Source organism: Lederbergia lenta NBRC 16444 (assembly GCF_001591545.1).
GTDB lineage: Bacteria > Bacillota > Bacilli > Bacillales > Bacillaceae_C > Lederbergia > Lederbergia lenta.
The window spans coordinates 57,672-167,109 of the sequence record NZ_BCVC01000005.1 but is presented as its reverse complement, the minus strand read 5'-3'; the positions used below and the strand labels follow the sequence as shown (position 1 = coordinate 167,109).

General features: G+C 36.5%; 92 protein-coding genes, 3 pseudogenes and 1 riboswitch (1 of these 96 running past the window's edge). Of the genes and pseudogenes, 19 read left to right on the top strand and 76 right to left on the bottom strand.

The annotated features are described in order from the left end of the window. The 8 genes and pseudogenes from BLE01S_RS15850 to BLE01S_RS15815 all read right to left on the bottom strand — a co-directional run. Nucleotides 1-942, bottom strand: a pseudogene (locus BLE01S_RS15850) (adhesive domain-containing protein); the annotation flags it as partial. A gap of 44 nt (nucleotides 943-986) precedes the next feature. Next, entirely contained in the window at nucleotides 987-1,226 is a 240-nt protein-coding gene (locus BLE01S_RS15845) for a hypothetical protein (protein ID WP_066144525.1), read from the bottom strand. A gap of 681 nt (nucleotides 1,227-1,907) precedes the next feature. Then, nucleotides 1,908-2,297, bottom strand: a complete 390-nt coding sequence (locus tag BLE01S_RS15840) for a hypothetical protein (RefSeq protein WP_066144522.1) — start codon at nucleotides 2,295-2,297, stop codon at nucleotides 1,908-1,910. A gap of 109 nt (nucleotides 2,298-2,406) precedes the next feature. Beyond that, nucleotides 2,407-2,760: a hypothetical protein gene (locus BLE01S_RS15835; RefSeq protein WP_066144519.1), complete on the bottom strand. Its 354-nt coding sequence runs from the start codon at nucleotides 2,758-2,760 to the stop codon at nucleotides 2,407-2,409. Between the two features lie 238 nt (nucleotides 2,761-2,998). Continuing rightward, the gene (locus tag BLE01S_RS15830) at nucleotides 2,999-3,352 is read right to left on the bottom strand and encodes a hypothetical protein (protein ID WP_066144516.1); all 354 of its coding nucleotides are present in this window, start codon (nucleotides 3,350-3,352) and stop codon (nucleotides 2,999-3,001) included. A 319-nt stretch (nucleotides 3,353-3,671) separates the two neighbouring features. Beyond that, nucleotides 3,672-4,163, bottom strand: coding sequence for a VanZ family protein (locus BLE01S_RS15825; RefSeq protein ID WP_231955852.1), 492 nt, complete (start codon nucleotides 4,161-4,163; stop codon nucleotides 3,672-3,674). Between the two features lie 117 nt (nucleotides 4,164-4,280). After that, complete coding sequence (gene tagU / locus BLE01S_RS15820; protein ID WP_066144513.1) at nucleotides 4,281-5,210, bottom strand: polyisoprenyl-teichoic acid--peptidoglycan teichoic acid transferase TagU; 930 nt, start codon at nucleotides 5,208-5,210, stop codon at nucleotides 4,281-4,283. 37 nt (nucleotides 5,211-5,247) lie between these two features. Beyond that, complete coding sequence (locus BLE01S_RS15815) at nucleotides 5,248-5,457, bottom strand: hypothetical protein (protein ID WP_066144509.1); 210 nt, start codon at nucleotides 5,455-5,457, stop codon at nucleotides 5,248-5,250. A 346-nt stretch (nucleotides 5,458-5,803) separates the two neighbouring features. Here BLE01S_RS15815 and BLE01S_RS15810 point away from each other — a divergent pair, with 346 nt between their 5' ends. Beyond that, nucleotides 5,804-6,412, top strand: coding sequence for a transposase (locus tag BLE01S_RS15810; protein ID WP_066144506.1), 609 nt, complete (start codon nucleotides 5,804-5,806; stop codon nucleotides 6,410-6,412). Nucleotides 6,413-6,461: 49 nt separating this feature from the next. Here the strand turns inward: BLE01S_RS15810 and BLE01S_RS15805 are convergent, their stop codons facing one another. The 12 genes from BLE01S_RS15805 to BLE01S_RS21205 all read right to left on the bottom strand — a co-directional run bounded on the left by BLE01S_RS15805 (nucleotide 6,462) and on the right by BLE01S_RS21205 (nucleotide 22,562). Then, nucleotides 6,462-7,742: an acetylornithine deacetylase gene (locus tag BLE01S_RS15805; RefSeq protein ID WP_066144503.1), complete on the bottom strand. Its 1,281-nt coding sequence runs from the start codon at nucleotides 7,740-7,742 to the stop codon at nucleotides 6,462-6,464. A gap of 106 nt (nucleotides 7,743-7,848) precedes the next feature. Further along, nucleotides 7,849-7,949, bottom strand: a riboswitch (TPP riboswitch). An 84-nt stretch (nucleotides 7,950-8,033) separates the two neighbouring features. Further along, nucleotides 8,034-10,745: a glycosyl hydrolase 53 family protein gene (locus BLE01S_RS15800; RefSeq protein WP_082788772.1), complete on the bottom strand. Its 2,712-nt coding sequence runs from the start codon at nucleotides 10,743-10,745 to the stop codon at nucleotides 8,034-8,036. 229 nt (nucleotides 10,746-10,974) lie between these two features. Further along, nucleotides 10,975-13,038, bottom strand: a complete 2,064-nt coding sequence (gene ganA, locus BLE01S_RS15795; protein WP_111703546.1) for a beta-galactosidase GanA — start codon at nucleotides 13,036-13,038, stop codon at nucleotides 10,975-10,977. A gap of 96 nt (nucleotides 13,039-13,134) precedes the next feature. Further along, on the bottom strand, nucleotides 13,135-13,986 hold the full coding sequence (gene ganQ, locus BLE01S_RS15790; protein WP_111703548.1) for a galactooligosaccharide ABC transporter permease GanQ: 852 nt from the start codon (nucleotides 13,984-13,986) through the stop codon (nucleotides 13,135-13,137). Nucleotides 13,987-13,988: 2 nt separating this feature from the next. Continuing rightward, nucleotides 13,989-15,245 carry a galactooligosaccharide ABC transporter permease GanP gene (ganP, locus tag BLE01S_RS15785; protein ID WP_066144495.1) on the bottom strand — a complete coding sequence of 419 codons (1,257 nt, stop codon included), beginning with the start codon at nucleotides 15,243-15,245 and terminating at the stop codon, nucleotides 13,989-13,991. 84 nt (nucleotides 15,246-15,329) lie between these two features. Then, complete coding sequence (ganS, locus tag BLE01S_RS15780) at nucleotides 15,330-16,607, bottom strand: arabinogalactan oligomer ABC transporter substrate-binding protein GanS (protein ID WP_066144492.1); 1,278 nt, start codon at nucleotides 16,605-16,607, stop codon at nucleotides 15,330-15,332. 168 nt (nucleotides 16,608-16,775) lie between these two features. Further along, the gene (ganR, locus tag BLE01S_RS15775) at nucleotides 16,776-17,780 is read right to left on the bottom strand and encodes a galactan degradation operon transcriptional regulator GanR (RefSeq protein ID WP_066144489.1); all 1,005 of its coding nucleotides are present in this window, start codon (nucleotides 17,778-17,780) and stop codon (nucleotides 16,776-16,778) included. 1,090 nt (nucleotides 17,781-18,870) lie between these two features. Beyond that, nucleotides 18,871-19,407, bottom strand: a complete 537-nt coding sequence (locus BLE01S_RS15770; protein WP_066144486.1) for a hypothetical protein — start codon at nucleotides 19,405-19,407, stop codon at nucleotides 18,871-18,873. Nucleotides 19,408-19,760: 353 nt separating this feature from the next. Continuing rightward, the gene (gene ltrA / locus BLE01S_RS15765; protein WP_231955962.1) at nucleotides 19,761-20,795 is read right to left on the bottom strand and encodes a group II intron reverse transcriptase/maturase; all 1,035 of its coding nucleotides are present in this window, start codon (nucleotides 20,793-20,795) and stop codon (nucleotides 19,761-19,763) included. Nucleotides 20,796-20,832: 37 nt separating this feature from the next. Beyond that, nucleotides 20,833-21,147 (bottom strand): hypothetical protein, encoded by a 315-nt coding sequence (locus BLE01S_RS21210; RefSeq protein WP_238456042.1) that lies wholly within the window; start codon nucleotides 21,145-21,147, stop codon nucleotides 20,833-20,835. Nucleotides 21,148-21,303: 156 nt separating this feature from the next. Then, nucleotides 21,304-22,419, bottom strand: coding sequence for a group II intron reverse transcriptase/maturase (gene ltrA, locus BLE01S_RS15760; protein WP_238456041.1), 1,116 nt, complete (start codon nucleotides 22,417-22,419; stop codon nucleotides 21,304-21,306). Then, nucleotides 22,413-22,562: a hypothetical protein gene (locus BLE01S_RS21205; protein WP_231955855.1), complete on the bottom strand. Its 150-nt coding sequence runs from the start codon at nucleotides 22,560-22,562 to the stop codon at nucleotides 22,413-22,415. The genes ltrA (BLE01S_RS15760) and BLE01S_RS21205 overlap by 7 nt, the downstream gene beginning before the upstream one ends. Nucleotides 22,563-25,474: 2,912 nt before the next feature. Between BLE01S_RS21205 and BLE01S_RS15740 the strand changes: the two are divergent. After that, a pseudogene (locus BLE01S_RS15740) lies at nucleotides 25,475-26,035 on the top strand (group II intron maturase-specific domain-containing protein); the annotation flags it as partial. A gap of 73 nt (nucleotides 26,036-26,108) precedes the next feature. Here the strand turns inward: BLE01S_RS15740 and BLE01S_RS15735 are convergent. Beyond that, on the bottom strand, nucleotides 26,109-28,454 hold the full coding sequence (locus tag BLE01S_RS15735) for a glycoside hydrolase domain-containing protein (RefSeq protein ID WP_066144471.1): 2,346 nt from the start codon (nucleotides 28,452-28,454) through the stop codon (nucleotides 26,109-26,111). A gap of 211 nt (nucleotides 28,455-28,665) precedes the next feature. Between BLE01S_RS15735 and BLE01S_RS15730 the strand changes: the two genes are divergently transcribed. Further along, nucleotides 28,666-29,511, top strand: coding sequence for a hypothetical protein (locus BLE01S_RS15730; RefSeq protein WP_066144468.1), 846 nt, complete (start codon nucleotides 28,666-28,668; stop codon nucleotides 29,509-29,511). 58 nt (nucleotides 29,512-29,569) lie between these two features. On the opposite strand, the gene BLE01S_RS15725 is transcribed toward BLE01S_RS15730, so the two are convergent. The 6 genes from BLE01S_RS15725 to BLE01S_RS15700 all read right to left on the bottom strand — a co-directional run bounded on the left by BLE01S_RS15725 (nucleotide 29,570) and on the right by BLE01S_RS15700 (nucleotide 33,317). Beyond that, a complete protein-coding gene (locus BLE01S_RS15725) occupies nucleotides 29,570-29,824 on the bottom strand; it encodes a hypothetical protein (protein ID WP_066144465.1) in 255 nt (84 codons plus the stop codon). A 65-nt stretch (nucleotides 29,825-29,889) separates the two neighbouring features. After that, nucleotides 29,890-30,249, bottom strand: coding sequence for a hypothetical protein (locus tag BLE01S_RS15720; protein ID WP_066144463.1), 360 nt, complete (start codon nucleotides 30,247-30,249; stop codon nucleotides 29,890-29,892). A gap of 1,770 nt (nucleotides 30,250-32,019) precedes the next feature. Further along, complete coding sequence (locus BLE01S_RS15710) at nucleotides 32,020-32,223, bottom strand: hypothetical protein (protein ID WP_066144456.1); 204 nt, start codon at nucleotides 32,221-32,223, stop codon at nucleotides 32,020-32,022. 20 nt (nucleotides 32,224-32,243) lie between these two features. After that, nucleotides 32,244-32,372: a sigma-70 family RNA polymerase sigma factor gene (locus BLE01S_RS21440; protein ID WP_111703550.1), complete on the bottom strand. Its 129-nt coding sequence runs from the start codon at nucleotides 32,370-32,372 to the stop codon at nucleotides 32,244-32,246. Nucleotides 32,373-32,384: 12 nt separating this feature from the next. After that, complete coding sequence (locus BLE01S_RS15705) at nucleotides 32,385-32,825, bottom strand: hypothetical protein (RefSeq protein WP_066144453.1); 441 nt, start codon at nucleotides 32,823-32,825, stop codon at nucleotides 32,385-32,387. A 261-nt stretch (nucleotides 32,826-33,086) separates the two neighbouring features. Further along, nucleotides 33,087-33,317: a hypothetical protein gene (locus tag BLE01S_RS15700; protein WP_066144450.1), complete on the bottom strand. Its 231-nt coding sequence runs from the start codon at nucleotides 33,315-33,317 to the stop codon at nucleotides 33,087-33,089. 498 nt (nucleotides 33,318-33,815) lie between these two features. Here BLE01S_RS15700 and BLE01S_RS20510 point away from each other — a divergent pair, with 498 nt between their 5' ends. Next, complete coding sequence (locus tag BLE01S_RS20510) at nucleotides 33,816-33,983, top strand: YvrJ family protein (RefSeq protein WP_082788769.1); 168 nt, start codon at nucleotides 33,816-33,818, stop codon at nucleotides 33,981-33,983. Nucleotides 33,984-33,996: 13 nt separating this feature from the next. Next, the gene (locus BLE01S_RS15695; RefSeq protein ID WP_066144446.1) at nucleotides 33,997-34,191 is read left to right on the top strand and encodes a hypothetical protein; all 195 of its coding nucleotides are present in this window, start codon (nucleotides 33,997-33,999) and stop codon (nucleotides 34,189-34,191) included. Between the two features lie 972 nt (nucleotides 34,192-35,163). Here the strand turns inward: BLE01S_RS15695 and BLE01S_RS20855 are convergent. After that, complete coding sequence (locus tag BLE01S_RS20855) at nucleotides 35,164-35,304, bottom strand: hypothetical protein (RefSeq protein ID WP_157419502.1); 141 nt, start codon at nucleotides 35,302-35,304, stop codon at nucleotides 35,164-35,166. A gap of 207 nt (nucleotides 35,305-35,511) precedes the next feature. Here BLE01S_RS20855 and BLE01S_RS20850 point away from each other — a divergent pair, with 207 nt between their 5' ends. Beyond that, nucleotides 35,512-35,676, top strand: coding sequence for a hypothetical protein (locus BLE01S_RS20850; protein WP_157419501.1), 165 nt, complete (start codon nucleotides 35,512-35,514; stop codon nucleotides 35,674-35,676). Here BLE01S_RS20850 and BLE01S_RS15690 read toward each other — a convergent pair. The 10 genes from BLE01S_RS15690 to BLE01S_RS15645 all read right to left on the bottom strand — a co-directional run bounded on the left by BLE01S_RS15690 (nucleotide 35,660) and on the right by BLE01S_RS15645 (nucleotide 44,748). Further along, nucleotides 35,660-35,947 (bottom strand): hypothetical protein, encoded by a 288-nt coding sequence (locus tag BLE01S_RS15690; protein WP_145981937.1) that lies wholly within the window; start codon nucleotides 35,945-35,947, stop codon nucleotides 35,660-35,662. The two genes, BLE01S_RS20850 and BLE01S_RS15690, sit on opposite strands and share 17 nt — an antisense overlap. A 399-nt stretch (nucleotides 35,948-36,346) precedes the next feature. Beyond that, complete coding sequence (locus BLE01S_RS15685) at nucleotides 36,347-36,682, bottom strand: antibiotic biosynthesis monooxygenase (protein WP_231955856.1); 336 nt, start codon at nucleotides 36,680-36,682, stop codon at nucleotides 36,347-36,349. A gap of 2 nt (nucleotides 36,683-36,684) precedes the next feature. Further along, nucleotides 36,685-37,092 carry an ankyrin repeat domain-containing protein gene (locus BLE01S_RS15680; RefSeq protein WP_066144440.1) on the bottom strand — a complete coding sequence of 136 codons (408 nt, stop codon included), beginning with the start codon at nucleotides 37,090-37,092 and terminating at the stop codon, nucleotides 36,685-36,687. Continuing rightward, nucleotides 37,089-37,874, bottom strand: coding sequence for an ABC transporter ATP-binding protein (locus BLE01S_RS15675; protein WP_066144436.1), 786 nt, complete (start codon nucleotides 37,872-37,874; stop codon nucleotides 37,089-37,091). The genes BLE01S_RS15680 and BLE01S_RS15675 overlap by 4 nt, the downstream gene beginning before the upstream one ends. Then, nucleotides 37,861-38,895, bottom strand: a complete 1,035-nt coding sequence (locus tag BLE01S_RS15670; protein WP_066144432.1) for a FecCD family ABC transporter permease — start codon at nucleotides 38,893-38,895, stop codon at nucleotides 37,861-37,863. Before BLE01S_RS15670 ends, BLE01S_RS15675 begins: the two co-directional genes overlap by 14 nt. After that, nucleotides 38,896-39,864 carry an ABC transporter substrate-binding protein gene (locus BLE01S_RS15665; protein ID WP_066144429.1) on the bottom strand — a complete coding sequence of 323 codons (969 nt, stop codon included), beginning with the start codon at nucleotides 39,862-39,864 and terminating at the stop codon, nucleotides 38,896-38,898. Between the two features lie 165 nt (nucleotides 39,865-40,029). Further along, nucleotides 40,030-41,079 (bottom strand): ABC transporter permease, encoded by a 1,050-nt coding sequence (locus BLE01S_RS15660; protein ID WP_066144426.1) that lies wholly within the window; start codon nucleotides 41,077-41,079, stop codon nucleotides 40,030-40,032. Nucleotides 41,080-41,096: 17 nt separating this feature from the next. Then, nucleotides 41,097-42,584, bottom strand: a complete 1,488-nt coding sequence (locus BLE01S_RS15655) for a sugar ABC transporter ATP-binding protein (RefSeq protein WP_066144423.1) — start codon at nucleotides 42,582-42,584, stop codon at nucleotides 41,097-41,099. A gap of 83 nt (nucleotides 42,585-42,667) precedes the next feature. Then, nucleotides 42,668-43,645 (bottom strand): ABC transporter substrate-binding protein, encoded by a 978-nt coding sequence (locus tag BLE01S_RS15650; RefSeq protein WP_066144420.1) that lies wholly within the window; start codon nucleotides 43,643-43,645, stop codon nucleotides 42,668-42,670. Nucleotides 43,646-44,007: 362 nt separating this feature from the next. Then, entirely contained in the window at nucleotides 44,008-44,748 is a 741-nt protein-coding gene (locus BLE01S_RS15645) for a prolipoprotein diacylglyceryl transferase (RefSeq protein WP_066144417.1), read from the bottom strand. A 278-nt stretch (nucleotides 44,749-45,026) separates the two neighbouring features. On the opposite strand from BLE01S_RS15645, the gene BLE01S_RS15640 reads away from it, so the two are divergent. Beyond that, nucleotides 45,027-45,272, top strand: coding sequence for a hypothetical protein (locus BLE01S_RS15640; protein WP_066144415.1), 246 nt, complete (start codon nucleotides 45,027-45,029; stop codon nucleotides 45,270-45,272). Nucleotides 45,273-45,526: 254 nt separating this feature from the next. Then, the gene (mgrA, locus tag BLE01S_RS15635; RefSeq protein WP_066144412.1) at nucleotides 45,527-46,519 is read left to right on the top strand and encodes an L-glyceraldehyde 3-phosphate reductase; all 993 of its coding nucleotides are present in this window, start codon (nucleotides 45,527-45,529) and stop codon (nucleotides 46,517-46,519) included. A gap of 187 nt (nucleotides 46,520-46,706) precedes the next feature. Here the strand turns inward: mgrA and BLE01S_RS15630 are convergent, their stop codons facing one another. The 4 genes from BLE01S_RS15630 to BLE01S_RS21325 all read right to left on the bottom strand — a co-directional run bounded on the left by BLE01S_RS15630 (nucleotide 46,707) and on the right by BLE01S_RS21325 (nucleotide 53,281). Further along, nucleotides 46,707-47,294, bottom strand: a complete 588-nt coding sequence (locus tag BLE01S_RS15630) for a CalY family protein (RefSeq protein ID WP_066144406.1) — start codon at nucleotides 47,292-47,294, stop codon at nucleotides 46,707-46,709. Between the two features lie 20 nt (nucleotides 47,295-47,314). Next, complete coding sequence (sipW, locus tag BLE01S_RS15625; RefSeq protein WP_066144403.1) at nucleotides 47,315-47,869, bottom strand: signal peptidase I SipW; 555 nt, start codon at nucleotides 47,867-47,869, stop codon at nucleotides 47,315-47,317. Between the two features lie 7 nt (nucleotides 47,870-47,876). After that, nucleotides 47,877-48,368, bottom strand: a complete 492-nt coding sequence (locus BLE01S_RS15620) for a hypothetical protein (RefSeq protein WP_145981938.1) — start codon at nucleotides 48,366-48,368, stop codon at nucleotides 47,877-47,879. A gap of 92 nt (nucleotides 48,369-48,460) precedes the next feature. Next, nucleotides 48,461-53,281: a rhamnogalacturonan lyase family protein gene (locus BLE01S_RS21325; protein WP_082788767.1), complete on the bottom strand. Its 4,821-nt coding sequence runs from the start codon at nucleotides 53,279-53,281 to the stop codon at nucleotides 48,461-48,463. 473 nt (nucleotides 53,282-53,754) lie between these two features. Here BLE01S_RS21325 and yfmT point away from each other — a divergent pair, with 473 nt between their 5' ends. Together yfmT and BLE01S_RS15605 are read left to right on the top strand one after the other, a co-directional pair. Next, a complete protein-coding gene (yfmT, locus tag BLE01S_RS15610; protein ID WP_066144394.1) occupies nucleotides 53,755-55,212 on the top strand; it encodes a benzaldehyde dehydrogenase in 1,458 nt (485 codons plus the stop codon). A 23-nt stretch (nucleotides 55,213-55,235) separates the two neighbouring features. Continuing rightward, entirely contained in the window at nucleotides 55,236-56,096 is an 861-nt protein-coding gene (locus tag BLE01S_RS15605) for a methyl-accepting chemotaxis protein (RefSeq protein ID WP_066144391.1), read from the top strand. Between the two features lie 559 nt (nucleotides 56,097-56,655). Here the strand turns inward: BLE01S_RS15605 and BLE01S_RS21435 are convergent. The 10 genes and pseudogenes from BLE01S_RS21435 to BLE01S_RS15555 all read right to left on the bottom strand — a co-directional run. Continuing rightward, nucleotides 56,656-56,988: pseudogene (locus BLE01S_RS21435) on the bottom strand (bacterial transcriptional activator domain-containing protein); the annotation flags it as partial. A gap of 15 nt (nucleotides 56,989-57,003) precedes the next feature. Continuing rightward, entirely contained in the window at nucleotides 57,004-57,807 is an 804-nt protein-coding gene (locus BLE01S_RS15590) for a response regulator (RefSeq protein ID WP_066144383.1), read from the bottom strand. A gap of 199 nt (nucleotides 57,808-58,006) precedes the next feature. Further along, nucleotides 58,007-58,690 carry a class C sortase gene (locus BLE01S_RS15585; RefSeq protein WP_066144380.1) on the bottom strand — a complete coding sequence of 228 codons (684 nt, stop codon included), beginning with the start codon at nucleotides 58,688-58,690 and terminating at the stop codon, nucleotides 58,007-58,009. Continuing rightward, nucleotides 58,687-59,520: a class C sortase gene (locus tag BLE01S_RS15580; RefSeq protein WP_066144377.1), complete on the bottom strand. Its 834-nt coding sequence runs from the start codon at nucleotides 59,518-59,520 to the stop codon at nucleotides 58,687-58,689. The genes BLE01S_RS15585 and BLE01S_RS15580 overlap by 4 nt, the downstream gene beginning before the upstream one ends. Before the next feature lie 84 nt (nucleotides 59,521-59,604). After that, entirely contained in the window at nucleotides 59,605-61,209 is a 1,605-nt protein-coding gene (locus tag BLE01S_RS15575; RefSeq protein ID WP_066144373.1) for a SpaH/EbpB family LPXTG-anchored major pilin, read from the bottom strand. 19 nt (nucleotides 61,210-61,228) lie between these two features. Continuing rightward, nucleotides 61,229-65,419, bottom strand: a complete 4,191-nt coding sequence (locus BLE01S_RS15570; RefSeq protein ID WP_066144370.1) for an adhesive domain-containing protein — start codon at nucleotides 65,417-65,419, stop codon at nucleotides 61,229-61,231. A gap of 710 nt (nucleotides 65,420-66,129) precedes the next feature. After that, entirely contained in the window at nucleotides 66,130-69,243 is a 3,114-nt protein-coding gene (locus tag BLE01S_RS20505) for a hybrid sensor histidine kinase/response regulator (RefSeq protein WP_082788766.1), read from the bottom strand. A gap of 283 nt (nucleotides 69,244-69,526) precedes the next feature. Beyond that, nucleotides 69,527-69,673, bottom strand: coding sequence for a GH32 C-terminal domain-containing protein (locus BLE01S_RS21430; protein WP_369691410.1), 147 nt, complete (start codon nucleotides 69,671-69,673; stop codon nucleotides 69,527-69,529). Nucleotides 69,674-70,204: 531 nt separating this feature from the next. Continuing rightward, nucleotides 70,205-71,692 carry a Na+/H+ antiporter NhaC gene (gene nhaC, locus BLE01S_RS15560; RefSeq protein ID WP_082788765.1) on the bottom strand — a complete coding sequence of 496 codons (1,488 nt, stop codon included), beginning with the start codon at nucleotides 71,690-71,692 and terminating at the stop codon, nucleotides 70,205-70,207. 30 nt (nucleotides 71,693-71,722) lie between these two features. Beyond that, nucleotides 71,723-72,895, bottom strand: coding sequence for a MalY/PatB family protein (locus BLE01S_RS15555; protein WP_066144367.1), 1,173 nt, complete (start codon nucleotides 72,893-72,895; stop codon nucleotides 71,723-71,725). A 411-nt stretch (nucleotides 72,896-73,306) separates the two neighbouring features. On the opposite strand from BLE01S_RS15555, the gene BLE01S_RS15550 reads away from it, so the two are divergent. Together BLE01S_RS15550 and BLE01S_RS15545 are read left to right on the top strand one after the other, a co-directional pair. After that, nucleotides 73,307-73,549, top strand: a complete 243-nt coding sequence (locus tag BLE01S_RS15550; protein ID WP_066144364.1) for a hypothetical protein — start codon at nucleotides 73,307-73,309, stop codon at nucleotides 73,547-73,549. A gap of 11 nt (nucleotides 73,550-73,560) precedes the next feature. After that, on the top strand, nucleotides 73,561-73,890 hold the full coding sequence (locus BLE01S_RS15545) for a hypothetical protein (RefSeq protein WP_066144361.1): 330 nt from the start codon (nucleotides 73,561-73,563) through the stop codon (nucleotides 73,888-73,890). Nucleotides 73,891-74,602: 712 nt separating this feature from the next. Here BLE01S_RS15545 and BLE01S_RS15540 read toward each other — a convergent pair. The 12 genes from BLE01S_RS15540 to BLE01S_RS15485 all read right to left on the bottom strand — a co-directional run bounded on the left by BLE01S_RS15540 (nucleotide 74,603) and on the right by BLE01S_RS15485 (nucleotide 88,646). Then, the gene (locus BLE01S_RS15540) at nucleotides 74,603-75,550 is read right to left on the bottom strand and encodes a glycoside hydrolase family 43 protein (RefSeq protein WP_066144358.1); all 948 of its coding nucleotides are present in this window, start codon (nucleotides 75,548-75,550) and stop codon (nucleotides 74,603-74,605) included. 3 nt (nucleotides 75,551-75,553) lie between these two features. Beyond that, the gene (locus BLE01S_RS15535; RefSeq protein WP_066144354.1) at nucleotides 75,554-77,356 is read right to left on the bottom strand and encodes a glycoside hydrolase family 2 protein; all 1,803 of its coding nucleotides are present in this window, start codon (nucleotides 77,354-77,356) and stop codon (nucleotides 75,554-75,556) included. A 14-nt stretch (nucleotides 77,357-77,370) separates the two neighbouring features. After that, the gene (locus BLE01S_RS15530) at nucleotides 77,371-78,204 is read right to left on the bottom strand and encodes a carbohydrate ABC transporter permease (protein WP_066144351.1); all 834 of its coding nucleotides are present in this window, start codon (nucleotides 78,202-78,204) and stop codon (nucleotides 77,371-77,373) included. Continuing rightward, the gene (locus BLE01S_RS15525; RefSeq protein WP_066144348.1) at nucleotides 78,204-79,109 is read right to left on the bottom strand and encodes a carbohydrate ABC transporter permease; all 906 of its coding nucleotides are present in this window, start codon (nucleotides 79,107-79,109) and stop codon (nucleotides 78,204-78,206) included. Before BLE01S_RS15525 ends, BLE01S_RS15530 begins: the two co-directional genes overlap by 1 nt. A 93-nt stretch (nucleotides 79,110-79,202) precedes the next feature. Beyond that, entirely contained in the window at nucleotides 79,203-80,462 is a 1,260-nt protein-coding gene (locus BLE01S_RS15520; RefSeq protein WP_066144345.1) for an extracellular solute-binding protein, read from the bottom strand. Between the two features lie 172 nt (nucleotides 80,463-80,634). Continuing rightward, a complete protein-coding gene (locus BLE01S_RS15515) occupies nucleotides 80,635-81,549 on the bottom strand; it encodes an ArsR/SmtB family transcription factor (protein WP_066144342.1) in 915 nt (304 codons plus the stop codon). A 1,146-nt stretch (nucleotides 81,550-82,695) separates the two neighbouring features. Then, nucleotides 82,696-83,421 carry a ThuA domain-containing protein gene (locus BLE01S_RS15510; RefSeq protein ID WP_066144339.1) on the bottom strand — a complete coding sequence of 242 codons (726 nt, stop codon included), beginning with the start codon at nucleotides 83,419-83,421 and terminating at the stop codon, nucleotides 82,696-82,698. Beyond that, the gene (locus BLE01S_RS15505) at nucleotides 83,421-84,497 is read right to left on the bottom strand and encodes a Gfo/Idh/MocA family protein (protein ID WP_066144549.1); all 1,077 of its coding nucleotides are present in this window, start codon (nucleotides 84,495-84,497) and stop codon (nucleotides 83,421-83,423) included. The genes BLE01S_RS15510 and BLE01S_RS15505 overlap by 1 nt, the downstream gene beginning before the upstream one ends. 16 nt (nucleotides 84,498-84,513) lie before the next feature. Continuing rightward, nucleotides 84,514-85,146 carry a YesL family protein gene (locus tag BLE01S_RS15500; RefSeq protein ID WP_066144336.1) on the bottom strand — a complete coding sequence of 211 codons (633 nt, stop codon included), beginning with the start codon at nucleotides 85,144-85,146 and terminating at the stop codon, nucleotides 84,514-84,516. A 66-nt stretch (nucleotides 85,147-85,212) separates the two neighbouring features. Next, complete coding sequence (locus tag BLE01S_RS15495; protein ID WP_066144333.1) at nucleotides 85,213-86,754, bottom strand: type 2 periplasmic-binding domain-containing protein; 1,542 nt, start codon at nucleotides 86,752-86,754, stop codon at nucleotides 85,213-85,215. An 11-nt stretch (nucleotides 86,755-86,765) separates the two neighbouring features. Then, nucleotides 86,766-87,686: a carbohydrate ABC transporter permease gene (locus tag BLE01S_RS15490; RefSeq protein WP_326255439.1), complete on the bottom strand. Its 921-nt coding sequence runs from the start codon at nucleotides 87,684-87,686 to the stop codon at nucleotides 86,766-86,768. Between the two features lie 15 nt (nucleotides 87,687-87,701). Beyond that, entirely contained in the window at nucleotides 87,702-88,646 is a 945-nt protein-coding gene (locus tag BLE01S_RS15485; protein ID WP_066144543.1) for an ABC transporter permease, read from the bottom strand. Between the two features lie 370 nt (nucleotides 88,647-89,016). Here BLE01S_RS15485 and BLE01S_RS15480 point away from each other — a divergent pair, with 370 nt between their 5' ends. Together BLE01S_RS15480 and BLE01S_RS15475 are read left to right on the top strand one after the other, a co-directional pair. Next, nucleotides 89,017-90,726, top strand: coding sequence for a sensor histidine kinase (locus BLE01S_RS15480; protein WP_066144330.1), 1,710 nt, complete (start codon nucleotides 89,017-89,019; stop codon nucleotides 90,724-90,726). Continuing rightward, nucleotides 90,723-92,360, top strand: a complete 1,638-nt coding sequence (locus BLE01S_RS15475; RefSeq protein WP_066144327.1) for a response regulator transcription factor — start codon at nucleotides 90,723-90,725, stop codon at nucleotides 92,358-92,360. The genes BLE01S_RS15480 and BLE01S_RS15475 overlap by 4 nt, the downstream gene beginning before the upstream one ends. A 138-nt stretch (nucleotides 92,361-92,498) precedes the next feature. Here the strand turns inward: BLE01S_RS15475 and BLE01S_RS15470 are convergent, their stop codons facing one another. The 6 genes from BLE01S_RS15470 to BLE01S_RS15445 all read right to left on the bottom strand — a co-directional run bounded on the left by BLE01S_RS15470 (nucleotide 92,499) and on the right by BLE01S_RS15445 (nucleotide 99,047). After that, a complete protein-coding gene (locus BLE01S_RS15470) occupies nucleotides 92,499-93,470 on the bottom strand; it encodes a Gfo/Idh/MocA family protein (protein ID WP_066144324.1) in 972 nt (323 codons plus the stop codon). 13 nt (nucleotides 93,471-93,483) lie between these two features. Beyond that, on the bottom strand, nucleotides 93,484-94,524 hold the full coding sequence (locus BLE01S_RS15465) for a Gfo/Idh/MocA family protein (RefSeq protein ID WP_326255440.1): 1,041 nt from the start codon (nucleotides 94,522-94,524) through the stop codon (nucleotides 93,484-93,486). Next, nucleotides 94,521-95,348, bottom strand: coding sequence for a carbohydrate ABC transporter permease (locus BLE01S_RS15460; protein WP_066144321.1), 828 nt, complete (start codon nucleotides 95,346-95,348; stop codon nucleotides 94,521-94,523). Before BLE01S_RS15460 ends, BLE01S_RS15465 begins: the two co-directional genes overlap by 4 nt. Before the next feature lie 14 nt (nucleotides 95,349-95,362). Beyond that, on the bottom strand, nucleotides 95,363-96,292 hold the full coding sequence (locus BLE01S_RS15455) for a carbohydrate ABC transporter permease (protein ID WP_066144318.1): 930 nt from the start codon (nucleotides 96,290-96,292) through the stop codon (nucleotides 95,363-95,365). A 168-nt stretch (nucleotides 96,293-96,460) separates the two neighbouring features. Beyond that, nucleotides 96,461-97,711 carry an ABC transporter substrate-binding protein gene (locus tag BLE01S_RS15450; protein ID WP_066144537.1) on the bottom strand — a complete coding sequence of 417 codons (1,251 nt, stop codon included), beginning with the start codon at nucleotides 97,709-97,711 and terminating at the stop codon, nucleotides 96,461-96,463. A gap of 127 nt (nucleotides 97,712-97,838) precedes the next feature. Further along, nucleotides 97,839-99,047: an ROK family transcriptional regulator gene (locus BLE01S_RS15445; RefSeq protein ID WP_066144313.1), complete on the bottom strand. Its 1,209-nt coding sequence runs from the start codon at nucleotides 99,045-99,047 to the stop codon at nucleotides 97,839-97,841. Between the two features lie 354 nt (nucleotides 99,048-99,401). Between BLE01S_RS15445 and BLE01S_RS15440 the strand changes: the two genes are divergently transcribed. Continuing rightward, entirely contained in the window at nucleotides 99,402-99,974 is a 573-nt protein-coding gene (locus BLE01S_RS15440; protein ID WP_066144310.1) for a competence protein ComK, read from the top strand. 62 nt (nucleotides 99,975-100,036) lie between these two features. Here BLE01S_RS15440 and BLE01S_RS15435 read toward each other — a convergent pair whose 3' ends face one another. After that, on the bottom strand, nucleotides 100,037-100,528 hold the full coding sequence (locus BLE01S_RS15435) for a sigma-70 family RNA polymerase sigma factor (protein WP_066144307.1): 492 nt from the start codon (nucleotides 100,526-100,528) through the stop codon (nucleotides 100,037-100,039). A gap of 422 nt (nucleotides 100,529-100,950) precedes the next feature. Between BLE01S_RS15435 and BLE01S_RS15430 the strand changes: the two genes are divergently transcribed. The 4 genes from BLE01S_RS15430 to BLE01S_RS15415 all read left to right on the top strand — a co-directional run bounded on the left by BLE01S_RS15430 (nucleotide 100,951) and on the right by BLE01S_RS15415 (nucleotide 103,937). Further along, entirely contained in the window at nucleotides 100,951-101,700 is a 750-nt protein-coding gene (locus tag BLE01S_RS15430; RefSeq protein WP_066144304.1) for a conserved phage C-terminal domain-containing protein, read from the top strand. Continuing rightward, nucleotides 101,687-102,031, top strand: a complete 345-nt coding sequence (locus BLE01S_RS15425) for a replicative helicase loader/inhibitor (RefSeq protein ID WP_066144302.1) — start codon at nucleotides 101,687-101,689, stop codon at nucleotides 102,029-102,031. The genes BLE01S_RS15430 and BLE01S_RS15425 overlap by 14 nt, the downstream gene beginning before the upstream one ends. Next, nucleotides 102,031-103,332 (top strand): replicative DNA helicase, encoded by a 1,302-nt coding sequence (gene dnaB, locus BLE01S_RS15420; RefSeq protein WP_066144299.1) that lies wholly within the window; start codon nucleotides 102,031-102,033, stop codon nucleotides 103,330-103,332. Before BLE01S_RS15425 ends, dnaB begins: the two co-directional genes overlap by 1 nt. A 263-nt stretch (nucleotides 103,333-103,595) precedes the next feature. Then, complete coding sequence (locus tag BLE01S_RS15415; RefSeq protein ID WP_066144296.1) at nucleotides 103,596-103,937, top strand: hypothetical protein; 342 nt, start codon at nucleotides 103,596-103,598, stop codon at nucleotides 103,935-103,937. Nucleotides 103,938-104,249: 312 nt separating this feature from the next. Here BLE01S_RS15415 and wecB read toward each other — a convergent pair whose 3' ends face one another. The 5 genes from wecB to BLE01S_RS15390 all read right to left on the bottom strand — a co-directional run. Next, on the bottom strand, nucleotides 104,250-105,341 hold the full coding sequence (gene wecB, locus BLE01S_RS15410; RefSeq protein WP_066144293.1) for a non-hydrolyzing UDP-N-acetylglucosamine 2-epimerase: 1,092 nt from the start codon (nucleotides 105,339-105,341) through the stop codon (nucleotides 104,250-104,252). A 231-nt stretch (nucleotides 105,342-105,572) separates the two neighbouring features. After that, nucleotides 105,573-106,850, bottom strand: a complete 1,278-nt coding sequence (locus BLE01S_RS15405; RefSeq protein WP_066144290.1) for a nucleotide sugar dehydrogenase — start codon at nucleotides 106,848-106,850, stop codon at nucleotides 105,573-105,575. 124 nt (nucleotides 106,851-106,974) lie between these two features. Continuing rightward, a complete protein-coding gene (locus tag BLE01S_RS15400) occupies nucleotides 106,975-107,556 on the bottom strand; it encodes an acyltransferase (RefSeq protein WP_066144287.1) in 582 nt (193 codons plus the stop codon). A 151-nt stretch (nucleotides 107,557-107,707) separates the two neighbouring features. Next, the gene (locus tag BLE01S_RS15395) at nucleotides 107,708-108,967 is read right to left on the bottom strand and encodes a lipopolysaccharide biosynthesis protein (protein WP_066144285.1); all 1,260 of its coding nucleotides are present in this window, start codon (nucleotides 108,965-108,967) and stop codon (nucleotides 107,708-107,710) included. 141 nt (nucleotides 108,968-109,108) lie between these two features. Then, nucleotides 109,109-109,438 carry the final stretch of an O-antigen polymerase gene (locus tag BLE01S_RS15390; RefSeq protein ID WP_066144282.1) on the bottom strand. 1,059 nt of this gene lie beyond the right edge of the window, so the window shows 330 of its 1,389 coding nt (coding positions 1,060-1,389); its start codon lies off the right edge, out of view — the gene reads right to left on this strand; it ends in the stop codon at nucleotides 109,109-109,111.

Here is a 109,438-nt window from a genome sequence, read left to right as displayed (position 1 = left end):
TTCATTACCTGCTCCATCTTCGACTTGAACAGTCGATCCTGATTCGCCAGTTCCTGTAATTTCCGTGTCCCCATTATATACATCATTAACAGATGGAATATCTAGAATCAGATCATCGGCGTCTGCGTCGCCGTCTCCTTCATCTGGATCGTTAAAAGTTACTGTTGTTGAATCTGTTAAACTACCTAACAACTCAAGATCTATTACACCTGTGTTTACAGCAGCACCTGTGACTTCGACGTCACCAATGATTCCAATTGGTTTATCAACATTTACATTTAGGTTAACAGAAGTTTGACCTATAACTTGAAGCCCAACTAAATCATTAGTTAAATCGATAGTTCCGTCTGTAATATCATCAATCAGTCCTACTACTTCGTCAACTGTCCCAGTAACGGTTCCTAATACACCATTAACCAAATCATTAAGGCCACCAATAATCAGACCAACACCAGGTATCTCTTCAGCACCAGGCAAAATAGCAAGTTCTACTCCATTTAATGCCGTTACAACATCTTCAAGCAGAGTAACAACAACTTCATTAATAGCTGTCTCTAGATGATTTCCAAGGCCATCGGAAAAATCTACAGTTATTGAACCGTCTTCTGCAATCGTGGTCTCAATTGTATCCTCATAGGCAAGCAAATCTGTCAGTGCATCATCAATATTATTCAATGCATCGACCGCCGACTCTAGCTCGGAGATACCATTTATTGTTAGTAATTCGTTTGGTATTAGACTGCTTTGCAGTTGGTCAACTACACTTAAAACTTCGGTAACAGTACCTGTTAATACAGTGGTTACTCCATTTAAAGTTTCATTTAGAGTACCAAGGTCATCCATCGTAATCGGCAATATTTCCACACGAACATCTGCCGGTCCCGCCGCAGTCATTTTACCAGCTAACTCTGGCGCATAGAAAACGGCTACTTTTTCAGGTGCAAGTACCCCTGCATCCGCAACTCCTTGTCCAGTTAATCCTAAGCTTAAGCTGTAAGGGTCGGTTCCCCCCCTAGCGTTGCAGACACTGTTGTATTAGTCAAAAGATTTACATCTGCAAGTGTCGCAGCCTGAACTGAATTGATTGAAAGACCAGGTAAACTCCCTGACATAGCGATTGGCCCAGCTACCAATACGAACGATGTGGCGAGTGCAATCGTTCTTTTTTTATATAATTTGCTTTTTGCATTTAATCTTTTTTTATAATCAAAGTTTCGTTTACTCAAGTAAATTCCCCCTCAAATAATAACTTTTTACATTCATAGATTGTCTCTTTAATTTATCGATATTATTTATCTCCTCACTTCCCTTTAACTATACTTTTATAAAGATTTCGACAATTTTAATATACAGCCGATTCTAGCTACCGCGTCACAAATTGTCAATAAAATCCACATTATCGGCCAAAAATTGGTTCCTTTGTATGTTATGTTGCTAAATTAATAGTAATTTTGTTGAAAATTCGGATGACGTTAGACCGCAGGTACACAACTAGACATACAAACCTATTTTCCTAAAGTTTCTGACTACTGTATATAAATTTGGATTAAATAAAAAAAGACCTTATAATAGCCAACTTTCATACAAAAAGTCGGCTATTATAAGGCCTAATATCTTTGGTATTATCTACTATTATATATTTGTTAGCGTCCATTCTATATTTTCGTCTAGTTTAGGAGCACGGTATTGTAAATATTGACAATAACTAGATAAATAATGCTCTACATCGTTTATTCTTACTCGAAAAGAATGATGGCGTATAAAGAACCCATTCAAAATTAACGAAGGATCTTTTTGATACATGGCCAGTTCTAGATAGAAAAATCCGACTCTTTGATATTCCGCTCGTCTATCTACCGTCTTTTCAAGGTATTGCTTGTCAATATGATCAAGTAAATAACTTTTATCTATACGTTTAATCGATCAATCATTTTATAGGCCGCCATCGTTAACTCTAAGAAAGTAGGATACGTTGTCACACAATGATAAATAAAGTCAAGTCTGCCTTGACAGTTCTTTAGTCCGAAAATAAAATATCGATCTTCCGGAGCGTAAATCGTCAATTCATTCGCCGAGTAGCTGAGCCTATGATCATGATGCCTCCAGTAATCATTCGTAATGAAATAATCGAAAGAGCTTTTTACTTCATTCAGCCAAGTTTCATCCCTGTCAATTGCATACAACCGTAATAACGAAAAGATGGCTTCTCCTTCATAATAAATAATGCGGTAGATATCCTTTATTGCAAAAGATGGATAACTTAAAACATGGATGAATCCTCCACTAATTGTTTTCATTTTAATAATTCCTTTAGCTAGTGCTTGCGCAATAGAAAGATACTTATCTGTTTTTTCATTTCCATATATTTAGTAATGGCTAAAATGGCAGTAGCATTGGATCCTATTTTTATTTCATTGTTATTTGCATCATCCACAACATATGCAATTTTTGATTTCCCTCATTCTTATAAACAATGGCTTCACCAATTAAATATTCAATACCTCTTTCAATGGCATCAAGTATCTTCTCATCCTTCACTAATTCATACCCCTCAGCCATGGAATATAATGAACTAGCATGACGCACAATATTATAGGTCACTATTCTTTTTGCAAAAGCAGAAAAATAACCATATTCAAATTGTCCGCTTGGTTTTAGCTGATTGACTAAATAGTAAGTTGATTTTTCTATGAGTGATGCTATTTCATTTTTAATATTAGTTGTTTTTCTAATTCTATTAGTTAATTCCCCGTTGTACAATTCCAAACGCACTTAACGTTAGAAATATATATACCTGCTTATTTTCATACATCTTTTTAAGAAATGGAAAGCGATTAGTAGAATTATATTTTAAATAATGATTGATGTATTTTTCATCTAAGCGCAATGGCCCTTTATTGACACTTCTAATCATCGCATTTCCACATTCTACTTGAACTCACTTTTATTGTCTAATTTAGTAGAGAATTTTCAGATTAAATAAATGGTAGATTAAAGTTTACTTCCATACTCTGTAAGTAACGATAGAATGAATAGTATGCCTGCTAACCCTGTATTCCTCTGCTAGTTGTCGAATCGAAACTGCTTCTTCATTGCTATAACGGTCCCGAATTTGTTTCACATCTATTGCCGTTAAATGTGATCGACTTTTGCTAGATTTAGGTATCAATGGATGATTGACTTTTAATTTAACTCTGTCTCCTAATGCTGTTGATTTAATTTTAGCCCTTGTCGTATCTGTTCGCTTTTTACCTAATTTCGCTTTAGATAATTTAAGTTTATGTTCCTTGGAAAGAGTCCTTCCTTTCATTGAAAGACTAATTTTCTCATTTTTACTAAGCTTTTTCTTCACAGTAATCTATCTCCCTTTTTCTAGGAAAACGGACAAGATAACCTTAATTATATTTAAAATCGGTCCTTAAGTTTGTCTGCCATACAAAGTATAGTGAGTTTTCCCCTCAATTAACTTTAATCCGATCAGTGAATATAAAGACCTAGTTCTTTGGTCTTGTATTATATCGGTATATATTTTGATTTTTAAAGTTAAAAGCTAAGAAGATTAGAGATGCTTTACAAATTTTTTTATTCAATAGTAAGGGGCGAAAAAAAGAATACAAAAATAGTTAATAAATCAGATGACACGATTCATCTGGATTTATTAACTATTTTTCCTAATTATTGATTCTTTTCCTTATCATATAAATGGGGACATAGATTACGAGTGCAATTACAGCGCCAGTCATATCTAATAATACATCTGCAACCAAGGGCGTCCTCCCACCCGTTATTAACTGATGGTATTCATCTACAGCAGCATATATCCCGGTTCCTATTAGGGCAATAAACACTGCTTGCGGCACTTTCATCCTCTTTATAAACATTAGTAAACTAAACATTGTCAAAGCAAACATTCCAAATAAAAATAAATGGGCAAACTTGCGTATTAAAAATTCCAGAAAATAATAATAACCTTTCGTTTCTACCGATATAATCGATCCCCAATAGGGAATTTCTATATGAGATAGGAGGCCTATCAACGGTTCCCCTGGCAGTATTTTATATAGCATTGGTACGAGGGATTGTTGCTCATATGTTTGTGATGAAAAGATAAATATCGAGATTGCAACGACCGGTAACAAAAATACTTTAATAATTGTTTTCAAATTGAACTCCTTTATCTTTATGTTTCTATTATACAGATTATATTTTTAGCAAATGACTTTTATTATTTTTTTGATAAAAAAATAGCCCGTTGCCAAATCGGCCCCGGGCATATTAATTTATTGTAACTTCAAATGTTCTTTCAATCGAGTTTGAATTTTATCACGTTCATCTTGTGAAACAATATAATACCAAACCCCACCAATCGTCGAGCCACTACCTTCGATTTGCATTTGCTCAATATTATGTCGGGCTGAGCTATAATTTTTTTGGATGTCTTTCATTTCGTCGAAGGAAATATTCGTTTCAACATTATTGCTCAAAGCCTTAAGCACATCGTCATATTTCCAAAGGGCTGAGACATTAGCACCCTTATTCATTACACCTTGAATAACTTGACGTTGACGCATTTGTCGTCCAAAATCACCACGTGAATCACTCTTACGCATACGAGCATAGCTTAACGCCTCTTTACCATTCAAATTCAACTGACCTTTTGCAAAATGATGGCCACCTTGTGAAAAATCGAGGTCATTATTCACTGTGATACCACCTACTGCATCGACAATTTCCTTAAATCCATCCATGTTCATCTTCACATAATAATCTATTGGAATATCAAGGAATTTCTCAACTGTATTCATCGACATTTCTACGCCACCAAATGCGTAGGAGTGGTTAATTTTATCTTCTGTTCCTCTTCCAACAATTTCCACACGTGTATCACGAGGAATACTTAGCATTTCCATTGATTGCTTCTCCGGATTCACTGTCATTACGATCATTGTATCAGAACGTCCTTTATCCCCTGGTCGCTCATCCACACCTAGCATTAATACCGAAAACGGATCTTGTTTATTTAGAGCTAGTTCTGTTGGCCTTTTTACCTCCGGTGTCCGGTTAATCGGACTATGAACCGTATTTGCAGCTTTATTTAAGTTATGATATATAGAATAGCCATAAGCAACCACTCCAACTACAAGTAGAAGCAATACTATTAAAAATATCTTTAACCCTTTTCTTTTCTTTTTCGTTTTATGTCGCGCCATCTTATAATTCTCCTTTTCTAAAAAACTTGCATTCTAATTAACGGGCTTGGACATTCACAAAAGACTCCAGTAACTCCGTCATTTCATATAACAATTCATTTAATGAAGTATCCTCATCATAACCTTTATCATAAGCAACATGTAAAACCTGTTTTAATTGTTCTTGGTTTAAGTTTAAATCCTTAATTGGTTCCATCTCCTTTATAAAGGTGACACTGTCTAAAGTCCCACGCTCGAGAAAACTCATAATTCCTATTATAACCTATATTCTAGAAAAATCGATACATTTTTACAAGAGTTGTCATAAAATGTGTGAGCGCCTGATATTGCGTGGTGCCTGGGAGTTGTGTGGGTGCCTGGCACTCACACACTTGAATTGTGCAGGTGCCTGGCACTTAAACACTTTACTTTCTTCTTTCTACATGTGGAATTTCCAATTCCGCTATGTAATATGGTGACGTTTTGCTTTTTTACCGATTTGTCTAAGGAGATTGGATTGATTATGATAAGGAAAAGTGTTTGAGTGCCTAATTGTCTGAGTGCCTGGCACCCAAACAACAACAAAACAAAGAGGGAGTTGAAGACTAAGTATAATGGCTAGACCTATACGCACGTGGCATTCTGCTGGTTATTACCATATTACTATTCGTGGAAATAACCGTCAGAACATCTTCCACGGAGCATCTGATGTTAATGAATATTATCGTATTCTTACGTATGTTTATGGGAAATATCAGTTTGAGATTTATGCATTTTGCATCATGAACAATCATAACCATCTTCTGCTTCGCTCTTATGAAGCCCCACTAGGAAAGCTCATGGCGATTGTTAACAAGAGATACAGTGATTATTTTCGGAAAAAGTATAACTACACTGGCCAAATTTATGAAAGCAGATACTTTTCTAAAGAAATTGGTCCACCTACTGGACTATTAAATGTGAGTGCCTATATTCACCAAAATCCACTTGAAACAAAAATTCCAATTGTGCAGGCGATGGAACAATACCTTTATAGTTCCTATCAATACTATTACCACGATATCCCCTCACCCTTTCCATTTCTCAACCTTCATCTACTCCCTCGCCTAATGCCTGTTGAAAAACAGAAACTAAAAGCCTACACACAATATTGCATTCAATATAAACCAGTGGAAAATCCAGCTTCGGAATTGCTTGAGTGCCAGGCACCGAAACAAATGTGAATAGACCGAATCGTTTGGGTGCCTGGCACCCAAACAAAACAATTTCTTACTATTGACTATTTTTCGAATGACACCATTTATAGATGAATGTTAGTATCACCTTTGTGTACTTTATTAATTGTTCAATCGAAACTTGTTCGTTTACTGCATGTGCTTGGTGAAGCTTACCTGGACCATATATAGCAGCTGGAATTCCTGTTTCTCCAAACCAACCTCCATCTGTTACGCTAGGGGAAACACCGACGACTGCGTTATCCTTCAGTATACTTTCATGCGCAAGCATTAAAGTATGTACAGCTGGGTGCTCAGCATCTACTTCCAAAGATGGAAATATCTCGCCTCGATCTTCAATCATCGATGAGCCTCCCCATTCAAATATAGGTGGATTTTCCCTTAACCAAGGATCTGCTTGAGCAATGGACAGAATATGTTCCTCGATTTCTTTTGACACTTGCTCATATGTTTCATCGGGGTAAAAATGAACAGTGATCCATAATCGACATTCATCAGCGATAAATGCAGCATGCCTGCCCCCTTCAATAACAGCTGGGTTAATCGTATTTGTACCTGGTTGATACCCCCGATAACTTTTCATTACTGCCCAATACCTCTCAAGCTCTTGCAATCCTTGCATGATCTTCATCATTTTTTCAATGGCGCTTGCTCCAAACAGCTTCCCACCTGCATGAATCATCTCCCTACGTGTCGCATCATGAAAAGTCTTTTTACTTTTTATTGTGATCCAACCTGTTATCACTCCTCCTTGCCCTCGTATTTCTAAATCACTCGTATCAACAACAACCGCAAAATCAGCTGTATACCCGCGCTTGCAGCATTCCAATGTACCTGCTTCGCCAACTTCTTCACCAATCACTGACTGAAATATTAAATCACCTGGTAATTGGATCCCTGCCTCATGCAATAACTGGGTGGCAAATAAAGCACCAGCAAGACCACCTTTCATATCAGCCGCACCTCTACCAATCACTGAACCCTCTTGAACGATTGGCGTAAATGGATCCGCTATCCACTCTTCTTCCTCACTCACCTCAGCTACATCTATATGACCATTGATAATCAAGCTTTTATAATCATTAGAATGAATACCTTTAAGCACCCCAACAACATTTGGATCACCCGGGTAAATATCCCATTTATCGATAGCAAATCCTTTTTCCTCTAAAAATGAAGCGATAAATTGTTGTGCTTCCTCCGTGTTCCTCGCAGGTGGTGCCGGCGTTTTAAATCGAATCAAATGTTTGAGCAATTGAATGAGCTCATCCTGTCGGCCTTCCACTTGATTAATCAAATACTGTAATTTATTTTCCATCTTCCAACCTCCCATAAAAATAAAAATACCACTTCCGAATTTGGAAGTGGTTCCGCTGTTTACAAAATGTTTTATGGGCATACCTAATAATAGATATAACCATAACAAATCTCATATACCACTTTCCTTCGCTAGTATTACCTAGTGCAGGTTCAAGGGTTAAGACAGACGTCTTTCTCAGCTTTTATAGCACCCCTAGTAGTTTCCCTATATTAAATTGTCCCCATTTAATATTTGCATAATTCCGAATACAAATCAATCATAGAATAGTTTGAGTGCCTGGCACCCAAACTATTTCTCACTTCTACGATTGTATTTCTTTTTCCATAATATCGTTAGTCCGCCTGTAGCTATTAAAAATAGTCCTATTAATAGCATGTTATATGTGTTGGTTGCGGTGTTCGGTAAAGACTTGCCTTTTTTAGTTTCGATTACAGGGCTTTTACTCGTATTTTTTAAATCTGATGGGGCTGGTTTATTGTCCTTTTCGACATTATTAGATGCTTGATTCTTCTCATTTCCCTTTCCATCCCCTGTCTGGTTTCCATCACTTTCACTTTCTTTTGGCGCTTCCTCTTCCTTGATTTCTTCCTCTTTTATCTCTTCCTCGTAATCTCCTACACGGTATAAATAAAAGTCATCTAGACTTCCCCATGCGCCACCAGCAGCTTTGATACTTGCACCAATGGTAACCATTCCATCCACAACTAGAATATTATCAATCTCCGGATTACTCCAATTAACCCAACCATTTACAGAAGTTTTCGTTCTATATTCCACATTATTCGCAATCGCGTAGATGGCCATATCCGAATCTTCCGCATCGCCACCTTGCAAAAACATCGAAAGATTGTAATAGCCTGGTTTTAATCCATTGATTGTCTGCTCTATTGTAAAATCAATCGCATCTGCTGAATGAAAATGCAATGAATATTCCCCTGACTTGGCATCTGAAGCCTTCTGTTGATAGTCAGTATGGGGTGCATCATCATTTCCATACTCAATTTTCCACATGCTTCTATCCAGCTCTTCAAAGCTTGGGTTGAGCACATAATTTTCTGGTTTTATTTGTAGGTTTGCTTTTATCTTTGCTCCCCCGTCAACAATCCCTTCTATTAAATATGTTCCTACACCATCCTTGATCGCTTGTTCAAGCGCAGCGGTATCCCATGTTACTGAAGCGAATCCGCTGCTCCCATCATTATAAGTGACGGTTACGGTCTCAGGTAATTCAACTTTTTCCCCTAAAACAACACTTAGTGATATGTCTTTTATTTCATTAATCTCTAATCGCGCCACAGCTCCTGTATGGACATAGTTAAATACATTTAAAGAAGGTAATGGATGTCCATTAAAATCGAACAATGCTTGATTGTCTACTGCACTTCCACCATACCATGCTCCTGCGTCTTCAGAATCATATTCAGCAGCAAAACTGGTCGCCCAACCTGAACCAAACTTTTCCCACATGCCTTTATTTCCCTCTAATTGATTAGCCGGTCCAACTGGAATCCATGCAGGCTCCCAATAAAACACACCAATGCCTGCATCCCCTACATTCACAACCGCTTCCATCACATCTCTTACAGCATTTGCTTGTCCTTGTACAGTAATCGGATAATTCAAGGTTTGCCCAGTCTCTTTAGGTGCCGTATTGCCATGTCCATCGCCATCTTCGTATGTATACGTATAAGATGTTTCAGCGACCATTACTTTTTTTCCATAAGTATCTGCTATATTTTTAAGAACGGATGTTAAATTGTCTAAAGTACCGTGCCAAAAAGGATAATAGGAACTAGCAAACACATCATAATCAACCTTATTTTTATTTAACGTTTCCGCAATTGTTTCATACCTCCCACCTGTTTCGGGATTAGTAAAATGTAATGCGACAGCAATATTTGCGTCTACTTCTCTAATCGCTTTACTTCCCGCGTTAAATAGCTCACTCATCTTCGTCCAATCACTTTCTCCAACAAACTTGCCATTTGTTTCATTTCCAACTTGCACCATCCCAATATCAACACCTGCATCCAAAAGGGTTTGCAAACTTTCTTTCGTATATTGATAGACTGCCGTTTTCTTATCCTCAAAACTTAAATGCTCCCACGCCTTTGGTGCAGCCTGCTTAGCTGGGTCAGCCCAAAAATCAGAATAATGATAGTCAACTAACAATTTCATCCCATTTGCAGTGGCTCTTTTTCCAATTTTAATTGCCTTCTCCAAATCATTATTACCACCGCCATACCCATTTCCTTTTGAATCATATGGATCATCCCAAACACGTACACGTATATAATTGACCCCAGATTCACTTAAAGTTGTAAAAATGTCCTGTTCTATTCCACTCGTATTATAAAATTTCACCCCACTATCTTCTAAGGAGATAATACTCGATACATCTACACCTTTAATAAAATCCTCACTCAAACCCGATACTTTTTTTACAAAAATTTCAGCTTCTACCGGTTCTGAAATATCAGTATTTTTAGCCGTTAAATTAAAGCTATCTAGATAACCCCATGCATTTGCCGCTCCTGTAACAGTTGCCCCGACTTGCAAATTTGTTGTCTCTTCCTCTAATGTAAAACTCAAATTAATTGTATCCCACGCATTATAACCTGACGTGGCAACTGCATCGATTGTCTTTTCACCTGCAAATAGTTTCACATGACCAGTCTCATTACCTTCTCCGCCCATCGTTTTGATTGATAATTCATAGGATCCTGCAGGAAGTGCTGCAATTGTCTGACTGATAGTAAATGATTTGCTTTCACTTCCCTCCTCTTTCATCCAATAATTGATAGCATGTTCACCCTCATCAACGTCTATCCACGTATCTGCAGAATAGGCAAAATATTGCACATCTGCATTTAAGTTATCCACTTGCCATGTACCATCATCCCAAAAATTCGACTCAAAACCTCCATTTATAATGTAATTTTCCTGGACTGCCGCCATCCCAACACTTTTATGTACACTAAACGGACTTATTATGATCATCAATGCTATTAATACCGATAAAACCAGTTTAAAAATTTTCACCTTTTCCACATCCTTATCCACAGTAATCGCTTTCAATGAGGGTTATGTAAAACAGAAAAAGTGTTTGAGTGCCAGGCACTCAAACAACTCCAAAACATTTCTGAATTGTGTCGGTGCCTGGCACTGACTCAACTTTTAATTGTTTGGGTGCCAGGCACCCAAACAATTACATCTTCCAAGCACTGGTTTATTTTGCTTTCTTCACTACTCTTACTTCGTATTTTTCTAGTGTAAGGTCGCCTGTTAGCTCTTCTCCGGTGATCATGTCTATAACTGGTGAGAGGAATGTAATAGGTTGGCTTTCTTCCATAAAGTTCATCGCAAAGATATAATCATTGTTTTCGTCTTGTCTAGCTTGTACGGAGACGCCTTCCCCGTGTTTTATAGGAAGCACAGGCTCTAACGATAACTCTTCAATCAAATCTTGATAGAAATCACGATGAAATGCTTCATCTAAACGTGCCCCAATATAATAGGCTTTCCCTTTTTTATACGCATGGCTCGTAACCGCAGGTGTGTTGGCATAAAAGTCTTCCTGATAAACTCCTTCTGCCGTTGCCGTATTCGTCTCTATGACTGTGGCATAATCATGCAGTGGGTAGGTTTCATTTTGATAAGTTACATAATTAATATCTTTTGGATATAATGTATCTGTTTCAATTGGTTTCATCCCAAACACCTCCTGCAAATCTTGATGCCATCCGCTTAAATACGTTAAATCCTGTTCGTTCACGATTCCACTTATATATGTCATTACTAATCTTCCACCATTAGCAACAAACGTCTTTAAGCGCGAGATCGTATCCTCACTCATTAAATAAAGCATAGGCACAATCAATAATTTATAGTTAGAAAAGTCATGTTCTTTTGTGATAACGTCTACTGGTATATCATTCTTCCAAAAAGTCCGATAATGTTGCTGCAAAGTTTGTGGATACTGCTTCGTTTTCATCCCAAAGCCTTGGGCATCATTTAAAGCCCAATTATTCTCCCAATCATAGAGTATACCAACATCAGCTGGACGATTGGTTCCCACTACATCGGATAATTTCTCTAATGTTCTACCAACCTCAGCTACATCTTGAAACACGCGATTATTTGAACTATTATCATGATCGACAACGGCACCATGGAATTTTTCCGACGAGCCTCGTGATTTTCGCCATTGGAAATACATGATACTATCAGATCCATGGGCAACCATTTGCATGGCGGAAAGTAAATGCATACCTGGGCGTTTCGCTTTATTAATATCATGCCAGTTTACACCACTTGGAGTGGACTCCAATAATAAGAATGGTTGTTGTTTTAAACTACGATATAAATCATCAATAAAGGCAACTTTGATAGCCAAATCCTCTGTCGTTTCCCAATCATTATGCCACGCAGGATATGCATCCCAACTAATTACATCTACATGTTTAGCGAATTTACTATAATCTAGTGACTGAAATGGGATTAAATCAGGTGTGTCCGCCATGAAGTTTGTTGTGATCGGAATATTAGGCGTTAATTCCCTTAAAGGTACAATTTCATCTTTATAAAAAGAAATCGTTTGATCCGTAACAAAACGGCGCCAGTCTAAGTTTAATCCATGAACTGCATTTTCACCGATTGGTGATGGAGACTCGATTTGTGACCAATCACTATACGTGTGACTCCAAAAGGCTGTCCACCAAGAATCATTTAATTGCTTAAGATCGTTGTTATATCTATCTTTCAACCACTCTCTAAATGCCTGTTGACAGCTATCACAATGACATTCTCCACTATATTCATTCGAAACATGCCACATAATTAATGCAGGGTGGTTCCCATATCTTTCAGCCAATAAGCGATTAATACGTTGTGTTTTTTCACGATAAACCCCTGAACTAAAACAATGATTATGTCTTCCACCATGCAATTCTTTCATTCTGCTCCCATTTACACGGAGAACTTCAGGATATTTCTCGGATAACCATGCAGGACGCGCCCCACTCGGAGTAGCTAATACAACACGGCCACCATTTTTATAAATATTTTCGATAATGTCATCAAGCCACTCAATGGTAAAAACTCCTTCTTCTGGTTCAAGCGCACTCCAAGCAAAAATTCCTACCGAAAAAGCATTTGTATGTGAAAGTTTCATCAATTTAATATCATCCGCTAAAATATCAGGGCGATCTAACCATTGATCTGGATTATAATCTCCTCCATGAAGCATAAAATTAGCTGATGTGACACTTTTTTTCTGATATTTCGACATAATACTCTCCTCCTACTATTGTTGTTGTTTGGGTGCCAGGCACTCAAACAACTCTAAAACAATTCTGAATTGTGTGGGTGCCAGGCACCGACAATACTGCTAGCCTTTCGTTCCGCCAGATGTTAATCCGGATACAAAGTTCTTTTGCAGCATAATAAAGATAATGGCAATTGGGATACTTATTAAAATTGCGCCAGCTGCAAATGTTGTATAGCTAGCTCCCATTGCTTGATTCACTAAGTTATATAATCCAATTGGCAGTGTATAAGATTCAGGTGATCTTAGAATAGTAGATGCCAGGATGAAATCTCCTAGTGGCCCTGTAAATCCATTCATCGCTACTACGGCGATCATTGGTCTCGATAAAGGCATAATGATTTGCCAAAATATTCTCGTGTTACTTGCTCCATCTATTTTCGCACTTTCATCCAAATCCATCGGAATGGAATCCATATATCCTTTCATTAAGTACGTATTCATGGGAATTTGTCCGCCGATGTATAGCACAATAAGTAGCCAATGGCTATTCATCAAGCCAAGGATTTGAGCTAGTACAAATAATGCGATCAAGGCGGAAAACTGTGGAATCATTTGTAGCAGCAAGAAAATCGTTAGAGCATTCTTTCTTCCTTTAAAACGAAAGCGTGAAAAAGCATAAGCCGTAAAAGAAACACTTAATATCGTTCCAATCATCGTAAACACACTAATCTTAAGTGAGTTCATATACCATTTGCCGTATTGCAGACTTTCCTTTCCTGCAAATAACTCTTTATAATGCTCAAACGTTGGATTTTTCGGGATAATCGATGTACTTACTAGACTATTTCCTGGGTTAAAGCTTGCTCCAACTGTCCACAACAAGGGATAAATAATGATGACCATCATAAACAGCAAAACCGCATAAGAGCCAAGGAGTCGAATGAATTTTTTTCCCTTCATATCTGTCAGCATCCTTAAGCCCCCTCTTTAAATGAGTTTGTTCGTCTGAATTGCCATAGCGCAATAGCGATAACAAAGACAGATAACAAAATAGTTAATGCTGCTGCTAGAGAATATTGACTTGATTGCATTGTCAATTTATAAATCCAAGATACTAATATATCTGTACCTCCAGCTGTTGATCCAGGCATTGCAGGACCACCGCCGTTGAAAAGATAAATAATATTAAAATTATTAAAGTTAAAGGTAAACTGAGTAATAATAATTGGGGCCATTGCGATCAAGATCATCGGCATCGTTATATGCTTGAACTTAGCAAAAATAGAGGCGCCATCAATGGTTGCCGCTTCATACAAATCATCAGGAATAGATTGCAAAACACCCGTCGTAACGATGAATATGTATGGAAATCCTAGCCATCCTTGCATAAGAATCAATGCCAATCTTGACCAATTAGCATTTGTCAGCCAAGGGATCGCGTCAATTCCAAACGCTGCTAAAATATCATTATTAATTGCACCAAAACTATCATTGAATAGACCAGCAAAAATCAAGATTGTAACAAACCCCGGCACAGCCCATGGTAAAACAAGAACCGTACGGATTAGTTTTTTACATTTGATGTCTTTTTGGTTTACAACCGTAGCTAAGAAAATTCCTAGAGAAACTTGAAGTGTAGTAGCCACAAGCGTCCATATCACGGTCCATCCTAAAACATCAAAAAAGGTAGAACGCCAAATATCAACTGTAAAAATTTCTTTAAATGTCTTTAATCCAACCCAATCTGCCAAATTAGCAGGTGGAGAATGATATAAATCATAATTGGTAAAAGCTAACGCAAAACTAAATAAAATGGGGAAAATCACCGCGAAAATCAAGATAAATAACGAAGGTCCACTAACAACATATGGATAACCTTGTGATATCAAGTTTTGATATTGATCCTTCAAAGAGCTTAGTTCTCTATTTTCATCTCGTAATTGGCCAGTCTTATAAGCATCACGTAAATTAAAATAATATATACCTAAGCCAAAACAAAGCACAATCACAGCTATAATCCCTTCTGCTAGAAGGAAAACAGAATTATCCCTTGGTACTTCCGTTCCTAGTGTGAAAAGTCCCCAAAAACCCATATTAAATAGATCCCCAAACACAACAAAAAACGATCCACCCATAAGAAGAAATACAAGTCCTTTTACCCACTGTTTATTATATAACTGGCCGAGACCAGGAATGATCGATAATAATAAGGCTAACTTTCGATGTTGCATCTTTTTCACCTCTTTTGATAACGTCTTTCACCAGATAATAAATGGAGTCAAACACATCACGCGTTTGACACCATTTACAACTACTTATTTCTCGCCATGTTTTGCTGCAATTTGTCCCTTAATCGTTTCAGCAGCCTGGTCTAATGCTTCTTCAGGTTTTGCTTTTCCTGTTGCGATTGTTTGTAACGCCGCATCTACAGGTGTCCACACTTCATTCATTTCAGGAATATTCGGTGTTAATTCAGAAAAAATAGATTGCTCTGCAACCGCTTGAGCAGCTGGGCTTTCTGTAACAACAGGATCATCTGCCAAAGCTTGTACAGCAGGAACTTCTTGTGTAATTTCATATCTTGTTCTAGAATTCTCTTCATTTGAGAGGAAAGTGACTAATTCTTGCGCTAACTCCGCATTTTTAGAATAAGAGCTGACGTTGTAACTTTTCACTCCAACAAATGCACTCATGTTTTCCCCGTTAGCCAATGCCGGTAGCTTCGTTACTCCATAATCAATACCTGCTTTTGTAAATGGCTCTAAGTTCCACGGACCAGAGATGATCGCCGCAGCTTTACCTTCTGTAAATAACGATTCTAAAACATTAATGCCTTGTTCCCCGACTATCCCAGCTGGGAATAGCTTGTCTTGATAAAACTTCTCAATCAATTTCGCGCCTTCTTTAGCGCCATCACTATTTATACCGATATCAGTAGGATCATAATTCCCACTTTCATCTGTTCCAAAAATATATCCATCATAACCGCCCATCACACTTTGCGCATAATAAATTTGATCAAATAATGCTAGAAAACCAAACTTTTTCCCATCTGTTACTTCCTTAGAGTATTCATACCAATCTTCCAAAGTTTCTGGTAATTCTTCCTCTGAAATGAGATCTTTATTGTAATAAAGTATCGTAGTTTCTACAGCTTTTGGTAAACCATAAATTTTCCCATCAATCGTTTGTGATTGCATTGCTGCATCTGTATAAATAGATGTAACATCATCCGCTATATTTAAATCTTTAATTAAGCCTTCCGTTACCGCTGTACCAATTTGATCCCCCGCCATTGTTAGCACATCAGGTCCAGTTCCAGCAGGTCCATCAAGACGTAAATCTTCAATTTGCTTCGCGTAAGGCTTTTCAACAATCTTGACCGTTACATCATGCTCTTCTTCAAACTTAGCAATGGCATCTTTGATACCAGGCGATTTCTCAATATCTTCCCAAACAACTAATTCTTTCGATTTAGGTGCATCCTTCGCTCCTTTATCATCTCCACTACTTTCCTTTGGACCACATGCAACTAGGGCTAAAGTTAGAGCAACACCAGTAAAAATACCTAAATATCTTTTATAACTTTTCATTGATAACTTCCTTTCACTTATATTTCTAATGATTCTACCTATCAATAAAGCGCTTTATAAAAGTAATATATCACTACAAGGAAAATAAGTAAACAACTATTTTACTAGTTTAGGTAAAATAGTTTACGAAAAAGACAAGAAATGATTATTTCTTGTCTTCGTTTTGTTCTAATATGCTATTTCATTTGTACTCTTTCTAACAATAAGTTCTGAACCAAGATACAATGTTTTAACATACTTGCGTTTTTCTTGGATTCTCTCAAGCAATAGAATAAGTGCATTTTTGCATATTTCCCTTGTATCTATATGAAAAGTCGTGAGAGGTGGCGATACGTATTTAGCCACACTAATATTATTAATACTAATTACACTTACTCTATTTGGAATCGCAATCCCTTTTTCATTCAATGCTTGTAGGCAACCGACGGCTATCGGATCAGCTGCAATAAAGAAGGCAGTAGGCAGCTGATCTCCTAGCTTTTCAATAGCATTTGTCATAATATGATACCCATTATCTACCGAAAAACCTCTGCGAGAAAAAACATATTCATCATGCAGTAAACCCTTCTCTTGCATGTAACTCCGAAAAGTCTCTTCGCGCAAATCCATATCTTCCTCATCTGTGTTGGGATTATGATATGTCCCACCAATAAAACCAATGCTCTTATGCCCTCTTTCCATATGATAATCAATCGCCTTTTTTGTAATTTGCACTAAGTCAGGTCTAACTGAGTCAAAATGGTAAGGATCAGGTGTCGTATCCAGAAAAACACCGTTAGAAGTAATACTTCTCAAGTGGGCCAATTCTTTATCTGAAAATGTACCTACTGCTAGGAACCCCTCAATATTTTCAGGTATTGCCTCAATTCCATTAGAGATTTTATATGTGGTTAATTCAACATTAGCCGCTTCCGCAAGCTTTTCTATTTCTAATCTCATTGACTTAAAATACACATCTTCTAGTTCCTCTTTATCTGTTAACCAGTATAAGAAAGCAATGTTTTTAACCATTTGCTTCACTGTCTTCTTCCGATAATTCAACCTTTCGGCAACCATGTAAATCTTTTCCCGCGTTTCCTGCGGAACAGTAAGGTTTGGATCATTATTTAAAACTCGGGAAACAGTAGAAATTGAGAACCCCGCCGCTTCTGCCACATCTTTTATTTTCGCCATTCCGATTACCTCCATCAACAATCGCCACTTATAAGTAAAATATTTTACCTTTATTTTACCACTATTTTTACTAAAGTCAATCCTACCTTCCTACCGACTGATGGAAAAGAGATCAACAATCAATCCGCCAAAGTCTATAAAGGAATACCTATAGCTAAATATATAAAAGAGCACCAACCAAAACAAGCCCCAAATCCACAATGGACTCGAGGGCTTATTACCTGGGTTACTCTGTTTCCGAAAATTGCTTCGGAATTGCTCCGGTGCCAGGAATTGCTCCGGTGCCAGGCACTCACTCAACTCAAGAACAATTCAGAATTGTTTGGGTGCCAGGCACCCAGACAAACCAGGGCACCGAAACAAATCAATTTCAAGCATTTTTATTTACTTTCAGCCCAACGGTTGTAGGCGTTTTGGTTTATTTCGATGTACCAATGGAACTTTGAATGTAAAACCTACTACTAAATTGCTCGATGCAGGATTTGGAATTGATTATCATCAATATCTTGAATCTTTGACTTTAGAAAACAGTTTGGTTTACGCTACTGGTGCAGATGAATAATGTATGAATACTTAGATAACACAAGTAATGTGAATTAGATTATTTTTGATTAATATAGTGAAAGTCTAGATGGAGTCAACTTAGAAGGAATTAGCAAATTTGATGCTAAGGAATATTGGCATGAACCATTAGATGAGATGGAAAAAAGCCATCTCATATTTACAGCAATTATTAAATGACCTTAATGTCGAACTTAATCATAAAAGGGTAAACTAAACGATACTCGCACAAGCCGAATGGGGAAAACATAAAATAATTAGATAATTTTTCAGGGAGATAGGTCTGATTTGTTTAAACTTGATTATAAATTTTACTATAACCTGATAATCGAAAAGATCTTAAACAAACTTTTAAATTAGAAGAGGCTGGGACAAACCTAAAATACCCCTACACAAAGCCGAATGATGTTTTAGTAAGCAAGTACAAAAATACAAAGAAAACCGAACTATTACGAAAATCTAACCGTCATTTCGTAAATTAGTTCGGTTTTTTGATTTGTTAAAGTTCTTTTGTCCTAGCCTCTATTTTTTAAACCCAATTCCCATCAATTGTTACAGTATTGTACATACTATGTCCTAAGTCTATATCTGTATCACACCAGCCATTAACAACTGGGACAACTGAGCTTGATCCGCTGTGTTGGTATGCTTTAATAGATAATCTCTCAGGAAAGTCGCTTCCAGCTGTTGATTTGCCATCAGTATAGACAAATCCACCAGCCTGAACAGCGGTCTGTTTTGTTTTCCCTGTAAAAATACGTGACTGTCTATGAAGAACTTTAAATCTTATGCCGAACCCCGTTAATTGTCCGTATGATTGTCGATAAGCAAGTAAATTTGCATTAGTTGCCGATAAATCACTACCTTTAGCCCATCCTTCTTTCCATCCACTAGGAGTGTAAAGTTTGACCAAACAGTATCCTTGTGCATTAGGATTACACTCAATCCAAGTATATAATTCGCGATTTGTGATAGTTCCGATTTGTGCGCCCACATTGGGAGGTATTGATCTACCATCATACACCTTAATTCCTTTTCCACTAAGATTGATTCGAATTGTTGCCATAATTATTCCTCCATTCAAATTTATTAATTTTTGTTTCTATATTATAAAGAGATTTATCTTTATTTTTTTAAACCTATTACTTTATGAAATTAAACTATTTGAATTTAAGAGGAATACTTAAGGAGCATATTATGGAATGAAGAACAAATCATTAGAGTGAAATTTTGGAAGAAATATTAAAAAACTATGAAGAAGATATTGTAGCTTTGTAATAAAGTTTGATAAAAATGATGCTAATAACTCGCTTAATGCAAAGCTAGGGATAATAAAACAATCGAGTAGAGTGAACGAATCGTGATTCGATTCGTTCGACCCTCTCACACCACCGTACAAACGGATCCGTATACGGCGGTTCAATAATTTGAGTGTACGAACTGGTACTTCTTGGATATGTCTATATAGCCAAGTCGTGCCAGTTCTTTGTCTGTTAATGGCCTATGAAGGATATAGCTAGCGGATATTCTCCAGTAACCCTTTCGGGTATTTGACCATTCATAGGCTTTTTGTTTGTCGATACCGAGTTGGACAAGGTTTCTATATCTGGTCTTAGGTTTCTTCCATTGTTTCCATATATATTGCCTTAACCTGTGCTTCAACCAACCATTTAACTCGTTTATAAATCTTTTCATTACACTAATGCCGTAGTAGTTTAACCATCCGGTCATTAGTTGCTTAATTTGTTTGAGTATTACTTCGGTGCTTTTCCCTCTATTTCGTTTCGTAAGTTTCCTTAACTTCTGTTTAACAGAGAGTTTCGCTTGTTGATGTGGTCGAATTTTGACACCGTTTCGCATCGGCATTATACAGAAGCCTAGAAATTTTCGTTTCATTGGGCTTCCTACTGCACTCTTCTCACGGTTTACAGTTAACTTTAGCTCCTCTTCGAGGAATTTAATAGATTTCTCCATTACGCGATAACCCGCACGCATACTTTTAACGTAAATATTACAGTCATCGGCATATCGGACAAATTTATAGCCACGTTTTGGGAGGAGTTTATCAAATTCATTTAAATAAATGTTACTGAGTAATGGTGATAAATTCCCTCCCTGTCGTGTCCCTTCTTCCGAGGGTTCGAATAACCCATTAACCATGATGCCACTTTTAAGGTATAAGCGAGTAAGGCATAGTACCCTTTTATCCTGCACCTTTTGTTCGATATAGTACATGAGTTTATCGTGGTTCACTGTATCAAAATAAGCTTTCATATCGATATCTACGACATATTTATATCCTTGTTCATAGTAAGTTTTCGCTCGTGTAATCGCTTGATGCGCACTACGTTTTGGGCGAAAGCCGAAACTATTATTAGAGAATGTCGCGTCAAATATTGGTTGTAAGACTTGATTGACTGCTTGTTGAATCATTCGGTCGACAACCGTAGGGATTCCTAATTTTCTTACGCCCCCATTTGGCTTTGGGATTTCAACTCCGTAGTACAGGTTGCGGACGGAATGTTCCGTTGCGTAAGCTCTTTAATAGTTCCTCCTTGTACTCTCTCAAGTATGGAAGCAGTTGGTCGTATGTCATACCATCGACGCCTGCTGTTCCTCCATTTCTGACCACTTGAAGATAAGCTTGGTTGAGATTATTCCTAAAAATAATCTTCTCAAACAGATGTACACCATTTTGATTATCCATTTCGCCATGGAAACCACTATGCGCTCCGTCATACCCTTCATGTTCCACATTATCTCTTTGGCGGTAGCCAAGTTCCCTTGTTTTCTGCAGTTTTCGCAATTTCCACACTTCCATGTGTCCTCAGAATTATTATTGTTCGGTCCTTCACGCTCTGTCAGTGAACGCTGTAGATTCGAAGGAGGTCGGCAAAAGCCTTCCTCCTTCCGCTCAATCAAACGGATCGTACGGTTTTCCCGTAATCCGCTTTCCTTTATGTCATCCTTTGGATGCAACTTTAGATTCTATATCTGGAATTAATGAGATAAGGTTCACAAGTTGGTACTCCGAATAAAGTTTGGATTCGTGAAATTTCTTCCAACCCATGTTTCGCCATCTTTTGAATCTATGGCTCCATATTCGTCTTACAATCCAATGTTGAAGTTTATTAAAGAGTTTCCTAACATGGGCTTTGCGATAGTAATTACCCCATCCTCTGATGACAGGATTAATACTCTCTATTAGCTTAAATAAATTCAAAGGAATTCTTCGTTTTGTGCGGTTACGTATAGTTCCTATGAATCGCTTCACAGATTTTTCCGTTGGAATTGCATAGATGTTCATGATATTAGGTTGCTTTTTAATTTTATGGCGAGGAAGTTTGAGTCCTTTTCCCTGTTTAACCTTATATCCTAAAAATTCAAATCCCCATTTAATATGAGTAATTCTGGTTTTCACAGGGTGGATTATTAAGCCAATTTTAGATAGTATTCGCTTCGCATCATTTAATGCTTTTACAGCTTCATTTCTTGTTTTACAAAGTACTACCCAATCATCGGCGAACCTTGTAAGTCGATACCCTTTATTAACCATTTCATGGTCGAATGAATCCAGATATATGTTACTGAATAGCGGGCTGATTACCCCACCTTGCGGTGTACCTTGTGTGGTCTCATGTTTCTTTCCTTTTTCCATATATCCTGCTTTAAGCATTTGCCTAATGAGTCGTAAGACTCGTCCATCACTTACTCTTTCTGCAATTTTGTTTATTAACAATTCATGTTGGACATTCCCAAAGAAATCCCTCAAATCTGCATCTAGAACCCATTCGTAACCATTAATAATCTCACGATATATCTTCCTCATCGCTTGATGGGTTGACTTTCCAGGTCTATAACCAAAACTGCAGTCACTAAAAGTTGGTTCAAATATTGGTTCCAGCCGATTCTTCAAATCCTGTTGACAAACTCTATCCCGAATAGCCGGGATTCCAAGAGGTCTCTTTTCATTGGGGTTGTTTCTTTTAGGAATATTAACTCTACTTACCGGTAGTGGTTTATATGAATCATTTTTCAGATTCTGGTGTAGTGTGTCTAATTCTTTATACATCACCATTTCAAAATCATTAATACTAATATTGTCGATTCCCCACTGCCTTTGTTTTCCTTAACTTTTTCCCAAGCCGTCAATAGATTTGTTGGGTGATAAATCTTATCTATTAAAGAATGAATCTTTCTTGTTGTACCATTATCCGTCATTGGTTTCGTATCCTCCACTTACAAGTTTAGGGTCTTTCACAAAGGGAACTTTCCGTTCTTGTTCGTTTTACTCACAAAACTAATTCCGAATTTTGGCTCCATAAAGCAAGCTGCCTTCCCCATTTACTTATCTTTTGAATAAATAAATGACATCTCTAAAGATGCTCCAGACGTTTTTGTTGTTCGTCTGTTTAAGTACTATTCAGCTCTCCGACTTTTCGCAGCGCATCTGTGTCCATTTCGGGGTTTCCTTATAGTCCACATTACTGGAATTCTGTGTATTTCTTTAGAGGATGACTGACACAGAAGCAATCATCCCGGCTTTATTTTAACCACTCACCCTTTATAAGTGCATATGTTCCAGACACTACGAGATCTCCATGGGTCGCTACGCTCATCTTCCATACCATGCCGCCCGCACACACCTTGGTGCGATGGGTGGACTAGTGGCGCCTTCGCCTCCATAGTGCAGGCTCGACCTTGCTCCATCTTTGGCCGACCGGTTCGCATTTCGGGTAGCCCCGTTTTACTACGGCCTGGTATTTCTCCTCAAGCCCTTCAGACTCCACCTCACGGTGGACGCCCTGCCCTCTGATGATATATCATCAGCCCTTGAGACATTACTCCCAAGTTTGGATATAAATCTCCTAGTCCGAGATTCAGTGGGACTTTAACCCACCCGATGAACGTGCTGCCACGCACGCACTATGACGTCTGCTGACTTCTTGCGATTCATCTTTATGTCACCATAAAGATTGCCTAGGTTCGTTATTCCAACTCCCACAAAGCCCTCACAAAACCTCCCCTGGTAAGGGTAAATACTTTCCTCCCATGTAACTGCTAAATTTACTGTATAGGTTTCGGGCAGTATTGGACTTTGATTTGTAAATCTCGCAAACGTAAACTCTAAAATTTGTATATTATAACCTCCTATTATTGTAGTTACAATGGTCATAACTAAGTCTCCTTAAAATTCCTATGTTTCAATATGACTTTATAAAAAATCTTGAGTTAAGAGGTTTTAAGTGAGATGTACAATGTTCTTGTGGTTTATAAGAGTTCAAGTTACTAACGGTTCAAATGTAATATCTAATGTATTCAATAGATTTTTTCCTTTGATACATTTTTAATATTTAAGTAATTATATTAATTAGCTCCAACATATTAAATGTGAGGTAGTTACCATCAGATATACAAAAGAAAAGTTAATTAGAATAGCAATAGCAAAAAGAAACTATTTTACTTCAGCTGCTACATGGAATTGTATGGTCATTAATTTTGACTTTCCATAAGTAAGATCTTACTTTCATTATTTTGGTAGTTGGAATAAGGCGAAAGAAGTTATATTCGGGGATGAGCCATTTACTGCTACTTATTCAGATGATCAATTAATAGATATAGGAGAAAAGCATGCATTATATTTTACTACCATCTCATCATGGAATAAATACGCCAAAGAATTTAAGCTACCACTGGCAGGTGTATATATACATTTTTATAACAGCTGGGAGAATGCAAAGTTTAAGATTTTTGGTCTAGACAGAGCAAAGAAAATTTCAATTATTAAAGAAAACTTATATCATATTGCAAAAGAAAATAAGAAACATTTTACAACAAATACTGAATGGAATAGTCTTGCAAGAGAACATAACTATCCTTCAGTAAAAATGTTTTATACGTATTTTGGAACTTGGAATCAGGCTAAGATCACAATTTTTGGTTCTGAATCTCCATCCTTAGTTAGGGAAACAAATAAAAATCATAAAAATCGATCTCACTTTACCAAATATGATTTAATGACTATCGCAAAGGAAAATATAGAATTTTTTACTACGATTAAAGTTTGGAACGATTTTGCAATGAAAAACGGTTTACCTTGGGCTGGAACCTTTGCAAATTATTTTGGTACATGGAATAAAGTGAAGATAGTATTAGTAAAAACATAATCTATTCTAAGTAAAAGTTTATTGAAATCGCGATCGTACATAAGGATTACTTTACAACCGTCAAAAATTGAGATCGCCATGCAAGCGATCATCATCTTCCACACTCAAATACATACTCTATATATTTTGGCAGTTGAAGAAAAGCTAAAGTTGAAATTAATTTATATATAACGAAGTGATTGCAAATTATAAAGTTATATAATTTCTGATGCATAACTCTGCATTATTACACTATTAATTTGTACCCTTATAAAAATAAATTAGCTTAAAAATATCGAATGTTTGAATCATAAAATAGTAATATGTACAGGACGAATTAATAATTCATAGGTTCCTCAATATCTAGTTGAACGACAATCACTTTTCCTCTATGAAGTCATCTTGACATTTCTGGTTTTTAAATGTAACGTGTTTTACCAAGTATGTACAGTTAGAATTAAAGTGAGGTGTTTCACAATTGATGCTGCTTTCACATTAATTTTGTTTATTCTTCTACCAATTTGCGTTTTAATACTTCTTTCGGGTTTCGTTATTTTTACGTATAAAAAACTATTTAAAAATAAACATTATCTTTTATCATTTTTAATGTTTTTATATCCACTCTTATTGGGTATTATTGGCAGGTTACTTTTAGTTCATGGAAAAAAAGTAAACCTAGAGGAATTCGAGTATCGACTGGCAACCGGGGGGAATACTCAAATGCTTTCTATAAACGTGGGAGATAATTTTATTTTTTCGGGTTATTTATCTTTGATAGCAATAATACCGATTTTTATACTTGTACTAATTTTAGTGCTGTTAAGATTAATTGATGCTTATAAAAAAGAAACGCCTTATTGAAGGTGTTTCTTTTATTATGTGTGCCCGATATGGGTGTAATCTATAAGGTGGGAGTCCCGCGAACTGTGTTACCTTAACGCAAGGGTGTCTGTGACAACGCAGAATCTGTATGTGATGAGCCGTTGAGCAGATGAACGCACAATGAAAGGTATCCAAGATTTCATTGAACACAAACCTCGTTTGAAAGTGAATGAAGAAAATTCAGCTGTTGACCGACCTGGGAAAAGGAAAATTCTAGGCTTTAGCTTTACATTCCACAAAGAACCGAAGGTTCGAATTGCGAAGGAAAGTATTAGACGTCTACACAAGAAAATACGTGCCTCAAGAAAGATGTCATACACCATGGACTATCGAATAGAGAAACTGAACCAATATCTAATGGGGTGGTGTAGCTATTTTGCCTTGGCAGATACTATATCTACCTTCAAACAACTAGATAGTTGGATTAGAAGACAATTGCGTATGTGTCTATGGAAGAATTGGAAGAAACCTAAAACGAAATATACAAACCTTATTAAACTTGGAACCCCGCCAAGCAAAGCTTGGGAGTGGGCAAATAGTCATAAAGGTTACTGGCGTATTTCTAATAGTCCCATATTACACAGAAACCTCGGTAACTCCTATTGGAGCCACCGAGGTCTTAAAAGTCTGCAAAATCGTTATGAAACTTTGCGTCAAATATCTTAATTGAACCGCCGTATACCGAACGGTACGTACGGTGGTGTGAGAGGACGGGAGTTAATCATCCCCTCCTACTCGATTATTTACCCTGGTCAACATAATATAGGATTTTATTATACCAAGCGATTGCGATTGCCTCTAATTCCCCGACACTAAGGTTTAAATGTCCAATAAGTTCTTCTCTTACAATTGAATATTCTATGCCGCCTTTCATGACTTCAAGGGAATCAACTAATAATTTTGCCCTATCACCATTAAAACGATGATTGAAGAACCTAGTAAAACGAGTATTCACCTGCCCTAATGTGTAGTAACTTGGGAAAATTTCCGCAATACTCACATTTAATCTTCTGGCTTCATGAGCCATATTATAGGCATCAATATCGCCTAATAAGTCATCCAAATCAAATAGCAAATCGGGAAAAGGTTTATTTTCGACCATACCGATTAAATCATATGCTGCTGCATATGTTCGATCGTTTAAGTCCCCTTCATAATGATCTCTATACATAACTACATTTTTTGCCACTGTAATTAAATCCCCGGCCCATCCCAATATATCAGTAATTTCAACAGAATCTTTAAAGCGACCGTATAAACCATTCATAACAGCAAACATATGCTGAACGCCAATGACATGATTTTCAACTGGATCAATTATGTCCACGAATTCACCTATCGGTTGCGTTACATTGGTCTCCAAATATACTTCGAAGTATTTTGGGTAAAAACCTGCCAAAGCGGCCCATCTAGTACCAATATATACGCCCTTCCTATAATAACCACTTAAATTATAATTTAGGTCAGTAACATCAGTGTTACCTTCAATGTTAGCCAGACTAGAAGCACCAAGTGCAATAATTGTAAACTGGCCAAAAGATAATTTATTGGGGTCATCTGGTAATTCTCCTGGTACTTCAACACTATCGTCAATAAAAGAAGCACCTGAATCCCTGCCGGAGTTTATATTATTATCGATATTTATCATACCTGAGCCTGAACCAATCGTAATGGTTGAAATTTGATCAAAAGACCAATTGTTTGGTAAAGGATAGCCTAAGTTTCCACTAAATCCTGTAGAAAGGCCACTAACAAAACTATAATCAGCTAAGCCTCTATTATATACTTGGATGCACGCATTACGGGGTCCGTATATGCCAATATTGTATTGGTTCCCCATATCATTTTTAGCTTCATTTAATCCAATAAAGTGAGGGATTAAGGCATTAGAAATTTCGTGACCTAGTACATCAAAGTCAACTGCAAAATAGATTGTCGTTCCTTTCGGTAAACCATAAGATGCGGCTGCCCTAAAAGCTTTCTCATAGTCAACATATCCTTGGTTACGAGAAAAGTTATTTGCATTTGCATGACTTTCTTGAAAAATCGGGTACACAGACAGCCCGGCATTAAAAATAGTCTGAAGTTCACCCGGTTGTATACGTTTATTTAAGCCACCAGGAACGTTTGTTAAATATCGTCCAATAATTACATATCCTTCATTAACTAGTGTTTGCGCCCTTGCAGGTGTAACTTCTGTTATCCCATCACTAGCTGTACCTCGTCGGTTAGGATCACCTGTGCTAACTAATAAGGACATCCAAGTTTGATAATCGGCATTACCATTTTGGCTCAAAAGAGTAAATAATTGAAATTCACGTAAAACATTACTCAACTCATTATCAAAAGTTCCATTAATGTTGTTCAATGTATACCCGTTAAAAACAATCGCATACTTTAACAACCTCACAAAGTTACTTTGACTTGAACCCACACTCAAATTAGGTAAACCAGCTCTCGTCGCAGGTCCCACTGTACCTGTCTGTTGGTTTGCAGGGATGTCAATTTCGGTTTGTATAGCATAAATCAAAGCTTTATTTGTTTGTCTTTGATAATGCCCATCACATGGCTGAACCCCTGAATTTTTATAATAATTGTTATTTAATGTTCGCTGAATTTCCCTAATTTGGGGATCCCCGCCTAGAGTTAATACATAAGCATCCATAGTTAAGAAGGCTTTAAAGACATGTACATATACGACTCCATCTTGTTGTGGTAGCCCCGCATCAAGTTGTAGTTTTATAACTGCTCGTTCAGTGGCTGGACCAAAAATGCCATTAAATGCTCCTGGATTATAACCTTTACACCAACATGCTCCTTGAAGAATTTTAACGATATTTCTTCCTTGCTCTGTACCTGGTATGTTGTCGAAGGACATTTCGCCAAATGCTCTATATGCAGCTTCAGTAGAAGGACCAAAACTATTTGCAGTATTTATTATTCCTAATTCAATTTGTAATGCCCGTGTTAAAGCGTATACTGTAGACCAACCAGTTTTTCCATTCTCAGGAATTCTACCTGATCCGGGATGATCGCCATACTTTTCATTAACCCATTCCTGTACCGCTAATACCATTTCATCCATCTGTCTTCCCCCTTACCTTTATTTGGTTGTTGCGAATAAAGTATTACGCAACTATCTATAAAGAGGAAGTAATCGATGAAAAAACAACGATATTGAGAAAAAATTTGGAGGGGGAGTGTCCAAATAATAAGTATGTTCTCCTCTGCTAAAGAAAAATTTTTTTCTAATATGTTATAATTTACATATATTTATAATCGGGAGTGGATAATTTATGAAAGGCATTTATATATTGGGGATTAGTTCTATCCTGCTTCTTACTGCTTGTAGTGACAAAGCAAATGAACAACCCATTGGAAAAGAAATTGAAGACAATCAAAATATTAATATGGAAGGTATCACAATTGGGTATGAATATAAGTGGGATAATATTGAACGAGACTTATTTAGTTTAGATTCTCAACTTAACGAAGAAGATTATAGTAATATAAAAACATTTTTTAATACATTTACATTACCAGAAGAAGGTCGTTTAACACCTGAAGACGCTAAAGAATATTTCCCTCAAGATGTTGAAAGTAATTCTTCTTATAACTTTTCAGATGACGAAGTATATTACAAAAACTATCTTGTATTTGATACCAATACAAATATGGCTTTAAGCACAAACATTTGGGGGTATGATTCTAATACCTTTGATCCTATTAAGCCTTTTGAAACACAGGCTGTCGGTTTATTTATGAGTATAATTGAAGAGATTAACGATAGAGGTTACTTGTCTCCAACAGGTGAAATTGTCAGTGAGTATACTACACTGTCTACGGAGGAAAAAAAATATTTGGACGATGAATTGTTTCATGCCACCCAGCAAGAAGGTAATAAATTACCTAAAGGTTGGGGCGCGCTTCAAGGTGTTATTGATAGTATTCAGTTGAAACTAGAGTACATTGAACCTTACTTAAAAGAGTATCAAGAGTTACACACTTGGTCAGCTGAAACACGTCAATATTTACAAGTTGCAAATTCAATTGGTTATCAAGATTACGAAAGGGCTTACCAGTACATTGTAGCAGCAACCATTAACATTGATCGAATGAGCCAAGTATTGCCAGGAGATTAAACTAAAATATAAAAAGATGGTCAGTGAATAATAACGACCATCTTTTTATATTATATTCTTATTTTTTAGCAAATAGACCTTCTGTTAGTTTATGCTTTTGAAAATTCTCTAGTTTAAGAGATTCCAGAAAAGCATCTACTTCTTTCTCTTCAGGATGATAAAATAACTCTGCTTCCAGGAACTTACCATCTTCATCTACATAATTAATAATCGCTAAGAAATGACCTTCTTCTATCCTTTGCGGATCAACCACAACCTCATTGTTTTCAATTGAAATAATATGTTTATTATTTTCCTTTTTGAAAGTAACCATTACTTTCCCCTCCTGATAAATATTTTTAGTAACCTTAATATACCAAGTGTTTAAACTTACTATAATTAGTCATGGTAAAATGGTGAGGATGGATCAGTTGAACCATCTAATTGCCATAAAACACGCATAGCTGCACCAGACTTACGAACATTAGTAAAAGTATGGTCTACACGCCCTGGTCCTACTCTAGAATCACATAAATCTCTGTTTAAATAAGTACCAATCGTTTCATAAACAGCTGATGTTACCACACGTTGTAATCGAATGCTTACTTTCATACAAGTCGCGATACAAGGCATACAGCTATAAACAGATACAGGGATGTTATTGTGCGAAGCCACCCCATAAGTAATAGCAGTACTGACAGGTTTCATAGCACCTCCACCATGTTGTCGCCTCTGAAATGTTTGGTAAAGTGTTGGCATAAAATTTCTCTCCCTTTTATTAAATTAGATACGAAACGCATCTATTTAATAAAGAGGAAGTAAGTAATAAAAAATCAACTTTTATTAAACATTTTTTCAACTTCCTTAATTCGCTCAAGTAACTACTGCTTTTAAGAATCCTGCTTACTTCCTCTTTGTGTACGTTTTTTCGATTGAGGAGTAGTTTCTGCCTCTAAATATTTCCGTATAGTTTTTCTAATAGATTGGAAATAAAAACTGGGGGATTTTAAATCGTTATTATCGAGGATTTTAACACCGCCATTCACACCATATACTAATCAATATTTTCTTCTCTTAATTATCCATCTAAGAAAACTGAACATAATTGCTATAATTAATAGGATAAAAAGCCAAGTTATTTGAGTGAAGGGATCTACTTCCTTCACTGTATTAATATAATAATAGGCAAATATTAAGAAAAGGATGCTATATGCACCAATTAAATTCTTCTTTATCATACCACTACTCCTTAAATTTCTTTCATATTTACTATTAGATCACACCAAATTCAATTCTTTATTTATTTCGTCTACAACTTGACGTACTCTTTGATTAAAAGTCGCTTCTCCTTGTGTCGTTCGCTGTTAAAGTTGCTTGATTAAGGTAATTTGCTACACCTGCTTTTTGTTTTACAGCTATCCGACGTTTATACGTTTTATTAGCCAATATCAATACCCTTCCCAAAGTTTTTACTTCTCTACTTTTACGGAGAACGCAAAAAATCCTTTAGGCAGATTGATAGCATAGTAGCCAAAAATAATAAAATGCTACTCCATCTCAATTGCCCAAAGGCTGATATCTAATAGTCACCACAGACACAAAAAAATGTGTCGCAAATAAAAAGAAAGAAGTAAAGTATGTATAATTATAACGGTTAATACAGCAAAATACCACTACGCCTCAATAGTTTTTAGAATTATTTCCAGTTCATATCCAGGCACTGCATTAAAATACATACCTTTTACATTAAAGCCATACTGAATACATGTTTCGAGCATATTCTCAGCAACGACTGTATAACTAGAAACCCTAGAGTACATACTTGAGATGTTTCATAATTAATAGCCACAATCTCAATGTTTTCCTCAGTATATAGAAATCCGAAATTAAATTGTAACAATTCCTCCACCTTTAAATAATAGTCAGTTGATTTTGTATACTTTTTACTACTCCATTCTTTCTAAAAATATTAAAAGCCCTTTGAATCCGCACGAATGAGATGTGTGGCTCCAAAGAATTTTATAATCTTAAGGCCGCAGACTAATATAATGTCGCAAATATAAATATATTATATCGGTTGCAGTTTATTACTTCAACTCCAACAAAACTAAAATCTATTTATAATTACTATATTCATTTTAAATATAGTAATTATAGCGTTAAGGGAATCAAAGGAATCGGGCAAAGAAAATGATGTAGTTTTATAAAAAGGTTTGATCAAAAAGGCTTAAGAATTTGATATTTTTATAGGGGAAAATATTTCTCCCCTATAAACCAACTGATCCAATACCCCATAAAAGGAATAGTAAATTTCTATTATATCTCAATTATTTCATCATAATTATCATTAAGCAGAACGCCAGAGACTTGTACTTATATGCTGTTTATTATGATAATTCATCATTCTTTTTACAAATCCATCCGCATAACCATTAAGTCCTCCACGTAAATTTATAGACTAGGAGTTGCAGAAACCACTGTTTTCGTTAATCTACCTTCTACATAGAATAGAATTTGTCTATTTTCCCCTTATAAGTTAGTTAATTTCCAAAAACTGGGTGGATCATTGAATTCAACTGTGTATAATTTTTCAATTATCTTCAATTTTATTTCCTGTTCTAAATCATCTCTATCTTGGTAGGTAGTATTGCTTAGACTTTTCTTAATCTTTGAATTAAAATCATCAATAATTTCTATGATTTCTTTTGTACTTTCGTCTTTTTTGTGAAACATGTGATCACCTCCTGGAATTTTCACCCCATCTCTTTAAGTAACGTTTTTAATGCTTTCCTATGGAGATTTGAAACATTTTGGGGAGTAGATTTTAATATGTGAGCTATTTCTATTAATTTTAGTTCTTTTAAGTAGATCAACTCTAAAATTTGAAGTTGTTTTTAAGATAGATTGATCAAGCCTGAATAGAGTTTTTCATTTTCAATATGATCTATTAATCTCGTACTAAAAACACCACTAATAACCGCACTTTCATCCTGAATAAGTTCTTTAGGTGTAGTAGTATTGTTATCATTTGATATGCTTTTATCTAGTATTAATTGTTGCTGCTTGTTTAGTTTACGATTTTTCTTATCAAAATCTATGCTAAAGAAATAGATAAGACTACTGACGTATTTTGTCTTCTTAATTTTTGTGTAATGTTTTTTAAATGCATTATCAACACGCTCTTTATTACTATTAGTCGGCATAAGAACAGCCTCTTTAACTAATTCAAAATGCCGTTTATCTGACATAAAGCTTTTAATTATTGGATTTTCTAAATTTTCGCTATTTTTGTCGAAAAATTCCGCTACTTTACAATCGTTTTTATCAATTATCACCGACATCCACCTCTTTATGTAAAATTTCCTCCTTTTGCCTTATAATTTAAAGTGAATTAGGTATCTTAATAATAAACCAAGGAACCTATGTTCGCAAAAAAAAAAAAAAAACTACAATAAAAAAATATTACCAAATTGGTAATCATTTATATATTTGATACTTATTTAAAACTAAAAATTTTTGTTAAATTGTCAGAAAATAAAATACTTTTAATTATATACTCTGTAGATTCGATCATGATGTAAGGTGAAATTTTTCATTTAACTTTTGAATAATAAATTCTCGATTTTATCAATTTGAATTCCAACGATCTCTTCTTTATTTCCACTTTTCTTATCAATGGATAAGGTGAAAGGAATTCCTTCTACGTTATAATTTTTTATTTTTTTCAAAACAGCTACATTGGCAACCTTCTTTTTAACTATCCATTCTATTATTTTTATGCAGAAATTACAACTACCATTTGAATACACGATTAATTCTTTCTCCACTTTTAAATCCCCCCTTTTATGTACTCTATATCAAAGTGAAATTGTCGATAAAATCTAAACTAGTAATAAAAAATTTTAACTTCAATTTAATAACTAATAAACTTAAATAATTAATTGTTTATTATTGATATTACTCACTTTATATATATATCCCTTGTGATATAGCCAAGAGGTAAGGCAAAGGTCTGCAAAATCTTTATCCTAGATTCGAATCTGAGTATCATCTCTTATGCAGAAAGGGGAGTTGGTGAAATATGGTGTTTAACTCTCAATCAAATAACTTGAAATATTAGAGAGTTTCTACAAAAAACAACCAAATATTCAGAGTTAGTATTTACCTGAAACAATCAAATTAAAAAATACTCTAAGAAATAACTAGAACTTTATTAGAATAAAGTAAATAGCCATACTCTTTTTAAGCTAATTTGAAAATATTAATTACAGCTCATAGTTTTATATAATTTATTTCTGTTCATTTAGGGAAGGAAGTAGGTAACCATGTTAACAGATGATCCTACATTATGGATATCTATAATAGGTAACTTTGGATTTCCAATTGCTATTACTATATATTTATTTGTCCGCTTTGAAAGGAAACTGGAAAAGCTTGAAACGGTAATATTGCACTTATCCGAGGTAATAAAAAACATTTCTAATGTTAAGTGAAGGAGTGTTTCTCTTGAGAATTGAAAATATTATGGCTTGTTTTTGTAAAAATAGAGAAGTACAAGCAACCTACGAAAAAATACTAAATAAAGAAGAATTAACTTCTAATGATCGAGATTTCTTAATTGAACTTATTCAATATACTTCTATATCTGCAAACAAAATTAAGGAATATTGTAGTGATATTTATAAAGAAGAGCTTAAATGAACGGAGAATCATCATAATATACAACTAAATTTTCCCTCAAACAAAAAAACGATCACTCCACAAATAAGGATTGATCGTTTTTAGTTTTCATATTTATTATCAGTTATTTTATTTGATAGATTAATAGTTTATGCAATTTTCCCTCAAACTAATTTATCTTATTTCAGCACTTGTACTCAGAGATACTCTCACATTCAGCCTGAATTCTCTTCTTAAAAGGATGAAAACTTCCATCTCTTTTTAGTATAACAGCTGGGCACTACTTACTAGACCAATTCTGATATGGTACCACTCTAATAGGAGTGATGCCATACTCCCTTCATACTGATGATTATTGAACAGATATTGTTTTTGTTTGATTCCTCTCATATTGACAGATAAATAATTGTTTTACCGAATTAGCATGATTAACATCCTTTCCCAAGCTTTTTAACATATATTTTTCTTTAGTCAATGAAAAAAGCCCTTTGGCAAGTTTGAAAAGAATAGCAAAATGCTAATCTACAAACATGCCCAAAAGACTTTAAGTATTCGTTACAACGCTGGTACGCAATGCGACCGCTAAAAAACAAAGATAAATAACTATATATTTCATACAAAAAGTAACCACCTATTTAAGAGGCGGAGTTGTATATTCCGTAAACATATAGAACTATTACATCAATTTTAGTCTCTTCTAATAGCTTAGACTTAGATAAGGTACTTTGTAAAATTTTTAGTTGTATGAGTGCTGGAGGAATAGTTTCTACATAAGACGGTATCCCTTCCAATTTATGTAGAATCACACCCTATATTATTTTACTTTTTATAGCAATGTCATACAGATGAGTGTTTTGTCAATGTATTTGTAATATTTATAGCTTATGTATGTAATTAGCGGTTTCTATTACCTATAGTCAATTGCTGTTTTAGATCTCCTCTTTAGCTTAATTAAAAAACAACCCTGCAATAATATGCAAGATTGCTTCTAAGTTAATTGGAACGGTAAAAATCGAATGCTTGGAAGACATCATTAACGATATTTACTCTAATGATCTCTTGTTTAGTTACACCATTCTTCCATTTAGCTGTAAATAGAAAATGGACTAAAGCATCTGATAATACTGTTTCCAAAACTCCCATTGCTTCATCAATACACATCAGTTTCATATTTAGGATGTGGTGTTACATTCATGGTACGGGTTAATTGCATATCGTTCCCGTTCACTTGTCTACCATTAAAAGTAACATCCACTGTATCAATAGGATGATCTGTTTAGTTTTAAAAATTCCACCCGCAAAGAACTGATTGTCGCCATGACCAGCAGTGTCGTGAATAGCTTGCCAATCAAGTGTGTGTTTAAAACCCCGGAAATTACTAATGGTGTTGAATTAAACTCAACGGTTGCCATTCCAGAGCCGTTATCGGGATCGATTGCCTTTGCACGTATTGTATACTTTCATGGCTCTACCTATTTAGATGTAAAGTTCATTCCGCTAAATTAACCGAATGTAAATAGTAGTCAAGTTTTAACTCAATGATAGAGCTATTCGCTTTATACTTCTTTAATTCATCTATTGCCTCTCCACTGTAATAATCATGACTGATCATATAAGGTGTTAATCGAGGATCATATGATATTCTAGCTGCTAGCGTTTCTAATTCCTTCATACGTTCAGCGGTTATCTTTTCCACTTGCTCTAGTTTATTTAGATTAGATTGTTCAATCTCCTGACGCAAACTGGAGACAGAATTATAATAGATAATAGCACTCATGATCATAAATGGAACAAGAAAAACGAGTAGATAGGAGACGATGTATTTATATAAAAGTCGGGATTTAATTCTATTAATTACAGACGAATTTCCATTCCCCTTATCCTATTTTAATTTATAGCCATTTCAAATCAGGCACGTTAGCCCTCGCAATGTAAAACACCAAAAATAGGCAAAAAAAGAAGCTTGATAAGAATAGATTTCGTCCTCCGGTCAAGCAAATACAAGGAACCACATTTACAAGAATACGCTTTCTTTCGACTAGCAATATTATATCATAAAAATGAGTCTATATTTCCTGAAACCAACTCCCCATTATGAAAAGGCCACCCTGATATAATCAGAGTGGCCTTTTCATAATGGGAAATTGTTTGGGTGCCAGGCACCCAAACAATTCGCTCATACTTCTTGCGCAGCTGGTTTATGCTGGATGGCTACTTCAAATGTGGTTAGTTGTGAGCCGATGATTGGATTTTCTTCTGATTTTTGTTCTTCTTTCTTTCCATGGGCTTTTTGAGAAGCTCTGCTTTCTAACCAATGATCAAAATATTTTCTATCTTCCCATGTCGTACAAATTTTCAACTCATCGTATTCTGGACTGTTTTCTTTTTTCAATACTTCCATTAAAATAAAGCCTTCAAATGTATGAACAGATTTCGGTGTTTTGAAGCGAGCTAGGATCTCATCTACTCTTCCTTTTTTTATACGAATGGTGTTTACGGCTTTCATCATCATTATCATACTTCCTCCTTCATTGTTAAAGACTCTAAATATTCGTATACTGGCACTGCAGGTTCTCCACCCATTTGTGCATGACGAATTAATGGAATGCCATGTGGTCCCGTTGCATGTATTACATCTGGTTGACTATCAATCATTGCTTGAACAATTTTCAGTTCTCCAAGCATCGCTGCTGCAAATATATCCATTCGCGCTCCATGCTCAAGTAACCATTTGGCAATGTCACGACTCCCTGTATGTGCCGCCGCTCCAATACCACTCTCCCAATCATTTGCTCCCCAATTCATAACGGAGTGAATGAGTGCAGGCTCTTTCGTTATTAGCTTTTTTACCATTTCAAAATCTCCATGTGCAGCAATAATAAACTCTCTTACCAACTCAATATCTAACGGCGAATTTTTCATACGTATTCTTCCTTTCGTAACCTGATTGGAGTGAAAAATGTTTTTCCGTTTTCCATATATATATCTGCATCTATCTCAAAAATAGATTGAAACATTTCCCTACATAACACGCATTGTGGTATGCCGTCATACTGGATCTTCCCGCGTTTTAAAACGATGAGCCGATCACTATAACGTGCTGCTTGATTAATGTCATGCAGCACCATTACGACCGTCATACCAAATTGTGCATTTAACTCCTTAACAAGTTCCATCACTTCCAATTGATGTGATATATCAAGAAAAGTTGTCGGTTCGTCTAATAATAAAATCTTTGGTCGCTGTGCAATCGCCATCGCAATCCACGCTCGCTGTCTTTCCCCACCAGAAAGTGATTGTAACACCCTATTTTCATAACCGTTTAATCTTGTAACATCTATGGCCCATTGAATGATGTCCTCATCTTCTTTCGTTAACTTACTATAGGCTCCTCGATGAGGATATCTCCCGAATTCAATCAATTCTTGCACAGTTAAATCGAGTTGATGATCTTGCATTTGGGGCAACATCGCAAGTTTCTTCGCAACATCTAGGCTTTTCATCGTTCCAATCATTCTTCCATCGAGGATGACTTCCCCACTTTTCGGAGTAATGAGACGAGAGACGAGCCGGAGCAAGGTCGATTTTCCAGATCCATTTGGACCTATTAAACTAACAATCTCTCCTTCATTTATGTGTAAATCAATTCCTTCTAATTGAAAGGAAGAGGAGTGTTCAAACGACATATTTTTAGTGAGAAGCAAACGAATCCCTCCTTCTCTGAATCATATACAAGAAAAACGGTCCTCCTAAAAACGATAACAAAATTCCAACTGGCAACTCGATTGGATCAAACGCACTTCGGGCAACTGTGTCAGCTAATATAACGAGCAGACCGCCTCCAAGTGCTGATGCAGGTAATAAATATCGATAATCTCCGCCGATCATAATTCTTAATATATGTGGCACCACAAGACCAACAAAACCGATCAATCCAGACACACTTACTGCAATCCCAGCGAGAAGTGTACTAAGAACGATGAGGAAAAATCTACTCTTCTCCACGTTGTGGCCAAGTAGCTTTGCCACTTCATCCCCAAGCCTTAAAATACGAATATGCCTGATAGCGAACAGTGCTAATACGAGCGCTGCGAGCGCATAGTAGATGATCATTTTAAATTGAACCCAACCAACACCGGCAATACCACCCGCCAGCCATGGCAAAACGGACTGCACACGATCACTATATAAAAGCATGAGTGCGCTCATAAATGCGCCAATGACAGCATTAATCGCTACCCCTACTAAGATAATGCGAACAGGGGAAGTACCACCTTTCCAAGATAATGCATAGATAATGAGCGCAGTAACGAGGGCACCGATAAAAGCTGCTAACGGTAAAAACATAATATACGCCGGGAAAATAATCATAATAGTGGTTGCTGCAAGTCCTGCACCCGATGAAACACCGATGATTCCTGGGTCGGCTAGTGGGTTTTTCATCACTCCTTGCAAAATAGCACCAGAAGAAGCAAGACACATCCCGACAATCATGCCAATTAAGACCCTAGGGAATCTTAACTCCCAGACAATTCGTCTCGCCAACGACTCATCAGGGTTAAAAAGACCACTCCAAATTTCACTTAATGAAAAAGAAACAGGACCAATCATTAAACTTGCTGTAATCGCAAGCATTAACATGATACTAAAAGCAGTGACTATAATTGTTCGCTTCTTAGCGAGAGGATGAGCATGTTTAGATACTGGAGCTTCTACTGCTTCCATTTATTTAATCTCTGCCAGACTTTCTTTCATCACTTCAAGTGCTTCTACCACTTTTGTTCCAGGATTTGACCCAAATAAATGGGAAGGTAACACCATAACATTACCATTTTTTACAGCATCAAGATTTTTCCAAGCTGCATTCTTTTCCATTTCTTTTGCAAATGCTTCTTTTACCGCTTCAGGATCGCCATGAGTGATAAGCATTACGACTTCTGGGTTTCTTTCAATAATCTTTTCCACACTTAAACTCGCATATTGCGGATAATTTTCTTCTTGTGGGAAATCTGAAGCGATATTTTCTCCACCTGCTTTTTCTAGTAAGTCTCCCGTAAGTGAGTTTGGAAGAGCTGCTAAATATGTACCTGGTGCACCATAAACTAATAATGTTTTCACTGGTTCTGATTTATCTTTTTCGATGCTTTCTACTTTTTCCGTAATTGTTTTATTCATATCTTCCGCTTCTGCTTCTTTTTCGAACAATTGCCCAAACATAAGAATCGTTTCTTGAATATCAGCGACTGAATTTGCTTTTGTATAAATAACTTTCGTTCCTTGTCGCTCTATATTTTCAGCATGCTGCTTAAAGCTCGTTGCGGCGGCTAAAACATCTGGATGAACTTCTGCTATTTTTTCAAAGTTTGGCTGATGTGGATTACCAATTTCCGTAATGTCTTCTAACTCTTTGGCAACAGGGCCACTCGCTGTTGGACGACCTGTCACATTGACACCTAATGCTAGTAATATATCTGTATCTCCTGAGTTTAGAGCCGCAACAGATTCTGGGATATTTTCAAACGTAATACTTTCGCCTGATGCATCAGTCACGTCGATAGATGATGTTTTATCCTCACTTATTTCGCCATCTTTTGCTGACGCTTCTTTCCCTGCTGTTTGATCGCTCTTTGCACCGCATGCTGCTAAAACAAACAACAGCAGTACAGACATAAATAACAATGACACCTTTTTCATTTTCCACTCTCCTACATAATAATGATAATCATTCTCAATATCACTCATTCTACTGATAACGATTATCATTGTCAACGACTTATTTGAAAATAAAAAAAGTTGGGTGCCAAAGAGAATTGTTTGGGTGCCAGGGAATTGTTTGGGTGCCAGGCACCCAAACAATTCTCAAATCACTCTCTCCTTTTTTTGCAGTAGTACTGCGCCGATGACGATTAATCCTTTAAAGGCTTCTCTTAGGAATGGTGGGACACCAAATAGATTTAATAGATTGTTCATGACGGCGATGATTAACATGCCATACACAGTTCCTAGAATGAATCCTCTTCCGCCCATCATACTCGTTCCGCCTACTACGGCCGCGGCGATGGCATCCATTTCCATCCCTCTTCCTGCGTTGGAAAAGTCCATCGAACCAATACGAGATACTTGAATAATAGCGGCGATCGAAACGAGGAAGCCCATCAAAGCATATACACGGATTTTAATTTTATCCACGTTCACACCGGAAAATTTTGCGGCTCTTTCATTTGATCCAACGGCAATAATCTGTCTGCCAAAAGTGGTTCTCTTAGACACATAGTAAAGTATAAAAGCAATGATGGCCCAATAAATAATCGGCATCATCATATAGTTGCCAATTTTAAAACTAGCAATCTGTAAAAATTCCCCCGGCACCTTCGTGTTATAGCCTTGCATGAAATGCTGTGTAACACTTCTAAAGATCATCATCGCACCCAGCGTAGCAATGAATGGAGGCACTTTCCCCCTTGTGACTGTTGCTCCTATTAGCAATCCAAGTAAATATCCAAATAGCAGCACCAAAGCGACTGTAATAATAAATGCCGGGATCCCTGCTATTCCCAATATACCCAAAATCCCTTTGCTTCCTGTATCAAGAAGAACCATCGCAAAAGCACCTGTGACAACTAATGTAGAACCTACCGCTAAATCAATCCCACCCGTCATAATGACAAAGGTCATCCCTAAGGCAATGATTCCTATACTCGCATTATTCCTTAAAATATTAATCCAATTATTGGTCCAGGATTGAAACCAACTGCCGAATGAATCATATTCAAATCCTAAAACCAATGTTTGTAATATAATCATGATTACGAGTGCAATACCTATGCTAAACAATGGTTCGCTCGTCCATTTATATTTGAACCATCTAAAAAAGTTTTGACTACTTTTTACACTGGCATTATTCATCATTGGCTTCCTCCCCTTGCCTACGTCAGTTGCCCACCCGTAGCAAGATTCATGATATGATGCTCATTCATTGCCTCTCCAGAAACTTCTCCTTGAATAACGCCGTGATACATAACCAATGCCCGATCACAAATGCGTATGATTTCATGCGCCTCACTGGAAAGCACAACTATCGCAATGTTTTCATCGGCAAGTTGCAAAATAATATCATAAATATCTTCTTTCGCTCCGACATCAACACCTTGTGTAGGGTTATCCAAAATAAGTAATTTAGGATCAGCCGCTAACCATTTCGCCAAGATTACCTTTTGTTGGTTTCCACCGGAAAGACTATTAATGCTATCCGTTAGTTTCCCCATCTTTAATCTTAATTCTTTGCGTTGTGCTGCAAATGTTTTCTGATGTTTTTGTACGTTAATAATGCCCCGCTTTGAAAATTGAGGCCAAGTAACAATGGATGCGTTCTCAATGATATCCATATCTTTAATGATTGCATTTTCCTTCCTATTTCTTGGAAGATAGGCCATTCCTTTTTTTATCGCCTCAGTCGTACTATTTATTCTCACTTCTTTTCCATTCAAAAATATTTTTCCAGACGATATCTTGTCTGTTCCAAAAATAGATTGAAAGAGTTCACTGCGACCATCACCAAGAAGCCCAGTAACTCCAACGATTTCACCCGCCTTTATAGAAAAATGAATATCTTTGAAAACATGATTACGTCCTAGTCCCTCCACGCGTAAAATCTCTTTGCCCAGATTTTTTTCCCTTATTAACGGCTCCGTTCGAACGTCATGACCAACCATAAAATGCGCAAGATCGTTCGTAGTCACCTCTTTGACATTTCCTTCTGCCACCAAGTTTCCATCTCGAAGCACGACGTATCTACTGCAAATTTGCGTAACCTCATTCAATTTATGGGAGATAAAAATAATTCCTACATGGTGTTCTTTTAATGATTGCATCATATGAAATACACGTTTGATTTCCTGATCTGTTAATGAAGTGGTAGGCTCATCCATGATGATAATTGATGCATCCGTCATCATTGCTCTGCATATTTCTACGATCTGTTTATAAGAAGCATCTAGATCACCAACCATCATTTTAGGATCTAGGTCCACATTCATTTTCCTAAATATCTCTTCTGTTTCTTGACACATTCTTTCTAGATCAAGGCTGCCACTTTTGGTTTTAACCTCTCTCCCTAGAAACATATTTTCATAAATCGGCAAATCATTGATTAAATTCAGTTCCTGATGGATGAATGCGATTCCCGCTTCTTGAGATTGTGCTGGGGTACTGAATTCCACTTGCTTTCCATCTACGCTTATCAAGCCTGCATCCATTTGATGAACTCCACCAAGTATATTCATCAGCGTTGACTTACCTGCTCCATTTTCGCCAAGTAATGCGCAAATTTCACCGCCTCTTAATGTAAAGGAAACGTCTTTAAGTACATCGTTGCTGCCAAAGGATTTTTGGATGTTTTTCATTTCAATTATCATGCAATCATCTCCACACTTTTGAAAAGAGAGACAATAGCCTAGCCATCATCTCTCTTTTATCTTTTCTATAGTAAAAGTTAGAACTAATACGGAGATTTATCGTCTAGGAACTCCTCATGATTGTCTCTATCTACAACGGTTGTCGGAATAACCGTCACCTCTTCCGCTTCTTCATCATTTAAAAGCTTAAATGCTACGTCTACAGCATCTTTGACCATAGCTGGGCTGTAGAGGGCTGACTGTATCCATATATCCTCATTTTCTGGCATCATTTGAAAATATTCCTGCATACCGCCACCACCAGTTACTACCTGGATATCCGTCCTACCAGCTTCACTAATTGCTTGTAGTACGCCGATAGAAGTCTCATCATCCATCGAGAAAACTGCGTCAATCTTATCGTTGCTCGTTAAAATATCTGCAAAATCCTTCAAACCATCCTCGCGCGTAAACTTCGTAGCATAGGTAAGAAGATTCATATCAGGTGCGATCTTTTCCATCGTCTCAACAAAACCTTTCTTCCTTAACTCAGAAACGGAACCAGATGAAGGAACTTCGAGCACAACCACATTTCCTTCCTTACCAATCTTATCTACGATATAATTGGCTCCCTGAATTCCCATATCTTCGTTGTCCCCAGAAACACGATAAACACCTTCCGCATCAATCTCAATATCAAAGTTTACAACCTCAATCCCAGCATCAAGCGCTGTCTGTATAGGAACTTCCATACCTTCCCACTGCGGAAATGCAACAATCGATTCCGCTCCCCACGTCATCAAATCATCTAATTGTGAAGTCATTTCTTCCGCATTCGTACTTGTTTGAACCTGGTAATCAATCTCATCAGCCAATTCCTTCGCACGAGCTTCCGCATGATAAGCAACCGCAGCAACCCAACCATGTGTCACAGCCGGAGCAAGAATCCCAATCTTATGCTTTTTCGCAACTGAATCCTTTTCTGCCTCATCCACCTTTTCCTTTGGTTCCGTCGCCCCACCACACGCACCTAAAACCATAAACAATGCAAACAAAACCAACAAACTCAAAACCTTCCTCATTGACTGACCTCCCCCTAAATGTATCGATGACTAAAATTGTTTGAGTGCCTGGCACTCACACTCTTTCAACCTGGGAATTGTTTGGGTGCCTGGCACTCACAAACTTTTTATCTATTACAAGTTAGAAATGAAACCTTCACCACTGAACTCCTTTAAAGCAAAATACAAGCCTTATCATAATTTATGTGGGTCTATACACACATATTCTAATAAAGAGTAATATTTTCATTGGAATTGTGTGGGTGCCAGGCACCCACACAATTCCTGAGAGAAAAAGAATGAACTAGCTCATGTTTTCATTAATCAAACGTTTGATTAATAGATATTATCCTCATTTAAAATAAAAGTGCTATTGCCAGGTTTTACTTTGGCAATAGCACTTTTGATTGTTCCCCTAGATCTTCAGGCACTTCCGGGTCCGTCGTACCTCCTACATCCTCTTCGTACTCTGGTACTTCAGGTTCCTTTGGTGTTTCCTGATCAGGTTTAGGTTCTACGGGGGTTACCGGAATATTTGGGGTTTCCTTTGGCTCTTCTGAATCAGTTTCAGGTTTTTTATCATTGTTAGGTTTCTCTGGCTCACTTGGCTTCTTTGGAGGAGCGGCCGGTTTGGTAGTATTACTAGAATTTTTAGATTGACTATTTTTTTCTGGCGTTTTATTTGTATTTTTATTGGTTGATGCTTGTCCATTGGAATTGTTTGACCACGTAGTAGTGGATTGGTCATTATTTCGATATATCGGATTTCGATTGTACACTTCATTAGTACCTGATTGCTCCGAATAGTGATCAACTACAGATTCTTCCATGCTTTCGTTGATTTCATCGAGGTCCTCTTCTACATTTTCCTCAATCTCTTCCTCTTCGTCCTCATCATCTTCATTTAGCTCAGGAACTTGTTTATTAAATAATAATGCCGCAGACAAGTTCTTTCCCTTATGGTTTTCAACGTTTCTATCACTCACTGATCCAGAATGACTTGCTTTACCAAGCAGATGCTTTTCCCAATAAATATAGCCACCCACGATAAATGTGATGACTAATACACTTGTGAGTAGCATAGCTATAGTCCCTTTTTTCTCACGCAATAATATCACCTCCATCTTTTCAACTTCCTGTAATATCAAACTACTGCTATTTATGTGCCGTCGACAGCGAATAAATAAAACTGCACCGACCAAAAAATTATTACTTTAATTTTTTCTTTTATTTCAATCCATACCCATCATTCATTACTATGTTACCATTTTTTACACATATTGTAGTGTTTTTTCTGGAAAAAGACCTAGTAGATTTTTCTCATTCATGAGTATCATTAGATATATTTAAAGTTTTCGATAATATGATTATGATACATAAAATAGGTAAGGAGTGTATGAATTTGGAGAGGAAAAAGAATGTGATTCCTTTTAATCCTGAGCGGAGAAGAAGCACTTCCATACATAAAAGAAAGCATACTACCAAGAAAAAGAATCAGTCTGCTGAAAAAATGACCTTTTGGGATAGGGTTGGCATATTTATTACAGAAATCATAGAAACAATTATAATACCATTTGCTTTACTTGTAGTATTCTTATCCTGGATAGCTTCATTAGTTAAAAAACTAGTACATTGGATTTCTAAGTGAATTGTTTGGGTGCCTGGCACCCAAACAATTTCGTACTTGTATTAAATGACGTAAAAACTTATACTTCAATATAAGAAAGCGCTTTACATAAGCGGCCGCATGTATATAGAAAGCGGACAGTTGATAGGGCATGGTTTTTCCGAAAGTCAAAGAGTTTAAGAAAGAAATTAGCTGTTTTGAATTACTATTAAACAATGAATTGATGTAGAAATCGCCTAACCTTAACACCAACATACATTAAAGGAGATTAAACGATGGCTTATTTAGCGAGTGACAAACGATACGATACAATGAAATACAATCGAACTGGTGATTCTGGGCTGTTATTACCAGCTATTTCACTAGGATTATGGCATAATTTTGGCGGTGTGGACACATACGAAAATGGCCGCGCAATGCTCAGAAGAGCCTTTGATTTAGGAATCACACACTTTGACCTTGCAAACAATTATGGACCACCACCAGGATCTGCCGAAACAATGTTTGGTCAAATGCTCGCCACCGACTTTAAACCGTATCGCGATGAAATGGTTATCTCTTCAAAGGCCGGTTATCATATGTGGAATGGACCTTATGGTGAATGGGGATCAAAAAAGTACTTGATTGCTAGTCTTGACCAGAGCTTAAAACGAATGGGATTAGATTATGTGGATATTTTCTACTCCCATCGTCCAGATCCAAACACACCATTGGAAGAAACAATGGGTGCACTGGATCAAATCGTTCGTCAAGGTAAAGCCTTATATGTTGGGATTTCAAGCTACTCTGCAGAGCAAACAGCAGAAGCAACTAGAATTTTAAATGATTTAGGAACGCCGATGCTCATCCACCAACCAAGCTACTCCATGTTAAACCGTTGGATCGAAGATGGGTTACAAGATGTTCTTGAAAAAAATGGCATAGGATCAATTGCATTCTGCCCTTTACAACAAGGCTTATTAACGAATAAATACTTAGGTGGAGTACCTGAGGATTCGCGAGCCGCCAAATCAACCGGTGCCCTTGATACAAATCAAGTAACAGAAGAAGTCATTCAAAAAGTGAAACAATTAAATGACATGGCGGCAGAAAGAGAACAAACACTTGCCCAAATGTCTTTAGCATGGGTTCTCCGTGAGGGACGAGTTACTTCAGCACTAATTGGGGCGAGCCGCGTCAGTCAAATCGAAGATAATGTAGCAGCATTAAATAACTTAGCATTTAGTTCAGAAGAGTTAACAAAGATTGATGGCATTTTAAAAGGTTAATAAAAAAATTCTTCGAGTATTTATCTCTCGAAGAATTTTTTATTATATGAACGCCACTTGGATTTTTCCAAGGGCGTTCACTGTTTGTGTTCGAAAGTTGTTTCAGTGCCAGGCACCGACACAACTTCCCTCTTGTTAAGGACGAACAGGGAATTGTGTGGGTGCCTGGCACCCAAACAATTTAGGTTTATCTTTGTTTTCCATCTGTTTGATGGGCGTTGAATGTCCAGGTGAGGTCTAATGAATCTCCTTGGAATTGGTTTTGGTCTTTGCCGTTATCGATAAAGTTAAATTTTACGACGAGATCATTCACTTTGCCTGTTGGCAGGCCTTTTTCGTTGAATATCGGTTCGAAAACCCTTTCATTTAGAACCTCTGGATTCATGTTTTTTAGTTGCGCTAAAGTTGTTTTGTAAATGACTTCGTCAAGCTTGTCCATATTATAAAGAAACTCCACTTCAATATGCTCACCAAAGTCTTCTGTGTTGTCCCCCTTTGCATCTGTCACTGTATAAGCAGTCGTTAGTAATACTTTTCCAATATCCAATGAACCACTATTTTGAAGTTCAAAATCACGTATAAAAGTGTCACCTGGTTTCATATCGTTCACATCAATAATCTGTGTAGGGTTCACGGCGAGATCCAATGTTCCTGCCGCAAATGTATTAGTCGTTTCCGCACTATTACTAAAATAAGCGTAAGTTCCGCCTCCAATTAATGAAATCCCAAGGAATGCTGACAGTAATCCTGTACTTAATTGCTTTTTGATATTCATTTGTTTTTCCCCCATTTTTTCTATTCTTCTTTTAGATTAGGTACTTCAATAAAACGTAACGCACGCCAAATAGTAATGATGGCATGCCCAAGAAACAGCAAGCCAGGTATGAACATAAACAGGATAGCTCCTTGCTTCGTATGGACATAATGGAAGGCATATCCTACGTACGGGAGTGTCCACCCCGAATATTTCCCGACGATATTGTGTGCTAAGACCGGCTCTACATCAGGTCCATTATTATTATCGCCTTTGGTAATAAAGCGCTGACCATCATTTTCAACCCCGATAATTCGGTGGGTAACAAGAATTGCATCCTTTGTCATAAATGTTATGACATCACCGCTTTCAAACGTATCGTCTCCTTCTGTTTGCTTGACCAAAATAACCGAACCAACTTGCATTTCCGGCTCCATGGAACCAGATATAACTGTTTTTAATTGATAACCAAAAAGGCTCGTCTCTCCTCCTGCTGCTCGAGACGCAATAACGATAAATACCGCACAGACTAACAAAATAATGAACATCGTTGAGATACAATTGCCCAGCCATTTTAGGATGACTTTCCCTTTCATATTCGCCTCACTCCGCTAGATCTAATATTTGTACATCTGACTCTCCTAACTCCTCATCGGAATCTAGCCCATCTTCATTTTCCACCACTTCTTCGGCTTCGATGTCCATATCCTTCTCTTCCTGAATTCCTGTGACATCAGTAGATTTATTAGTTGTCTCCTTTGGACTAACTTGTTCTTTCTCTACTTGAATCTCCTCTTTTTCTACTAAAATTTCCTCTTGATTAGGCTCCTGTTCCTCTTTTAAGGGGACCTTCTCAAGATTCTCCTCCTTTTGTTCCTCTTTTTTATCTTCTACAACCTGATTTTCGCTTTGATACTCAAAATCTTGATTCGCAGATAGTGTCCCTTTCAACGCCGTAACATCTTGAAAAGAAGCACTTGTTGGCGACGTTAACACCGAGCCGATTAAAAATAACCAGTATAATAGAATAAGCAGCTGCAAAGGTTTCATTGTCCCACCTTTACGGGTCTGTTTAACTCCGCGGTAATGCCTCATTTCCATCTCCCGTTTCGCAATAATGCTCATGTAGTGATTTCATTTGGAAATCCCCCACGCCCGAGATCATGGGGAATTCCCTTTAGAAACTCCTACTTACCGTCCCATTTTTGGATAAGTGAATTGGTATCTGCTTTGAGCATTTCGTATAGCTCTTGAGGTATCAACTTATTTTCCAACTGATGGTCAAGTAATTTCTTGAGACTTTCCATATGTTTGATTATCTTCTCAGCCGCTTCTTTTTTCTCAAATTGGCCCACTGCTGTCAAATGAGTATTTAGAGTACGATAATCTTTTTCAGCTAAATCTCCTTGATACGTTTCAAGGGTGGAAAGCATATAAGATGTATTGAATGCTTCTAGCGTTAACAGCCCATCCATTGCTGATTGAAGAGCTGCAACTGCGGCTTTCAATTCATCCTCCGTTTCTACCTCTCCAAGAGCCTTTTCTGCTATTAAAATTGCATGTTGTAAGGCCGTAAACGTGAATTCTGTATACTTCCCTTCATTCTTGATTGATTTTGCTTCCTTCAACAAGGATTCTAATTCGGAAACATCTAGTTCCGGATCTGGATCCTCTTTATCTACTTTTACAACCTCAATATTTGGCATTGGCGGTTCTTCCATACCTGCTCCGATAAAGAAGCTAGGATGCGGCGGCTGGTTATAGGCGACATTCTGCCAAGCAATCGCCACACGATATTGTGGATCATGCATTAAGGTAAAAATTTTATGGTCTGTTACATCCGTTGTTGTAAACACACGAAGTGCACTACTATCCTCTGTTCTCCAGATCACCTCTTCACGCCAGTCACCAAATAAATCGGCTTGTAACGCTGGCGTTCCCTTCGTATGATTGTTCGATAAAGTTCCTTCAGCCGTTAATAAATTAACAAGCTTTTTATTTTCATAATCCCATTTATCAATTTTACCGACTCCTGCGCCAAGTTCCTCATCGAAATCATGATCAAGCAGTTCACGCAGCAAGTCACCATCCCACCATATAGCAAAGTTGGAAGAAGGGATATTATCTGCTATCTTTTTTCCATCTGCAGCATGCAATCCACCAGCCTGACTGTTCCATGCTCCATTAATAGCCCAAGCTTCCGCACCATCATGAGTAGGATCAATATCAGCAACTAATCCACGCCCTGTGTCTTGTCCTGTGTGTTCCCCCCATAATATCTCGCCAGTTTCTGCATCTCGCATCACGTATCCATATTCCGCACTTTTATTTTCTTGCACAGAGAAAACTTCCAATCCTTCCCGATCTGGGATGAAGTCACCCACATGTAGGGCATCCCCGTGTCCTAATCCTGTACTGTATAATCCTGATCCATCATCATCAATCACCGCTTGCCCGAAAATAATTTCATCCTTTTGATCCCCATCCACATCAGCGACACTCAATGAATGGTAGCCTTGTCCAGCATAAGCGCCATTGCCTTTATCATTGGAATCAAACTTCCATCGTTTTTTTAATTTCCCTTCAGTAAAGTCATATGCCACTAATACGGAACGAGTATAATAGCCCCTCGTCATCACAATACTTGGTGTTTCCCCATCTAAATAGGCAACGCCGGCTAAGAAACGGTCTACGCGATTTCCGTACCCATCTCCCCAGTCATCCACCTTTCCTCGTGGCGGATCATAGTCAACCGTATCGATTGCGGCTCCCGTTTTCCCATCAAAAATCGTTAAATATTCATCTCCTTGGAGAATATAGCCACCGCTATTACGATGATCGGCGTCCGCCCGTCCAATCACTTTTCCTTGTCCATCCTTCGTACCATCCGCTGTTTTCATGACAATTTCCGCATGTCCATCACCATCAAAATCATATGTCAAAAATTGAGTGTAATGCGCACCGGCACGAATATTCACACCGAGATCAATTCTCCAAAGGAGCGTTCCATCCATTTTGTACCCATCTACATAGACATTGCCCGTATAACCAGACTGCGAATTGTCTTTTGCATTAGATGGATCCCACTTGACGACTAAATCATAATTTCCATCCCCATCTAAATCACCAACACTCACATCGTTCGCCCGATATGTGTACGGATCACCAAGTGGTGTCACACCATCCGCTGGTTTTTGCAATGGAATATCGAAAAAGTTATTTTCCAATATCGTTATTTTTTCCTTTTGTTTTTGCTCTTTTCCATCTATGATCGTACTAATCTCATAAACTGAATCTACTTTTCCACCTTTGTCCAAATAATTTGTGCTTGTTGTTATTTCCTTTTCAGAAATCTTTTTACCATCACGATAGACGTGGAATGCTATATTCTTTGGATCAGTTCCAAGCATTCTCCAACTTACATACACGCCATCATCTGTTTTTACCGCTACTGGGCCGCGATCAAGATCTTCCATTTGTTTCTTTAAAATAGTTGGTACTGATGTCTTTAGTGCTTTAGACTGTTTGGATACTCCTCCTGCATTAACTGCTGCGACTTTATAATAATAAGGCGTCGTTGTTAAAACAGATGTATCTGTGTATTTTTCCTTATCTGTCTGACCAATTAAATGGAATTCCCCATCTGCTTTTGTTGCTCGGTATACATTATAGGAAAGGGCACCTTCTACAGCATCCCAAGTAATCGTTACATCATTTTTATGAACGGACAGCTCTTTAAGATTTTCCGGCGCATCAAGAACTGTTTGCTCTGAATCCACCATTTCTACCACCAATGGTAAAGAATGTACCGTTTCCTTTCCATTTTGGTTTACCATCGTAACAGTGTATTCATACACAACCCCAACTCCAACCTTTGTATCTGTAAATGTCGGGTCACTCGTTTCAGCTATTTGCTCCGCTTCATTTGATCCAACTACTTTGCGGTACACTCGATAATGCTTCGCATCATCTGCAGCATCCCACGATATTTTTACAGAAGGGGAGGTTGGATCAACATTTTTCTCGTCCAATTTTAATCCACCTGGCGCCTGAAAAATAGGTGTAATTTCAAGACCATTGGCGATTCCCGTGGACCCTCCAAAATGGATATTCATTTGCCCATCCGTAATCGAGATGTCTGAAATCACCCGTTCGATCGAACCGTTTTTCGGGGCGTTCACTGCTCCATAATCTTGGCCTTCAATCGCTACATTCGTACGTGCACTACCAAGGAAATCTGCCACATGAACTTTTGCCGCATATAGACCATTCGGCAAATCGACTTGAAAATCCCAACCAACATCAAAATACCCAAGCCAATCACGAAGTAAATCTCCACCATCGCCTCGATCACGTGCGATCATTCCCTTATTATCGACAATGCCGTATCCTAATTCCTCCGTATAAAGGGTCGATAAATTTACTTCCGTATACCCCTTGGCAACAGGAGACTTCCCGCCATTTTGCTCTTGCCCGAAATCAAATTTCCAAACAGCCGTTTTTGTAAAAATTTGCACGGCTTCTGATCGTTCGGACTCCCCTTTTCCATTCAGTGCAGTGATCACGATATCGTATGTCTTTCCTTCCTCCATCCCACTCAAGTTTAACTGTGGAACAGTTGAAGTATTGACCAACTGATATTCTTTTTCTTCCGCAAGCTTACGATAAATACGGTAAATATCTGCACCTTCTGAAGGCTCCCATGATAAGGATGCGCCCGCATTACCTATATTCGATACAACGATATTTTTCGGAATAGCTGGAACTTCACCCGCTTGTCCACCATCCACCACGTAATTCGCCAATGGCGTATTAAGCTCTGCAATGGCTGAGGCGAGAATGCCAGCGACTTGAATTGCTCCATATTCTTGGAAATGAGTATCATCAGCTATACCATTTGGATAAGCCTCATAAATGCCTGGATCAGCATGTAAAAAAACAGAACGTGTTCCCTCAGGTCCAATTTGATCAAAATACTCACGACTTAATGAGTTGAAATCAACTAATAACACATCCAAATCTTTCGCAACCTCTTCTGCTGCTTGCTTATATTCTGGAAAACTTACATTGAATTTACCTGTATCTTTATTAAAATCTCTTCTATTTACAGGTGTAATTAAAATTGGGATCGCGCCGCGTTGACGTGTTCCATTTACATATGTTTTTAAATATTCTTTGTAATCCTCAACTGGGGTATAACGATCCGGCACACTGACGGTTGCATCGTTATGACCAAATTGAATAAGTAAATAATCATTTGGTTTTATTTCTCGTAATACCGTATCTAAACGTCCTTCATTATAGAAGGTTTTCGTGCTTCTACCACCAATAGCATGATTGTTTATCTTGACCTTTTCATCGAAAAACTTCGGCAGCATCTGCCCCCACCCTGCTTCTGGCTTCCAATATGGATCAAATGTTTGAGCAGTTGAATCACTGACGATGTAAACCGCAGGATCATCTGTGGCAGAACGTTCAGGCAACGCTTTAATTTCCATTGCATTTATTTTCGAATGATCGCCAGTCAATTGTATTGCTAATTGATCATTAATCACCGCAATATCAAATTCGCGTTCCACAAATTCTCCCCTTGAAACAGACGTATTTTGGACCTTTTGGATGGAATTCCCCTTCACACCAAACTCGGTTGCTTCAGCAGAATCCCCGGCGATGACCTTAACCGCATAATCACCATTCGGGAGATCTACTTGAAAAGTAGTTTCTGTAAAAACGGCAAAATCCTCTTTTAATTCATCTTCTCCCTCACGTGCCACTGCTGTCACCTTCGAAGGATCCGCAAATCCATATCCTTGTTCTTCTGTATATCCAGTACCAGGATGTACTTGTGTATAATCCTTCTTAACCGGGCTATCCTCTGTCCCAAAATCAAATCTCCATATTTCAGAAGCGGTCTCCGCTTTTCCCATAAAAGGAAAACTTGAAATCATCAACATGCAAACAAGAAAAGAAGAAAAATATCTTTTCCCCCATACTACTCTTTTCGACATCCGATACACCTGACCTTTCTATTTTTTTCAGTGAAAATGTAAGAAGATTCATGGTGTTTGTTTATCTTCCGGACCAAAATGAAAAAATCTCCCCCCTATTAATCTTTATACAGAAAACGCTTACATCTACATTCTATACAAATATTCACAATTATTAGAATTAAAATAACAGTTATAAACGTTTAAAAAACAGTTTTTAACATTTTAGTATATTATAGGTATTAAGTCATTGCGCGGGTGCCAGGCACCCACACAATTTACCGGATAGGTAATTACTATCAGTATAGGCAGTACAGCTAGAATGGCGATGTAATAATAATGATAAAAACATAAGAAATAGGAGTATATAAGTCTCTCTTATAATCCCAGAATTGTTTGGGTGCCAGGCACCCAAACAATTCTGGTCCTAAAGAAACAGGTAATATAGCCGATATAAAAGGTTATAGAGAAAATAGTTTAGGGAGGAAATATGAATGTTACAATTAAAGTCTTTAGGTAATCAGTATATTGACGGTGAGTGGAGAGAAGGACAAAGTGAGAATATTTTACATAATGTAAACCCTTATAATAAGGAAGTACTTTTGTCGTATAAGATGGCGACTGAGGCAGATGTGGATGCTGCTTATAAAGCTTCTTTAAGGGCGCAAGACGAATGGGCGAAAGTGAACCCATATAAAAAGCGCGATATTTTGGAAAAAGCTGTTCATTATATAGATGAACACGAAGAAGAAATTACGAATATTATCATGGATGAACTTGGTGGAACGCGGTTGAAAGCTGCTTTTGAAATTGGACTTGTAAAAAATATGATTAAAGAAGCGGCCACTTTTCCATTAAGAATGGAAGGCAAAATTCTTCCTTCCATTGAAGACGGGAAGGAAAACAGACTATACCGTTTGCCAATTGGTGTGGTTGGCGTCATTAGTCCATTTAATTTCCCGTTCTTCTTATCGATGAAATCTGTTGCACCAGCACTTGGCGCCGGCAATGGTGTAGTGCTTAAACCTCATGAGGAAACACCAGTTACAGGCGGTACGCTTATTGCTAAAATTTTTGAAGAAGCTGGAATTCCTAAAGGTTTATTAAACGTGATTGTGACGGACATTAAGGAAATTGGCGATTCATTCGTTGAACATCCAATTCCGAGAGTGATTTCTTTCACGGGCTCGACAAAAGTGGGCAGCTATATTGGACAACTTGCAATGAAGCATTTTAAAAAGCCAATTCTTGAATTAGGTGGGAACAGTGCGTTTATCGTGATGGATGATGCCGATCTTGATTATGCTGTCAATGCTGCTACATTCAGCCGCTTTACACACCAAGGGCAAATTTGTATGTCTGCCAACCGCATTCTTGTGCAAAAGCCAGTTTACGAAGAATTTATTGCAAAATATAAGGAAAAAGCAGCTTCATTGAAAGTGGGAGACCCTCGCGATCCGGAAACAATCATTGGCCCTGTAGTTAACGAACGTCAAGCGGAAAACTTACAAGCAATGATTGATAAAGGTATTGAACAAGGCGCTAAGGCAGTGCTGCTGGGGAATATCGAAGGGAATATGGTTGCTCCAACAATATTAACAGATGTTACGCCTGACATGGATGTTGCACAAGAAGAACTATTTGGCCCAGTCATTTGTATCATTCCTTTTGAAACGGAGGAAGAAGCAATTGCCATTGCAAACGACACGAAATTTGGTTTAAGTGGTGCGCTTCATACAAAAAATCTAGAGCGTGGTGTCGAGATGGCAAAACAGATTCACACGGGCATGATACACGTCAATGATATTACGATCAATGATGAGCCTATCGTTGCATTTGGAGGCGAAAAACATTCAGGAATCGGTCGTTTAAATGGCGAATGGAGTTTGGAAGAATTCACTACGTTGAAATGGATTTCTGTAAACTATGGCCAACGCGTATTCCCATACTAAAAAGAAATGAGAGATTGTAAAATATGATAAATGCTGAAAATAAAGTAGATCAGGAGAACGAACTGATTAATGCTTTCATAAAAGTAGCCCCGTACTTAAATGAGCTTGTACAAGATGATATAACAATAGGCATTTATGATACAGAAAAATTAATCATGAATGTTCCTGGCAAGACGTTTTCTTTAAATGTAAATGCTGGTGATCCTTTAGCAGAAGGCGATATTATTACGAATGCGATAAGAGAAAATCGGGGCAAATCCATGATTGTTCCAAAGGAGTTATTTGGATTTCCACTCAATGCTAGGGCAATTCCATTACATGATTCAAACGGAAAGGTTATCGGCGGAGTGGGCCTTGGAACAAGCTTAGAAAAAGCGAACGCACTCTATATGGCTGCTGAAAATTTATCAGCCATCACGGAACAAACAGCGGCAGCAATTGAAGAAATTACTTCCTCCGTGACCGAGTTAGCCGATCGTGTTGGCGCCATTTCCACTCGTGTACAAGAAGTAAGTGTAGGTGCAAATGAAATTGGGGAAATCTCTACAGTTGTAAAAGCCGTGTCTGATCAAAGTAATTTACTAGGATTGAATGCGGCCATTGAGGCAGCAAGAGCAGGAGATGCTGGAAGAGGTTTTTCTGTTGTGGCAGAGGAAATTAGAAAGCTTGCGACTAATTCTAAAGATAATGTGACACAGATTGATGAGATTACTAAAGGTATTCAAAATGCAATTCAAGATTTGAACGTAGCGTTTACCGGAGTAAATCAATTCTCAGTAAACCAAGCCGCCACCGTTCAAGAAATTTCCTCCACCATACAGGAAATCAGTAAAACTGCCCAGCATCTATCAAAAATGGCAGAAGATATGCTAGAAGCAGATTGACATGTGTGCGGTGCCCTTGGCACCGCATATTTTATATTGGAGGTAATTGTTGGTTTGTTGATTAGAGAATGGCGATATGATACTGGATCTGTATACCATTCCTATCGTCGGACAAAATATAAATAGAGATGAATGCCCAAGCTAACTTGTATATTGCTAATACTGTTACCAACATACTCTAAATAAAAGCTTTCTTATTAACCTACTAATAGTTAGTTCACCATCCCTCTTTACTTATTCGTCCAAGTTATTACATAGGAAAACACAACTTTAAATACGGTAAGTAGAAGCGAGAATATAGCGCTCTGAACATCCTCATATGCTTAAAAATGGGATCTCCTGCTACATCATTTGGAAAAGCCTCATAAATTATTAAGTCAGGAAGATTGTCCTGTGAACGTAATCCCAATTCGATGAACGTTTTGAAAATAATGAGAGCTAATTCACGCTCTAAGCTTTTCATGTGAGCCCTTCCTATAAACATTCATAAAATCAACACAAATCACAAGGATTAATTTAAATTAATATTCTAGTAAGGTAAAATTGCTTAAAACATGTTTTAGTCGAATGAACTGAGCGTTAATAATTTTTCTGATCCTATTTTATTTTTCCAGCATTCATACCAGATTTGCACATCCTGGTTAGGTTTAGCACAAAATTGGTTTAATAACATCTTTGTCAACTTCTCATACTGCTGTTCAACTTGAAAACGGTTTGAAGTTTCACCATATAACTGCATTAACCTAAAATAACTATCTTCTGCATAAGGGTATATTTCCTGAACCCTGCTATATAAGATAATAGCTTCATTATATTGTCCATTTATTATGAAATAGTCTGCCAGTTTCTTCACATGATTGAACCAAAGATTTCTGAGTTTCTCTCTTTCACCCTCAGCCCAAGTATATTAGGATTCAGCTAAATAGTCGCCTTGATACAAGGCCATGATATTTTGGTGATAGGTTAAAGTTTTGCTGTTAACGAAAGGATATTGATTGATTCCTTTTTCTAACTCGTCAACATCTAACTTCACTCCATTCAAATCAAGAATATAACTTTCTCCAAGGCTTTTTATCTTAATATGGAGGTTAGCAGATTTAAGGGCCTTGCGAATTTGATAAATCGTAGTATACATATGGGTGTACGCTCTATCCCATTCGGTTTCAGGCCAAAATAAATCAAGTATCATTTCTTTGCGAATGGGCTTCTGACGATTGTGGAGCAGAAAAAGAAACAGCTCCTCAGCCTTGTTTGTTCTCCAACGAACTTGAAGCTTTTGAGACTGAGCATCTATAAATTGAAAAGATTGAAAGCAGCAGACCATCGGTGTTTGAACAGGCAACTCCTTGCTATTATTGTTCACCTGAAAGCGCTGTACAGTTTTGAGTAACCGGTTACGATTCAATGGTTTCAATAAATAATCAACGGCATTGATTTCAAATGCCTTTACAGCATATTCGCTGTAAGCTGTAACAAATACAATGTTAATTAATGGCAAGTTATTTTGAATTTTCTCTGCTACTTCGATTCCGTTTATTTCTGGCATTTCAATATCAAGGAAAACAACGTCAGGTTTATCCCTCAGAACAGCTTCTATCGCCTGATAAGGATTGCTGTACATTCCGATCAACTGTATCCCATCGATATCCTTAAATAATTTTTCTAAATGAGTTAGCAAAATCGGTTCATCGTCAACTAAAATGACCTTCATGGTGAATTTCCCCTTTGGTAAATGTTTATCATTTATTAATTATAATGCTTTTGTAGTCAAATAGACCATCCTCTAAATAAACTTTGAGGATAGCCTTCCTGCCATTAGGGATAGTTGGTGTATATTTTACCTATGGATTTTCTTAAATCTACCTGGACTTAAGACAATGAGTTCTAATGGATTAAGCTTCATATATATATTACTTATCTCGTTCACCTTGAATTAACAATCTTTGATAATCGTGCCTATAAGGATGACATGTTAATAAAGTAGCCAAATCTTTGCCTTCCTCAATTTCCAAAGACTCCGTTTCATGAGGGTATATGATTTGCTGATTTTTAACCCTATAAGTCAAAGTTTCGCTCATTGTATGTACATAAAAAACATCACCGTTATGCAATTCATCTATATTACGAAACATTTCCTTCGTTCCCATTCCTCGATGTCCTGCCAAAACAGTATGGCTGCTCTTTCCACCTATTGGAATCGAGGAACCTTCCACCTGACCAATTCCGTTATTTAAAATTTCATCAGTCGCACCTAAGTAGATAGGAATTAAAAGCTTTAATTTGGGGATTTCAATCGCTCCAAATATTGCTTCATCATGGATTCCCAAACATTTTTTAAAACTTTGAAATTTTTCTTCACGGTCACTAAAAGGATCCTGAAAACCCGCACTATTGTAATAGATCTCTTCATTGCACGCTTTTGCCTCAGCCATCATTTCATCAATATCTTCATTGCTCTTTTCCGAGGCGTTTTGCATAAATTCATGCACCTGCTGTTTTTGAAAATAATCATTGAGCCACTGTGCGGCATAGGGATAGACCAAAACAGATAGACCAACGATGAATAAAAGTATGATCCAACCATTCTTTCTCATCGATTTTCCCCCTTATCTTTTTTATGCCGCCTTCTAAACCAGATACCAAAAGCAATAGTAGCTAAAATGGCTGCTCCTATCCAATATACATCATTGTCGCTATGATTTATTACATTCGCTTGTTGTTCTTTCGCTTGGTCATGAGGAATTAAATGACCGGTAACAAGTAGTCTATGAGTATTAAACATATAGGGGTCACATGTTAATAGAGTAACAATATTTTTATCTTCATCCATTTGAAGCCAATCGGTTTCATGAGGTAATACAACATTTATATCGTGAATCTCATAAAGTAAAGTTTCATTTAAAACTTGTACATAAAATTGATCACCAATAGTTAATTCATCCAAGTTCCGAAACATTTTTGCACTTGATAAACCTCTGTGGGCTGTTAATACAGTGTGAGTTCCAAGCTTTGCAGAAGGCAAGGATGAGTTTTCTAAATGCCCCACCCCTCTTGATAACACTTTTTCATCTGTTCCATGATAAATGGGCAACTCCACATCAATTTTAGGAATCATCACACTTCCTATTGCAGGACCTATATTCAAAGCATCATAATAACTGTGTTGTCCGGATTCAATTTCATCAAGGTTATTGTTAGAAAATGGATCTACGAAATCCACTTCTGATTGCGCTAAACTTTCATTATGTTTCTCAACCTTCTCTTTTTCCTTTTCTAACTGTTCATCTTCCATTTTCTTTATCGTTTGATTGTATTCACTTACAATTGTGTGATGCTCCTTAGAGGAAAAAAAGTTACTAATAATCGGATAGGAGAATATGCCTAGACCGATGATAAATACAGTTAAAATAATTATTTTCTTCATCTTTCGTCACTTCCTAATTGTAAAAAAAGATAAATGGAAGAATTATTGCTTCCATTTATCTTCATTGTAAACATTATACGTTAATTACACTATTGCTTTTTTTCGTCGAATATACAAAAAGACTGCCAGTCCCATGAATAATAATCCGATGATTGTAAATAACGTTGTTCCTATACCACCAGTAACCGGCAATTCCCAGCCGTTTTGGTAGTTATCCACTGTTAAGGTAATTTCACTATTTTCTTTATTAATCTTAATATCAATTGGATTCTTTAAGATTCGATAGCCTTCTGGGGCTTTGGTCTCCACCAGTTGATAGTTTCCGTAATCAAGCCCTGCCCAAGCTAGTTCACCATTACTGTCAGTAGTGCCCGATTCAATTACATTCCCATCCTTATCACGAAGTTCAAATTCAGCACCAGCTAATTTGGTAGACGTTTTTCCGTCTTGTTTAATAATTTTCATTGATCCTTCTGTTGGAATGACGATCGCTGGTTCTGGGGTCTTTTTCCCGTTTGTTCCTGAATCATTTGTAAAATCAATATTTGCATCGTTTGGAATCTCTGCTACTTCTACACCAGCCTTTATTTCAGCCGTGAAATTAATCGTTACAGATTTAATCCCATCTAATGCTGCAAAGTTATTTACAGTCCATGTTAATAATTGCTCGTTTTGATTAAAAGTAAAGACAGAATCATCAACACCATCAACAGACCATTGTCCAGTGTAATTAAGTCTATCATCCAAATTATCCGTTACGATAAATTCCTTGTAATCCTTAATATCTTCTGGCAAGGAAATTTTCAAGTTATACGTGAACTCTGTTTCACGATTCGTTTCATATTTTTCAGTTGAACCGTTTATAGTCTTTTCGATATTAGGTGCTTTATAGTTTTCAATTGTGATCGTTTCTACAGTTCCTGTCTTTGTCCCATCAGTTGCCACTGTTCCACTTTTAGTAATCGAAAAAGGAATTTTATCCCCTTTAAGCACATAATCCCCAGGTGCTGATACTTCTATAAAATAATAATTTCCATAGGCTAATCCATTTACACGGATGAATCCGTTACTATCAGTGGTTAGTCCTTCTTGTAATTTTTCATCGTTTGAATTGTATAAGTCAAATGTGACACCTGGCAATGCTAAACCTGTATCCCCATCAAGCTTCTCGAGTTCGACGGCACCGCGTATGGTTTCGTTCTTTGGATAAATAACCACTTCATAATTAAGCGTGTTCCCATCTTTGCTTGTCATCGGAATATCTACATAAAACGTGTCCGGATTTAGGTTGACATGAGCTGGACCAGCAGTTTCTTTTACCGCATAACGTCCCATTTCCAAGCCATTTGCACTGTTAAAAACGATCTTTCCTGTTTCATCCGTTGTTGCTGTAAGTGGGGTTGCATCGACTACTTCTGTCCACTTATCCGTATCAGGATCATAGGCATCTGTTTTCGTTATAGAAAACTCAACACCTTGCAAAGGTTCCCCAACAGGACTTTGACCAGACTGGCCTGTCCCTTCACTTTGGGAATCGCCCGATTCCTGCTCATATTTATAAATTGTTAAACTTGGATTTGCTGCGTCTCCTGTTATAACATAAGCACTTGCGAAATTCGGTAAAAAGAATGACAGAAATAACGTTGCGATTAGGACTAGATTGATAGATCTTTTTTTCAATAGTTTCATTGTTTTCCCCCAAAAGTTTTTAGTTGTTTACTTTTTTTCTCTTTAATAAATAGAGTAATGAACCAGCCATGAGCAATCCTCCTACTAGATAGAAGATAAATGCTCCGATTCCACCAGTATTCGGGAGTTCCCACCCTGACTTTTTGTTTTCAATTTTTAATTCTATAACTCTATTTGAATCTGTTATTTCTATATCCTTTGGGTTCGTTAATAAGCGATATCCGTCAGGCGCCTTTGTTTCAATGAGTTTATAATGTCCTTTTTCAAGTTCGTTAAACGCCAACTCACCGGTTGCACCAGTAATTCCACTTTTAACCACTTGGCATTCTTCAGCGACACTATCTGCTGCCGAACATTTTCTTAGCTCAAATTCTGCCCCTTGAAGTACTTCTCCTGTGTCTTCATCTACTTTGATAATTTTGACATCTCCAAGCACAGGTGGTTTTACTTTCACTTCATTAGACTCTGTCGGCTTGTCGTCAATAGATAACAATCCTTTATTAGGAATACCATCTGATTGGATAAAAGGCTCCAACTCTTCATCAGTCGCAGTACTCTTTATCTTGGAATCAATGACAAGTGTATAAGTCTGATCCTTTAAATAAGCAAAGCTACCATTCTTCTGATTTAATGTGAACTTCACTAGGTTATCAGTTTGATCAAGTTCACCATTTGCCGTGACATCTTGTCCATCTTGGTCAATCACTTGCACGGATTCAATGTCTAGCAGTTCATGAATTTGGTCGCTTAATACAACGGATTGCCAATTAGTTGTATAGTTCCCAAAGTCATACGCTACTTTCCAAGTAAAGTGTTCGTTGCGATTGGCAAGCTCCACCGTTTCTTTCTGATCGTTAATTGTTTTGTCCACTGTCGGGTCTTCGATCTCATAATCCATATAAACGCCTACACGCAGTGGTTCTACAGGTTGTCCATGATCTGTGGCAACTGCAAAGGAGTTCCATGCTGCTCTTTCTGTCTTTTCAATCGCGGCATCTAGCACTTCTCTGTCCACCTCAAATTCAGACGGAGCTTGCATCCTAAATTGAATCTGCATATCGTGGCCTTTAACCCATTCAATACCCTCTTTTAATTCAATTTTAAAAGAGTGGATGGCTGACCAATCGATGACTTCATCTTCTGTCATCCAATTAGGGTTTTCGGCACCCGCTGGATTGATCAACTTAGTTGTCGAATCAGGATAGGAAGTGTTCTTCGTCAAATCATCCCGTTTTGGATTTTTTGCTGTACTGTATAATACATTTACTTTATTTTTCCATTCCTCAGGCAACACAATCGAATTCGTCATTTTCGGTGTAAATTTACTTCCGCGATCAACATTATCTGTAATCCCTAAATCACCCACTGAAGGTAATACATCAATTAGGACCATTTTTGTAATATCTACACCGGTCGTATTTGTTAATTTCATTAGATATTCGATCGAACCGCCTGGTGTCGTATGACCGAAATGCGTAAAATCATCATCCAATTCGCCTTTTACTAACTTTTCTGTCTGAATATCATATTGTCCACGAATCATATAGATGTTACCAGACTTTAACCGGGGTTGTTCCGTGTTCCCATTTCTATTTAGATCTTCACTGTCTTGTTGAAGGATTGTGTCCGTTACAGTTCCACCAGATGTTGTGGGTGCACCGAGCACTTCATCACCTGAAAAACCGTATACATCAAACTGCAGAGTATTTGGAGCTCCTTTAGAAACTGTAATATCTAGTTCCGCAGTGAGATCTTTGCCTATTCGTATTCGATCATCATCCCAATTAATTTTAACTAGTTGACGACCGCTGCCATTGTAATCCATATCCAAGATCTCATATTGGCCATTTGATGGGGCTCCGTCCGTATTTGTATATTCTGCATTGGGATTTTGATTCAGCGTAACTCCACTAGGCATTAAAATAACTGCTTCTAAAGGTCCACTCATCGTAAGAACGGAACTACCCATATTCGAAAGAGTCACTTTCACTCTATTTTCACCATGTGTGATCTCCCCACCATCATGAGCTAAAAGTTCAACACCTACTTTTCCAATTGGCGGTTGATCAACAGGCCTTGGCACAATCGTTGCATGACGTGGACTTGCTACCCTAGCATGATCATCTGAATTTTCATAACTAAAGGCTTTTCCTTCATAATCTTTTCCGAAAATATTAAATGTATTTTCCACTTGACCAATCGTACCTGGTTTCACATTAAAAAAGTATTGTGCCCAACTGCCGGCACTCAACCCTGCTGGTGCATACGTAAAGTCAAATTTAATTTCCGATACTTGATCCGAAGGTGAAAGACCTAAGTTTTCCCTTGTATAAGTAGCAGCGGATTTAGCATTTTCTACCAATGTTCTTTCTGCACCATTCACTTTTGCAACGATTTTAAATTCAGGTTCTCGCTCTAACGGAATGGGCGGAGTCACATTAAATGCCGTTGTCGGCATGTATCTCCAATCGCCTGGCGTCCTCAGTACTTGAAAGATTAAATTTTGATCAATTCTTATTATTGTTGCATATGCCGTAAAATCATGTACTTTTCCAGCTTGCAAACTATTAATTCCATGCCTAAAGCCAAGATAAGCATCATCATAGACAGCTGGATTGGGATCTTTTATATCGTTATCGCCAAATTCACCATTATTATTTGAAGGCCCGATAAACGAAGGAATATATACATTCCCTTTAACCTCACCTGTGTCCTCTGGTTTGCTGCTAATGTATATACTATCTTTGGCATCCGCTGTTATCGTTTTATTGTCTATAAATGTCCCACTTACATTTACACTATTTTCTTGAGTAGTTCCTACAAGAGTGTTATTGTTCGTTACTTGTAAGCGCACTCGTAAATCTACAATAAAGAATTCTCCATCAGCTTGCATTTGTTCTGCAAGTGTCGGAGCGTCAAACTCCCATGTTAATGTGCGCCCTGAAAGCGTGGGTGTAGGTGTATCGTCCATGACATCATAAAACGTCAATCCGTTACTAAACGTATCTTTAATGACAATCTTGGAACCTTCTTTGAGATACATTTGGCCGATATCCTTTTTCGGGATGCTTACCTTTATATCCCAAATGGTATAGCTTCCTGGGAAAGGAGCCTTCTGTACCTTGCCACTTAGACGAGTTTCTTTAAATTTTTTTGATACGCTAATCGAACTTGATGCGTCTATTTTCACTACAGCATCCTCAGTTATTTTCGGCTGGTTATTCGCTTCAAAAGATGCTTGCGCAGTCAATTCAGCTCCTTGCGGTGAAATACCATTTTCTGTATTGACTTTAATGAGTGTTTCATATGATCTTCCCGACCTTATAGAATCAAATTCATAGATTAGTTGTTTTGTCGATTCATTATAGATCGGTGTAACCCCATCAATTATCAGTTCGCTTACATCTTGTGTAAAACTTGTAAAATCCGTAATCGGTAAATCTACGACAACCCTTGCGTTTGTATATTCAGTGCGTGATCCTGTCACTTTTAATACAAGATTATATCCAGCAGCATTGCCTGACAGAACAATATTATTTTGTGGAGTAATATCAATATCAACATTGAGATTTCCAGAATAAGGTGTTATTAATTGAGCAGTATGTATGGATGTCTTTACTTCTTTGTTCGCCTTTGTTTCTTCTTCCTCTATATCTTCTATTAATGTTTCTTCACTTTCGGATTTTGATAAACTATCACTTCTAGATTCAGAACTGTTCTCTTCATTGCCTAGTTCTTCATCTCTTGCCTGTTTTTCTTCTGCTTGTTGATCGGTTTCTTTAGTGGCTGTAACCTGCGGAATATTAAATTGAAATTCTTCGCGACTGGTCTCCTCACCCTTTACGATACCTTGAACCTGCAGAATATTTGTCTCAGTCAAATTTGTTAAAACTATTTTCGCAGTTAAGTTTGTTTGATCATCCAACCGCTTAATAGTAACTTTATGACTGTTTCCATCATATTTCAGCTCGATTGTTTCAGACACAAGTATCTCTTTACTGAAATTACTTTCCTTTGGCAGCGCCACTTCCATGCTTTCTATAGAATCATTCATTGCCGAAATGTTAATAATCGCCTGCTCACTTGAAGCGTTTGGTTCAACGTCGATATGAAATAAATCCTTATCTGTATTAATTGTTGCACCAACTGCAGGCAGGATACCTTGAAAAGTTAAAAGAAAGACTAAGATTACTAGAAAAGTTTTTTTCAAAAATATGCCTCCTTTACAAATTATCCTGTTTGCAATAAGTATTTGTTTAACCGCCCCCTTTCCATTTAATATTTTAATGACTCTGTAAATTTTGTAACAAAAATGAAATGTAGGTAATTAAAGTATAACAAGCCCGATTCAATATTCAATATATTGTAGAAAAATGGGAGAAAAGGACGATTTCTAGTTTAAATCTAATTAATAAGCAATATTCAAATAATAACAGGATACTTTTTGACATTTTATTAAGCATTAACTCTCTATTTCTTCATACATCTCATCAGTGATAAATATTTGTTAATTAACAAATGTGCCACCTTTCATTAGGTCTAAGTACATTTGAACATCAAGACTATAATAGAATAGCTGAGTGATAAATCTATCTATCTCTCATTTTTAATATATTTTAAGGAAAATTATTAACTATTCGACATTATACTCTATGAATCTGAACACTTTTTGAACATTTTTACTTCTTTTGCATCTAAATTATAATAATCAATATATTTTATTAGATAAAGATGACTAGATAAAACTAGCTAGTGGAATGATACGGATAAATGAAGACCGAATGATAAAAAATTAGTATCTCCTTTCGATAGGCATCATAAAAAGCCGTAGATTCTGATTTAGAATATACGGCTACTTTCATTTTTTTGATTTTCACTTAGGTACTTCTGACTAGTTCATATGATACTTAAGCCTACCAACTAGTTAGGAACGGTAAAGGTGATTGTAGTTCCAACACTAGGTGTACTTATAACTTGAAGGCCTTTACCGTATAATCTTTTCAAACGTTGTTCCGTATTGACCAGTCCAATGCCCCTTTTTTGATCGGGTAAGGCAGTAAGAACTTTTTTCGCTCTTTCTTCATCCATACCGATCCCATTATCGCTAACAGAAATCTCAGCATAGCCGCCTTCCTTGCGTATACGTATTGTAATTAAGCCTCCAGCGATTCGCTTCAATACTCCGTGATTAACCGCATTTTCCGCTAACGTCTGGATAGATAAAGGTGGCACCATTACATCATTCACTTCATCTATTTCCCATTTTATTTGTAGGCGGTCCCCAAATCGCTCTTTTTCTATATATAAATAAGATTCGACTAAATCAAGTTCCTCTTTAAGCGTGACGACCTTGTCTAAGTTTTTCAAATAAAAACTACTCTGCAAATAATGTGCAAACTTTTCAATAAGAAGAGCCATTCTTGACGTGTCCATATCACTTAATGAAACAATCGTATTCAGCGTATTTAACAAAAAGTGAGGACGAATTTGCGCCTGAAGCCATGCAGCCTCCATTCTTAATCGTTCATTAATTGACGCTTGTAAATTGGTTAAAGCATGTACCCGAACATTTAATTCCATCGCATCGACTGGTTTTGTGATGTAATCATTTGCGCCTGCTAAAAAACCAGCATAGATATCATCTGGGTTGCTTCGCGCTGTTAAAAGGAGAATCGGGAGCTCAGATATCGAAAAACTCTTTCGGATAGAACGGGTTAATTCATAGCCAGACATGCCCGGCATCATAACATCTGAAATAATTAAATCCCATTCTTTCCATTCAAGTTGTTTTAATGCTTCTTTTCCGCTAATGACGGTTTCCACCTCATACTGTTCTTCTGAAAGAACATTGCTCAACACTCTCAAATTCACTGGATCATCATCGATAGCCAAAATTCTCGGTCTGTATGATGAAGACGTATTCTTAGTAAATGCTTCAATCATCGCATGATGGATAGCAATCGGTGTTTCCTTTATAGAAAGTTCACTTATATCCATAGTTGATGGGGTTGTTGCCGTTATTTGCCCGTCAAAAGATCCTCCTGCTAGTGGTAAGGTAAATGTAAACACCGAACCTTCACCAAAGGAAGAACTCGCTTTAATAATTCCGCCATGCAGTTCCACTAACTGACGGCAGATACTTAGACCTAGACCGAGGCCACCTCCAATTGCAGTAATACTAGAATCGCCTTGTTCATATGGTTCAAAAATCGTCCGTAGTGTTTTTTCATTCATTCCTATGCCCGTATCATTAATATGAATATGGGCCATTCCGTCTTCTACATTGGCAGTAAGCGTAATGGTGCCCTCATTCGTATATTTCACCGCATTATGAAGAAGATTAAACAAAATTTGAATCAGTCGGTTCTTATCCGCTTCCACACTAGGAAAGTCACTTGGGATACGAACTTCTATTTGGATATTTTTATTTTCAATAAGAACTTCGAGCATATCAACAACGCCTGTAGTGACAGCTTGTATGTCAAGATACTCCCTTTGTAGATGAATCCTATGTTCTTTCAGTCGGGTAACATCTAGCAAATCTTCCAAAGTCCGTGACATATGATGCCCAATTGTCAGTTGAAGTTTCAAGTTATTTCGAGTCTTTTCATCCAGGTGGTTAGGTCTGTTATACAAAATAGACTGTGCGATATTAATAATGCCATGTAATGGATTCCTAAGTTCATGGGATGTATTTGCAAGAAAATCATCCTTTTGTTTCATTTCTTTTTGAAGTTGAACAGCAAGCTCTTCGTTTGAGGCATTTAAAGCTAATAGTTGCTTATTTTGCTGTTCTGTTTTCCGAACTGATTCTGCAAAACTTTTACTCATCAGGATAACATGGATCATTACGTAGACGGCCACTGCTGGCAACATCAACGTCCATGCCTGATACCAATTTTGCCCGATTGCAAAATCATTAAAAAACGCTAGAAATATGAGCCCCATTCCGATTAGATTTATTTTTGCATTTTTGTTGTTATTGCGAATGCTCTTGAAGATAACATAAATTAAGTAGAAAAAGGTAGGGATGGCTAAGTAAAATACATTGAAAAAAAGATCTTGGAAAAATACAGGTTGTGTAAATAAAGTCGTAACAATAAGTGCTAAATGTATAGTTACTAGCCCATACATTATCTTTTTGGAAAACTCCTCTTCATGCCATTTCCACAATAAAATAACATAAATCATTGAAGTTGCCTCTGTCAAAATATATTCTAATCTAGTGCCCCAAAGCCAAGACATATCTAAAAATATGAGTGTATAGTAAAAGGGAACAGAAAATAAAGAGCGAACAGATATTAGCATAGCAAACAGCCCGAATATAAAAAACACATGCTCCTGTCTGCGATACCAAGCAAATAAAATCATAAACAGCCCGATGATAAAAATACAACCATTTATAAAAAGAGTTCCTATCATATTTGAATTAAATTTTTGGGCTACAATCGATGCTTCACCTAAATAAATGGAGTTCTCAAATCCCCCTCGAATATGGTCAAAGCTAGAAACTTGAATAGTAAGCAAAACTTCATTCGATTGCGTATTAAAATAAACTGTTTCCGGAGACATTTCAGCAGTATGTAAAGCTGATTCTTGCCCCACTTCACCATTTTTAGCGACTTCTGTTTGATCTATATAAAGTTTGTATGCACTATATTGAAAAGGAATATGAATTGCTAATGTTTCCCCTACATATTCATCAGGGATTTTGATTGTTGTGCTATATGTTCCAAATGAATTTATGTCTCCTGTTTGCGCCTGAAATGAGCTCGGCAGGGAGACCACTTTTCCTATTCCTCGGCCTAATTGTTCTTTCACCTCATTGGGCTTTAACAACATTTTCTCGAAGAAGTTCCATTCGCCATCCAGATCTGCATAGAATCCTTTCGACTGAAATTCATTAATATCACTAACATTAATTAATCTCGCCGAATCAGAATGTTTCGCCGAGACACTGTCATTATCTATCATCATTATTAATAATAGGGTGGAAATAAAAAGCAATAAGTATAACTTATGTTTAGCCTTCAACTGACACTCTCCCTCATCTATGTAGCAGCTAATTATAGATGGATTACACGACGCATTATGAATGAATCCAATTCTATTATAATAATACTAATCTTTCAGATTGATCACAAGGTCAGGAAACACCGATTGAACATATGATTTATAACGTATAACTACTAATTCCACCATCCCACTTTGTCCTTTATACGTACAATTCACGTGACACACACATTTATTTAATATTACTCACTAATCCAAATACATGATGAATATCCTTTAAAGGACTTCAAGTTATAATGAGTTTTCAAACATCTCCCCCCATTCCCACATACTGTCTCAAGCCATTTTTCACTATTTTTTGTCCTTGATACGCCGGAAAGATTAAGTCTGTAATCACTTTCTCACCATTAAAAACTTCGATAGACGACCAGTCAGTATAGAATGAAAAAATGATAGGTTTGTAAATTTACAATTAACGTGCATCTATGCTTATCCTTAATCCAAAATAGAACCTCTCAAGAAATGCCCATTTGTAGCTTTATACCAATCCCACATCCAAGGATCCTTATAATATGGACGGATATAGAAATCTTTAAAATGAACTGATTGAAGCATACGGTAAGTTTTTCACACCTACTAGTGGTAGCTCATCTATACACTTTGAACTCGCTCCCTTCCCTGGACGCAGACTGAATAATTCCCACCAGCTGTAGTAATGTTAAATCGAGCTGCGTAATCTGCAACATGTTGACATCCCTCAGTCCTTTTCTCTATATTATTTTAATAAATATATGACTTGACAAAATTATTAAATCCAGTCTCCCTTGTCATCTTCTAAAATCCCGAGCAATGTAGGAACAAAAATAATCCCCACCCGGCTAAGTTCACCGAATGGGGATTTGCATTATTATTTAGATAACTTTTTACATGCAATTCAAGTTATCAACGGAGTTGTTGACCACCTGTTTGATTTTTATAACTGTTAATTAGCAATCTTATTTGGATGATCTTCAGTTTCTTCCAATTCATCACTCATCTGCTGTTGCTCTGCCGGAGTTAATTTCGCAATACCAAAACCAGTAAAGCCCCATAGTGTAGCGAATATAATACCTGTCCAACATAATACAGCCCAAGGTAAATAATCTACTGTAGCTACCCCAAGCGTACCCGCCATATAAGCACCTGCTGCAGTCCAAGGCAAGATCGGCTCAATGATCGTAGCTGAATCTTCTATTGTTCGACCAAGGGTTTTCGGATGGACACCTCTTTTAATATAGCTTTCTCTCAACATTTCACCAGGCATAAGGATTGAAATTTGACCGTTACTTGTTACACCAATCATCGTTAATCCTGTTACAATCGTTGTGACAATTAAACTGCCTGTTGAGCGTGCAAACTTTAACATTTTATTGATAATTAAATCCAGTGATTTAGTCACAGAAATCGTTCCCGCAAACGTAATCGCACAAAAGCAAATTAATAGTGTACCCATCATTGAGTTCATACCACCACGATTTAATAATTTGGGAATGTCCTCAATCACGGTATTTGGATCAAAACCTGCCACATTGATCATGGATAAATTAAAACCGTTTACAACGGATGTCACAACATCATTCAAAGAAAATCCTTGGAAAACGAGTGCGTTACCCATCGCAAAGATGGCGGAAAAAAGCATCACCGGTATCGTCGGCTTCTTCCAAATAGAGCCAATCAATACAATAAGGATTGGAACAATCAATAGTATATTCCATTGAAAAACAGAATGTAACGTATCTGTAATTACCCCTACCTTCTCAGGAATTTCCACATTGGCCCCACTTGAATTCAAACCCGCGATCACATATACAACTGCCGCAACAATGAAAGAAGGAAGCGTTGTATAAAGTAGATGAGCAATATGTTCATATAAGTTTACACCTGTTGCCAAAGCCGCTATATTCGTCGTATCTGATAACGGAGATAACTTATCGCCAAAATAAGCACCTGCAACAACTGCACCGGCTACAGCTGCCAAATTAGCATCCATACCTGCGCCTACTCCCATAAAAGCAACCCCAATTGTTCCAGCTGAACCCCAGGAAGTTCCTGTACATACTGAAACAATAGCAGTAACAATGAAAGCAGTTATTAATAAAAATTGGGGATTAATAATTTTTAAACCGTAATAAATCATCATCGGAATCGTACCGCCAACCATCCATGCGCCAATCATAAGTCCTACAATAATTAAAATCATAATCGCCGGCATCGTTTTTGCAATTTTACCAGAAACCGAATCTAATATATCTTGATAAGAATAACCCAAGTAAATCGCGACTATCCCGGCAACAATCGTTGATAAAATGATTAATGGTTCCGGTGGCAATTCAAAAAATACATAACCAAAGGATAAAGATAAAACCATTGTAAGAATAGGCAATAATGCTAAAAACATCGTTGGTTGTTTCACTTTTCTTGTCTTTGTCATCTGTTTTCACCTCGTTGAATGTGTAAAAATCTAGTTGTTAAGCTTATACATGTGTGCGATTCGCCGTAAGCCTTCCTCTAAAAGCTCTCGAGATGTAGCAACATTCACTCGTATAAAGCCTTCATACGCTAAACCAAAGGAAGTACCAAAGCTGATACTTACCTTTGCCTCTTCTAAAATTAAGCGCTTTAACTCCGTTTCTCTAGCACTCCAATTTCTACAATCCATCCACAATAAAAAGGTACCTTCTGGTTCTATTATCTGGATTTCAGGCAAATATGAACGACAAAATGCCTTTGTAAAAGCAATATTATCTTGTATATAAGCTTTTACATCTAATAACCAATCATCGCATGCTGTGTAAGCGACTTCCAAAGCAGGTACAGCAAAAAAAGTTGGATTATGAATCCCTGCTTGAATCATCGTTTCTTTAAACTTTGTTCGTAGTTTTTCATTTGGAATAATTATGTTTGCAATCTCTAAGCTTGCTAAGTTAAACGTCTTAGCCGGAGATGTGCAAATAATACTTATCTCTTTCAATTGCTCTGATAGACTAGCTATAAACGTATGAGTATGATCCCCATGGATGAAATCCGCATGTATGTCATCCGAAACTAATAGGACATGATATTTCACGCATAATTCTCCCAATCTTAGAAGTTCTTCCTTGGTCCATACACGGCCAGTTGGGTTGTGCGGAGAACATAATAATAGTATTTTTACGCCCTCTTGCATCTTTTTTTCAGTATCCTCAAAATCTATCTCATATCGTCCATTTTTTAGTAATAGCGGACTTTCCACCAAGGTCCTATTATTTACCGTTACTGCATTTGTAATTGGCATATAAGAAGGAGTATGGACGAGCACTTTTTCACCTTCGCGAATAAAATTCTGTATGATAAGAGAAACTGCCTGTACAATGCGCGGACAAAATACGACCCACTCGCGCTGAATCTCCCAATCATACATACGTTTAAACCAATTTAGGATCGCTTCATAATAAGGAGGAAATGGGTCTGTATATCCATAAATACCATGCTCAGCCATTTCAACCATCTTATTAATTAGAACTGGAGGTGCTTGTAGATCCATATCTGCAACTGATAGAGCGATTACATCTTCTCCATAATCCATCGCGATTCCATCCCATTTAGCAGAGTTTGTATGGAAACGATTTACTATTTTATCAAAATTTGTTTTCATTATTCTTCACCTCTTTGAGGACACTCTAACTTAGTAATGTATAGCGCTTTCCATTTCTTCAAAGCTTAATATTTGTCAGCGATACCATTACTATTATGTAAAAAGTTTAACACTAAAACCGGACTTTGTCCACTGGTTAAACAAAGTTCAAAAATTTACCTTTTCTGTCAGTACTATATGACAAAAACTTATCCTAGAATAACTACTCTTTGCTCTTCTGTCATTCATATGGGGCATTATAACTTTAAAAAGTTCGATGTAAACTTGGACAATTTTCACATGAAATTTATAGATTTGCACTATTGAATTACTTCATTTATTACTAAAATACATATAAAAACAAGGACATAATTATTAATTAATTGCGCGGGTGCCAGGCACTCAAACAATTTCAACTTTGAAGAAGCTTCAATGAACCTTCCTTCTATTCAAGAAATGACTAATAAAGAAAAGGAATTATTTAATCAAATAATTGATGAGCAAGTTCAATTAATGGGACTTGAAAGTGAACGAGATGAAGTAACAATAGAAAACTTACTAATTGATTTCTTTGATGAAGAATCCGAGACGTATGATAATTTTGAAAAATTATTAGTAGAAACGGAGATAGCTGAAGAGTTGCTTGATACAACCTATATGCAAGAAGATACATAAGTTTCTAGTGCGTGGAAACCCTAACTGTACAAACAGCAAGTGCCGCTTCCCTTAAAGGAAAAGTTAGAGTTACAAATAAGGTAGTAGGGGCTATATTTAATGTTGTGCTTGGACTTGTAGTTGCTGGTGGACTTGGTGTAATCACAGCATATATCAAGCAAAAAGGTCAAAAGGCTGCCGCTCTAATATTTACTAAAACACTTAAAACAAAATTAATCGCATGGGGAGCCTCTAAGTTAGCTCTTATAGTTGGAGGAGCTGTGCTTTTTGCTGTAGCTTATCTTGATCCTGGTAATGCAATAGCTAAAAGACTTGACAAGTTAGACAAAAAAACCAAATAATGGATATGTAGACATATACTAATCGAATTACTCAAAGGGGATAGTTAAATGAAGGTTATATTGAAATATGTAGTCTTAATTATATGGTTAAGCATATTCATTTACTATTTCACCGAGTATATGCCACACAATATTTATGTATATTTACTAATCATACCAGTCTATATAATTAGCCATACAATAATTAATAAAATATTTAAAACCAGTAACGATCAAAAATATAAATAAAAGACAACTACTTAGACATTCAACATTGTTGGGCGTCTTCTTTATTTCACTACCTATATATAAAACGATATGATTCAACCACAAATGATTTCTCACTCCAAATTGTCGATCTATGAATAATACGTTTCATGGAAGATGATGATACTGGGGTCTTTTCAGCATTAGGCAGATTATTCGCTTTTGTTATAGCAACAATACCATGCTAGTCACATTTTCAATTTATAGATATCTATAGAAGGTTATATTACTAAGCTATTTACTAGTGATCATCTCCCTAAAGAAAAGTCCCCCCAATAACAAAAAAACGCGAATGCCAAACATTCGCGTTTTTTCATATTAATTGCGTGGGTGCCAGGCACTTACACAATTCTCTTATAATTGCGCGGGTGCCAGGCACTTACACAATTCTCTCATAATTGCGCGGGTGCCAGGCACTCACACAATTCTCTCATAATTGCGCGGGTGCCAGGCACTCACACAATTCTCACTCAATTCTCTCAATCCCCAACCCATCATTCTTCTCCGTCACGCGTAAAAACAGCGGACGTTCATGGCCGTGTGGGGTGTCAGGATAATGGGTGGCTAGATGGAGTTGTCCGTCTAGTGTATGGAAGAGGCTGGAGTGTCCAGCATTTCGATCCATTAGTAAGTCGGGATCATGCTCCCAAGGTCCTTCGATTTTTCCAGAACGCGAGCGAGCAATAGCAACGGTATAGCCACCTAAACCTTGGTCTCCGTAATTCGGGATGGAATAGCTTGACCACAGTAATAGTAGATCACCATTTCCTGCTTCGTACATAAAAGGTGCATCTGTGAGATATCCTTCTTTTTCAATGCGTGGATCGCCGAATGGGCGAATCCAAGGCATATCAATGGCATTTAAAATCTCGACCGGTTCACCGAAAGAGTTTTTTAAATCGGACGTCAGGCGAATCGCTTTTATTTTCCCTTCGTATTCTTGGGTCCATTCATGGCAAAAGACCATCCAACGTTGTCCATCTCGATCTTCATAATACGTTCCATCTAGGCATTCCCAGTTCTCTGGAGTAATAGCTTGTTCACTATGTGGTGTATAAGGGCCCGCTGGATGATCGGACACTAAAATTCCGGTTCCCCGGTGTTCACCAATCCCACCTTTACATGTTGCGAACATATAATATTTCTCATCGATTTTAAATACTTCTGGGGCCCAGTAATGACGAACACCCCAAAATCCTTTCGGTGGTTGGAAGGCGACATAAGGGCCTTCCCAATGTTGTAAATCGCTCCCCACATATACTTCAAATATTGGTTCTTCATCCCCGCATCCATCCGCAAAACTCGTCCCAAACAAGTAATATTTTTTCGCTTGGTGATCAGTAAACACAAAGGGATCTCTCATATGGATTTCTTCTGTTGTCACCTTTTTAATCGTCCGAAACCCTGTAATCATGCGTTATTCCCCCTTTTTAATGATGTCATTATGCCACTGATCATTGATTTTTTTAATTTCTTCAAGGTCGCATTTCGGCTTTCTATCATATGTGACAAGTCCGTTAATTTCTTGCTCGACATCCGTTAATTGCGTATAGCAATAGCCATGCAATACTTTTGATCGATACACATGCTCCATAATACGTGCATAATCTTCGAGGAATTCTTCACTGCCAGATACGGACGTATACCCCCAGCCACTTTCTTCGCCAACTTTGTAGCCGATGCCACCAAACTCCGTTAATAGAATTGGTTCACCTTCATATTGGAATCCTTGCGCATAGATGGAACGTTTTGCAGGCATGGATTGTAGAATATCTTCTTTTGTTGATAAGGATTGTTTAAATGCTTCTTGTTTCGCCAGTTCATCTTTTCCACCATGATTGTAATTATGAACAGCACAAATATCGGTTCTCGTTAATTCCCACCCATCATTAGAAATGACAAGTCTCGTTGTATCCAATGATTTAACTAAATGATACATCGCCAGCGAATGGTTTTGCTGTTGTTTATCACTTCTCACATTTGGAATGCCCCAACTTTCATTTAAAGGAACCCACGTAATAATCGATGGGTGGTTATAGTCTCTTTCGATCGCTTCTAGCCACTCTCTAGTTAAACGGGACGCGGCTTTTTCACTATAAGATGCAGATGCAGCACATTCACTCCAAACAAGGAAACCTAATTGATCTGCCCAATAAAAGAAGCGAGGATCTTCTATTTTTTGATGTTTTCGACAGCCATTGAAGCCCATTTCCTTCGCAATCTCAATGTCTTTTACAAATGCATCATCTGTTGGTGCTGTAAGCAATCCTTCTGGCCAATATCCTTGGTCTAATACAAGTTTTTGATAATACGGTCTATTATTAAGATACACCATCCCGTTTTCTGTATGGACTTTGCGCATACCAAAATAGGAATCGATTTTATCTAATACTTGATCCTCTTCTTTTAATGTAATCACACAATCGAATAGATTCGGATTTTCCGGTGTCCAGCACCAACCATCATGATGGTAACCTGTTCGAAAGATTTTATGATTAAATACATTTAAAGAACGTTTCGTATATTCTTCCTGTAACGTCACCGTATCCTTTGTTACGATTTCATTTTTAAAAGAAATTTCGATCTCCACTTGCTTGCCTATATAATCCCCGTTTACTTCCCATTCAAGCTGCACATCACCCGCTTCAATATCCGGCGTGAATTTTATAGACGAGAGATGTGTCGGGTGAACAGCTTCCAACCAAACCGTTTGCCAGATACCGGTTGTCCGCGTGTACCAAATCGACGCTGGCTTCTCTTCCCAAAATTGTTTTCCACGTGGAATCGTTTCATCTGTAGATGGATCATGCACCCGTACCGTTACAGTTTCTTCTCCACCTGTTAAACAATGGGTAACATCAAAGGAAAAAGAAGTTCCGCCACCTTCATGAAAACCGACATATTCCCCATTCACATATACCCATGCGCGATAATCTACCGCTCCAAAATGCAGCTTGATCTGTTTTTCTTTCCAATCGGCTGGTACCGTAAATTGGCGGCTATACCAAACCCAATCATGGAAAGAAGGATCATGAATCCCGCTTAATTCTGTCTGGTATGCGAAAGGAACTTCGATTGTTTCTTTCAAAGAGGAAGGATCCTTATGCCATCCCTGCTCCAAACCAATATTTTTATCATCAAAAGAAAATTTCCATGCACCATTTAAATTAACCCACTCGTCTCTTACAAGTTGTGGTCTAGGATATTCTGGACGTCTCACGTTATCTGTCTCCTTTATTTAATGCCTGAATTTGTAATGCTTTGGACAAAATATTTATTTGCAAACAAGAACACAATGATAGCTGGAATCGTCGCAATAACGGTAGAAGCCATCATTTTTGCCGGATTGACAAAATTCGCTCCTTGAATAAGTGTGGCAATTCCTAAACTAATGGTCTTCATCTCATTCGTATTTACAACAAGGGATGGCCATAAATAATCATTGTATATTGCCATAAAGGTAATTATCCCTAAAGTAGTTGCAACCGGCTTAATAGATGGAAAAATGACATGGCGTAAAATCTGCCATTGTGTCGCCCCATCAATATAAGCTGCTTCTTCCAAATCTCTTGGAAAAGAAAGTAGAAAGTTATAGACGAGAAAAACACCCATCGTACTTGCTGTATAAGGCAAAATTAACGGAAAAAAGGTATCGAGTAAATTCATGCTTTTAAATAAATAAAAAGCAGGGAATAATGTAACAATTCCAGGAATCGTCAAAGCAGCAACGATCATTCCCATAATGACTTTTTTGCCAGGTACTCGCAATCTAGCGAGAGCATAGGCAGCTAATATATCAATAGCTACAACTAAAATAGTGCCAATCGCCGTGATAAGTGCCGTATTAAAAATCCAGCGAATAATCGGCGCATCACTCGTCGAAGAAAAAATATCTATATAATTTTCGAGTGTCCAAGTTTTCGGTAAAATTGCTGCACTGGACATCGACTCACTTAATGTTTTAAAAGATGTAAAAACCATCCAAACAAGCGGGAGAAGAAATAATATCGCAATGAGACTAGCAAGCGTAACAACAATGAAATTTTTTCTTTTTGTCCGATGCATCATTATGCCCCTCCCTTTTCTTTCGTACGTCCCATGAAATACTGTGCCGCTGTGATGAACAACATAATAAAGCCCATTAGCATTGCCATCGCTGACCCAGCACCAAGTTGGTTCATATTCATTACAGTGTTTTGTATATTCATCGTCAAAGATGTCGTTGATTGCTCAGGCCCACCCGCTGTAATAAGCTTTGATTGACCATATAAATTAAAGGAAGCAATGACCGTCATAATGACAATGAAAAGAGCGACATTGCGAATTTGCGGCAAAATAATATAGAAGAATTTCGCGAAAAAATTAGCCCCATCAAGATCTGCCGCTTCATATAAGCTAGGGTCCACTTCATCAATCGCATTAATAAACAACATCATATTAAAACCAATTGTCCACCAAACGGTTGCGATCAATACCGATACCCACGCATACGGCTGTTGACTTAACCAGCTAATTGGCTCTTTCAAAATGCCACTCGAAACGAGTAAATTATTAAAAAATCCACCATTTTCATTGAACAACCATAAGAAGATCGCAGATACAGCCGTAACTGAAATGGAATACGAGACAAAATAAATCGTTCTAAACAATGGCTTTAATCTCTTTGGCAATTGATCAATAATCAAAGCCAATATCAAAGCAATAATCACCAATGGCGGAACACTGATCACAACAAATAGCAGCGTATTTTTCAATGCTACAATAAAATATTCATTATAAAGTGATCCTGGTGTCAAAATATCAATGTAATTTTGCAAGCCTACAAATCCATTATTCCCGGAAGATAAATTCCAGTTATGCAAGCTCGCATATATACCTACAACCACCGGTATGGCCCAAAATAAGAGAAAGCATAAAACAAAGGGGAATACCATCATAAATGCCGAGGTTTTGGATGCGATTCCTTTATTCATATTTTTCCAACCTCCATGAACCTTTTTAGATAAGGCTAATTCTAAAACTTATAAAGAAGAGTGACGACAAGGTGAACCGTCACTCTTTATCTATTATTCTGGTTTTGTTTCAACAATTTGTTTCGCTTGTTTCGTAGCTGTTTCTAATTCTTTCATCAATTGCTCTTTCGTTAAATCCTTTTTCGTCACCAATTGGCTAAATACTTTTTCATTCATATAACGGATTTGTTCTCCGTATTGATATACTTGTGGAGGTTTCACATAATTATCGAATTGCTTTTCGTTTTGAAAAGCAATTTCATACTTTTCTGGTTCGCTCTTGATTTTCTCAATCGTTGATAAATGAACTGGTGCTTGCCCACCTTCTGCCCAATGGATAAGATTATCAGGAGTAAACATATATTTCATAAACTCAGCAATACCTGCTAGTTTCTCTTCATCTTTTACTTTCTCTGATAGAGAAATCAAATGAGCATTCCCATACGCCGCTTGTTGGTTTCCAATCTGAGGGATCGGCGCAATACCTAATTGATCACCGTACTTTTCTTTTGCAGCTCCGTAATACCATGGACCAGTTAAGGCAACCGCTGTTTGTACAGATGTCCCTGACTCCGCTTCTTTCATAAACGCTTTAAATTCTCCATCCAATCCTAAGTTAGCAGGTGAGATTTTATCCTCCCAAACCATATCGTGGAATGTCATTAGCGCATCTGCGAATTCCGGTTGAGCAAAATTCAAGCTATCTCCATCTTTTAAATCGATTCCATTTTGTGATGCAATCATCAACATGTAAAATTCAACTAATCCTGAAGATGGGACTCCAAGCGCATATAGATCTTTACTTTCCGCTTGTAGATCAGTATTTAATTGTTTCAGATCTTCATATGTTTGTGGTGCCTCTGCAACTAATTCTTTATTGTAAAACATAGTAAGTGGATGGATATCTAATGGGAAACCATACAACTTCCCATCTAACTTAGCTAAATCAATACCTGCTTGGTGAAAATCAGATTCATTGATTCCAGCTTTTTCATAGAGAGATTCCACATCAGTAATCAATCCATCTAGTCGATAAGTTTCAAGGTTATTCCCATGAATAACAACTAAATCGTAATTACCAGATTTAAATTTTGTGTAATGTTCTTTTTCCTGACTTTCAACAATGCGGTATTTATCTTGAGATTCGTTAAAACCATTCGTGATTTCCTTCATATAGGCGCCATCGCCACCCGTAAATCCATTAATAAATGAAATTTCGATACGCCCGTCCTTAGATGTAGCACCCTTGTCCCCACATCCACTCAAAACAAGAATAAGTGAGAAAACTAAAAGTAACCATTTACTAGATTTCACAGTAACTCCCCCTTTTTAATAAACGCTTTCATTTCCTTGAATTTATTATTACATAAATACATGTAATAGATCAAGTATTTATGTAATAAAAAAAACGACTAGTCCATAACTAGTCGTTTTTCCAAAAATATCACTTACCTTTTATTTTTATATAAAAACAAGCAACATCCTATTATACATGGGCATACTTAACCTTCATAATTAAACCCTGCTCATAATTTCCGAACTTCGTGCCGAATATATTAATCCCCCCAAGATTATTCGCCTCTTTTTTTATTCCAAGTTTTAGTGAAATATAAGGATGGTCCTGAAGCTGTAGTTGATCAATCGTAACAGATGAAATTTTCATTCCATCAATAAAGCTTCCTTCTTTATTAATATTCCAATATTTTAATAGTCCGTATTGCGTATTATGGGTTTCCCACCAACTCGGTGTTAAAAACCCTCTTTCTCCACCGAAATCACCAGGACTTGTCCAATCGCCAATCTCATGATCATTGATGAGACAAGTAATGTCTGAAGGCCAATCTAAATTATGATAAGGAGCCTCTGAGCACAGTTCTACTGAAAAACTTAGTTCCTCCACTTCAGTCCCGTAAGGAATGCGATTAGGAAAATGATATTCAATATGACCCGAACGAAACCAGATAAGTTGAGCATTTTTCCGCTCCGGTTCAAAGAACGAACGAGGGTCATCAAGAATATGGATAATTCCCTTCTCACTAAGAAGCCCACAAGTAGGTTCCACCTGACAATGAACATATTCCCCAATATTCAATTCAAACGTAATTTCGTCTTCCATAATCGGCTCTTTTTCTTCTAAATCAATAATAATCCGATCATAACGCTTAGAACTAACCTTCTGATTCCCTCGTCCAGGAACAATCTCCGTCTTAATCAAATCGGTTTCTTCTAGTTTTTTTATATGGGCAGCAGCTGTGGAAAATGGAATAGCTAATAACTCAGAAAGATCATTCACATTTTTTGGACCACCCGTTAACTGATTCAAGATCTCCATCCGATGCTCATTCGATAGTGCCTTCGTAATTTCAATTGCTTCATGTAAAGTTAATTGTAAGGTTCTCACTGCGGTCGCCTCTTTATTCTATATTCTGTTGTAATAATAATATCTTTATATAGGGATGTAATGCAAGGGGTAGTGAAAGAGGTTTGTTATTATCTGTAATAGTCTTTAATATCGCTTATTCTAAATTGTTCACATGGGCTTTACAATTTGCTAGCAACATGTAAGGAAAATCCAAGATCCTTTTATTTTATCCCCCTTTGATAGAGTCAGAAATATAGATCCTAAAGAACTACGACTATCGTGCGCTAGTCAGACAATTGGATGGTTATACAGATTTTTAATCACATCCTCAAATAACCACTGGCGAATTATACCATATAAAAAAACTAGCGTGCGAATCGTTAAATTCTACGCTAGCCTTTTTATGAGACATAACGAAAAAAGCCCCCATAATATTTTCACTCCAAGAAAACTTTTTACTTTACTAGAAGATTAAAAAAATCCCATATTTGATGATAGGATTTTTGATAAAACATTTATTCTTTTAATTAATCATTTTTAAGTAATCAAATTTTCATATAGATTAAATGAACATTTATATTACATTTTTTAGATTTCATTAAAATGTAACACTTTTAATGGTAACCCTACATAATGTGAGGTATTATATAAGTAAATAGTGATGTATTTTAGCAAAAGACCGCTGGTGTTGGAACACTGCGCTTACGTTGAAGCACTACGCGGTCCATACAATAGAAGGTTCCCTCCTTGGGCAATCTGCTATGAGAAAGAAATTAACTCGCCCTATGCTTGGAGGCTCAAGGGTGGGTTATTTTTTTTGACCAAATGATAGCATTGCCACGAGTAAACCTGCAAAGGTACACGAGAACATCAACGCTTCAAAGACCGACACAGGCACTCCCCCTTTCTATCGAGGTATGCCGACCACCCTTGAGAAACCCTATTCTATTGATTTTTTTATTGTATCATACTCCAGGCGACTTTATGGTATTATATTCCAAATAGGGAGATTTGACCTATGCGAATTTTTTCACCGTATCTTAGACAGGAATAACCATTCAGTGTTTATAAAGCACTATCATTTGCTCTTATGCGTAAAGTTTAGAAATAGAGTATCAATGATATTATGAAACAACTGGCGAAATTCCTCTCTACCAGTTGTTTTCCCATCAAACTATTTTTCTATTAACTTTTCACTTTAATGTTTTCAATCGGCTTTGCATTTCCATAGATCGGACGTTTACGATGAACAGGAGCCGCCCAGTTCACTGCATTAATAATAACCTTTTGAATTTCTTTATTGTGGTAAGTTGGATATGTTTCATGTCCTGGTCTAAAGTAGAAGATCTTTCCGTTTCCTCGAGAGTATGTACAGCCACTACGGAACACTTCCCCGCCTTCAAACCAACTTGTGAAAATCAACTCATCAGGAGCTGGAATATCAAAATGTTCCCCATACATTTCTTCTTTCTCTAGTTGGATATTTTCGCCAACTCCTTCCACAATTGGATGGTGAGGTGCGACAACCCAAAGGATTTCTTTGTCATCTGCTTCTCGCCACTTCAAGTCACAGCTTGTTCCCATAAGCGTTTTAAAAACTTTTGAAAAATGGCCAGAATGAAGCACAATTAAGCCCATTCCATCTAATACTCTTTGTTGAACTTTCTGAACAATATCATCCTTCACCTCATGATGTGCAAGATGTCCCCACCAAATCAATACATCTGTGCTATTTAATACTTCATCTGTCAAACCATGCTCCGGCTCATCTAATGTCGCTGTTCCAGCATCAAATCCTTCTTCATTTAGAAAAGCTGCAATTGCGCCATGAATACCATTGGGATAGATTTCTCCCACTAAAGGATTTTTTTGTTCATGTCGATTTTCATTCCATACTGTTACCTTAATCATTATTTTTCCTCCCTATCAAGTTTTACTAACTGCCCATTTTCCACAGATTGAATCACACTTTCAATGACAAGCTGACTATTATATCCGTCAACAAAAGATGGGACATTTGAATGTTCTCCATCGATTATTAAACTTGCAAAATCGCGTAATACCGATTTGTTTCGGTGTTCTTCAGGTACTTCCACTGTTTTCCACACAGGCTCTTCATCCGAATCTTTTATACACAATCTAACTTCATCTGGTCGTTCAATATTCACATTTAACGTTCCAGCATCACCGTATATCGTTACCTCCAGCTGATTTGCTGACCCGACCGCATTCCTTGTAGTTATAAAATTCCCGACTACATGATTTTTAAGTTCAGCCTGAATGCTTGTAAAATCATCTACCAAGACTTCTCTTTCCTCACCTGTTGCTGGATCGACTCTATTTTCAATAAAGGTCTTCATTAAAGCGGTGACTGACTCAAATTCCCCAACGAAAAAGCGCGCACTATCAATCATATGGGCTCCTAAATCTCCTAAAGCACCTGTACCAGAAATCTTTTGATCATAACGCCATAAATAAGGAGTTTCATAGAATGGTGCGCCGAATGATTGCTGATATTTCACATCAATATACCGAATCTTACCAATCGCATTTTCATCTATCAGCTGCTTGGCATATTGAAAAGATGGTGTATAGCGATGAATAAAACCAATTGAAAAAGGAATAGGGCTTTCTTCGTATAATTTTTTCAAATGATCCGCTTCTTCCATATTCATTGCAAATGGTTTTTCCGACATGATAGGCATCTTATTTTTAATACATAATTCTACAATTTTGGCATGCATATTATTTGGCACAACCGCAACGATTGCATCAATATCTGAAGACGCAATAATATCTTCAATCTGAATGAAACGTCTCTCTTGCCCAATTCCTTCCTCTTCACCTACTTTGTCAACTAACTCCTGATTAACATCGCAAATTGCTCCCAAACGAATGGTTTCGATAGTGGAAATGAGATTTTTGTAATAATTAGACATCCCACCGAGTCCAATTAACCCGATATTCAGTATCTTATTTGTTCCCATTTTACTACTCCCTTCATCATCGATTAAAAACTTCATATTTACTAAAAACCTTGCTAATTATAAGGGCATTTAAATAGGCAAGGAGTGCAAATCCCCCAAATGTTACGAAATACAGCCCTGATAGAAACCCTAAGTTTGAAGATAAGATGATAAAAACGAAAATGCTATTCATCAATAATATTGCTAAAAGACTAGGTACATTAGAAGTCCCAATTAGCAATGAATTTAAGATTGATTTTTTTATCGTGTCCTCATATCTTGCTGTATATGGAAAAATAAAAGCCGTGACACACAAAAACACAAATCCAAATATAATAGCCATGCCCGTAAACAGAAACCGAATAAGTCCTGAAAGATGACCCAAAAATAAAAAATCCAGTAAAATAATTGCCCCAATCAAGACTGTTATCATCCAGATTATTGTACTTTTGAAAAAGTTAGCCTTAAAAGAAATGAAAAAGCTTTTTACAATACTCTTTTCTTCATTTTTGATCATTTTCATTAAAACTGAATAAAGGGCGGTCGTCGATGCCCCTATCGTAATGATAGGAAGACACGAAATAATAAATACTAGATTTAAAATAAAGATATCTACTATTCTGGCCAATACGTGAGAAATGGGACTTTCCAGACTAAAAAGTTGCCCCATTATAATCCCCCCTCATTTTAAAAAGGACAGTCGGCATTCTATTTTATAACCGACTGTCTTCACATTTTATTTAAGTGAATTTTGATATCTTTCAAATGCTTGTTTTTGAATATCCATAAATTCTTCAAAGCCCATTTTTTCCAGTTGATCCATATAGGTATTCCACTCTTCTTTAGCGCCACCATCGACAACCCATTTCGATTGCATGGATCCTATATACGAATCAATATCGGTAGTTAAGGCACTTAAACGATTCATTTCTTCTTCTGAGTAAACAACATTCGGAAATTGCTCTTTCACATATTGATTAATTTCTTTATCTAATTCAAGCTTTAAGCCGTCCCCACCAGTAGTTGGTAATTTTACTTTGTCATTAAATCCTTCACCGATATATTTTGGTCCGAAATCTCGGAATGAATGTACCCAAGCAAAAATATCAGCTGATTCACCTTCAGGGGCATCTAATACGGTGTATGTTCCATCATCATTTTTCTCAACTCCTACATCGAAGGACCCGTAAAATGTTTGAATACTTGCATCTTCAGTATAGAACTGATCAATCCATTGCAATAACTTTTCAGGATTCTTTGCTTTTGTTGTGATCAGAAACTCACGTCTTTCATAAGTAGGTGCATCTGTCATAACATAGCGCTCACCATCCGGCCCTTCTAGTGCTGATAATGGAGTATATTGATCAGAATTTGGTCCAAATACAGCGTCTGGTGTCCAACCATGAGATACTCCAACTAAAGCTTGATCTGGATTTTTCCTTTTTGCTTCAGCCATTGATTCATCTTGTGTAAATAATTCTTGATCAATTAAGCCTTCTGCATATGCCTTATGCATCCACTCAATTCCTTCACGATACTCATCCGTTGCAGGCATGAAGACTGGCTCTCCATTTTTGACAGTCATTGTTGTTGAGTATGCACCAAGGGGTAAACCAAACGGTAAAATAAAGTTAATGGGTGAACCTTGGTATGGAATTTCATCATTAGGGTCACCATTTCCATTTGCATCTTGTTCTTTGAAAGCTTTTAATACATCATAGAATTCTTCATATGTTTCAGGCATGGATAGATTTAAATTATCCAACCATTCTTGGTTAATAAATAAAGCATTTCCTGCTAATGGGCGAAGCGGTAATTTTTTGGGCAAACTATAAATATGACCATCTGGCGAAGTAACCATTGCTCGTAAAGTAGGGTCATCTGCAAAGGCATTTACTAAGTTTGGCATATGTTCTTCAATCATATCTTCTAGCGGAATAAATACGCCAGGGTTTTTAGCGATATCTGAATCAGATAGAGCAAGTGAGCCAAAAAATGCATCTGGCCACTCCCCGCCTGATAAAAGAATTGATTTTTTATCTCCCCAATCCGAATTCAAGTAAATATCCCAATCAACCTTAATACCTGCTTCCTTCTCCGTTTCTTCTACAAATCCCTTTGTAAAGTCATCTCCCCAATCAGACCAACGAACGGTTGCAATCTTATATGAGCCATCTGGTGTAGATTTCGTTTCGGTAGAAGAACCACTGCTACACCCAACTATTAAACTTGAAGCTAACGCTAAACTCGCAAACGCTTTTATTTTATTTTTCAACATTCCAATTCCCCCTATTCCTTAACGGATCCAATCATAATCCCTTGATTAAAATACTTTTGTAAAAATGGATACAACATCATAATTGGCAATGTTGACACAACGATTGCTGCATACTTCATCATATCTGATAATTGTCTCAACTCTGATGCAAGATCCCCTGATGCCATTTCAAAGAGTGACTCATTCATAATTAAAAGCCTTCGAAGAATTAGCTGCAGCGGTTGCAAATTTTCATTTGAAATATATATCATAGCATCAAACCAAGAATTCCAAATTCCTACTGCAGTCCATAGACCAATGACCGCAAGAATCGCTTTAGACAACGGCAAGACCATTGTGAAAAAGTAACGAATAGTGCCACAACCGTCCATTTGTGCCGCTTCCCATAACTCCTCCGGAATACTATTTTTAAAAAATGTTCGAGCTATAATAATATTAAAAGCAGAAACGGAAAAAGGTAAAACTAATACCCAGAATGTATCAAGCATCCCAAAATTCTTTACAACTAAATAGGTTGGAATTAAGCCCCCAGTAAAAAACATTGGAATGATATAAAATGTAGTAATCCAATTCTTTCCGGGTAAATTAGGTCTTGATAGAGCAAAACCAGCAGGAATGTTCACACATAAACCAATCACGGTCCCTACAAGAGTATAGATAATTGTATTTAAATAACCTCGCCAAATTGATTCATTCTTCAACAATTCAATATATCCAGCTAATTTCCACTCCTTCGGCCAAAACCAGACATTTCCACTTGATACATCACCCGGATTACTGAAAGAAGCTATGATAATGAACCAAAGGGGATACACAATCATAATAATCATCATAATGGCGACGCCGTATATAGAAATATCAAATAGTCGGTCTTTCCAGTTCATTTGTACTCTTGCTTGTTTACGCCCCTTATTTTTGATTACAGCTTCCAATTTGCTTCCTCCCTTCTATAATAAACTCGTTTTCGTCAATCTCTTAGACAACCAATTCACAAAGAGTAAGACAATCACATTCACAACAGTATTAAATAAACCAATTGCAGTTGATAAGCTGAACTGGAAATTTTGCAGTCCCATTTTATATACATACGTGGAAATGACCTCACTTCCAGGTAAGTTTAAAGAATTTTGCAATAATAGAACTTTTTCAAAACCTACACTTAAAATACCGCCAGCTCGTAATATCAATAAAATCATCGCAGTAGGTAAAAGCAATGGAATATCGATATTCCAAATCTTTTGCATTTTACTTGCGCCATCCATCGTTGCAGCTTCATAAAAGGTTGGATTTATTGCTGATAATGCGGCTAAATAGATAATGCTATCCCATCCAACATGTTGCCACACGTCACTCCAAACATATATACTGCTAAAGAACAATGGCTTTGCTAGAACATTAGGCATTTCAATCCCAATTAATTCTAATAAATTTGCGATCATTCCACTACTAGGTGATAAGAATATTAAAATCATCCCACACATGACCATCGTTGAAATAAAATGCGGTAAATATGTTGTCACTTGGAATGTCTTTTTAAACATCCCATCACGCATTTGATTACAAAGGATGGCAAGTGCTATCGGTAATGGAAACCCTATCAAAATACTATATAAACTAATGCTCAATGTATTTTTAATTGTTAGTTCAAATTGGTAGGAATTAAAAAATTGAATAAAATGCTTAAATCCTACCCAAGGGCTCCCCCATATCCCTAATACTGGAGAGTAGTCTTTAAAAGATATAATTACTCCATACATTGGTATATATGTAAAACAGATCAATAAAACAATAGATGGAAGTAATAATACATACAATGGAACACTTTTCTTAAATTGTTTTATCGCCCTCTTTTTCTTTTGTTCTCTTGGTATAATAGCCGGATTTGCGATCATTGGTGAACCTATTTTACTTTCCAAGCTTCCTCCCCCTATATTCATTCTTGATAGACTAGAGAGTATCCCGCATTTCTGCATACTCTCACTTAAAAGAGCCCTTACATATTTCTTTCTACCTATCAAAATAGTAAACCGTAAGAACTGTCTTTATTGTATGATAGCGCATCCATCATTTAATATAAGTAAACCGTCGACTATTAATATGATTCCGGCTTTTATGGAGGAGAATCTAAAAATCTAACTGACCAAATAGCACTATTCAGTCCTGACTAATACTTTTTACTCATTTCACACAATTTTGTGCTATAAAATGAAATTAGAATCTTTATAATTAATAATAAGGAGTCGATAAAGGGGAGAAATCATATTGAAGTCACATTTTGGGAAACATACCTCGCGATCTGTAAACTATTATTCTAAAGTGTTATTCGTCATATTAATCTCAATCCTATTAATCAATATGATTGTTTCTTTTTTTACTATTACCATTACAAGACAACAAAGTATCGAATACGTCAAAAATACGATTAATCTTTATTTAGACGACACCATGTTAAGGCTTAATGCTGTTGAACACTTTATGATCTGGACAGTAAAAAACGAGCCCTTGATCAAAGATATGGAAAAGGCAAAGGATATGTCAGAGTTACCTAAAAGCATTCACAACTTCAGAACAAGAGTGAACGACTTTCAGTACTCGACAGGTAAAGAATATCAGTTCTTTTTAGCATTAAAAAAAGAGAACTATTTCTTTAGCAGTTCTCCCATTCAAATGAACTATTCCGAGTACTTAAAGATAAAGGATTATTTTTTATCAAAAAAACGATCCGTTAATAAGTATGAAGATATCTATACATGGCAATCTTTGAAAATGGATGAAAAGTACTATTTATACCACTTACTAGAATACGAAAATCGCATGTTTATTTCTGTGATTGCAGTTGATGATATCCTCTTTCCACTAAATGAAATTAATCTTGGTGATAAAGGAACACTCACGATTGCAAATAATGAAAACGGTTTTTTATCCGGATCAAAAGAAAACATAAGTAATAGAAAGTTAAAGTTCATCTTTACCAGTTATCTTACCTTCCATCAAAATGATACTGGACTGCCGTTCTCCCTACATGTATCAGTAGATCATTTTAGTGCATATAAAAAAGTTGCAATTGCTCAATTTGTTCTTGTTTTAGCAACCATAATCATTGGTTTAATCTTATTCTTCTTTTTAGGTTATTTTAGGAATAAGATTCTATCACCCATACAAGACTTCTCTCAAACTCTCTTAGATATTAATAAAAATAATGAGAAAGTTGACTTTAGCAGTAGTATTATTGAACTTGAGCAAGCGAATGAACAATTCAAAGGTTTAATGAACGAAATTAAAAAGTTGAAAATCGATTATTATGAACAGGAATTTGAAAAGAAACAAATACAGATGGACTTTATGAAATTACAAATAAAACCTCATTTCTATTTAAGCTGTTTAACAACCATTCACAGTATGGCTGAAATGGGAATGTATAAAGAAATTAAAAAAATGACTATTTCTACATCTAACTATTTTAGGTACTTATTTCAAACAAACCAAAACTATGTAAAGCTTGAAAAAGAATTAACTCATATTCAAGATTATCTAGCAATCCAAAAATTATTGCATGCCCATTCATTTAAGTTTGATATCCAAACAGAACCTTCAATTGAGAAGGCAATGATTCCTCCACTAATGATTCAAACGTTTATTGAAAATATTGTAAAGCATGCTGTTTCTTTAGATGAGCAAATAAACATTCAGTTAAATATTTATTCAAAAATAGTTGAGAACAGAAAATCCATTATCCTCACTTTACTTGATAATGGACCAGGGTTTCCTGCTGATATATTGGAAAATCTCCAAAGCGATATGCTTATAACCACGATTAACGGAAATCATATTGGCATTAACAATGTGATCCAAAGATTACGTTTATTATTTGAAGAAGATTTTAGTATTAATTTTTCAAATATTCCAGGTGGCGGGGCAAAGGTTGAAATCATGATTCCTTATCTGGCCAAGGAGGAGAGAGTAGAAAGATGAATGTATTAATCGCGGATGATGACCGCTTTGTTATTTCTGCACTTGAACAAAAAATCGATTGGATTTCACTAGGTGTTAAAAATATTTACTGCGCTTACAATATTCGGCAAGCGATGAAACTCTTTGCGGAACATCCGATCGACATTCTTATTTCTGATATTGAAATGCCTCAAGGAAATGGACTGGAATTATTAGCTTGGATCAGGTCAGAAGGATATAAAGTTCAAACAATTTTTTTAACCAATTACGCTGACTTTCACTACGCTCAGAAAGCAATTGAACTACAAAGCTTTGAATATTATTTAAAACCGATTGAGTTTGAGAAACTAGAATTAATCATTAAAAAGGCGATCAAAAAAGTAAGAGTAGGTCAACAAAATGAAAACGTTTTAAAGGTTGGGCAATACTGGCAAGAAAATAAAGAGGAAATTAAAGAACACTTTTGGAGTTCACATATTAAAAGAAGTGATTTTCGATTTACATTGGAGGAGTTACAAGTAGAGTTAGAAACCAAACATATTGATTATTCTGTTGACGATCATTTCTTACCATTATTAATAGAATTTTTCCCTTATGAATTGGTAGACAATAAAGAAATATTATATTTATTCAACCACGAAGGCAATCTTAGAAATAAATTAAATTCTATCATTGAAACGGTTTTTCAAAATTATACGATTCAATTAGATGGATTACTACCCTTACAGATGAATAACGAAGAATATTTAGCTATCTTTAAATTGATGCAAACTCCTGATTTGTCATCATTGTCAGCTGCTTGTAATGAACTGATTGAAACGGTTAATCATCAATTACATTGTGATATCCAATGTTACTTAGGAACAGTGGAATCATTAGCTCAATTTAAATCCAGAGTAACGAAGCTCCAAGCTGCTAGAAATGAAAATATTAACTACAGAAACAGAACGATTTTGCTCGATAATCATCAAAACAAAACAGCTAAATATATAGAGCCTAATTTAAAGTTGTTAGAGGAGTATCTACTAACAGAAAATCGTGATAGTTTTATCAATCGATGTCAACGCTACCTACATAATTTAGTAGATAAAAGTGAAGCAAACCAACACGTAATTAGTAATTTTAAAATTGATATTACCCAATTGATCTATACTCATTTAAAAAAGAAAGAAATCCTCGCACATCACTTGTTTCAAGGAAAAACATTTGATTTCTTACATGAACAATCGATGAGATCAATAGAGGATTTAATGAACTACCTGTCTTACCTAGTTGACGTTTCTTTAGATTATATGAAATTTACCAATTCTCAAAAGTCAGTTGTTCATAAGATTTGTGACTACATTGATCAAAATTACCATGAGAATGTTACCAGAAGCAACTTAGCAAGTACTCTATACTTAAGCCCTGACTATATCGCGCGAATCTTTAAAAAGGAAATGGGAATCTCACTGATTAATTACTTGATCAAGAAAAGGATTGAAGTTGCGAAAGATTTACTAAGCAATACAGACCACCCTGTTCATCTGATTTCAGATAAAGTAGGGTATGGAAATTATTCTTATTTCACGCGAATTTTCAAGAAGGAAACTAATTATACTCCAATGGATTATCGAAAAAATAATAAATGCTTAAGTAAATCATTAAAGCAATAGTTTCGCCACCACATCACTAACAGAATCCAAACAGAAACAGCCACAAAGAAATCAGTCTACATTGATTTCTTCGTGGCTATTCACACTATCCATCTACTAACTTCAACGCTCCAAACCAATAGTTCACAAACGACTTTATTACACTTTCACCGCTTCTTTTCTCTCTGATGATTGATAGGCAGCAAGCGCCACTTCTACAGCTCGAAGCCCATCTAACCCGGTTATAGATGGCGGAGTCCCGTTACGAACACTATCTATAAAATCTTCCACTAACCCTAGATTCATATCGTCACCAATAAAAATTCTTTTTACGCCTTGCTTTTCAGAATAGAGACGTACGTTTTGATCAAAAGCATCAATCTTTAATGTTCCCTTAGTGCCAACAATATCCAATGTTACGTCACCCCATGTTGGATATGCTTGATTTCTTGACCAACTGCAATCTAATGTGGCAAAAATTTCATTATCCAATTCCATCGTCAATATCCCTGCGTCATCAATTGGAGTGTTAGAAAATAATTGATCACTTTCACAATAAACCTCTTTTATTTCTGAATTTGTAAACCATCTTATAATATCGACTACGTGCACTGTATGGTCCATAACAGCACCACCACCAGAAAGTTCTTTATCGACAAACCAGCCTTGTGGATTAGTACCACGATTTGTTCCGCTTATGCCAATAATTTCACCTATTCTCCCCGAGTCTAGTATTTCTTTGGCACGTACAATGTTTGAATTGAAGCGTACAGGAAATGCAGTTTGCAATATAACATTATTCTCACGGCAAATATCGATCATTTCTTGCGCATCCTCTATAGTAGTAGCTAAAGGCTTTTCGCATAAAATATGTTTTTGGGCTTTAGCTGCTGCTTTGACATGCTCTTTATGGTGTACATTTTCTGAAGTGACAATAACAGCATCCATTTCGATCTCTAAAAACGCTTGATAGGATGAGTAATAAGGAATATTGAATGTTTCAGCAAATTCTTTTCCTTTAACCATATCATTGTCAGCTATACCGACAATTTCTACGCCTTCTATCGATTGAAGACCGCTTGCATAACTATATGCATGTGAATGTGCACAACTTATAATGCCTACCTTCATGCTTTTCACTCCTTTAATTTATAAATACTGGTTGTCCAGTCCTGATTGACTCTCTTGCTGCAAGAGATATTTCAACCGCCTTCAATGCATCAAACGGAGTTATAATAGGTTCCTTTTTATTTTGTATACAATCAATGAAATGCTCCAATTCAACAAAGTATGGACTATTTTTTAGTGGGCTTTCTGGAACAGCAACACCCTTGACGCCCTCATTCAAATCATCTGCTCGAACAAATGAATGAATTGATTTATTTTTTGAACTATCAAATTCTAAAATCCCGTCTTCCCCTGATATTTCCATGGACATTTTAAAGCTTTCATGTGCCCAACTACCTTCTACGTGAGCAATAACGCCTGATTTAAATCTTAAAGTAACAAGGGCATAATCATATCCTAACCCTGTCATGTCTTTTACACCTTTAGCGAAGACACGTTCAACTTCACCGAATGTCCATCTCAAAAAATCAAAATCATGAATAATTAAATCGAGGATCACTCCTCCACTCTTTTTTTGTTCGTTATACCATCCAAGTGGTGTTTTAGGAAATGGACCACCCCTAAATGTTCGGACAACCCCTACCTTCCCAATTGCCCCTTTCTCAACTGCCTCCTTTAACTTTTTATATTCATTGAAAAACCTTACTACATGTCCTAGATACAAATTAACTCCATTACGGTCGCAGTATTCTATCATTTCTTTAGCAGCATCAATTGATAAGGTAATTGGTTTTTCACAGATAATATTCTTCACGTAATTGGCTGCTTTTTTCACATATTCTTCATGTAAATAGGTAGGTAATGCAACATCAATTACATCTACATTCCCAATAACCTCCATTGCCTCTTCCAATGTCTCAAAGCCCTCTACTTGGTATTTTTCACTCATATCATTTCTTATTATTTTATTCGTATCTATTACGCCCATCATCTTTACATTTTCCATCTTTGCATAACAGGATAAATGAGTTCTTCCCATTGTCCCCAATCCTATTAACAATACGCGTATCATATGCTCGCCCACTTTCCCTTCACTTAAATGAAGTTTATAATTCAACCTTTGCTTCCAGTCAGTGCAATCCCCTGAATAAAATACCTTTGCAAAAATAAGAAAACTAAAATCATTGGCATGGCAGATAAGACGGATCCAGCCATTAATAATGGATAATCCGTTTTATATTGACCTTGAAAATTCGCTATTCCTACAGAGAGAACCCTCATATTATCGGAGTTAGTCATAATCAATGGATATAAAAAGTCATTCCATGAAGCTAAAGCTGTAAAAATCGCCAACGCAACCAATGCTGGACGAGATAATGGCAAAATGATTCTCCAATAAATACCGAAAAAGGAACATCCATCGATTTTTGCCGCTTCATCTAATTCCCTTGGTATTGTCATGAAAAACTGCCTTAACAAAAATACACCGAATGCACTGAAAACTCCTGGTACAATTAATGCGTAAAATGTATCAATCCATCCGAAAGTTCTCATTACCGCAAAAGTAGGTATAAGAACAATTTGAGACGGAACCATCAATACAGCTATAATCAAAATGAATAATAGATTTTTCAATGGAAATTTAAGCCTAGCAAAGGCATATGCTGCCATGGAACATAAAAATAGCTGTCCGACAGTTCTACCCACCGTCATGAAAAATGTATTAGAGAAATACTTAAGGTAATCCATTTGAGTAAATACCTTGATATAATTCCCCCACTCCATAGTTTCTGGTAAAATCGTAGGTGGCACAATCATCGATTCATTGAAAGTCTTTAAAGATGTAATGATCATCCAAATAAATGGTAGTACCATAATGAATGATCCGATAATCAATAATGTGTGTATAGAAATTCTCTTCATAACCGTAGATCTATGCATAGATTTCACCCCTTTTATTCATAATGAACCCATTTCTTTTGCAAGATAAATTGAACGATAGTTATGAGTAGAATAATGATAAAGAGTAATAGTGCTTGCGCTGATGCATATCCCATATTAGATAACACAAATCCTTGCTCATAAATACCGTATACTACTGTCCTTGTTGCATTTAAAATGACAGAGTTTTCTCCAATCATAATAAAAACTAAATCGAACACTTGAAGTGAACCGATTAACGATATAACTAAAACAAAGAATAAACTAGGAGTTAACAATGGTAGTGACACATTCATGAACTTCCGAAAAGCATTTGCACCATCAAGATCAGCAGCTTCATAAAGTGATTCAGGAATACCTTGAAGCCCAGCTAGTAAGATAATAATAGATTGACCCATCCCCATCCATATACTCGCTAGGATAATTGAAAATAAAGCAAACTTTGAATCTAGTAGCCAAGCAGGACCTTCAATACCAACAATACTTAAAACGTAATTAATCAAACCGTATTGTGAGTTATATAACCATCTCCAAACCATCCCAACAGCTATTGGCATTGTAACAACAGGTAAAAAGAATAATGTTCGATAAATAGCCATCCCGCGGACCTTCTGGTTTAATAATGTGGCAATCAATGTCGCTAAAATGATCATTAAGGGAACAGAGACGAAAGTAAACACAATCGTATTAATGACTGTCCGTTTGTATTCCGCATTACTGAATAACTCTACGAAATTAGCTACCCCATTAAAAACAGGAGCCGTCAAGCCATTCCAGTCCGTAAATGATAGATAAAAAGAAGACAATGCAGGCAACATGTAAAAGGCCATTAACCCTAAAAAAGTCGGTGCAATAAGCAGATATGCCCAAAAAACTTCTTTTTTCTCATACTTCGATACTTTAAGCTGTAGATTACCTTTTTGTTTTTCAGTCACAACCTTCATGATATCCCACCTTAATAAAAGGAGAATAAGCTGATAGAAAGCCTATTCTCTTTTTAATAATCTTAGCTTTACCTCCAAGAAGGAAAACGCATACATTTGATTTCGAGAACACTTTATCCTCAGCTTAATTCCAATAACAATCTCTACTATCGAGAAAGATAAAGACTTTTATTTTTTCGTTAAAATTTCATTCATTTCTGTTGCAATTTTTTTGACTGCTTCTTCCACCGTTTGTTCGCCGAAAAATGCTTTTTGAATCTCATCATTTTGTACTTTTTGCCATTCAGAAGTATTTTTACTTACAGGGTATGGCACTCCGTCATTTTTCATCGATTCAATTAAAGGAGCTAAATCTAATTCTTCAATTGATTCAGTCCAAATATCTTGTTGATCAAGAAACGTAGGTATACCGAAACCTGCTTCAGCTAATTGTTTCTGCGCATCTTTTCCAGACAGTTCTAGAGCTAAGTCTTGAATCACTTCATCATCTTGCTTTTTCGCATTAACTGCCCAACTAATTCCATGAACAGTAGTTGCTCTTTGTTTTCCAGTCGGTAGCACTGTAACTCCTAAGTCCTCACCCAGCGTTTCAAATAATTGTCCAGCTCTAACGGATAAAGCAGGCCATACAGCAATTTTCCCAGAAGAGAATGATTGGATTAACTCCGTTTCAACTTGTTCTTGAGCAGTCGGGGAAATTCCCTCTTTCATCATTTTATACTGCCACTCTAGTGCCTCAATAGCCTCAGGTGTATCATATCCAGATTCTGTTTTATCTTCACTCATAATAAATCCACCGTTTTGTGGAATATAATTATAAAATCCTTGTTGGTCTGAGAAAGCGGACCCAAAACCATAAATACCTTTTGATTTATCCGTTAGCTCTTTTCCTACTTCCTCAATTTTCGACCAATCCCATGTATCATCAGGATAAGGTATGTTTTTTTCATCAAAAATGGCTTTGTTATAGTAAAGCGCTACCATATCTGAGAAAAACGGCAGCCCATATAACTTATCATCTTTGGAATATAAATCTAAAATAGCTGGAGTAATGTCATCTTTTGAAATATCCCCTTTAACTAGTGCATCTTCTACATCATTAATCAGGCCATTATCAACATAATCATAGAAGTTTGGACCATTCATCCAAAATATATCAGGACCGCTTCCACCATTTAATCCCGTTCTAAGCTTTGTCCAATAATCTTTAAAAGGTGTATAAGTGACGTTGACTTTTACATCCGGATGTTTTTCGTTAAATCTCTTGATAGATTCATTTACAATCGGCTTAACATTTTCATCCCATAGGGCAACATCAATTGTATTTCCATCCTTAGAGGCTTTTTCGTTACCTCCACATGCGATTAATATTCCTGCGATTAGAAAGATCATCAACGAAAGAAATATATTCTTCTTCATAATCATTTTTCCTCCTATCATTTTTTAAATCGGTTCACATACAAATCTCTTAATTTAGTAAATAGTTTTATATGCATTGATTACTATGCACCCCCCTTCAGTTGGACATCCTACATTACTGTTTCAATCAATGGAGGGTAAAGTTAAACAATTCATGTAGTAACAATGCCCCTGATCCAACCACATCATAATCACTTCCAAAAGAAGTTGGAACTACTTCAAATCCATTAGTAAGCGTTTTCAAAGAGTGGGTTAATAAATGCTCATTTACTTTTTTAATTAAGTATGGATTGTCAAAGGCCAAATCACCGCCAATAATTATTTTTTCGGGATTGAATAAGCTGACTATATTAACAAGCCCAGTTGCGAGATAAACAGCAACTTCGTCTAAAATAGAAATTGAAAGTGCATCTCCTTCATTAAGTGCATAACGGAAGATCCCTGGAGTAATTTTCATTAAGTCTCCCTTTGTCTTTTCCAATATAACTGTACTAGTTCCATTATTAATCTCAGTTAATATTTTGGTATGGATCGCTTTCCAACTAACATAGTTTTCTAAACAGCCCTTATTTCCACAACTACAAGGTTTCCCATTATAGTCTATCGTTGTATGTCCGAACTCTCCTGCTCCACCATGAAACCCTCGAAACACAGAATCATTTATGAGGATGCCCGCTCCAACTCCATCGCCGATAGTGACATAAATTAAATTTCTTGACTGTTGATAAAAGCCAAAGCCTTTTTCAGCTAAAATATCTCCGTTCGTATCGTTATCAATATATGTTTTAATGTTAAATTGCCTTTCAACCAAACTTTTTAAATGCAAGTTCTCTATGTTTAATTTCGGATTGTAAAGTATGATTCCATTAACAGAATCTACAATACCTTGGGTCGTTATAGAAATCCCTAAACAATAATCTAGATCTGGATACCTCTCCAAAAAATTCCCTATCACACCAATAACGAAAGAACTAAAGCTATCATACAAATTTTTCTCTAAGGGATATACTTCTTTTAATTTTACTTGAGCATTTAAGTTTAGTTCAGCTATAGTAAGCTTCGAAGCATCTATAGCAATTCCTATTAAGAAAAACGTATTAGGATTTACCTTAAGGAGTATAGGTCTCCTTCCACCTATAGAAGTCCCTCTCCCATCTTCATACACATAGGAATCACGGATTAATTCACTAACTGCAGAGGTGACAGTTGTCGCACTAATTTGCATTATTTTTGCAATCTCAGCACGAGAAATAGGTCCTTCTCTACGAATCTTATCTAAAATTAAGGTTTTATTTAATTCTTTAATAAGCTTCAAGTCCCCAGTTCTTTTCCGCATACCTTCATTCCATTCTATTATTTATAGTTTCTTTCTCCACTGTCTTTATTAAGGTGATATTAACACACACATTTTCAAAGTTCAATATATTTTGATATATTATTTTATTTTTATACATATATAGATAAAATATAATGTTATAACTTCCTCATAATAAACATTGGCGCATCTTTAGCTACTCGTTTCTATGAGAAGTGTAGCCTCTTTAAGACACGAAAACTAACTTATCAGTATTTTTAAACAATTTAACCATAACCTATTGGATTTTCACATTTTATATGAGACAATGTACCTACTGGAGCTCCAGTGTTCTATACCACTATTAAAAACTGATAGGCAGAAAGGAAGATGGGCATGAAGTTAATCCAGTATTATGTGATCAACCGTAAGACATTCGCTTTAATACCAACATTCGATTCGTACGGGCATTTATTCACACGAGTGATTGAAGGTGATACTTCTTTTCTCGTTAGTATGAGTCCGTTACAAATAATCGAGGAGAGTATTATCTATTTTGGTAACGACTACAAAGGAGCCAGAGTAGCCGCGAAACAGGCATTAGGGAATATTGATATGCCCCCTATAAAAATAAGTGGTAGTTTAGGTATCTACTGGTTCCCGAGCATGTCACCATCGAGAGATGAATGCATTTGGTTTTGCGAGGATCATATCGATGATACTATATTTCTATCTCGTAAAAAAACAAAAATTATATTACCGCTTGGTCATGAAATTATCATGGAAGGTTCTAAAAAACACTTTGATCTTAAACTACATCGTGCACGAGACTATCGAAAAAAGATAGAGACGAGAACGACAGGAACATCATACATTTTACATAAACCTCATGAAGATGTACTCATAATAAAAGAACATAACCCCAACTCATATCAATTCGATCAAACAGCCCAGAAAAAGAAAAAATAACATATGTATAGAGAAAGGACGATGATTTGCTTCTTCCCGTCCTTTCTCTTTTTAAGTATAAATTAACATTGAGCCAAAAGGATATTCTTCTTTAACTTAGGAATAGCACCAACACGCCACTTCTTGACGGCAGAGGGTGATACTCTTTCATGCTTAGCAATTTCTTGGATCGTCATGCCATAATAAAAGGTATAGATGACCCATTGCTTCTGCTTCTCCGTCAGGTCCGTGCAATAAAATAGCAGATTGGCTAGCTGCAATCGCTGCTCCCCATTATCAACTTCCATTTCCCAATACGACTCTTCAGGATAAACATTTCTATCTTCCAACTTTCTGCTGTTCTTTAAGTCTGTCATGATCCGCCCTTTTATATAGGAAAAGGCGTACGTACTAAAGATCGCCCCTTTATTTGGATCAAAACGCTGTTGTGCATCCCATAGAGCAATCATACCTGTTTGAAAGTACTCCTCTACATCTTTATAAATTTGCAGCGATTTAATAATATGGTAAATCATTGGCCGATAATCCTCCACCACATCCTCAAACCTTTCCATTCTTATTCCTTCCTGGAAAGCGCGCTTTTCATTTGTATTCCCGGGTACCCATACCATAGTAAAAAGCGTCTTCGTATACGAACGAGCAGAATATTAAAAAGGAGTAGATAAAATAGAATTAGTTTAAAATAAATGCCCAAAAAGTCACTTTTCCCCTAGGAGAAAAGTGACTTTTAATTCAATTTCAAAACAAATTATTATGGATAGAATTTCTACTAAATCTATCAAACTAGCTAGGAGAAAATCATACGTTTTGACTTCCTATGAGATACTCATTGTGATCATTTTATCCAATTTTTATTGGCGTAGGTGTCCAAAATTCTCCTTTCTATATATATCAATAATAGAAGCGTTGACCGAAGCGAGAGACAACTCGTGCAGATTCGATTGCTTCAACATAAAAATTTGTAGGAGGAATGGACATGAGTAAATTATTAGTGAAGGAATATCCAGTTATGTTTCAACCATCTTTTGCACAGGAATTGGGAGTGAATGGAGCGATTTTATTGCAACAAATTCATTATTGGCTTCAAACTTGTTCGACGACGAAGGACGGAAGCAAATGGGTGTATAACACGTACAAGGATTGGCATGAACAGCTGCCGTTTTGGTCAGAGGCGACGATAAAGCGTGCCCTTAGGCTACTTGAAAAAGAGGGGTATATTTTTACCGCTAATTTTAATAAATTTCGGATGGATCAGACAAAATGGTACACGATTAATTATGCAAAAATAAATGAGTGGGAAAAAGCTGCTCTTATTGATCATGTCACCATTCAACCTGATCTATTAGACGATACAGACTGCCCTATTGAAGGGTGCAGATTGGACAAAGCAATACCAGAGATTACTACAGAGACTACAAAAGATATATATAATATCCCCTATTCTGAGGTAATCGAATACTTAAATAGCAAAACAAATGCAGCATACAAACCGAGTACTAAGAAAACGCAAAATTTAATCAAAGCCAGATGGAAAGAAGGATTTACACTGCCTGATTTTAAAAAGGTAATCGATATTAAAACAGCTGAATGGCAGCATGATGCTTATTGGAATAAATACTTACGGCCTGAGACATTGTTTGGAACAAAATTTGAATCCTATGTAAATCAACAGCCGAAGAAAAGACAATGGCGAGAGGAAGATTTTAATTTAAATGAAGAAGAGTGAGACGTTTACCCTACTTACTTTGATTGCTAATTATTACGACCAGTTTGAAATAGACCAAAAAAAAGTAGATACATGGCATAAAGCATTAAAACCTTTCATGTATAAGCAGCTTGAGGAAAACTTACTTGTACATGTAGCAGAATCCCCCTATCCACCAAGAATTGCTCGATTAGTACGTAAGCAGACAGCTACATCGCGTATGATTCCGAGCATCGAGGAGACAAGCAAATGTGCCCAACAAAACTCCAAGCCGGCACAGGAACAAGTTATTCAAAATGAGCTAAAGAAAATGCGCGCTATCTTAGGGATAAATCGGGGGGAAGAACTGTAATGGGACAACATCCCCTCTTCAATCAGGCAGCAGAGGAAGCACTCATTGGAACACTATTTTTAGAACCGAAACTAGTCGAGGAATGTACGATTACTTCCAAACAATTTTATATGAAAAGGTTACAAATTCTATTTACAGCCATCACTAAATTGAATGAGCAAGGAAAGCCACTTGATATCATTTCAATTGTAGAAGAAATAGGACCGGATCATCTCGAGGTTGTTGGGGGGATTAGCTATATCACAGAAATTTCCACTAGCGTCCCTTCTACGGTCAACTTCGATTACTACGAAGATATCGTAAAAAAGTATGCACAAAAACGCCAGATGTTAAAGGTGACTGGGAAAATCCAAAATGAAGTACAGAATGGAAATGTTCATACAACCTTAAGAGACGGCATTCAAGAATTGATCATGCTGGAAAATAGTTTGGTAGATGAGGAAGATGGTCATATTTCACCTAGTCTAGTCAGCCTCTATGATGATTGCGAAATAGACCTTGGTGAGATAACTGGGATTGGATCGGGATTTAAACAACTTGACTATTTGACTGGCGGCTTCCAAGACTCGGACTTCATTGTTGTCGGCGCAAGGCCAAGCGTGGGAAAAACAGCTTTTGCTATAAACCTAGCCTTACATGCCGCTGTGCAACATGTGGCTATCATGTTCTCTTTAGAAATGTCCAAGAAACAGCTATTGAAAAGGGCATTATGCAACACTGGAGGGATTAGTTCTGTAAAAATGCGCAATCCACGACGCAATTTTGCTGATGAAGATTGGCGGAAATTTACGAAGGCAATGGGCAGAATCTCAAAGACACAGCTCCATATTTTTGACAAAGGTGGCATGGATATAGTCTATATTTGGTCGCGGGTTAGGAAGCTACGCAGTCAATATGGAGAGGAGAAAAAAATGCTCGTAGTGATTGACTATTTACAATTAATCATGGGCGACCCCAAACACCGCGCAAATAGACAGGCAGAGATTAGTGAAATCAGCCGCATGCTTAAAATTATGGCTAGGGAGTTAAATGTCGTTGTCATGGCCCTCTCCCAACTAAGTCGCGGAGTCGAAAGTCGTCAAGACAAACACCCGATCTTATCCGATCTACGCGAAAGTGGCCAAATCGAGCAAGATGCAGATGTCATCGCCTTCCTTTACCGTGAAGACTATTACCAAAAAGAAACAGACGAGCAAAACATCGTCGAAGTCATCCTCGCCAAACAGCGAAATGGACCAATTGGTACAATTAAATTAGCTTTCGATAAAGAATATGGTAAGTTTGGAGAGGCAAAGGGATAGCAATCTGTACTAGAAACAAACTCAATTAATTCAGTGGAAACACTGTGAAATACCCGATACCCAGTAAAGTGAAATTGGTAGCAATAACGATCATACCACTTTATAAAAATATTTTGAAAATCACTAGAAAAGTCAAACTAAATAGAATAGTATATAAGTATGTAGGTAATTTGACACAACCTTAAGAAGTTGAATTTAATGGAACGGTGAAAAATAAGAAGTGAATGATCGTCTAACTCTCATGAATAAAACTAGGAGGAGATATGGATATGTATAATTCCAATGAAGTACCTGTTGATGGACACGCCTATTGGATAAAGCACAAAGAACTGGATATCGAAATCTTTTTCAATGTATATCAAACGTATACATGGGTCTCAGCGAGTTACTATTTTTGGGACGAAGAAAGCATTGTAGGGATAGGCACACATGACATAAAAGAAGCTGGTGTGAAGGCTTCACTAAAAAAGGCAACAAAAGTAGCGATTAATGAATTACTACAAGAGCTTGACGAGCAAGGGATCAGCGTTTGGCAGTCAAAGAATCCATGTACGGATCAGAAAGCAATGTTTGTATTTATTGCGCCGGAAAAGAAAAGGAATTAAGAATCGATTAAAAATTACTACAGTAAAATAGAAGTTAAGATGAACTTAATAAATGTTATTAAAGTTAATATAAAAAACGAATTTATCGTTAAAGGTCAACTTCGTTCATTTATTTTGTAAACTGTACAAGCTAGACAATTTTTAAAACATATTCAAACTTTAAGCGCTTTGGAACATTTAATCTTATGAACAGGCTTTTACTTGATTTAGAACAGTAAGTATCACTTCAATTTATTGTCTTATTACAAATTAGGAGAGCAGTTATTCTTCACTGCTCTCCTATCCCTTTGGAAAGAAATAACTCCCTAAATTTCAATGCTCGAGTATATCTGCTATCCTCTTACTGGCGTGTCCATCACCATATGGATTACTTGCACGGCTCATCTTTTCGTACTCCGATTTATCCTCAAGTAATAATTTAAAAGTTTGATAAATAACCTCTTCATCTGTACCAACTAACTTTAATGTACCTGCTGCAATACCTTCCGGTCGCTCTGTCGTATCACGCATTACCAAAACTGGCTTTCCTAAACTTGGAGCTTCCTCCTGAATACCACCGCTATCAGTTAAAATCATGTATGATCTTGATAGAAAATTGTGAAAGTCAATTACCTCTAAAGGCTCTATGATTCTAATTCGGTCACAGTCTCCTAGTATCTCGTTAGCCGCTTCTCTTACAACCGGATTCATATGAATTGGATAGATTGCTTTTATATCAGGATGTTCATCAATAATTCTTTTAATCGCCTTAAACATATTTCTCATAGGTGCACCTAGGTTTTCCCTTCTATGAGCCGTAATCATAATTAATCTACTACCTTCAACCCAATCTAGTTCTTCATGAAAATAGTCTTCTCTTACTGTAGTATTTAATGCATCAATAGCTGTATTCCCTGTAATATAAATTGAAGTTGCTTCTTTACCTTCTTTTATTAAATTATCTTTGGACATTTCAGTTGGAGAAAAATGATAATTAGCAACAATCCCAACGGCTTGACGATTAAATTCTTCTGGATAAGGCGAGTAAATATTATAAGTTCTTAATCCTGCCTCTACATGTCCTACAGGAATTTGTAAATAAAAACATGCTAAAGCCGTCACAAAAGTAGTGGAAGTATCTCCATGGACTAACACTACATCTGGTCTTACTTCTTCTAAAACAGCTTTCATTCTTTCCAAAATATTGATGGTCACATCAAACAATGTTTGTTTTGATTTCATAATAGATAGATCATAATTCGGTGTCACATTAAAGGCTTCGAGAACCTGATCTAACATCTCCCTGTGCTGACCAGTGACACATACAATAGTCTCTATTTTTTTTCGTGTTTTAAGTTCTTTAACTAAAGGACACATCTTAATTGCTTCAGGTCTTGTTCCAAAAACTACTAGTACCTTTTTCATTAGTTAACTCACATTCCTTTCGATGAAACAAAATAAAAGTAACTTTTATTTATATTAATCTTAACTTTTTAACAACTCAGAGATACTTTCCTATTATTTATACAATATCTTCTAATACTAGAGGACATTTGTATATCGAAAAATCGCTTTATACAAATGCCCTCTATTTTAGGATATATTTTTATAACGGCAAACTTTTATATTAAGAAAAAAACTAAACATCTTTTAAACCTATAAAAGGATTGCTTCCTTTTTAATTGCATTATATAAATTTCCATAATTTATATAATTAATATCTTTCGTTACTTGTTTAACTACATTTTTGGTATCAAATATTCGTTTATGCGCCATCATGTTCAACTCATTACTCTCAAAACTTTTAAATTGATTATGATCAGATAAAATAACAACTAAATCAGAATCCTTCACTGCTTCCTCTAAACAATCCTCTACCCAATCAAGTTTAACATGGGGGTCGTATGCTCTAACTTCAAATTGGTTTTGTTCTATTAAAATATTATATATTTCCATAGCCGGGCTCTCACGTATATCATCAACATTTCCTTTATAAGTTAGACCAAAAATAGTTATTATTTTCCCATCAACCTGTTTCATCAATTTATTAACGTTTTCTACTACATAGTAAGGCATTGAATTGTTTATCCCACGGGATAAATCCATTAATTGTGCAGTTTCCGGAGCTTTTGAAATAATGAAATAAGGATCAACTGCCAAACAATGTCCACCGACTCCAGGCCCCGGAGTATGTAAATTAACTCTCGGATGTTTATTAGCCATTTCAATAACATCTAATGTGTTAATATTTAACTCATTACATACCTTTGTCAGTTCATTCGCTAATGCAATATTAACATCGCGAAATGTGTTTTCCATTAACTTAGACATTTCAGCAGTTTTAGCATCAGTTTTTATTATTTCTCCTTTAACAAAAGTATTGTATACCATTGCACCAGCATCAGCACATGCGGATGTAATTCCACCAACAATACGATTATTATAAATTAACTCATGCATTATCTGACCTGGTAATACTCTTTCTGGGCAATGAACTAGATATATATCTTCCCCAATAACAAAACCCGCTTTCTCCAATAATGGTTTTACAACGTCGTCCATGCTCCGTGGTCCAATTGTTGATTCGACAATAATTACATTTCCTTTTTTTACATAGGGTAATACAGAATTTACCGCACTAATTACATGTGATAAATCACAAGATCTATATTCGTCATTCAAGTTTGGTGTAGGTACCGATATAATAAAAGCATCTGCTATTTCTGGATGTAAAGAAGCCTTGAATTTACCATTTTCAAGAACTTCCTCCAATGCCTCTTGCAGACCTGGTTCCTCAATATGAATCTTTCCATTATTTAATGAATCTACAGCATCTTCTTTAACATCGACTCCTATTACCTCTATATCATGTTTTGCAAACATTATGGAAGTGGGGAGTCCTATATAACCTAATCCAATAGTACAAACTTTCATTTTAATACCTCCAAATATATGATAGACAATGTAATTATTCTTCTTTTCTAAGTAATAGTCTTTTAACTAATACTTTCCGTCAGTTAACATCCTTCATTTTTCATTCAACCCAATTAGAATATAATCAATCATTATTATCATTAATAGTTTCTAAACTTTTTATTTTTTTTGCAGGAACGCCACCAACTACACAGTTTCCTTCAGGAAAACTACGTGTTACGACCGCCCCAGCACCTACTATTGTATTGTCACCCAAACATACGCCTGGTAATATAACAGCATTCATCCCAATCCAACAAGATTTTCCAATTTTTATCGGCTCGGGTTCATTGTGTTGATCCAGATTATTTATATCATGATTCTCTGTTATTAAACCAACGTTTGGTGCAATGTATGTCCCTTTACCAATAGTAATGTCACAATGCCATGATTGAAAGTAAACACCGTAATGCTGAAAATTGTTTAAATCATCAATGTCAAACTTAATATTTTTCCACTGACCTATCTCATTCCTAAATGACACCGGAAATGGGCATGTTCTATTATATCCAATAATTTTTTGCATAAATAAATTACGCCAACACCAATACCATCCTTTAATATTATTATCAAAATGTCTTCCTTTCAAGTACTTCTTATCATAAAATAAAGGAATTATTAATTTCGAAAAGGCAATATAAATTTTTTTGATGAACTTTTTTTTCATTATTACTTTCACCCCATCACTAGTAACGCGTTTATTCTTCTATATTGATAATCATGAGTTTAATTTCTTAAGAATTTACTTTATCTAGTTTAATAGATTCATGGATATCAATATTATTATACCAAGATTATAATTTTAAGTTTTAAAACTTTTAGCTCTTAGCATATCCTTTCTTCTTAAACGCATTTCTAATTAATATTAGAAATGCAAAAGCATAAATAAACGAATAAGAAATACTTATGATTGTTAAGAATTGAACAATGTCTAAACTTAGCATTTTGGAACTTATAAATGCTATTACAGACATAATAATAAATAAAAAATTTATGACTAATTCTAAGTTTTGCTTTTTAGAAATCATCATTCCTGGTGATAAAGCTGTTACTATAAAACGAATTGCAAACATTGGAGCTAATATTTTTACATAATCTCCAGATCTTTCCCATCCCAGTCCAAAAATAAATTTAAATATCGATGGAGCCAAAAAGAACATAAAGAACGCCATGGGTATTGCGATTATTAATAATATAAATGTTGTCTTTAAAAATGTTTTACTATAATGATCGGATTTATCATACTCTCTAGAAGCTTCTTGAAAAAAAACTTTTGAGATATTACCACTAATAACTGATAAAGGCAATCCTAAAATTTTATATGTCATATAATAATGACCAAGAGTAGCTAAACCGAATAAATTTTCTACAAACAAATTTATCGATGCGTATGAAAAGTTATTTGCAAATAATGCTGGAACCGAATACAACGGTTGTTTATAGTGTAACTTTGATACATAGATTACCCTATCCTTACTGGTAGTAATAATTTTTTTAAATTGATGCTTTAACGACTTTGCTTGTCTATTTAACCCCAATATTTCACCAATAATTTGTGAGAGTATTAATCCTATAGCTCCTGCTTTTATAAGTCCTAAGAGAACTAGAGTAATATCTTTAAATAAAGTTCTAATTACGTACACAGAAGTCATAAGTGAATATTCTCTTTTTCTATTATTATAGGACACTAAAATATTCCTTATACCAGTACTTAACAATAATATGAACATCGTAATAACAGTGGTTAAAGGGGATATACCTTCAATTTTATAAAAGATTACATACCCTAAACTGATTAAAATACTAGCTACTAAACTAATAAAAAAAGATAATTTAATTAGTGAAAAAACGTTATCTTCATTTCGCTCCGAAACAATGGCCATATCATATCTTCCACAGATAACACTACCAAACATAGTAATTCCTGTTAAAACAAGTGTATATACTCCTATTTCTTCTGTTGTATATAGTCTAGTCATTATCGGGGCTACAACTAACGAAATAATTTGAGCAATAATAGACCCTGAAATCAGAGTAGAAATAGCTCTTAAAAATGTATTATTAAATATAAGTTTCATTTATTAATTTCCTTTAATTAAATATTAATATTTATAAATTCTAAAATAACTAAAATATTACTTATACATACACTACATATCGGATAGAAATTTATTAGCTTTTAGACTATTATATTAGATACAAAAAAGCATTTTTAATAACTATTTATAATCAACCACATCAACTAAATTAAAATCAGTTTTGTTATTCCTTATATATCTTTTGTAAATTACTAATATAATTACTAATAACAAAAATATAAGGTGACTCTGTAATATGGGGGCGAGGTCGGCCGAAAAAACAATTTGATAAACTTGTGTTGCTAGGGTTACAGAGATCAAATCCCTCCCGCTATTTCTAGGTAAAGTTTTAATAATCTTATCTAAACAGCCCATTAAAAATCCCCAGGTACTCAGGGTAATAAATACTCCCAACATTCCTAATTGGATATAACCATATGAAATCACATCATTCGGAACTCCACCCATTAA

What these genes read in the sequence shown, in the direction of transcription:
- BLE01S_RS15555 (WP_066144367.1), bottom strand. Translation starts at nt 72,895, where the DNA reads ATGAAAACAAATTTTGATAAAATAGTAAATCGTTTCCATACAAACTCT.
- BLE01S_RS15530 (WP_066144351.1), bottom strand. Translation starts at nt 78,204, where the DNA reads ATGATGCATCGGACAAAAAGAAAAAATTTCATTGTTGTTACGCTTGCT.
- BLE01S_RS15580 (WP_066144377.1), bottom strand. Translation starts at nt 59,520, where the DNA reads ATGAAGAAAATAATTATTTTAACTGTATTTATCATCGGTCTAGGCATA.
- BLE01S_RS15770 (WP_066144486.1), bottom strand. Translation starts at nt 19,407, where the DNA reads ATGGCAACAATTCGAATCAATCTTAGTGGAAAAGGAATTAAGGTGTAT.
- BLE01S_RS15445 (WP_066144313.1), bottom strand. Translation starts at nt 99,047, where the DNA reads ATGCGGAAAAGAACTGGGGACTTGAAGCTTATTAAAGAATTAAATAAA.
- BLE01S_RS15735 (WP_066144471.1), bottom strand. Translation starts at nt 28,454, where the DNA reads ATGGATGAAATGGTATTAGCGGTACAGGAATGGGTTAATGAAAAGTAT.
- BLE01S_RS15620 (WP_145981938.1), bottom strand. Translation starts at nt 48,368, where the DNA reads ATGAGGCATTACCGCGGAGTTAAACAGACCCGTAAAGGTGGGACAATG.
- BLE01S_RS15805 (WP_066144503.1), bottom strand. Translation starts at nt 7,742, where the DNA reads ATGGAAAATAAATTACAGTATTTGATTAATCAAGTGGAAGGCCGACAG.
- BLE01S_RS21325 (WP_082788767.1), bottom strand. Translation starts at nt 53,281, where the DNA reads ATGTCGAAAAGAGTAGTATGGGGGAAAAGATATTTTTCTTCTTTTCTT.
- BLE01S_RS15470 (WP_066144324.1), bottom strand. Translation starts at nt 93,470, where the DNA reads ATGAAGGTAGGCATTATAAGTTGTGCACATTCACATGCATATAGTTAT.
- BLE01S_RS21205 (WP_231955855.1), bottom strand. Translation starts at nt 22,562, where the DNA reads ATGACGGATAATGGTACAACAAGAAAGATTCATTCTTTAATAGATAAG.
- BLE01S_RS15650 (WP_066144420.1), bottom strand. Translation starts at nt 43,645, where the DNA reads ATGAGGAAGGTTTTGAGTTTGTTGGTTTTGTTTGCATTGTTTATGGTT.
- BLE01S_RS15415 (WP_066144296.1), top strand. Translation starts at nt 103,596, where the DNA reads ATGGATATGTATAATTCCAATGAAGTACCTGTTGATGGACACGCCTAT.
- BLE01S_RS15460 (WP_066144321.1), bottom strand. Translation starts at nt 95,348, where the DNA reads ATGCATAGATCTACGGTTATGAAGAGAATTTCTATACACACATTATTG.
- BLE01S_RS15400 (WP_066144287.1), bottom strand. Translation starts at nt 107,556, where the DNA reads ATGAAAAAAAAGTTCATCAAAAAAATTTATATTGCCTTTTCGAAATTA.
- BLE01S_RS15665 (WP_066144429.1), bottom strand. Translation starts at nt 39,864, where the DNA reads ATGAAAAAGGTGTCATTGTTATTTATGTCTGTACTGCTGTTGTTTGTT.
- BLE01S_RS15645 (WP_066144417.1), bottom strand. Translation starts at nt 44,748, where the DNA reads ATGGAGGTGATATTATTGCGTGAGAAAAAAGGGACTATAGCTATGCTA.
- BLE01S_RS15605 (WP_066144391.1), top strand. Translation starts at nt 55,236, where the DNA reads ATGATAAATGCTGAAAATAAAGTAGATCAGGAGAACGAACTGATTAAT.
- BLE01S_RS15525 (WP_066144348.1), bottom strand. Translation starts at nt 79,109, where the DNA reads ATGAATAAAGGAATCGCATCCAAAACCTCGGCATTTATGATGGTATTC.
- ganS (WP_066144492.1), bottom strand. Translation starts at nt 16,607, where the DNA reads ATGAAAAGTTATAAAAGATATTTAGGTATTTTTACTGGTGTTGCTCTA.
- tagU (WP_066144513.1), bottom strand. Translation starts at nt 5,210, where the DNA reads ATGGCGCGACATAAAACGAAAAAGAAAAGAAAAGGGTTAAAGATATTT.
- BLE01S_RS15495 (WP_066144333.1), bottom strand. Translation starts at nt 86,754, where the DNA reads ATGTTGAAAAATAAAATAAAAGCGTTTGCGAGTTTAGCGTTAGCTTCA.
- yfmT (WP_066144394.1), top strand. Translation starts at nt 53,755, where the DNA reads ATGTTACAATTAAAGTCTTTAGGTAATCAGTATATTGACGGTGAGTGG.
- ltrA (WP_238456041.1), bottom strand. Translation starts at nt 22,419, where the DNA reads ATGGTGATGTATAAAGAATTAGACACACTACACCAGAATCTGAAAAAT.
- BLE01S_RS15685 (WP_231955856.1), bottom strand. Translation starts at nt 36,682, where the DNA reads ATGATGATGAAAGCCGTAAACACCATTCGTATAAAAAAAGGAAGAGTA.
- BLE01S_RS15630 (WP_066144406.1), bottom strand. Translation starts at nt 47,294, where the DNA reads ATGAATATCAAAAAGCAATTAAGTACAGGATTACTGTCAGCATTCCTT.
- BLE01S_RS15435 (WP_066144307.1), bottom strand. Translation starts at nt 100,528, where the DNA reads ATGGAAAGGTTTGAGGATGTGGTGGAGGATTATCGGCCAATGATTTAC.
- BLE01S_RS15485 (WP_066144543.1), bottom strand. Translation starts at nt 88,646, where the DNA reads ATGATCGCAAATCCGGCTATTATACCAAGAGAACAAAAGAAAAAGAGG.
- BLE01S_RS15720 (WP_066144463.1), bottom strand. Translation starts at nt 30,249, where the DNA reads ATGCCAACACTTTACCAAACATTTCAGAGGCGACAACATGGTGGAGGT.
- BLE01S_RS15815 (WP_066144509.1), bottom strand. Translation starts at nt 5,457, where the DNA reads ATGAGTTTTCTCGAGCGTGGGACTTTAGACAGTGTCACCTTTATAAAG.
- BLE01S_RS15670 (WP_066144432.1), bottom strand. Translation starts at nt 38,895, where the DNA reads ATGGAAGCAGTAGAAGCTCCAGTATCTAAACATGCTCATCCTCTCGCT.
- nhaC (WP_082788765.1), bottom strand. Translation starts at nt 71,692, where the DNA reads ATGACAAAGACAAGAAAAGTGAAACAACCAACGATGTTTTTAGCATTA.
- dnaB (WP_066144299.1), top strand. Translation starts at nt 102,031, where the DNA reads ATGGGACAACATCCCCTCTTCAATCAGGCAGCAGAGGAAGCACTCATT.
- ganP (WP_066144495.1), bottom strand. Translation starts at nt 15,245, where the DNA reads ATGCAACATCGAAAGTTAGCCTTATTATTATCGATCATTCCTGGTCTC.
- BLE01S_RS15550 (WP_066144364.1), top strand. Translation starts at nt 73,307, where the DNA reads ATGAACCTTCCTTCTATTCAAGAAATGACTAATAAAGAAAAGGAATTA.
- BLE01S_RS20510 (WP_082788769.1), top strand. Translation starts at nt 33,816, where the DNA reads ATGTTAACAGATGATCCTACATTATGGATATCTATAATAGGTAACTTT.
- sipW (WP_066144403.1), bottom strand. Translation starts at nt 47,869, where the DNA reads ATGAAAGGGAAAGTCATCCTAAAATGGCTGGGCAATTGTATCTCAACG.
- BLE01S_RS15660 (WP_066144426.1), bottom strand. Translation starts at nt 41,079, where the DNA reads ATGATGAATAATGCCAGTGTAAAAAGTAGTCAAAACTTTTTTAGATGG.
- BLE01S_RS15475 (WP_066144327.1), top strand. Translation starts at nt 90,723, where the DNA reads ATGAATGTATTAATCGCGGATGATGACCGCTTTGTTATTTCTGCACTT.
- BLE01S_RS15440 (WP_066144310.1), top strand. Translation starts at nt 99,402, where the DNA reads ATGAAGTTAATCCAGTATTATGTGATCAACCGTAAGACATTCGCTTTA.
- BLE01S_RS15840 (WP_066144522.1), bottom strand. Translation starts at nt 2,297, where the DNA reads ATGAAAACAATTAGTGGAGGATTCATCCATGTTTTAAGTTATCCATCT.
- BLE01S_RS15690 (WP_145981937.1), bottom strand. Translation starts at nt 35,947, where the DNA reads ATGAGTGCTATTATCTATTATAATTCTGTCTCCAGTTTGCGTCAGGAG.
- BLE01S_RS15430 (WP_066144304.1), top strand. Translation starts at nt 100,951, where the DNA reads ATGAGTAAATTATTAGTGAAGGAATATCCAGTTATGTTTCAACCATCT.
- BLE01S_RS15425 (WP_066144302.1), top strand. Translation starts at nt 101,687, where the DNA reads ATGAAGAAGAGTGAGACGTTTACCCTACTTACTTTGATTGCTAATTAT.
- BLE01S_RS15680 (WP_066144440.1), bottom strand. Translation starts at nt 37,092, where the DNA reads ATGAAAAATTCGCCGTTAGATATTGAGTTGGTAAGAGAGTTTATTATT.
- BLE01S_RS15800 (WP_082788772.1), bottom strand. Translation starts at nt 10,745, where the DNA reads ATGATCATAATAAGTCCGTTTAGTGTACATAAAAGTGTTGGGATGGCG.
- BLE01S_RS15575 (WP_066144373.1), bottom strand. Translation starts at nt 61,209, where the DNA reads ATGAAACTATTGAAAAAAAGATCTATCAATCTAGTCCTAATCGCAACG.
- BLE01S_RS15540 (WP_066144358.1), bottom strand. Translation starts at nt 75,550, where the DNA reads ATGATTACAGGGTTTCGGACGATTAAAAAGGTGACAACAGAAGAAATC.
- ganQ (WP_111703548.1), bottom strand. Translation starts at nt 13,986, where the DNA reads ATGCTGACAGATATGAAGGGAAAAAAATTCATTCGACTCCTTGGCTCT.
- BLE01S_RS15455 (WP_066144318.1), bottom strand. Translation starts at nt 96,292, where the DNA reads ATGAAGGTTGTGACTGAAAAACAAAAAGGTAATCTACAGCTTAAAGTA.
- BLE01S_RS15710 (WP_066144456.1), bottom strand. Translation starts at nt 32,223, where the DNA reads ATGTTTCACAAAAAAGACGAAAGTACAAAAGAAATCATAGAAATTATT.
- BLE01S_RS15810 (WP_066144506.1), top strand. Translation starts at nt 5,804, where the DNA reads ATGGCTAGACCTATACGCACGTGGCATTCTGCTGGTTATTACCATATT.
- BLE01S_RS15405 (WP_066144290.1), bottom strand. Translation starts at nt 106,850, where the DNA reads ATGAAAGTTTGTACTATTGGATTAGGTTATATAGGACTCCCCACTTCC.
- ganR (WP_066144489.1), bottom strand. Translation starts at nt 17,780, where the DNA reads ATGGCGAAAATAAAAGATGTGGCAGAAGCGGCGGGGTTCTCAATTTCT.
- BLE01S_RS15450 (WP_066144537.1), bottom strand. Translation starts at nt 97,711, where the DNA reads ATGAAGAAGAATATATTTCTTTCGTTGATGATCTTTCTAATCGCAGGA.
- BLE01S_RS15655 (WP_066144423.1), bottom strand. Translation starts at nt 42,584, where the DNA reads ATGATAATTGAAATGAAAAACATCCAAAAATCCTTTGGCAGCAACGAT.
- wecB (WP_066144293.1), bottom strand. Translation starts at nt 105,341, where the DNA reads ATGAAAAAGGTACTAGTAGTTTTTGGAACAAGACCTGAAGCAATTAAG.
- BLE01S_RS15500 (WP_066144336.1), bottom strand. Translation starts at nt 85,146, where the DNA reads ATGGGGCAACTTTTTAGTCTGGAAAGTCCCATTTCTCACGTATTGGCC.
- BLE01S_RS15395 (WP_066144285.1), bottom strand. Translation starts at nt 108,967, where the DNA reads ATGAAACTTATATTTAATAATACATTTTTAAGAGCTATTTCTACTCTG.
- BLE01S_RS15510 (WP_066144339.1), bottom strand. Translation starts at nt 83,421, where the DNA reads ATGATTAAGGTAACAGTATGGAATGAAAATCGACATGAACAAAAAAAT.
- BLE01S_RS15505 (WP_066144549.1), bottom strand. Translation starts at nt 84,497, where the DNA reads ATGGGAACAAATAAGATACTGAATATCGGGTTAATTGGACTCGGTGGG.
- BLE01S_RS15585 (WP_066144380.1), bottom strand. Translation starts at nt 58,690, where the DNA reads ATGAGAAAGAATGGTTGGATCATACTTTTATTCATCGTTGGTCTATCT.
- BLE01S_RS15730 (WP_066144468.1), top strand. Translation starts at nt 28,666, where the DNA reads ATGAAAGGCATTTATATATTGGGGATTAGTTCTATCCTGCTTCTTACT.
- BLE01S_RS15590 (WP_066144383.1), bottom strand. Translation starts at nt 57,807, where the DNA reads ATGAAGGTCATTTTAGTTGACGATGAACCGATTTTGCTAACTCATTTA.
- BLE01S_RS15725 (WP_066144465.1), bottom strand. Translation starts at nt 29,824, where the DNA reads ATGGTTACTTTCAAAAAGGAAAATAATAAACATATTATTTCAATTGAA.
- mgrA (WP_066144412.1), top strand. Translation starts at nt 45,527, where the DNA reads ATGGCTTATTTAGCGAGTGACAAACGATACGATACAATGAAATACAAT.